This window comes from Erythrobacter colymbi, from assembly GCF_002155685.1.
Lineage (GTDB): Bacteria > Pseudomonadota > Alphaproteobacteria > Sphingomonadales > Sphingomonadaceae > Erythrobacter > Erythrobacter colymbi.
In genome coordinates this window covers 391,278-502,204 of the sequence record NZ_MUYK01000002.1, presented here as the reverse complement: position 1 = coordinate 502,204, position 110,927 = coordinate 391,278, and the positions used below count along the sequence as shown (strand labels likewise).

General features: G+C 67.0%; 109 protein-coding genes and 2 tRNA genes (2 of these 111 cut by a window edge). 50 read left to right on the top strand and 61 right to left on the bottom strand.

Annotation, left to right across the window (positions count from 1 at the left end; genetic code table 11):
* Window positions 1-1,208 carry the 3' portion of a tetratricopeptide repeat protein gene (locus BZF57_RS05745; protein WP_143738366.1) on the top strand. 280 nt of this gene lie to the left of the window's left edge, so 1,208 of the gene's 1,488 nt are visible here — the last part of the coding sequence; the start codon falls outside the window, past its left edge; its stop codon occupies window positions 1,206-1,208.
* Between the two features lie 52 nt (window positions 1,209-1,260).
* Window positions 1,261-2,241, top strand: a complete 981-nt coding sequence (locus BZF57_RS05740; RefSeq protein WP_086735571.1) for a bile acid:sodium symporter family protein — start codon at window positions 1,261-1,263, stop codon at window positions 2,239-2,241.
* On the opposite strand, the gene panB is transcribed toward BZF57_RS05740, so the two are convergent.
* Entirely contained in the window at window positions 2,238-3,110 is an 873-nt protein-coding gene (panB, locus tag BZF57_RS05735) for a 3-methyl-2-oxobutanoate hydroxymethyltransferase (protein ID WP_086735569.1), read from the bottom strand. The two genes, BZF57_RS05740 and panB, sit on opposite strands and share 4 nt — an antisense overlap.
* 138 nt (window positions 3,111-3,248) lie before the next feature.
* Between panB and BZF57_RS05730 the strand changes: the two genes are divergently transcribed.
* The 8 genes from BZF57_RS05730 (at window position 3,249) to BZF57_RS05695 (ending at window position 14,631) form a co-directional block, all read left to right on the top strand.
* Window positions 3,249-4,826 (top strand): amino acid permease, encoded by a 1,578-nt coding sequence (locus tag BZF57_RS05730; RefSeq protein WP_086735567.1) that lies wholly within the window; start codon window positions 3,249-3,251, stop codon window positions 4,824-4,826.
* A 109-nt stretch (window positions 4,827-4,935) separates the two neighbouring features.
* Window positions 4,936-5,703: a recA-like protein gene (locus BZF57_RS05725; RefSeq protein ID WP_240505862.1), complete on the top strand. Its 768-nt coding sequence runs from the start codon at window positions 4,936-4,938 to the stop codon at window positions 5,701-5,703.
* Entirely contained in the window at window positions 5,645-7,219 is a 1,575-nt protein-coding gene (locus BZF57_RS05720) for a DUF6504 family protein (protein WP_206073198.1), read from the top strand. Before BZF57_RS05725 ends, BZF57_RS05720 begins: the two co-directional genes overlap by 59 nt.
* Window positions 7,220-7,273: 54 nt before the next feature.
* Entirely contained in the window at window positions 7,274-7,606 is a 333-nt protein-coding gene (locus BZF57_RS05715) for a PilZ domain-containing protein (protein WP_086735561.1), read from the top strand.
* A gap of 85 nt (window positions 7,607-7,691) precedes the next feature.
* Window positions 7,692-8,930 carry a putative DNA modification/repair radical SAM protein gene (locus BZF57_RS05710; protein WP_086735559.1) on the top strand — a complete coding sequence of 413 codons (1,239 nt, stop codon included), beginning with the start codon at window positions 7,692-7,694 and terminating at the stop codon, window positions 8,928-8,930.
* On the top strand, window positions 8,930-10,378 hold the full coding sequence (locus BZF57_RS05705) for a UdgX family uracil-DNA binding protein (protein WP_086735557.1): 1,449 nt from the start codon (window positions 8,930-8,932) through the stop codon (window positions 10,376-10,378). The genes BZF57_RS05710 and BZF57_RS05705 overlap by 1 nt, the downstream gene beginning before the upstream one ends.
* Window positions 10,379-10,381: 3 nt before the next feature.
* Window positions 10,382-13,900, top strand: coding sequence for an error-prone DNA polymerase (locus tag BZF57_RS05700; RefSeq protein WP_086735555.1), 3,519 nt, complete (start codon window positions 10,382-10,384; stop codon window positions 13,898-13,900).
* Window positions 13,901-13,911: 11 nt separating this feature from the next.
* Window positions 13,912-14,631: an extensin-like domain-containing protein gene (locus tag BZF57_RS05695; RefSeq protein ID WP_086735553.1), complete on the top strand. Its 720-nt coding sequence runs from the start codon at window positions 13,912-13,914 to the stop codon at window positions 14,629-14,631.
* 86 nt (window positions 14,632-14,717) lie between these two features.
* Here BZF57_RS05695 and phoB read toward each other — a convergent pair whose 3' ends face one another.
* From phoB to recJ, 8 genes are all read right to left on the bottom strand, one after another.
* Window positions 14,718-15,407 carry a phosphate regulon transcriptional regulator PhoB gene (gene phoB / locus BZF57_RS05690; RefSeq protein ID WP_086735551.1) on the bottom strand — a complete coding sequence of 230 codons (690 nt, stop codon included), beginning with the start codon at window positions 15,405-15,407 and terminating at the stop codon, window positions 14,718-14,720.
* 266 nt (window positions 15,408-15,673) lie between these two features.
* Entirely contained in the window at window positions 15,674-16,342 is a 669-nt protein-coding gene (gene phoU, locus BZF57_RS05685) for a phosphate signaling complex protein PhoU (RefSeq protein ID WP_206073197.1), read from the bottom strand.
* Complete coding sequence (gene pstB, locus BZF57_RS05680; protein ID WP_143738390.1) at window positions 16,342-17,109, bottom strand: phosphate ABC transporter ATP-binding protein PstB; 768 nt, start codon at window positions 17,107-17,109, stop codon at window positions 16,342-16,344. The genes phoU and pstB overlap by 1 nt, the downstream gene beginning before the upstream one ends.
* 17 nt (window positions 17,110-17,126) lie before the next feature.
* Window positions 17,127-18,407: a phosphate ABC transporter permease PstA gene (gene pstA, locus BZF57_RS05675; protein ID WP_086735546.1), complete on the bottom strand. Its 1,281-nt coding sequence runs from the start codon at window positions 18,405-18,407 to the stop codon at window positions 17,127-17,129.
* Entirely contained in the window at window positions 18,404-19,789 is a 1,386-nt protein-coding gene (pstC, locus tag BZF57_RS05670) for a phosphate ABC transporter permease subunit PstC (RefSeq protein WP_086735544.1), read from the bottom strand. The genes pstA and pstC overlap by 4 nt, the downstream gene beginning before the upstream one ends.
* Window positions 19,790-19,926: 137 nt before the next feature.
* On the bottom strand, window positions 19,927-21,168 hold the full coding sequence (locus BZF57_RS05665) for a sensor histidine kinase (protein ID WP_086735542.1): 1,242 nt from the start codon (window positions 21,166-21,168) through the stop codon (window positions 19,927-19,929).
* 123 nt (window positions 21,169-21,291) lie between these two features.
* Window positions 21,292-21,366, bottom strand: a tRNA-Glu gene (locus BZF57_RS05660).
* 94 nt (window positions 21,367-21,460) lie between these two features.
* A complete protein-coding gene (gene recJ / locus BZF57_RS05655; protein WP_086735540.1) occupies window positions 21,461-23,272 on the bottom strand; it encodes a single-stranded-DNA-specific exonuclease RecJ in 1,812 nt (603 codons plus the stop codon).
* A gap of 84 nt (window positions 23,273-23,356) precedes the next feature.
* Between recJ and BZF57_RS05650 the strand changes: the two genes are divergently transcribed.
* The 3 genes from BZF57_RS05650 to BZF57_RS05640 all read left to right on the top strand — a co-directional run bounded on the left by BZF57_RS05650 (window position 23,357) and on the right by BZF57_RS05640 (window position 25,290).
* Complete coding sequence (locus BZF57_RS05650; protein WP_086735538.1) at window positions 23,357-23,845, top strand: flavodoxin family protein; 489 nt, start codon at window positions 23,357-23,359, stop codon at window positions 23,843-23,845.
* A 219-nt stretch (window positions 23,846-24,064) separates the two neighbouring features.
* Window positions 24,065-24,769, top strand: a complete 705-nt coding sequence (locus BZF57_RS05645; RefSeq protein ID WP_143738363.1) for a hypothetical protein — start codon at window positions 24,065-24,067, stop codon at window positions 24,767-24,769.
* A 2-nt stretch (window positions 24,770-24,771) separates the two neighbouring features.
* On the top strand, window positions 24,772-25,290 hold the full coding sequence (locus tag BZF57_RS05640; RefSeq protein WP_086735534.1) for an AHH domain-containing protein: 519 nt from the start codon (window positions 24,772-24,774) through the stop codon (window positions 25,288-25,290).
* Window positions 25,291-25,294: 4 nt separating this feature from the next.
* Here BZF57_RS05640 and BZF57_RS05635 read toward each other — a convergent pair whose 3' ends face one another.
* Together BZF57_RS05635 and BZF57_RS05630 are read right to left on the bottom strand one after the other, a co-directional pair.
* Window positions 25,295-26,299, bottom strand: a complete 1,005-nt coding sequence (locus tag BZF57_RS05635; protein WP_086735532.1) for an NAD(P)H-dependent flavin oxidoreductase — start codon at window positions 26,297-26,299, stop codon at window positions 25,295-25,297.
* 178 nt (window positions 26,300-26,477) lie between these two features.
* A complete protein-coding gene (locus BZF57_RS05630) occupies window positions 26,478-27,518 on the bottom strand; it encodes an amidohydrolase family protein (protein WP_086735530.1) in 1,041 nt (346 codons plus the stop codon).
* 207 nt (window positions 27,519-27,725) lie between these two features.
* Here BZF57_RS05630 and BZF57_RS05625 point away from each other — a divergent pair, with 207 nt between their 5' ends.
* Window positions 27,726-28,154 carry a hypothetical protein gene (locus tag BZF57_RS05625; protein ID WP_086735528.1) on the top strand — a complete coding sequence of 143 codons (429 nt, stop codon included), beginning with the start codon at window positions 27,726-27,728 and terminating at the stop codon, window positions 28,152-28,154.
* A 3-nt stretch (window positions 28,155-28,157) separates the two neighbouring features.
* On the opposite strand, the gene BZF57_RS05620 is transcribed toward BZF57_RS05625, so the two are convergent.
* The 3 genes from BZF57_RS05620 to BZF57_RS05610 form a co-directional block, all read right to left on the bottom strand.
* The gene (locus BZF57_RS05620) at window positions 28,158-28,955 is read right to left on the bottom strand and encodes a DUF2189 domain-containing protein (protein WP_240505861.1); all 798 of its coding nucleotides are present in this window, start codon (window positions 28,953-28,955) and stop codon (window positions 28,158-28,160) included.
* A gap of 71 nt (window positions 28,956-29,026) precedes the next feature.
* Entirely contained in the window at window positions 29,027-30,715 is a 1,689-nt protein-coding gene (gene leuA / locus BZF57_RS05615; RefSeq protein WP_086735526.1) for a 2-isopropylmalate synthase, read from the bottom strand.
* A gap of 190 nt (window positions 30,716-30,905) precedes the next feature.
* Window positions 30,906-32,054: an alpha-hydroxy acid oxidase gene (locus tag BZF57_RS05610; RefSeq protein ID WP_086735524.1), complete on the bottom strand. Its 1,149-nt coding sequence runs from the start codon at window positions 32,052-32,054 to the stop codon at window positions 30,906-30,908.
* Between the two features lie 143 nt (window positions 32,055-32,197).
* Here BZF57_RS05610 and BZF57_RS05605 point away from each other — a divergent pair, with 143 nt between their 5' ends.
* On the top strand, window positions 32,198-32,692 hold the full coding sequence (locus tag BZF57_RS05605; protein ID WP_086735522.1) for a YHS domain-containing (seleno)protein: 495 nt from the start codon (window positions 32,198-32,200) through the stop codon (window positions 32,690-32,692).
* Window positions 32,693-32,764: 72 nt separating this feature from the next.
* Here the strand turns inward: BZF57_RS05605 and BZF57_RS05600 are convergent, their stop codons facing one another.
* The 6 genes from BZF57_RS05600 to miaA all read right to left on the bottom strand — a co-directional run bounded on the left by BZF57_RS05600 (window position 32,765) and on the right by miaA (window position 38,636).
* A complete protein-coding gene (locus tag BZF57_RS05600) occupies window positions 32,765-33,424 on the bottom strand; it encodes a YceI family protein (RefSeq protein ID WP_086735520.1) in 660 nt (219 codons plus the stop codon).
* Window positions 33,425-33,496: 72 nt separating this feature from the next.
* Window positions 33,497-34,078: a DUF4329 domain-containing protein gene (locus BZF57_RS05595; protein WP_162290953.1), complete on the bottom strand. Its 582-nt coding sequence runs from the start codon at window positions 34,076-34,078 to the stop codon at window positions 33,497-33,499.
* Between the two features lie 35 nt (window positions 34,079-34,113).
* Entirely contained in the window at window positions 34,114-35,133 is a 1,020-nt protein-coding gene (ilvC, locus tag BZF57_RS05590) for a ketol-acid reductoisomerase (protein WP_086735516.1), read from the bottom strand.
* Window positions 35,134-35,248: 115 nt separating this feature from the next.
* Window positions 35,249-35,764 (bottom strand): acetolactate synthase small subunit, encoded by a 516-nt coding sequence (gene ilvN / locus BZF57_RS05585; RefSeq protein ID WP_086735989.1) that lies wholly within the window; start codon window positions 35,762-35,764, stop codon window positions 35,249-35,251.
* Between the two features lie 16 nt (window positions 35,765-35,780).
* Window positions 35,781-37,526 (bottom strand): biosynthetic-type acetolactate synthase large subunit, encoded by a 1,746-nt coding sequence (ilvB, locus tag BZF57_RS05580; RefSeq protein WP_086735987.1) that lies wholly within the window; start codon window positions 37,524-37,526, stop codon window positions 35,781-35,783.
* Window positions 37,527-37,679: 153 nt separating this feature from the next.
* Window positions 37,680-38,636, bottom strand: coding sequence for a tRNA (adenosine(37)-N6)-dimethylallyltransferase MiaA (miaA, locus tag BZF57_RS05575; RefSeq protein ID WP_086735514.1), 957 nt, complete (start codon window positions 38,634-38,636; stop codon window positions 37,680-37,682).
* Between miaA and serB the strand changes: the two genes are divergently transcribed.
* The gene (gene serB, locus BZF57_RS05570) at window positions 38,629-39,513 is read left to right on the top strand and encodes a phosphoserine phosphatase SerB (protein WP_086735985.1); all 885 of its coding nucleotides are present in this window, start codon (window positions 38,629-38,631) and stop codon (window positions 39,511-39,513) included. The genes miaA and serB overlap by 8 nt on opposite strands.
* A gap of 104 nt (window positions 39,514-39,617) precedes the next feature.
* On the top strand, window positions 39,618-40,472 hold the full coding sequence (locus tag BZF57_RS05565; protein WP_086735512.1) for a Coq4 family protein: 855 nt from the start codon (window positions 39,618-39,620) through the stop codon (window positions 40,470-40,472).
* A 6-nt stretch (window positions 40,473-40,478) separates the two neighbouring features.
* Here BZF57_RS05565 and BZF57_RS05560 read toward each other — a convergent pair whose 3' ends face one another.
* Window positions 40,479-41,165, bottom strand: a complete 687-nt coding sequence (locus BZF57_RS05560; protein ID WP_086735510.1) for a nitroreductase family protein — start codon at window positions 41,163-41,165, stop codon at window positions 40,479-40,481.
* A 108-nt stretch (window positions 41,166-41,273) separates the two neighbouring features.
* Here BZF57_RS05560 and BZF57_RS05555 point away from each other — a divergent pair, with 108 nt between their 5' ends.
* Complete coding sequence (locus BZF57_RS05555) at window positions 41,274-42,065, top strand: Coq4 family protein (protein WP_086735508.1); 792 nt, start codon at window positions 41,274-41,276, stop codon at window positions 42,063-42,065.
* 6 nt (window positions 42,066-42,071) lie between these two features.
* Here BZF57_RS05555 and BZF57_RS05550 read toward each other — a convergent pair whose 3' ends face one another.
* The 4 genes from BZF57_RS05550 to BZF57_RS05535 are packed head-to-tail and all read right to left on the bottom strand — an operon-like array spanning window position 42,072 to window position 45,848.
* Window positions 42,072-42,482 carry a DUF3052 family protein gene (locus BZF57_RS05550; protein WP_086735506.1) on the bottom strand — a complete coding sequence of 137 codons (411 nt, stop codon included), beginning with the start codon at window positions 42,480-42,482 and terminating at the stop codon, window positions 42,072-42,074.
* Window positions 42,482-44,719 carry a phosphoribosylformylglycinamidine synthase subunit PurL gene (purL, locus tag BZF57_RS05545; protein WP_086735504.1) on the bottom strand — a complete coding sequence of 746 codons (2,238 nt, stop codon included), beginning with the start codon at window positions 44,717-44,719 and terminating at the stop codon, window positions 42,482-42,484. The genes BZF57_RS05550 and purL overlap by 1 nt, the downstream gene beginning before the upstream one ends.
* A gap of 29 nt (window positions 44,720-44,748) precedes the next feature.
* Window positions 44,749-45,423 (bottom strand): hypothetical protein, encoded by a 675-nt coding sequence (locus BZF57_RS05540; RefSeq protein WP_086735502.1) that lies wholly within the window; start codon window positions 45,421-45,423, stop codon window positions 44,749-44,751.
* A gap of 2 nt (window positions 45,424-45,425) precedes the next feature.
* Entirely contained in the window at window positions 45,426-45,848 is a 423-nt protein-coding gene (locus tag BZF57_RS05535; RefSeq protein ID WP_169712933.1) for a DUF2177 family protein, read from the bottom strand.
* An 85-nt stretch (window positions 45,849-45,933) separates the two neighbouring features.
* Between BZF57_RS05535 and BZF57_RS05530 the strand changes: the two genes are divergently transcribed.
* From BZF57_RS05530 to BZF57_RS05455, 16 genes are all read left to right on the top strand, one after another.
* The gene (locus BZF57_RS05530) at window positions 45,934-46,206 is read left to right on the top strand and encodes an exodeoxyribonuclease VII small subunit (RefSeq protein WP_086735980.1); all 273 of its coding nucleotides are present in this window, start codon (window positions 45,934-45,936) and stop codon (window positions 46,204-46,206) included.
* A 5-nt stretch (window positions 46,207-46,211) separates the two neighbouring features.
* Window positions 46,212-47,123 carry a polyprenyl synthetase family protein gene (locus BZF57_RS05525; protein ID WP_086735500.1) on the top strand — a complete coding sequence of 304 codons (912 nt, stop codon included), beginning with the start codon at window positions 46,212-46,214 and terminating at the stop codon, window positions 47,121-47,123.
* A 29-nt stretch (window positions 47,124-47,152) separates the two neighbouring features.
* Window positions 47,153-47,665, top strand: coding sequence for a pantetheine-phosphate adenylyltransferase (gene coaD, locus BZF57_RS05520; RefSeq protein ID WP_086735497.1), 513 nt, complete (start codon window positions 47,153-47,155; stop codon window positions 47,663-47,665).
* Between the two features lie 88 nt (window positions 47,666-47,753).
* On the top strand, window positions 47,754-48,488 hold the full coding sequence (locus BZF57_RS05515; protein ID WP_086735495.1) for a peptidylprolyl isomerase: 735 nt from the start codon (window positions 47,754-47,756) through the stop codon (window positions 48,486-48,488).
* Window positions 48,489-48,530: 42 nt separating this feature from the next.
* Entirely contained in the window at window positions 48,531-49,568 is a 1,038-nt protein-coding gene (queA, locus tag BZF57_RS05510) for a tRNA preQ1(34) S-adenosylmethionine ribosyltransferase-isomerase QueA (RefSeq protein WP_086735493.1), read from the top strand.
* A 360-nt stretch (window positions 49,569-49,928) separates the two neighbouring features.
* Window positions 49,929-50,255 (top strand): hypothetical protein, encoded by a 327-nt coding sequence (locus tag BZF57_RS05505; RefSeq protein ID WP_086735490.1) that lies wholly within the window; start codon window positions 49,929-49,931, stop codon window positions 50,253-50,255.
* Between the two features lie 93 nt (window positions 50,256-50,348).
* Window positions 50,349-50,627, top strand: a complete 279-nt coding sequence (locus tag BZF57_RS05500; protein WP_206073196.1) for a hypothetical protein — start codon at window positions 50,349-50,351, stop codon at window positions 50,625-50,627.
* 57 nt (window positions 50,628-50,684) lie between these two features.
* A complete protein-coding gene (locus BZF57_RS05495) occupies window positions 50,685-51,629 on the top strand; it encodes an ABC transporter ATP-binding protein (protein WP_086735485.1) in 945 nt (314 codons plus the stop codon).
* Window positions 51,629-52,396 carry an ABC transporter permease gene (locus tag BZF57_RS05490; protein WP_206073213.1) on the top strand — a complete coding sequence of 256 codons (768 nt, stop codon included), beginning with the start codon at window positions 51,629-51,631 and terminating at the stop codon, window positions 52,394-52,396. The genes BZF57_RS05495 and BZF57_RS05490 overlap by 1 nt, the downstream gene beginning before the upstream one ends.
* A gap of 160 nt (window positions 52,397-52,556) precedes the next feature.
* The gene (locus tag BZF57_RS05485; RefSeq protein ID WP_086735479.1) at window positions 52,557-53,141 is read left to right on the top strand and encodes an outer membrane beta-barrel protein; all 585 of its coding nucleotides are present in this window, start codon (window positions 52,557-52,559) and stop codon (window positions 53,139-53,141) included.
* A 216-nt stretch (window positions 53,142-53,357) separates the two neighbouring features.
* On the top strand, window positions 53,358-53,885 hold the full coding sequence (locus tag BZF57_RS05480) for an outer membrane protein (protein WP_086735476.1): 528 nt from the start codon (window positions 53,358-53,360) through the stop codon (window positions 53,883-53,885).
* Window positions 53,886-53,995: 110 nt separating this feature from the next.
* The gene (tgt, locus tag BZF57_RS05475) at window positions 53,996-55,132 is read left to right on the top strand and encodes a tRNA guanosine(34) transglycosylase Tgt (protein ID WP_086735474.1); all 1,137 of its coding nucleotides are present in this window, start codon (window positions 53,996-53,998) and stop codon (window positions 55,130-55,132) included.
* Window positions 55,133-55,190: 58 nt separating this feature from the next.
* A complete protein-coding gene (locus tag BZF57_RS05470; RefSeq protein WP_086735472.1) occupies window positions 55,191-57,206 on the top strand; it encodes an alpha/beta hydrolase family protein in 2,016 nt (671 codons plus the stop codon).
* Between the two features lie 53 nt (window positions 57,207-57,259).
* The gene (locus BZF57_RS05465) at window positions 57,260-57,571 is read left to right on the top strand and encodes a chorismate mutase (RefSeq protein WP_086735470.1); all 312 of its coding nucleotides are present in this window, start codon (window positions 57,260-57,262) and stop codon (window positions 57,569-57,571) included.
* Window positions 57,572-57,592: 21 nt separating this feature from the next.
* Entirely contained in the window at window positions 57,593-58,699 is a 1,107-nt protein-coding gene (locus BZF57_RS05460; protein WP_086735468.1) for an AraC family transcriptional regulator, read from the top strand.
* A gap of 78 nt (window positions 58,700-58,777) precedes the next feature.
* Complete coding sequence (locus BZF57_RS05455) at window positions 58,778-60,244, top strand: S41 family peptidase (protein WP_086735466.1); 1,467 nt, start codon at window positions 58,778-58,780, stop codon at window positions 60,242-60,244.
* Window positions 60,245-60,308: 64 nt separating this feature from the next.
* Here the strand turns inward: BZF57_RS05455 and rpsD are convergent, their stop codons facing one another.
* The 7 genes from rpsD to BZF57_RS05420 form a co-directional block, all read right to left on the bottom strand.
* Entirely contained in the window at window positions 60,309-60,923 is a 615-nt protein-coding gene (gene rpsD, locus BZF57_RS05450; RefSeq protein ID WP_086735463.1) for a 30S ribosomal protein S4, read from the bottom strand.
* A 168-nt stretch (window positions 60,924-61,091) separates the two neighbouring features.
* Complete coding sequence (locus BZF57_RS05445) at window positions 61,092-61,358, bottom strand: hypothetical protein (protein ID WP_143738361.1); 267 nt, start codon at window positions 61,356-61,358, stop codon at window positions 61,092-61,094.
* A gap of 85 nt (window positions 61,359-61,443) precedes the next feature.
* Complete coding sequence (locus BZF57_RS05440; RefSeq protein WP_086735458.1) at window positions 61,444-62,190, bottom strand: RNA methyltransferase; 747 nt, start codon at window positions 62,188-62,190, stop codon at window positions 61,444-61,446.
* 7 nt (window positions 62,191-62,197) lie between these two features.
* Window positions 62,198-62,659 (bottom strand): transcriptional regulator NrdR, encoded by a 462-nt coding sequence (gene nrdR, locus BZF57_RS05435; RefSeq protein WP_086735456.1) that lies wholly within the window; start codon window positions 62,657-62,659, stop codon window positions 62,198-62,200.
* Between the two features lie 8 nt (window positions 62,660-62,667).
* Window positions 62,668-62,886 carry a hypothetical protein gene (locus BZF57_RS05430; protein WP_086735454.1) on the bottom strand — a complete coding sequence of 73 codons (219 nt, stop codon included), beginning with the start codon at window positions 62,884-62,886 and terminating at the stop codon, window positions 62,668-62,670.
* An 11-nt stretch (window positions 62,887-62,897) separates the two neighbouring features.
* Window positions 62,898-64,175, bottom strand: a complete 1,278-nt coding sequence (glyA, locus tag BZF57_RS05425; protein WP_143738388.1) for a serine hydroxymethyltransferase — start codon at window positions 64,173-64,175, stop codon at window positions 62,898-62,900.
* A 38-nt stretch (window positions 64,176-64,213) separates the two neighbouring features.
* Window positions 64,214-64,693, bottom strand: coding sequence for an RpiB/LacA/LacB family sugar-phosphate isomerase (locus tag BZF57_RS05420; RefSeq protein ID WP_086735450.1), 480 nt, complete (start codon window positions 64,691-64,693; stop codon window positions 64,214-64,216).
* Between the two features lie 309 nt (window positions 64,694-65,002).
* On the opposite strand from BZF57_RS05420, the gene BZF57_RS05415 reads away from it, so the two are divergent.
* Window positions 65,003-66,862, top strand: coding sequence for a patatin-like phospholipase family protein (locus BZF57_RS05415; RefSeq protein WP_086735448.1), 1,860 nt, complete (start codon window positions 65,003-65,005; stop codon window positions 66,860-66,862).
* 18 nt (window positions 66,863-66,880) lie between these two features.
* Here BZF57_RS05415 and rpoD read toward each other — a convergent pair whose 3' ends face one another.
* The 3 genes from rpoD to BZF57_RS05400 form a co-directional block, all read right to left on the bottom strand.
* Window positions 66,881-68,911: an RNA polymerase sigma factor RpoD gene (gene rpoD / locus BZF57_RS05410; protein ID WP_086735446.1), complete on the bottom strand. Its 2,031-nt coding sequence runs from the start codon at window positions 68,909-68,911 to the stop codon at window positions 66,881-66,883.
* An 83-nt stretch (window positions 68,912-68,994) separates the two neighbouring features.
* Complete coding sequence (gene dnaG, locus BZF57_RS05405; RefSeq protein ID WP_086735444.1) at window positions 68,995-70,866, bottom strand: DNA primase; 1,872 nt, start codon at window positions 70,864-70,866, stop codon at window positions 68,995-68,997.
* 148 nt (window positions 70,867-71,014) lie between these two features.
* The gene (locus BZF57_RS05400) at window positions 71,015-71,470 is read right to left on the bottom strand and encodes a GatB/YqeY domain-containing protein (RefSeq protein ID WP_086735442.1); all 456 of its coding nucleotides are present in this window, start codon (window positions 71,468-71,470) and stop codon (window positions 71,015-71,017) included.
* 140 nt (window positions 71,471-71,610) lie between these two features.
* Here BZF57_RS05400 and carA point away from each other — a divergent pair, with 140 nt between their 5' ends.
* From carA to BZF57_RS05375, 5 genes are all read left to right on the top strand, one after another.
* The gene (gene carA / locus BZF57_RS05395) at window positions 71,611-72,804 is read left to right on the top strand and encodes a glutamine-hydrolyzing carbamoyl-phosphate synthase small subunit (RefSeq protein WP_086735440.1); all 1,194 of its coding nucleotides are present in this window, start codon (window positions 71,611-71,613) and stop codon (window positions 72,802-72,804) included.
* Between the two features lie 8 nt (window positions 72,805-72,812).
* Window positions 72,813-73,154: a hypothetical protein gene (locus tag BZF57_RS05390; protein ID WP_143738358.1), complete on the top strand. Its 342-nt coding sequence runs from the start codon at window positions 72,813-72,815 to the stop codon at window positions 73,152-73,154.
* Window positions 73,154-76,480: a carbamoyl-phosphate synthase large subunit gene (gene carB, locus BZF57_RS05385; RefSeq protein ID WP_086735436.1), complete on the top strand. Its 3,327-nt coding sequence runs from the start codon at window positions 73,154-73,156 to the stop codon at window positions 76,478-76,480. Before BZF57_RS05390 ends, carB begins: the two co-directional genes overlap by 1 nt.
* A gap of 116 nt (window positions 76,481-76,596) precedes the next feature.
* Window positions 76,597-77,073 (top strand): transcription elongation factor GreA, encoded by a 477-nt coding sequence (gene greA, locus BZF57_RS05380; RefSeq protein WP_086735434.1) that lies wholly within the window; start codon window positions 76,597-76,599, stop codon window positions 77,071-77,073.
* A gap of 23 nt (window positions 77,074-77,096) precedes the next feature.
* Complete coding sequence (locus BZF57_RS05375; protein WP_086735432.1) at window positions 77,097-77,381, top strand: hypothetical protein; 285 nt, start codon at window positions 77,097-77,099, stop codon at window positions 77,379-77,381.
* 167 nt (window positions 77,382-77,548) lie between these two features.
* Here BZF57_RS05375 and BZF57_RS05370 read toward each other — a convergent pair whose 3' ends face one another.
* From BZF57_RS05370 to BZF57_RS05345, 6 genes are all read right to left on the bottom strand, one after another.
* Complete coding sequence (locus BZF57_RS05370; RefSeq protein WP_240505860.1) at window positions 77,549-78,031, bottom strand: GNAT family N-acetyltransferase; 483 nt, start codon at window positions 78,029-78,031, stop codon at window positions 77,549-77,551.
* Window positions 78,032-78,038: 7 nt separating this feature from the next.
* Window positions 78,039-78,269, bottom strand: a complete 231-nt coding sequence (locus BZF57_RS05365) for a DUF4170 domain-containing protein (RefSeq protein WP_086735430.1) — start codon at window positions 78,267-78,269, stop codon at window positions 78,039-78,041.
* A gap of 96 nt (window positions 78,270-78,365) precedes the next feature.
* Complete coding sequence (locus tag BZF57_RS05360; RefSeq protein WP_086735428.1) at window positions 78,366-78,944, bottom strand: hypothetical protein; 579 nt, start codon at window positions 78,942-78,944, stop codon at window positions 78,366-78,368.
* The gene (locus BZF57_RS05355) at window positions 78,941-79,321 is read right to left on the bottom strand and encodes a hypothetical protein (RefSeq protein WP_086735426.1); all 381 of its coding nucleotides are present in this window, start codon (window positions 79,319-79,321) and stop codon (window positions 78,941-78,943) included. The genes BZF57_RS05360 and BZF57_RS05355 overlap by 4 nt, the downstream gene beginning before the upstream one ends.
* On the bottom strand, window positions 79,318-79,755 hold the full coding sequence (locus BZF57_RS05350) for a phage holin family protein (RefSeq protein ID WP_086735424.1): 438 nt from the start codon (window positions 79,753-79,755) through the stop codon (window positions 79,318-79,320). The genes BZF57_RS05355 and BZF57_RS05350 overlap by 4 nt, the downstream gene beginning before the upstream one ends.
* A 26-nt stretch (window positions 79,756-79,781) precedes the next feature.
* Entirely contained in the window at window positions 79,782-80,414 is a 633-nt protein-coding gene (locus BZF57_RS05345) for a hypothetical protein (RefSeq protein ID WP_086735422.1), read from the bottom strand.
* A 189-nt stretch (window positions 80,415-80,603) separates the two neighbouring features.
* Here BZF57_RS05345 and eno point away from each other — a divergent pair, with 189 nt between their 5' ends.
* Window positions 80,604-81,890 carry a phosphopyruvate hydratase gene (eno, locus tag BZF57_RS05340; RefSeq protein ID WP_086735419.1) on the top strand — a complete coding sequence of 429 codons (1,287 nt, stop codon included), beginning with the start codon at window positions 80,604-80,606 and terminating at the stop codon, window positions 81,888-81,890.
* 3 nt (window positions 81,891-81,893) lie between these two features.
* On the opposite strand, the gene BZF57_RS05335 is transcribed toward eno, so the two are convergent.
* From BZF57_RS05335 to BZF57_RS05295, 9 genes are all read right to left on the bottom strand, one after another.
* Entirely contained in the window at window positions 81,894-82,418 is a 525-nt protein-coding gene (locus BZF57_RS05335; RefSeq protein WP_206073195.1) for a MarR family winged helix-turn-helix transcriptional regulator, read from the bottom strand.
* Window positions 82,419-82,900: 482 nt separating this feature from the next.
* Complete coding sequence (ribH, locus tag BZF57_RS05330) at window positions 82,901-83,320, bottom strand: 6,7-dimethyl-8-ribityllumazine synthase (RefSeq protein WP_086735416.1); 420 nt, start codon at window positions 83,318-83,320, stop codon at window positions 82,901-82,903.
* A 6-nt stretch (window positions 83,321-83,326) separates the two neighbouring features.
* Entirely contained in the window at window positions 83,327-84,574 is a 1,248-nt protein-coding gene (gene ribB / locus BZF57_RS05325; protein WP_086735414.1) for a 3,4-dihydroxy-2-butanone-4-phosphate synthase, read from the bottom strand.
* 116 nt (window positions 84,575-84,690) lie between these two features.
* Window positions 84,691-84,766: transfer RNA gene (locus BZF57_RS05320), tRNA-Lys, on the bottom strand.
* Between the two features lie 120 nt (window positions 84,767-84,886).
* Window positions 84,887-86,020, bottom strand: coding sequence for a rod shape-determining protein RodA (gene rodA / locus BZF57_RS05315; protein ID WP_086735412.1), 1,134 nt, complete (start codon window positions 86,018-86,020; stop codon window positions 84,887-84,889).
* Window positions 86,017-88,158, bottom strand: a complete 2,142-nt coding sequence (gene mrdA, locus BZF57_RS05310; RefSeq protein WP_086735410.1) for a penicillin-binding protein 2 — start codon at window positions 88,156-88,158, stop codon at window positions 86,017-86,019. The genes rodA and mrdA overlap by 4 nt, the downstream gene beginning before the upstream one ends.
* A complete protein-coding gene (locus tag BZF57_RS05305; RefSeq protein ID WP_086735408.1) occupies window positions 88,158-88,712 on the bottom strand; it encodes a rod shape-determining protein MreD in 555 nt (184 codons plus the stop codon). Before BZF57_RS05305 ends, mrdA begins: the two co-directional genes overlap by 1 nt.
* Entirely contained in the window at window positions 88,712-89,668 is a 957-nt protein-coding gene (mreC, locus tag BZF57_RS05300; protein WP_086735406.1) for a rod shape-determining protein MreC, read from the bottom strand. The genes BZF57_RS05305 and mreC overlap by 1 nt, the downstream gene beginning before the upstream one ends.
* A 36-nt stretch (window positions 89,669-89,704) precedes the next feature.
* Window positions 89,705-90,748 (bottom strand): rod shape-determining protein, encoded by a 1,044-nt coding sequence (locus BZF57_RS05295; protein ID WP_069310184.1) that lies wholly within the window; start codon window positions 90,746-90,748, stop codon window positions 89,705-89,707.
* A gap of 205 nt (window positions 90,749-90,953) precedes the next feature.
* Here BZF57_RS05295 and mutL point away from each other — a divergent pair, with 205 nt between their 5' ends.
* From mutL to BZF57_RS05280, 3 genes are all read left to right on the top strand, one after another.
* Complete coding sequence (mutL, locus tag BZF57_RS05290; RefSeq protein WP_086735404.1) at window positions 90,954-92,843, top strand: DNA mismatch repair endonuclease MutL; 1,890 nt, start codon at window positions 90,954-90,956, stop codon at window positions 92,841-92,843.
* Window positions 92,844-92,977: 134 nt separating this feature from the next.
* Window positions 92,978-94,042 (top strand): DUF2167 domain-containing protein, encoded by a 1,065-nt coding sequence (locus BZF57_RS05285; RefSeq protein ID WP_162290952.1) that lies wholly within the window; start codon window positions 92,978-92,980, stop codon window positions 94,040-94,042.
* A 3-nt stretch (window positions 94,043-94,045) separates the two neighbouring features.
* Window positions 94,046-94,507 (top strand): hypothetical protein, encoded by a 462-nt coding sequence (locus BZF57_RS05280; protein ID WP_086735400.1) that lies wholly within the window; start codon window positions 94,046-94,048, stop codon window positions 94,505-94,507.
* A 15-nt stretch (window positions 94,508-94,522) separates the two neighbouring features.
* On the opposite strand, the gene BZF57_RS05275 is transcribed toward BZF57_RS05280, so the two are convergent.
* The 10 genes from BZF57_RS05275 to BZF57_RS05230 form a co-directional block, all read right to left on the bottom strand.
* Entirely contained in the window at window positions 94,523-95,728 is a 1,206-nt protein-coding gene (locus BZF57_RS05275; RefSeq protein ID WP_086735398.1) for an alkaline phosphatase family protein, read from the bottom strand.
* 47 nt (window positions 95,729-95,775) lie between these two features.
* Window positions 95,776-96,876, bottom strand: a complete 1,101-nt coding sequence (ychF, locus tag BZF57_RS05270; RefSeq protein WP_086735396.1) for a redox-regulated ATPase YchF — start codon at window positions 96,874-96,876, stop codon at window positions 95,776-95,778.
* Between the two features lie 70 nt (window positions 96,877-96,946).
* Window positions 96,947-97,453 carry an AAA family ATPase gene (locus BZF57_RS05265; RefSeq protein WP_086735394.1) on the bottom strand — a complete coding sequence of 169 codons (507 nt, stop codon included), beginning with the start codon at window positions 97,451-97,453 and terminating at the stop codon, window positions 96,947-96,949.
* 9 nt (window positions 97,454-97,462) lie between these two features.
* The gene (pth, locus tag BZF57_RS05260; protein WP_086735392.1) at window positions 97,463-98,044 is read right to left on the bottom strand and encodes an aminoacyl-tRNA hydrolase; all 582 of its coding nucleotides are present in this window, start codon (window positions 98,042-98,044) and stop codon (window positions 97,463-97,465) included.
* Window positions 98,045-98,137: 93 nt separating this feature from the next.
* Complete coding sequence (locus tag BZF57_RS05255; protein WP_086735390.1) at window positions 98,138-98,740, bottom strand: 50S ribosomal protein L25/general stress protein Ctc; 603 nt, start codon at window positions 98,738-98,740, stop codon at window positions 98,138-98,140.
* A gap of 120 nt (window positions 98,741-98,860) precedes the next feature.
* Entirely contained in the window at window positions 98,861-99,817 is a 957-nt protein-coding gene (locus BZF57_RS05250) for a TraB/GumN family protein (RefSeq protein ID WP_162290951.1), read from the bottom strand.
* 8 nt (window positions 99,818-99,825) lie between these two features.
* Window positions 99,826-100,833, bottom strand: a complete 1,008-nt coding sequence (locus BZF57_RS05245) for a TraB/GumN family protein (RefSeq protein ID WP_086735386.1) — start codon at window positions 100,831-100,833, stop codon at window positions 99,826-99,828.
* 73 nt (window positions 100,834-100,906) lie between these two features.
* Window positions 100,907-101,359, bottom strand: coding sequence for a hypothetical protein (locus tag BZF57_RS05240; RefSeq protein ID WP_086735385.1), 453 nt, complete (start codon window positions 101,357-101,359; stop codon window positions 100,907-100,909).
* Entirely contained in the window at window positions 101,356-101,556 is a 201-nt protein-coding gene (locus BZF57_RS05235; RefSeq protein WP_086735383.1) for a helix-turn-helix transcriptional regulator, read from the bottom strand. Before BZF57_RS05235 ends, BZF57_RS05240 begins: the two co-directional genes overlap by 4 nt.
* Window positions 101,553-102,011 (bottom strand): hypothetical protein, encoded by a 459-nt coding sequence (locus BZF57_RS05230; protein ID WP_086735381.1) that lies wholly within the window; start codon window positions 102,009-102,011, stop codon window positions 101,553-101,555. The genes BZF57_RS05235 and BZF57_RS05230 overlap by 4 nt, the downstream gene beginning before the upstream one ends.
* A gap of 307 nt (window positions 102,012-102,318) precedes the next feature.
* On the opposite strand from BZF57_RS05230, the gene BZF57_RS05225 reads away from it, so the two are divergent.
* The 3 genes from BZF57_RS05225 (at window position 102,319) to ppdK (ending at window position 108,528) form a co-directional block, all read left to right on the top strand.
* Window positions 102,319-103,251 carry a glycine--tRNA ligase subunit alpha gene (locus tag BZF57_RS05225; RefSeq protein WP_086735379.1) on the top strand — a complete coding sequence of 311 codons (933 nt, stop codon included), beginning with the start codon at window positions 102,319-102,321 and terminating at the stop codon, window positions 103,249-103,251.
* Between the two features lie 97 nt (window positions 103,252-103,348).
* Complete coding sequence (gene glyS / locus BZF57_RS05220; protein WP_086735376.1) at window positions 103,349-105,730, top strand: glycine--tRNA ligase subunit beta; 2,382 nt, start codon at window positions 103,349-103,351, stop codon at window positions 105,728-105,730.
* A gap of 131 nt (window positions 105,731-105,861) precedes the next feature.
* A complete protein-coding gene (ppdK, locus tag BZF57_RS05215) occupies window positions 105,862-108,528 on the top strand; it encodes a pyruvate, phosphate dikinase (protein ID WP_420810167.1) in 2,667 nt (888 codons plus the stop codon).
* Here the strand turns inward: ppdK and BZF57_RS05210 are convergent.
* Window positions 108,525-109,292 carry a methyltransferase domain-containing protein gene (locus BZF57_RS05210; RefSeq protein ID WP_086735372.1) on the bottom strand — a complete coding sequence of 256 codons (768 nt, stop codon included), beginning with the start codon at window positions 109,290-109,292 and terminating at the stop codon, window positions 108,525-108,527. The genes ppdK and BZF57_RS05210 overlap by 4 nt on opposite strands.
* 55 nt (window positions 109,293-109,347) lie before the next feature.
* On the opposite strand from BZF57_RS05210, the gene BZF57_RS05205 reads away from it, so the two are divergent.
* From BZF57_RS05205 to BZF57_RS05195, 3 genes are all read left to right on the top strand, one after another.
* Window positions 109,348-110,043 carry a ComF family protein gene (locus BZF57_RS05205; RefSeq protein WP_086735370.1) on the top strand — a complete coding sequence of 232 codons (696 nt, stop codon included), beginning with the start codon at window positions 109,348-109,350 and terminating at the stop codon, window positions 110,041-110,043.
* 377 nt (window positions 110,044-110,420) lie between these two features.
* The gene (gene hisI / locus BZF57_RS05200) at window positions 110,421-110,816 is read left to right on the top strand and encodes a phosphoribosyl-AMP cyclohydrolase (RefSeq protein ID WP_086735368.1); all 396 of its coding nucleotides are present in this window, start codon (window positions 110,421-110,423) and stop codon (window positions 110,814-110,816) included.
* 32 nt (window positions 110,817-110,848) lie between these two features.
* Window positions 110,849-110,927, top strand: the start of a protein-coding gene (locus BZF57_RS05195) for a MerR family transcriptional regulator (RefSeq protein WP_086735366.1). It continues 380 nt past the right edge of the window; 79 of the gene's 459 nt are visible here — the first part of the coding sequence; it begins with the start codon at window positions 110,849-110,851; its stop codon lies beyond the right edge, outside the window.

Genomic DNA, 110,927 nt, shown 5'->3' with positions numbered 1-110,927 from the left:
CCCTCGAGGCCGCCGACCGCGCGCTCGCCTTCGGTCCCGACTATGGCCCGGCCCTGCTGCTGCGCGCGCTGATGGTGCGCGATGCTCACGGCGCGCCCGATGCACTGGTGTGGTTCGAGGCCGCGCGTGAGGCTGATCCCGACAATCCCGACATCCTTGCCGAATATGCCGCGACGCTCGGCGACAGCGGCAATGCGCGCGGCATGCTGCTGGCGGTGCGCGAATTGGCCAAAGTCGCCCCGCAGGATCCGCGCGGGCTCTATTTCCAGGCCGTTCTCGCCGCGCGCGGACAGAACTTCACGCTGGCCCGCAGTCTGCTTACCCGTAGCGGCATGTCGGGGCGAGGCGTCCCTTCGGCGCTGTTGCTCGATGCGGTCATCAGCCTGGCGGAAGGCAATGCCGACAGCGCTGCGGCCACGCTCGAGGGGCTGGCGGCGCGGCAACCCGCCAATTCACGCGTCCGCGAGTTGCTGGCCCGGGCCTTGCTCGAAGGTCGGCGCGAGGGCGAGCTGGTGAGCCGCTTCGATGCCGAGGCGAGCCTGCCCGAAGCCTCGCCCTACCTCCTGATGCTGGTCGCACGGGCGCACGAGCGGCTTGGCAACCGCGCTGCCGCCGCTCCGCTGCTGGCGCGCGCCTATGACGGCGGACAGCGCGGGCCGGTGCTGCTCGCGCTGCGCGACGGGCTGCCGCAGCCGACAGCGGGTGTGCGCCGCGCGCTTTGGGCCGACAATGCCGGCGGCGCGCGGCAACAGGCCGAAGCCCTGCGCCAGCGCTTCCCTGCCTCGGCGGATGTTGCCGCGCTCAGCGGAGACGCGCTGCTGGGCGCGGGCGATCCGCGGGTGGCGCTGACCGCCTATGCGCTCGCCTCCGAAGTGCGGCGGCCCTGGCCGATCACGCGCAAGGCCGTCTGGACCTTTGCGCATTACGGCAACGGGGCGGCTGCCGACCTGCTGCTCACGCGCCAGGTTGCGGGCGAACCCCAGACCGCGAGTGCGGCTCTGATGCTGGCGCAGCGGCAGGCGGCACGTGGCGACTGGCGCCGCGCTGCGCTGCTGGTCGATCATGCCATTGCGCTCGGCGCGGGGCATGATCCGGGCGCGCTGGGCCTGCGCCTGACCGCCGCGCGCAAGCTCGACGAGCGCGGCGATGTCGTGCGATTTGCCAGCCTGCTTGCGGAAGTCCGCCCGCGCAGCCTGACCGTACGCTAGGCGCGCGCCTCCCTCGACAAGCGGGCCGTGGCAGGGCAGGGGCTCGGGTCCGATGTCCAGACCAGCTGCCGCCCCTTCGCGTTTCCCCTTCCTCAGCGATCCGATGATCGCGGTTCTGGTGTTCTCGACGGTGCTCGCCCTCGTGCTGCCGGCCGCCGGAGAGGCGCGGGCGACGGCCACGACCGTCTCCAATGTCGGCATCTTCGTGCTGTTCCTCGTCAACGGCATGCGCATCCGCCGCTCCGAGATCGCCAAGGGCCTTGCGAATTGGCGCTATTTCGGGCCGCTGATGCTGTTTGTGTTCGGTGTGATGACGCTGATCGGCCTCGCCTTCGGCAAGCTCGCCGCGCCGTGGCTGCCGCCGCTGGTGGCGGTGGGCTTCGTCTATCTCGGGTGCCTGCCTTCGACCGTGCAGTCGGCGACCTCCTACACCAGTCTGGCGAACGGCAATGTCGCGCTGTCGGTGGTGGGCGCGGCGCTGATCAACATCGCCGGCGTCCTTATCAGCGCGCCGCTGTTTGCTGCCGTGGGCGGCGGCGCGGCGGGCGACATGGGGAGCGGGGCGATCATCCGGATCGTGCTGATCCTCGTCCTGCCTTTCGCCATCGGGCAGGCAGTGCAGGACTATTTCATCGACAAGCTTATCGCGCACAAATCAACCGCCGCATGGCTCGACCGGGCCGTGATCGGGATCGCGGTCTATGTCGCCTTCTCGGGCGCGGTCGAGCAGGGGCTGGCGACGATGTTCGCTGCTGCCGACTGGGCCGCGCTGGTGGTGCTGGTGCTGGCGATGCTCGGGCTGGCGCTCGGCACGGCCTGGGGCACGGCGGGCCTGCTCGGCATGCCGCGTCCTGACCGCATCGCCTTCCTTTTCGCAGGGTCGCAGAAGAGTGTCGCCATCGGCGCGCCCTTGGCGGCGATCCTATTTCCCCCTGCGAGCGCAGGCTTCGTGATCGCGCCGCTGCTGCTTTATCACCTCGCGCAGCTGGTGCTGGCCGCACCGCTGGCCATGAGGCTGGCGAGGGGCGGTTAGGCCTTGGGCTGATAGGTCTGGTCGGCCGTCGGGAAGCTGCGCGCGCGCACTTCCTCGGCATACTTTGCCACCGTCCGGTCGATCACCCCGGCGATATCCTCGTAGCGCTTCACGAAGCGCGGGACGCGTTCGAACATGCCGAGCATGTCCTCGGTGACGAGCACCTGCCCGTCGCACTGGGCCGATGCGCCGATGCCGATGGTGGGGCAGGAGACGGCCTTGGTGGCGGCGATGGCGATGGTTTCGACCACGCCTTCGATCACGATGGCGAAGGCACCGGCTTCATCGAGCGCCTTGGCGTCGGAGACGATCTTCTCCGCCTCGGCGTCCGAGCGTCCGCGCGCTCCATAGCCGCCGAGGACGTTCACCGCCTGCGGGGTCAGGCCGACATGGCCCATCACCGGAATGCCGCGCTGGCTGAGGAAGGCAACCGTCGGCGCCATCGCCGCGCCGCCTTCGAGCTTCACGGCAGCCGCACCCGTCTGCTTCAGGAGATAGGCCGCGCTTTCGAAGGCCTGCTCGGGCGAGGCCTCGTAGGAGCCGAAAGGCATATCGACTACCACCACCGAATGATACGACCCGCGCACCACCGCCGCGCCGTGGTTCGCCATCATCTCGAGCGTGACCGGCACGGTCGAGGGCAGGCCGTAGATCACCTGGCCGAGGGAATCGCCCACCAGCAGCAGATCGCAATGCGCATCGAGCAGCTGCGCCTGCCGCGCGGTGTAGGCGGTGAGCATCACCAGCGGCTCACCCGTCACCCCGTCGGTCTTGCGCGCCCGGATCGCGGGCACGGTCAGCCGCTTCATCGGTGCCGGGGTGGGGTTGGCGCGGCTCGTGCTCGTATCGAGCTGGAAGGTCGTGGACATGGTGCGGGGGTCTAGCGCCTGCGCGCCCTCGGGGAAAGAGCGCGCATTGGTGCTTGTGTTGCAGGCGTGTTGCGCTAGCGTTGCGGCCTGACGATCGCGCGGGGGGAAGCCCTGCGATCAGTGGGAGACCAATTCCAGATGTTTCTTGACCGGGTAAAACCGCTCGACGCGATTCTCGCGACAGCGGAAAAGAAGTCGCTGAACCGGACGCTCGGTGCGTTCCAGCTCATGCTGTTCGGCATTGGCTGCGTCATTGGCACCGGGATTTTCGTGCTCACCTCCGCAGGGGCCCAGAAAGCAGGCCCCGGCCTGATGTTGGCCTTTGCGATTGCAGGCGCAATCTGCATCGTTGCAGCCCTGTGCTACGCCGAAATCGCATCGATGATCCCGGTTTCGGGCTCGGCCTACACCTATACTTACGCGTCGATGGGCGAATTGCTCGCCTGGACGGTCGGTTGGGCGCTGGTGCTCGAATATGCCGTGGCCGCAAGCGCCGTGTGCGTCGGGTGGTCGGGCTACTTCTCCGGCACCATCCTCAAAGAGACATTCGGGGTCAATCTGCCAGTCTGGCTGTCTTCGGCACCGCTGGTGCTGGGCGGCAAGCCGGGCGGGTTCATCAACCTGCCCGCCGTGCTGATCGCCGGCCTTGTCACCTGGTTGCTGATGATCGGGACGACCGAAAGCGCCCGCGTCAACGCGGTGCTGGTGGCGATCAAGGTCACTGCGCTGACGGCGTTCATCGCGCTGACCCTGCCGAGCGACCAGTTCGATGCCGCGCGCTTCAACCCCTTCCTCCCGGCCGGGGTGTTCGGCGGCTTCGGCACCGGCGTCGGCGCGGTTGGCGCGGCGGCGACGATCTTCTTCGCTTACGTCGGTTTCGACGCGGTCTCGACGGCTGCCGAGGAAACCAAGAACCCGCAGCGCAACGTGCCGATCGGGCTGATCGGATCGCTGCTGTTCTGCACGGTGTTCTACATTCTGGTTGCTGCCGGTGCGATCGGCACGGTGGGCGGCCAGCCGATCATGGGCCCCAATGGTGTCCCCTTCCCGGCGGGCTCCGAGGAGCTGGCGCGGCAGTGCGCGCTGCCCGAGTATCGTGAGGCGCTGGTGTGCTCGAACGAGGCTCTGGCGCATGTGCTGCGGCAGATCGGTTGGTCGAGCGTGGGCAATGCTCTTGGCTATGCCGCCGGCTTCGCGCTGCCTTCCGTCATCCTGATCCTGATGTTCGGCCAGACCCGCATCTTCTTCGTGATGGCGCGCGACGGGCTGCTCCCCGAGAAGCTGTCGGCGGTGCACCCGAAGTGGAAGACGCCCTACATCATGACGGCGATCACGGGCGCAGTTGTCGCCTTTGGTGCGGCGTTCTTCCCGGTCGGACGGCTTGCCGACTGGGCCAATGCCGGCACGCTCTATGCCTTCATGATGGTCGCAATCTGCGTCATGATCCTTCGCCGCAAGGCGCCGGATGTGCAGCGCTCGTTCCGCACGCCGATGCTGTGGCTGATCGGGCCGGCGACGATCCTGGGGACGATCTTCCTGTTCTTCAACCTCGATCTGGCCTCGATCCTCGTCTTCTCGGGCTGGGCGGTCATCGGCCTGATCGTCTATTTCCTCTACAGCCGCGGCGCGAGCCATCTCGGGCGCGGGATCGTGGAAGTGACCGACGATGTCGGCGGCGAAGAGACGATGGTGCCGATCCATCCCTCGGACAGCTGACAGCTTCCTCAGGCTTGAACATCGCGAAGGGCCGCCCGACCGGGCGGCCCTTTTGCTTTGTGGGAAGGGTGATTGCCAGCTAGCCCATGTTGGAACATAATGCGAACATATGAGTCGTTCGTCCATGTTCTCCAAGCCGTCACCCGCCCGCGTCCTGTCGCGCGCTGCGCCCGAGCCGCGCTGGCGACCGGGTTTGCCCGCGCAGCCGTTCCACTCGGAAATCTTCGCTCCGGGCGGCGAGGCGAGCGGGGCGGGGCTGGCGCTCGCACTGGCGCGTGATGCCTTGCTCTCGGCAGCCGAGGAAGACGCTGACACGCGGCAGGTTCTGTGGGTGCAGGATGCCAAGGCGATCCGGCTCGGCGGGCGGCCCTGCCTTGTGGGGCTTCCCTCCGATCTGCGTCACCGCCTGATCCACGTCGCCGCCGCCACGCCCGAAGACGCGCTCTTCGCGCTGGAAGAGGGGATGAAGTGCCGCGACCTTTCCTGCGTGATCGGCGAGATTGCGGGCAACCCCAAGGCGCTGTCCTTCACCGCCTCGCGCCGCCTCAGCCTCACTGCCGAGCGTCACGGGGTCAGGCTGTGGCTGGTGCGCCTCGATGCCGAGCCTGAGCTCTCGTCGGCGCGGATGCGCTGGCAGGCGCGCGCCGCACCCTCTCCGGCCCCGCGTTGGAATGCCGCTGCCCCCGGCACCGCCACCTGGCACGCCGAACTGTTCCGTGCGCGCACTCACGCGCCGGGCGAATGGATGCTGAGCGATGACACAGGAACCCTGCGCATCCGCCGCGATCCCGATGCCGATGTCCTTGCCGCGCCGGATCATGTCCGTCTGGCTCGCGAGACTGTCGGTCGATCGCTGGCGGCTGTCGCACGCGCCTGAGGCCCGCGCCGCCGCCGACGCCGCGCCCACCGCGCTGATCCTCGAGACCGCGCACGGGCCTCGCATCACCGCCGCCAACCCTGCGGGCATCGCTGCGGGCGCGCGTGCCGGGATGCTGCTCGCCGATGCGCGCGCGCTCTGCCCCGATCTGGTGGCTGTCCCCGCGGATCCCGCAGGCGATCTCGCCGCGCTCGAGAAGCTCGCGCTGTGGGCGCAGCGCTGGGGGCCGTGGAGCGCGCTCGATCCGCCCGATGGCGTGCTGGTCGACGTCACCGGCGTCGCGCACCTGTTCGGGGGCGAGGAGGCGCTGCTCGCCGATGTCGGTCGCGCTTTCGCACAACGCGGCCTGACGGTGCGCGCCGCGCTTGCGCCCACGGCAGGCGCGGCCTGGGCGCTGGCGCATCATCACGCAGGCGCGCGCGCGATCCTTGCCCCCGGGGATGATCCGCTGCGACTGCTCGCCGACCTCCCCGTTGCCGCCCTGCGGCTCGATGACGATGTCCTGACCGTGCTGCGCCGCCTCGGGATCAAGCGCCTCGGCGAGCTGGCCGGAGTGAGCGGGGCAGGCGCCGACCCGGCGCAGGAGGCCGCCGCGCGCGATGCCCTGCGCCGCCGTTTCCGCAATCGTCACTCGCCTGCGGCCAACCCGCTGCTGCGGCTCGACCAGCTGCTCGGACGTGTGCCCGAGCCCTTGCTGCCGGTGATCGACCGGCCCGTACCGATGGTCCAGCGCCGGTTGATGGAGCCGCTGCGCCACCGCACCCCGCTCGACACGGTGGTGGCAGACCTTGCCGCCGACATGGTGCGCGCGCTGGAGGCACGGGGGGAGGGCGCGCGGCGGCTCGAACTGGCGCTGTGGCGGGTCGATGGTGAAGTCCTGCAACGCCGCATCGAGCTGGCTGCCGCCACCCGCGAGGCCGCGCACATCACCCGGCTGTTTGCCGCGCGGCTCGACGATGTCGACGCCGGGTTCGGGATCGAGATGGTGCAGATGCGCGCCAGCTGGAGCGAGCCGCTGCATCTCTCGCAGGCCGATCTCGACGCTGCGGCCGAAGACCACGGCACCGCGCTCGCCGCCTGTATCGACCGGTTGACGGTGAGGCTGGGGCCGCGCGCCGTCACCCGCCCGGTTCCCCGTGCCAGCCACATCCCCGAGCGTGCGCAGGGCTGGCAGCCGCCGCTTGCCCCCGTGCCGCCGGCGCAGAGCCAGCTTGCCTTCCACACCCGTCCCCTCAAGCTGCTCGACCGCCCCGAGCCTATCGCGGTGCTCCATGCCGCACCCGACGGCGTGCCCCAGCGCTTCCGCTGGCGCGGCACGGTGCGCGAGGTGCTGCGGGTCGAGGGGCCCGAGCGGATCGCGCCGGAATGGTGGCGTGAACGCTCCAGCACGCGCCTGCGCGACTATTACCGGATCGAGGACGAGGCCGGGCGGCGTTACTGGATATACCGGCAGGGTATCATCGGCGACGGGCGGGGCGGCGTGCCCGACTGGTTCCTCCAAGGCCTCTATGCCTGAACTCGGAGACCCCGCGCTTAACTTTCTTTTACCCGTTTATGCGATGATCCCCTCATGAACCTCGATTCCATCCCGCGCGCGTCCGATCGTCGGCCGATGCACCTTACGGTGAAGAGCCGGGTGCGTTCGCGCGTGGTGTTCGTCGATCTGCTCGACCTGTCCGAGGGTGGCTGCAAGATCCGGGCGAAGCCGGGTTTTGCCGAGGTGGGCGACCGTGTGACGATGAAGGTCAACGGCATCAACGCGCCGCTGGGTTCGATCGCCTGGGTCGAAGGGGGCGTGGCCGGTGTGGCCTTCGAAGGGGCGATGCACCCTGCCGTGATCGACTTTCTGGTCGAAGGCGGCGCGACGACGGACCAGGGCCTCCAGCTCCGCCGCATCCTCTGACCGCAGCCAGCGCTTGCAAGCTTTGCATTTGGCAGGAAGGCCGTAGGAACATATAAGGAACAAGAAAGGTGTTCCCAAGGTTCCCATGGTCCAGCAAACCCTCCGCCAGAAGCTCGAGATCCTCACCGATGCGGCAAAGTATGATGCCTCCTGCGCGTCGTCCGGCACGGCGAAGAAGAACTCGCTGGGCGGCAAGGGCGTGGGCTCGACCGAGGGGATGGGCATCTGCCACGCCTATGCGCCGGACGGGCGCTGCATCTCGCTCCTGAAGATCCTGCTGACCAACCACTGCATCTTCGATTGCCACTACTGCATCAACCGCAAGAGCTCGAACGTGGCGCGCGCGCGGTTCACCCCGCAGGAGGTGGTCGACCTGACGCTCAACTTCTACCGCCGCAACTATATCGAAGGCCTGTTCCTGTCCTCAGGGATAGTGAAGAGCGCCAACCACACGATGGAACAGCTGGTCGAGGTCGCGCGGATCCTGCGCGAGGAGCATGATTTCCGCGGCTACATCCACCTCAAGACCATTCCCGAGGCCGAGCCTGAGATCATCCACCAGGCCGGCCTCTATGCCGACCGTGTGTCGATCAATGTCGAGCTGCCCACCACCAGCGGGCTGACCCGGCTCGCGCCCGACAAGAACGCAGGCCAGATCGAGGGCGCGATGGGCCGGACCAAGGCACGGATCGTGGAGGCCAAGGACGAGCGCAAGCGCTTCCGCCACGCGCCACGCTTTGCGCCCGCAGGGCAATCGACCCAGATGATCGTCGGGGCGGACGACGCCAATGACGCGGCGATCATCGGCAAGGCGAGCCGGCTCTATGGTGATTTCGGCCTGAGGCGCGTCTATTACAGCGCCTTCTCGCCGATCCCCGATGCTTCGGCCGTGCTGCCGCTGAAACGCCCGCCGCTGCTGCGCGAGCACCGGCTCTACCAGTCCGACTGGCTGATGCGCTTCTACGGCTTCGCCCCGCAGGAAGTGGCCGATGCGGCCGAGGCGGACGGCAACCTGCCGCTCGACATCGACCCCAAGCTCGCCTGGGCCTTGAAGTTCCGCGAGAGCTTCCCGGTGGACGTCAACCGCGCGCCTAAGGAGATGCTGCTGCGGGTGCCCGGCCTCGGCACCAAGGCCGTGGCGCGCATCCTCGCCTCGCGGCGCCACCGGACACTGCGGCTCGACGATGTCGCGCGGCTGACCGTCTCGGTCGCCAAGGTGCGGCCCTTCATCTGCACCGTCGACTGGCGGCCGACGTTCCTCACCGACCGCGCCGACCTGCGCGGGCTGCTAGTGGCGAAGTCACAGCAGCTGGAGCTGTTCTGATGACCGCCATGCAGCGCGTCGGTTTCGGCAGCCACTACGCCGTCCACCTGCCTGCGCCCGACGATTTCGCCTTCTGGCGCGAGCGGGCGCGAGGGCTGGTGCAGTGCGACGTGCCGCCCGACCGGGTCTCCTGGATCGAGCCGGGCGGGACGGGCGATCTGTTCGATCCCGATGGCCCCTCCCGCGGCGAGAAGCGGCTGCCTGCGCCCCCTGCCGACCCGCGCCCCGTGCGCGCCAGCCAGCGGTTCCTGACCATCGCCCGCAGTGCCGCACTGCACACCGATCCGGCGCGCTTCGGGCTGCTCTACCGTCTGCTGTGGCGGCTCCAGAGCAACCCGCGCCTGATGGAGGACAAGGCCGATATCGAGGTCCGCCGCCTCGAGGAGCTTGCCAAATCGGTACGGCGCGATGCGCACAAGATGCACGCCTTCGTCCGCTTCCGCGAGGTCGCGGAGGAAGACGGCACCCCGCATTTCGTCGCCTGGTTCGAGCCCGATCATCACATCGTGCGCGCCGAAGCCGGCTTCTTCATGCGCCGCTTCGCCAATATGCGCTGGTCTATCCTCACCCCGCGCGGGTGCATCCACTGGGATGGTGAGACGATGCGCGAAGGCCCGCCTGCGCAGCGCTCCGACGCACCCGGAGGTGATCCGGTCGAAGACCTGTGGCGCTCCTACTATGCCTCGATCTTCAATCCCGCGCGGCTGAAGGTCGGCGCGATGCTCTCGGAAATGCCGAAGAAGTACTGGAAGAACCTGCCCGAGGCCGAGCTCATTCCGCAGCTGATCGCCGGGGCGCAGGCGCGGGAGGCGCGAATGGTGGCATCGGGCAGTCTCGACAGGGGCGAGCGGCCTTCGAGCCTCGAAGGGCTCGGGGCCGCGATCCACACCTGCCGCAACTGCCCTATCGGCCAATTGGAGAACCGCGCGGTGATGGGCGAGGGGCCGCTCGGCGCGCCGCTGATGATCGTGGGCGAGCAGCCGGGGGATCAGGAGGATCAGGCCGGGCGGCCCTTCGTCGGGCCTGCCGGGCAATTGCTCGACGACTATCTGCAAGCCGCAGGGATCGACCGCAGCACCGCCTACGTCACCAACGCGGTCAAGCACTTCAAGTTCACTTGGAAGGGCAAGCACCGCCTCCACCAGTCGCCGGGCGCGAAGGAGATCGACACCTGCCGCTGGTGGCTCGAGGCCGAGCGCGATCTTGTGAAGCCCCGCCTCGTGCTGGCGCTGGGGGCGAGTGCGGCGCGCGGGCTGCTCGGCAAGACGGTCAGCATCACCAAGGCCCGCGGCACGCCGATGCACCTCGAAGACGGGACCGAGCTGTGGGTCACCGCGCACCCCTCCTACCTGCTGCGCCTCGACGGTCCGGCGCGCGAGGAACAGGCGCGGCTGTTCGCTGGCGATCTTGCCGCGGTGAAGGCGCGGCTCGGGGAACTGGCGGGCTAGGCCATGCCCGACGCCCCGCTGACCCCCGACAAGCGCACGCTCGATATCGACCCGGCCGGGGTCACCCCGCCGCCGCGCGCGGATTTCGTGGAGCTGGGCCTCGCCAGCTGCTTCAGCTTCCTGCGCGGCGCGTCCGATGCAGTCGATCTGGTGCTTGCCGCGCACGCGCTCGGCTATGACGCGCTCGGGATCGCGGACGTCAATTCGATGGCCGGGGTGGTGCGCATCCACACCGAGGCCAAGACCTTGAAACTCCGCCCCGTGATCGGCTGCCGGATCGAGACGGTCGAGGGACTCGCCTTCCTCGCCTACCCCGAAGACCGCGCCGCCTATGGCCGCCTGTGCCGGCTCATCAGTGCAGGGCGGATGCAGACGCTCGCCGGCGAATGGCAGGACAAGGGCGTGTGCGAGATCGACCTCGCGCTGCTCGCCGCCCATGCCGAGGGCGTGCAGCTGATTCTGCTCCCGCCGGATGATCTGGAGGCGCGGCTTACCATTCAGGTGCCGAGCAACGTCATCCCCTTTCCCCGTCCCGGCCCCCGAGCCGGGACCCCGCTGCCTTCCGACGGCGGTCCGCAAGAGAGCGGGACCCCGGATCAGGTCCGGGGCGGGGGGAGCATGGAGCGCACCGCCAGCTTCACCGATCTTGTTTCCGATATCGCAGAGCAGCTCCCCACCCTCAGGCACATCGCCGCCAGCTACCTCTACCGCGGCGACGACATCGCGCGGATCGAGCGGCTCGACAGCCTCGCGCGGGCCCACGGTCTCGGCCTTCTCGCCACCAACGATGTCCACTACCACGCCCCCCATCGCCGCGCGTTGCAGGACGTGATGACCGCGATCCGCCACAAGACCACCGTCGCCAAGGCCGGCCATCTGCTCCACCCCAATGCCGAGCGGCACCTGAAGTCGCCCGAACAGATGCAGCGCCTCTTCGCCCGCTGGCCCCATGCGATTGCCGCCGCGCGCGAAGTGGCGGATCGCTGCCGCTTCAGCCTCGACGAGCTGCGCTACGAATACCCCGAGGAAATCTACCCCGATGGCCAAACCCCGCAGGCCTTTCTGGAGAGCGAGGTCTGGGCGGGGGCAGGGCGGCGCTATCCGCATGGCGTGCCCGATTCGGTGCGCCAGACGCTCGCACGCGAGCTTGCGCTGATCGCCAAGCTCGATCTCGCGCGCTACTTCCTCACCATCAAGGACATCGTCGACTTCGCGCGCAGCCAGGAGCCGCCGATCCTGTGCCAGGGGCGCGGCTCGGCGGCGAATTCGGCAGTGTGCTACGTCCTCGGCATCACCAGCGTCGATCCGGCCAAGCACCAGCTCCTGTTCGACCGCTTCATCTCGGAAGAGCGCAAGGAGCCGCCCGATATCGACGTCGATTTCGAGCACGAGCGGCGCGAGGAGGTGATCCAGTACATCTACCGCAAGTATGGCCGCCACCGCGCCGGGCTGTGCGCGACCGTGATCCACTACCGTCCGCGCATGGCGATCCGCGAGGTGGGCAAGGCGATGGGCTTGTCCGAGGATGTCACCAGCGCCCTCTCGCGCACCGTGTGGGGCGGGTGGGGGCGCGAAATCAACGAGAAGCACGCCGCCGAAACCGGCCTCGACGTGACCGATCCGCACCTCAGGCGGGTGCTCAAGCTCACCGAGCAGATGATCGGCATGCCGCGCCATCTGGGCCAGCATGTCGGCGGCTTCATCCTCACCGAGGGCGCGCTGACCGAGACCGTTCCCATCGGCAACGGCGCCATGCCCGAGCGCAGCTTCATCGAGTGGGACAAGGACGACATCGACGCCTTGGGCATCCTGAAAGTGGATGTGTTAGCGCTGGGGATGCTGACTTGCATCCGCAAATGCCTCGATCTGCTGGGGGCACGCCATGGGCGCCCCCTGACCCTCGCCACCGTCCCGCGCGAGGATCCCGAGACCTATGCGATGCTGCGCAAGGGCGATTCGCTCGGGGTGTTTCAGGTCGAAAGCCGCGCGCAGATGAACATGCTGCCGCGTCTGAGGCCGAGGGAATTCTACGATCTCGTCATCCAGGTCGCGATCGTCAGGCCCGGGCCGATCCAGGGCGACATGGTGCACCCCTACCTCAAGCGCCGCAGGGGTGCCGAACCCGTCCAGATCCCCGCGCCTTCGCCCGAACACGGGCCGCCCGACGAGCTCACCAGCATCCTCGGGCGGACGCTGGGCGTGCCGATCTTCCAGGAACAGGCCATGAAAATCGCGCTCGATGCGGCGCGGTTCAACAGCCTCGAGGCCAACCGGCTGCGCAAGGCAATGGCGACCTTCCGCAGCCGCGGGATGGTCGACGAGCTTCAGGACATGATGGTCGAACGCATGGTCGCGCGCGGATACGACCGTGACTTCGCGCAGAGATGTTTCAACCAGATCAGGGGCTTCGGCGAATACGGCTTCCCCGAAAGCCACGCGGCCAGCTTTGCGCAGCTGGTCTATGTGTCGAGCTGGCTCAAGTGCCACTACCCCGCCGCCTTCGCCGCCGCGCTGCTCAATTCGCAGCCGATGGGCTTCTACGCGCCGGCGCAGATCGTGCGGGATGCGCGCGAGCACGGGGTGGTGGTGCGGCCGGTGGATGTGAACCACTCCGGGTGGGATTGCACGCTGGAAGGCGAGGGCGAGCCCTTCGCCCTGCGCCTCGGCCTGCGGCAGATCGACGGTCTCCCTGAACACGTTGCCGCCGCGCTGGTGGCCGAGCGCGAGGAGCGCGGGCCTTTCCGCGACATCGCCGATCTGCGCGCGCGGGCGGGGCTTTCGCCGGCGCATATCGAGCGGCTCGCCAGCGCCGATGCCTTCACCTCGCTCGGCCTCACCCGCAGGCAGGCCTTGTGGGACGCCCGCAGCCTCATCCCCGCGCCCGATCTCCCGCTGTTCCGCGCCGCGGGGGTGCGCGAGGAGGGGGCGGAGCGCGCCGCGATCCGTCTGCCCGCCATGCCGCTCTCCGAGGAGGTGGTCGCAGATTACCAGACCACCCGTCTCAGCCTCAAAGCGCACCCGATGGCTTTCCTGCGCGCCGATCTCGCCGCGCGCGGTTTCGTGCGTGCCTGCGATCTCAGGACGAGGAAATTCAGGAGCATGGTGCAGGTCGCGGGCGTGGTGCTGATCCGCCAGCGGCCCGGATCGGCAAAGGGCGTGACCTTCATCACGCTCGAGGACGAGACGGGGGTCATCAACCTCGTGGTCTGGCCCGATCTCAAGGAGAAGCAGCGCAAGGTGGTGATGGGCGCGCGGCTGATGGAGGTGCGGGGGCGGGTCGAATATGACGACGAGGTGATCCACGTCATCGCCGCGCATATGACCGATGCGACGCAGCGGCTGCATGCCCTGTCCGACGATCTGCTCGACGCCCCGCTTGCCCGGGCGGACGAGGTCAACAAGCCGATGCCCGATCGCGGACCCCGCCCGCGCGACATGATCGACGAACTCGCGCCGCGACCCAATGTGACGGGGCATCCGCGCGATCACAGAATTCTGCCCAAGTCGCGGGATTTCCACTAGGATCACCGGCAATGCCCCGCGCCAGAGCCAATCCGCACACCCGTTCCGCCCTGCGCGCGATCCTCGCGCTGCTGGTGCTGGCGGCGGGGATCGGCGGGTGGCAGTGGTTGCAGGACCATCCCCAGCACAACCCCTGGGCGCCGCTCGACCTGAACGACCCTCCGGGTTGGGCGACGCGAGCCAAGTTGTTGAAACTCAAGACCGATGCGGCCGAATGTCGTGCGGTGCTGGAGCGCAGCGGGGTGGCTTTCACCGCCCTCGAACCGGCGGGGGAGGGGGCCTGTGCGCGGGCTGACCGCACGCGGCTTGGCGACTATCCGCTCGCGCCCGATACGCCGCCTGTCACCTGCCCTGTCGCCGCCGCGCTCGAGATCTGGCGGCGCGAGAGCGTCGAGCCTGCCGCCCGGCAAATCTTGGGAAGTAAAATCAAGCGAATAGAGCACCTTGGCGCCTATTCCTGCCGGCGGATGTATGGTGGGGCGGATGGCCCGTGGAGCGAACACGCCACCGCCAATGCTATCGACATCGCTGCCTTCGTGCTCGAAGACGGAAGGAAAATCAGCGTGTTACGCGACTGGAAGGGCGATGATCCCGAAGCCCACTTCCTGCGTGCGGTACGCGACGGGGCCTGCGGGAGTTTTGCGACCGTGCTGTCGCCCGATTACAACGCGGCCCACGCCGACCATTTCCACCTCGATCAGGACGACCGCTGGGCGGGCGTATGCCGCTAGGCCTCCGTCGAAATCCCGAAGTTTGCGCAATCTAGCCGATCCCGCCCCAGTAGGAAAACGCCTTCTGCGGGCGGGAACAGGGCGGCTCACACCGGTTCGAGCGCGTAGCCGGCCGAGCGGACGGTGCGGATCGGGTCGCGCGCGCTGTCGACCGTGATCGCCTTGCGCAGGCGGCGGATATGGACGTCGACGGTGCGCAGTTCGATGTCGGAGCCGGTGCCCCACACGCCGTCGAGCAGCTGACCGCGGCTGAACACGCGGCCGGGGCTTTCCATGAAGAATTTCAGGAGCCTGTACTCGGTCGGGCCGAGCTGCAGCGCCTTGCCGCGGCGCTGGACCTTGTGGGCCACGGGGTCGAGCTTGAGGTCGCCGACTTCGATCGTCTCGCCGGCGAGGGCAGGGCGGATGCGGCGCATCACGGCGGCGACGCGCGCCAGCAACTCTCTGGGAGAAAAAGGTTTTGTCAGGTAATCATCGGCCCCCGTCTCGAGCCCGCGGACGCGGTCGTCCTCGGCTTCGCGGGCGGTGAGCATGATGATCGGGACGTGCGCGGTCTCCTTGTCGCGGCGCAGGCGGCGGCAGACCTCGATCCCGCTGGTGCCTTCGATCATCCAGTCAAGGATGATGAGATCGGGCGTTTCCTCCGCCGCGAGCACCAGGGCCTCGTCCCCGTCGCCGGTGCAGCGGACGGAATATCCTTCGTTCTGAAAGCGATACTCGAGCAGTTCCGACAGAGCCGGATCATCTTCGACGAGCAGCAGTTTGGCAGCGTACATGCGCAAGGTGCCTCCTCAAGCCCGCAGGCGCGGGGTCGTGCCCGCACGCTATGTGTCACTCAGACGACAGTTTGATGAAACCTGACCGGAATTCAACAGGACGGAGACGAAGCGCGCCCTGTTCCACGTGAAACACGCCAAAAACGCCCCGTTAGACGGGGTCTGGCGGGGGTCTGGAGGGGGTCTGGCGCCGTCTGAACGGGGTCTGGAGCCCGCTGGATGCGCGCGAGAAGGGTGCTGGCACCCCCTTCTGCGCGCGGGTAGGCTCAGCGGTCGCCTTCGGGCGGGTAGACCCCGGTCGCGGCGAAGTGAACCATTTCGGCGACGTTGGTCGCATGGTCGCCGATCCGCTCGATATTGCGCGCCACGAACAGGAGTTGCGCCGCGCTCGAAATGGTCGAAGGATTCTCGACCATGTAGCTGACGAGATTGCGGAAGATCGAGTTGTAGAACCCGTCGACCTTGGCGTCTGTGGCAATCACCTCTCGCGCCAGATCGGGGTCGCGCGCGGCATAGGCGGTGAGCACGTCGTGCACCATCTCGCCCGCCAGTTCGCCCATGGTCGGCAGCAGGGTCAGCGGTTCGAACCGCGCGCGGCCTTCGATCATGCCGGTGCGCTTGGCGATGTTCTTCGAATAGTCGCCGATGCGTTCGAGTACGCCGCCGATCTTCAGCGCCGCGATCACCTCGCGCAGGTCGTCCGCCATCGGCGCGCGCAGGGCGATGATCCGCACCGCCAGCTTGTCGACCTCCATTTCGAGTGCATCCATGCGCTTGTCGCGCAGCACCACCTGTTCGGCCAGCGCCTCGTCACCGCGCACCAGCGCGTCGAGCGATTCGGCGATGGCGACCTCGGCGAGGCCGCCCATCTCCGCGATCAGCCCCCGCAGGCGGGTGATGTCTTCATCGAATGCCTTGACGGTATGTTCAGCCATCAGCCGTAGCGCCCTGTAATGTAATCCTTCGTCCGCTCCTCGATGGGATTGGTGAAGATTTCCGAGGTGGGACCATACTCGACCATCTTGCCGAGATGGAAGAAAGCGGTGCGCTGGCTGACGCGTGCGGCCTGCTGCATCGAGTGGGTGACGATCACGATCGCGTAGCGGCCGGAGAGCTCGTCGATCAGCTCCTCGATCTTGGCGGTCGCGATCGGATCGAGCGCGGAGGCCGGCTCGTCCATCAGGATGACTTCGGGATCGACCGCGATGGCCCGCGCGATGCACAGGCGCTGCTGCTGCCCGCCCGAAAGCGCGGTGCCCGAATCCTCGAGCCGGTCCTTGACCTCGTCCCACAGGCCCGCGCGGGTCAGCGAGCGTTCGACGATCACGTCGAGATCAGCCTTCTTTTCGGCAAGGCCGTGGATCTTCGGCCCGTAGGCGATGTTCTCGTAGATCGACTTGGGGAAGGGGTTGGGCTTCTGGAACACCATGCCGACGCGCGCGCGCAGCTGGACCACGTCCATGCCATTGCCGTGGATGTCCTCGCCGTCGAGCTCGATCAGCCCGGTCACCTTGGCCGCGCCGATGGTGTCGTTCATGCGGTTGAAGCACCGCAGGAAGGTCGACTTGCCGCAGCCCGACGGGCCGATGAAGGCCGTGACGTAATTGGGCGAGATGTCGATCGACACGTTATCGATCGCCTTCTTCTCGCCGTAGTAGACGCAGACGTCACGCGCGCGAATCTTCGCGTTTTCGTCGGCCATGTTGGGATGGATTACAGTCACCAGCGTTTCTCGAACTTGTTGCGAAGGTAGATGGCAAGGCCGTTCATGGCGAGCAGGAAAACCAGCAGCACGATGATGGCTGCACTGGTGCGCTCGACAAAGCCGCGGTCGATCTCGTCCGACCACAGGAAGATCTGCATCGGCAGCACCGTGGCGGGCGAGGTGAAGCTTTCGGGCGGAGTGGCGACGAAAATGCGCATCCCGATCAGGAGCAACGGGGCGGTCTCGCCCAGCGCGCGGGCCATGCCGATGATGGTGCCGGTCAGCATCCCGGGCAGGGCGAGCGGCAACACGTGGTGGAACACCACCTGCACCGGCGAGGCCCCGATGGCGAGCGCCCCGTCACGGATCGAGGGCGGCACCGCCTTGATCGCGTTGCGCCCGGAAATGACGATCACCGGCATGGTCATCAGCGCCAGCGTCATCCCGCCGATCAGCGGGGCCGAGCGCAGGTTGGGGAAGGCGGCGAGGAACAGCGACAGGCCGAGCAGGCCGAAGATGATCGAGGGCACCGCGGCAAGATTGCTGATCGAGACCTCGATGATGTCGGTCCAGCGGTTGCGCGGGGCATATTCCTCCAGATAGAGCGCCGAGAGGACGCCGATCGGGAAGGCCAGCACCAGCGTCACCAGCATGGTCAGCATCGAGCCCTTGAGCGCGCCCCAGATGCCCACGGCCTGCGGCGTGGTGGCGTCCGAGCGGGCGAGGAAGCCCCAGTCCCAGTTGCGCGACAGCTTGCCGTCGGCGGCGAGCTTCTTCGCGAGGCCCTGAAGCTCGGGCGCGCCTTCGCCCTGGAGCGCGGTGGCGATAGCCGAGCTTGCGGGCAGTTCGAAGGTCTCGCTGCGGGTGAGGAGCGTCGGATCCTCCGCCAGCGCGGCGGCGACATCGCGCCACGCGTCGGGCGCGATCTGCGCGGCCGCGTCCTTGCCGAGCTGCTCCTCGGCGAACATCGTGACGATCTTGGGCAGGCCCTGCATCTCAAGCGTCTGGCCGGCCGAGGGCGCGGTAAGCGAGGTCGCGTCACCTTCGATCCCGCTCGCGGGGAAATTGATCGTCACCGCGATCTCGGCGCGCTGGAAGCCGGCGATACCGTTCATCAGCATGTTGCCGAGCAGGAACACCAGCACCGCGACCGAGAACACCACCGCGCCAAGGCCTATGCGGCGGAAGTTGCGTTCCTGCCGGTAGCGCCTGGCGAGGCGCGCCTCGAAGGCGGGCGTGCGCGTCGGGCCCAGCGCTTCGGGCGACGGGGCCGGGGAGAGGTCGGACTGGCTCATTCGTAGGCCTCGCGGAAACGCTTGACGACGCGCAGGGCGATGAAGTTGAGCGCCAGCGTCACCATGAACAGCACGAAGCCCAGCGCATAGGCGCTCAGCGTGGCGGGGTGATCGGTGCTCTGTTCGCCGGTCAGCAGCTTGACGATCTGCACGGTGACGGTCGACATCGGTTCAAGGGGATTGGCGGTGAGGTTGGCGGCGGGCGAGGCGGCCATGACGACGATCATGGTCTCGCCGATGGCGCGGCTGACGGCGAGCATGATCCCGGCGACAATGCCCGGCAGCGCTGCGGGGAACAGCACGCGGCGGATCGTCTCGGACTTGGTGGCGCCCATCGCAAGGCTCCCGTCACGCATCGCGGCCGGGACTGCGGCCATCGAATCGTCGGCCATCGAGGAGACGAACGGGATGATCATCACCCCCATCACGATGCCGGCGGCCAGCGCGCTCTCGGTCGAGGCATTGGCGATGCCGAGTGCGACTGCGGCGTTGCGGATCATCGGCGCCAAGGTGAGGGCGGCGAAATAGCCGTAGACCACGGTGGGCACGCCCGCGAGCAGTTCGAGCAGCGGCTTGATCCAGGTGCGCACGCGCGGATCGGCATACTGGGTGAGGTAGATCGCGCTCATCAGCCCGAGCGGGATCGCGACGATCATGGCGATGATCGCGCCGATGAAGATCGTGCCCCAGAACAGCGGCACCGCGCCGTAGCGCGAGGGGTCGACCGCATCGGGCGAGCCCATCGTATCGGGCCCCCATTTGAGGCCGAACAGGAAATCGACCGGTGAGACGACGTTGAAGAAGCGGAACGTCTCGAACACGAGGCTCGCGAAGATGCCCATGGTGGTGAGGATCGCCACCAGCGAGGCGAGCAGCAGGATCGTCAGCACCGTCCGCTCGACCTTGGTGCGCGCGCCGAATTGCGGCTTCAGGCGCAGGAAGGCGAGCGCGCCGCCCGCGAGCGCGATCAGCACGGTGATGATGATGCCGATGGTGTTGTAATAGGCAAAGGCATCGCGGAACGGGGCGATCAGCGCCTCGGCCTCGTCATTGAAGACGCCCGGCGCCTGGCCGAGCGCGACCGCGCGCGCCTCGCCGAGGAAGGCGTCCCGCTCGAATCCGAACAGCGGCAGCTCCTGCGCGGCAGGCGACGCGAGCACCGATTGCAGCACCAGCTTGGGCGCGATCACGCTCCATGCGACCACGAACAGCACGACCGGCAGCACCACCCACAGCGCGACGTACCACGCGTGGTAGACCGGGCGCGAGGCGGTGCGCACGCCCGCATCGCCCGTCTGGAAACTCCACGCCTTGGCGCGGCCGGCCAGCCATCCGAGCAGGCCGAGGCCCAGAGCAATCAGGATCAGCGTGATCGGCGACATGAAGTGAGACCTGTGTTTCCTGCCGGGCTGGCACTGCGGCGCATCATGCGTGGGGCCCCCCGGATCGCAAGTGCCGCCCCTGCGGCTCTTGCCTCATGGCGGGCCCATGTTGAAGAAATAAGACACTAGTGTGACAATTAATCGCTTTCCGTTGCGAGGGCCGGGTCGCTCCCGCTGTCGGGCGGGGGCGCAGGGCTCTCCGGCCCGGGCTCGGCCAGCGGGATGCGCACCACCACGCGCGTCCCCTTGCCGAGTTCGCTGGTGATGTCGAGCCGCCCGCGGTGGCGTTCCACAATGTGCTTGACGATGGCAAGCCCCAGTCCCGTCCCGCCCGAGGCGCGGCTGCGTCCGGGATCGGTGCGGTAGAAGCGGCGGGTGAGGTGCGGGATCTGCTCGGGCGCGATGCCTTCGCCCTGGTCGGCGACCGCGATCCGCGCCAGATCGCCCTGCGCCAGATCGAGGCTCACAGCGACGGGCGTGCCATCGGCGCCGTATTTCAGCGCATTGTCGACGAGGTTGCGAACCACCTGTTCAAGCTGCTGGCGGTCGCCCGCCACCACCGGCGCCGCCGCCAGATCGAGCGCCAGCCGCTCGGCCCGGTCGGACCCCGCCGCATCGCGCGCCGCACGCTCGACCAGCGCGGCCAGATCGATCCGCTCGGTCGGCAGGTCGTGCTTTTCCGCCTCGACGCGGCTGAGGCTCATCAGATCGCCCACCAGCGCCTGCATCCGCTTGGCCTCGCGCTCGATGATCCCGAGGAACTTCTTGGCGACCGGGCTCGATACGCCGGCATCGTCCTGCAGCGTCTCGACATAGCCGAGGATCGCGGCGAGCGGGGTGCGCAGCTCGTGGCTGGCATTGGCGACGAAATCGGTATGCGCGCGGCTGATGTCGGCCTCGGCGGTCTGGTTGATGAATTCAAGCATCGCCAGCCGGTCGTCGATCATCTGGCGGTTGATCTGCCAGATGTCCCCGCGCCGCACGAGCCCGCGCACGATCGCCTCGTTCTGGCCGGTGTCGCCGAGCAGCTGCACCGCATCGGGATTGCGGAGCGCGACGCGGGTGTCCTGCCCGATCACGTGCTGCCCCAGCATCCGCCGCGCCGCCAGATTGGCGAGCGCGATGGTGTTGCGATCGGTGATGACGAGGGGAATCGAGGAATTCTCGATCAGGTCGCGGATCGAATCGAGTGTCAGCGGCTGCTTGGTCTTGGCCTTGGGCGGCTCCGGCGGGCGCCCGGCGGCGACCAGCAGCGATCCGACCCACACCGTCAGCACTGCGAGCGCGATGATGAAATCCGTGCCGAGGCCCAGAAGGGCCAGAAAGGTCACGACCGCCAGACTCACTCCGGCAATGGGAAAGTTCTGGCCGCTGCCCATGGCGCAGGCCCTTACCGCCAAGCCGCAGGCGAGGGAAGGCGCTCGGCGCGATTGTCATAATTTCGGATAAGAAAAAGGGCGGCGAGGCCGAAGCCTGCCGCCCTGTTCAACCACCTCGGAAGGTGGTGACCCCTACGGGAATCGAACCCGTGTTTCAGCCGTGAAAGGGCCGCGTCCTAACCGCTAGACGAAGGGGCCGTCGCGATTGCGAGAGCGCGCCTTTAGGGGGGTGTTTCGGGACGGTCAAGCCTCGTTTGCGCGAGGGCCCGCGAAATTTTTTCCACACCCCGCGTCAATCGGCGAAGGCAGCATCCTCAAGCTGGAGCTCGGCCGCGGGGCGGTTGCCCCAGTCGTCGATCTTGGCGCGCCCGGCGAGGTGGAAGCGGCGGCCCTGGTGGCGGTGGAGCAGGGTCTGGCCCATCTCGCTCTCGGCCGCGCGGAAGGCGATGGCCTTGAAGCTTTTGCCGTCATTGCCCGCTGCCACCAGCCGGACGTGATCCTTGCCGACGATATCCGCCTTGATGATCCGCACCGGGCCGACCGCAATGCGCGGGGCAGGCCAGCCGACGCCATAGGGGCCGGCGGCCTCGAGGGTTTCGACCAGATCGGGGGTGAGGCCTCCCGGCGCGAGGGCGAGGTCGAGCAGCATCGCCGCGCCCGCCCGCGCCCGTTCGACATCGCGCGCGAGCCGCATGTCGAGAAACTCGGCGAAATCGGCAAGGCGGGAAGGCTCGATCGTCAACCCCGCCGCCATCGCGTGTCCGCCGCCCGCGACCAGAAGCCCGGCTTCCCGCGCGGCGATGATCGCGGCGCCGAGATCGACCCCGCTGATCGAGCGGCCGGAGCCCTTGCCCTGCGCCTCGTCGAGCGCGATCACCACGGCGGGCTTCCCGGTTTTCTCCTTGATCCGCCCCGCGACGATCCCGATCACGCCCGGGTGCCAGCCGTGGCCCGAGAGCACCTGCACCGCCATGTTGTGCTGGCCCGCGAGCTGCGCCTCGGCCGCTTCCTGTACCATCGCCTCGATCGCGCGGCGCTCCTCGTTGAGCTGCGAGAGCTGCGCGGCGATTTCGCGCGCTTCCTCGGGATCAGTGGTGGTGAGCAGGCGCACTCCCAGCGTCGATTCGCCGATCCGTCCGCCGGCATTGATGCGCGGGCCTAACGCGAAGCCGAGGTCGCTGCATTGCGGCGCGCGGGTGAGGCGGCTTGCGTCCATCAGCGCGGCCATCCCGATCCGCTCGCGCCGGGCGAGCACCTTGAGGCCCTGCGCCACGAAGGCGCGGTTCAATCCGTGGAGTGCGGCGACGTCAGCCACCGTGCCGAGCGCGACCAGATCGAGCAGCCCGATCAGTTCGGGCTCACGCCGGTGCGCGCCGAACAAGCCCTTGCCGCGCAAGCTGCGCACCAGTGCGATGCCGAGCAGGAAGGCGACGCCAACGGCGGCGAGGTGGCCGTGCGCCGCGCCAAGGTCGCTCTCGTCGAGGCGGTTGGGGTTCACCAGCGCGTGCGCCTCGGGCAGTTCGGGCGCGCACTTGTGGTGATCGACCACGATCACGTCGACGCCCGCGCGCTTGGCCATCGCCAGCGCCTCGTGGGCCATTGCGCCGCAATCGACCGTGACGATCAGCTGCGATCCGCTCTCCGCCAGCCGCACCAGTGCCTCGCCCGAGGGGCCGTAACCTTCGAGCAGGCGGTCGGGGATGTAGTATTCGGCCTCGAGCCCCAGCTGGCGCAGCAGCTCGACCAGCAGCGCCGCGCTGGTCGCGCCGTCGACGTCATAGTCGCCGTAGATCGTCACCCGCTCGCCCGCCATCACCGCGTGGGCGAGGCGCTCGGCGGCGGCGTCCATGTCGCGGAAGGTCGAGGGATCGGGCAGGAAGGCGCGCAAGGTGGGCTGGGCGTGGCGGGCGAGATCATCCTCGGCCACGCCGCGGGTCAGCAGCAGCTGGTCGAGGATCGAATGGTCAAGCCCCCCGATGCCCGCGCCCGCGCTCTCGCCCAGTTCCATGTTCCCCCCGCGCCAGCGCCATGCCTTGCCGGAAAGCGACGAGGCGACACCGAGGACGGCGGCAAAGCCGGGAGGGGGCAGGGGATTGGTGGCCATGTCAGCCCCTTAGCGCAAAGCCCCCGGGGGTGACAGGTGCGCGCGGTTGACAATCGACAGGCGGGCGGGCCAGCCTCGGTCTCGATGGACGAGACCCCGCGCCTCCTGATCCTGTGGCACAGTCGCACCGGCGCGAGCGAGGCGCTGGCGCGCGCGGCGGCGCAAGGGGCGGGGGATGCTGCCTGGCTGGTCGCCGCGGGCGAAGCCGAGCCCGACATGCTGCTCGCCGCCGACGGCTTCCTGTTTATCTGCCCCGAGAACCTCGGCTCCATGAGCGGGCTGATGAAGGAGGCCTTCGACCGCGCCTATTACCCGCTGCTCGGGCGCGTCGAGGGGCGGGCCTATGCCACGATCATCGCCGCCGGATCGGACGGGGAGGGCGCCCAGCGCCAGATCGACCGGATCGTCATCGGATGGCGGCTGCGGCGCGTGGCCGATCCGGTGATCGTCAATCTCGCGGCCCAGACCCCCGAGGCGATCGCTGCGCCCAAGCGCGTGCCGGATGACGCGCTGACGCTGGCGCGCGACCTCGGTGCCGCGCTCGCGGAGGGCCTGCGGCTCGGCGTCATGTAGGGATTGCTCCATTCCGGGACGGTTGGCGGCTTTGGGGACTCGACGTCTCACGGCAAACGCGCCAAAAGTATTACGGGATTTCTGGCTTTAATCGGGCAACTTAAGAGGGGGGCCTGGACGATTTCACAGTCGCCGCGCGCCCGGGATGTCGAACTGCACCTGCTGTTTGCCAAGGGCAAACGGCCGGATCGCGATGCGATCGGCGCTTTCGCCGGGCGCTTGCCTGCGCTCAGCATCAGCCATGATCCTGCCGGCGCGGCGCGGCCCGATGTGTCGGCGGGGGACAGCGGCGACACCGGGGCTCTCGTGCGTGACGATGGCGAGTGGATCGAGCTGCTGCGCGACGGGTTGACCTTCGATCTTGCCGGCCTTGCGCCCGGAACTGCGGCGCCATTCCCCCAACCCGCGCACCGCTTCGACCTGCCTGCGCTGCCCGCTGCTGCTGATTTCGAGGCGCTGACCCTGAGCCCGGGACCGCATCTTGCCACCGGTGGCCATTCCCTGCCGATGATGCGCGGCCTGCTCGCGCTCGCTTGCGACATGGTGCGCCAGTTCGACGATCTGGCCGCGGTCGTGTGGGAGCCGGCGCAGAGCGCGATCGGGCGGCGCTTCTTCGAATCCGCGACCAGCGCGTGGCTCGATGGCGGGCCGTTCCCTGCGCTCGGCCTCACATCCTTCGCCCAGACGCCCGATGGCGCGCTCGAATCGATCGGCCTTGCCTTCTGGATCGGGCAGGAGCTCAGGATCGAACCGCCGCTCACCGCCGATCGGGTCGCTGCAACGCGGCTCGGCATCCGGCTCGTCAATCACCTCGTCATCACCGGCGCCCTCGAAGACGACGACCGCATTGTCGCGCCCGACGGCACCCGCCTTGCCTTGCGCCCCTCTCGCACCCGCGCACTTGTCAGTGTGTGGCGTGAATAGGGATGCGGCACTGGGATCACGCACATAGCCTGACAGTGATTGCCTTCCGCTCGGTCAACGCGCGGGGGCAGCACGGTTACAATCCCGGATTGCAGCGCCACCACCTGCTGCCGCGGCAATTGCTGTCGCAGCGCTGCTTCGGCCGGATGTTCGCCGAGGTCGGGCTGGTGCGGGTCGGGTTCGACGATTTCCGCCGCAATGGCCTGCTCCTTCCGGCGACCGAGAGCGCCTCGGTGCGCAGCGGCATGCCGCTCCACCGCGGGCCGCATCCGCGCTACAACGAGGTGGTCATTGCCCGCGTCGGCCGGATCGAGGAGCGCTGGGCGATGGTCCGCCAGCACGATGCGGGCGCGGCGCTGGAAGAGGCGCTGCTGCGCCTCCACGTGCTGCAGGGGGCACTGCGCCGCCAGCTGCTCGCCGAGCGCCGGCGGGTCGTGCTCAACCGCAAGGACCCGCTCGGCACCGGCTTCGACTTTGCCGAACTCGACGCGATGGCCGAGATGCTGTGGGCCGCCGAGTAGGGCCTTACTCCGCCGCCTCGGCCATCGCCGCCCACGAGGTGTAGCCCGAATTGCCCGCGAGGCGCGCCTTGGCTTCGTGATACTCGCGCTCGAAGCGGGCGACGAGGTCTTCCACGGTGCCGACCTCTTTGATCGTGCCGATGCCCTGGCCCGAGCCCCAGATGTCCTTCCACGCCTTGGCCTTGGTGTTGCCGCCGCTGCCGAAGTTCATCTTGCTCGGATCGCTTTCGGGCAGGTTGTCCGGGTCCATCCCCGCCGCCTCGATCGAGGAGCGCAGGTAGTTGCCGTGCACGCCGGTGAAGAGGTTGGTATAGACGATCCCTTCCGACGAGCCATCGACGATGCCCTGCTTGTAACCCTCGGCGGCGTTGGCTTCCTTGGTCGCGATGAAGGCGCTGCCTGCATAGGCGAAGTCGGCGCGCAAGGCCTGGGCGGCAAGGATCGTCGCCCCGTGCCCGACCGAGCCCGAAAGTGCGACGAGGCCGTCAAACCACTCGCGGATCTCCTGCATCAGCGCGAAGGGCGAGAGCGAGCCGGCGTGGCCGCCTGCACCTGCGGCGACGGGGATGAGGCCGGTCGCGCCCTTTTCGATCGCCTTGTGGGCGAAGCGGTTGTTGATGACGTCGTGCATCGTCACGCCGCCCCAGTTGCGCACGGCAGTGTAGATGTCTTCGCGCGCACCGAGCGAGGTGATGATCATCGGCACCTGCCACTTCTCGCAAGTGGCCATGTCGGCATCGACGCGGTCGTTGGTCTTGTGGACGATCTGGTTGACCGCGAAGGGCGCGGCCGGGCGATCGGGGTTCGCGCGGTTGTGCGCGGCCAGCTCCTCGGTGATCTGGTGGAGCCACTCGTCGAGCTGCGACTGCGGCCGCGCGTTCAGCGCAGGGAAGCTGCCGATGATCCCGGCCTTGCACTGCGCGATCACCAGCTCGGGGCCGGAGACGATGAACAGCGGCGATCCGATCAGCGGCAGGCGCAGACGATCGAACGGAGCGGGAAGCGGCATGGGTTTCTCCTTAAAACTCTTGTCCAAACCCGCGTCTCTAGCGCCGGTTCCGGACGTGCCAAGCGTGATTTTGCGAGTGCCGTTACGTCACTTGTACCCCGTTCGTGTCGAGCGAAGTCGAGACACAGGGCGCAAGGCCTCTCGACTACGCTCGAGGCGAACGGAAGAGGAGTGCTCTCTATCCCAGCAAGTCCTCGATCCCGTAGAACCGCGCCGCGGTGCCTGCGAACAGCGCCGCCTTCTCCCCAGCGCTCGCGCTGCGGGTGAGGCGCTTGAAGGCGTTCCAAAGCACGGCGTAGTCTGCGCCCCAGTAATCGACCGGGTAATTGCTCTCGAACATCGCGCGCTCCGCTCCGAAGGCTTCGATGCAGGTCTCGATATAGGGTCGCCACAGCGCGGCGAGATGCTCCGAGCCGTGGCCGGCGGCGGGGCCTTCCTCGGGCAAGGCACAGAAGGCCATTGCGAGGCCGCCGAGCTTGACCACCACGTTCTCGCACTTGGCGAGTTCGCGGATGTTGCGGCGCCATTCGTCGAAGCGTTCGTGCAAGGTGCCCTTGTAGCTCGCGGCACCCACGGGCGTTCCGACATGGTCGAGGCAGATCGGCTGATCGGGGAATGCGCGCGCGAGGTCGATCACGTCGGGCAGTTGCGGCTCGAGCAGCCAGGCATCGAAGGTCAGCCCGCGCTTGCCGAGCTCGGCGAAGCCCTCGCGGAATGTGGCATCGCGGTAGAGCCCTTCAGGGTGATGGAACGGCGCGCCGAGGACGGCCGCGTCCTTGTCCCAAGCGGCAGCATGGCGGATGCCCCGGAAGCGCGGGGAGGCGGCTTGGAGCGCATCGAGCACTTGGCCCGCCGCGGCGCCGCGGGTGAGGTCCGCGTGCCCCACGATCCCTGCGCAATAGCGCGCCGGGCCATAGAGCCCGCTCGCCGATTGCGCCGCAACGCCGTTGACGAACTCGACCTCGCCCACGGTCTTGAGCGCATCGCCATAGGCGCCGTTATAGAAGGCGCCGCACTCCATATAGACCGTGCCGATGATGTTGTGCCCGCTGGTCATGTGGGCGTGGAGCTGGTCGAAGGTGTAATAGGCGTTGGGGATGATCGCCGCGATGAACGGATGGTGCGGCTGCGGGAACATCGGCAGCATCGGCCGCAGATCCCACAGGTGATGATGCGGATCGATGATCGGCAGATCGGGTTCCAGAATCGCTTCGGTCATGTCTCTCTCCCTTGCGCCGCCGGGCCGTTGTTCAGCCTCGGGAAATGCGCGGCGTCGATTGTGTAGCATGACAGGGTGTAGCGGCACGGGCGATGGGCGTCATTGCCGAATTGATGGGGGGATCAGGGCATGAATGTGTGGGCGCGCACGGCTGCTGTGGCAGCGATTGCATTGGCGACAGGGGCCTGCATTACCCCTCATCGCTACATGGGTATTTCCATCCGCACCCCGGTTACGCCCGAGGAGCAAGGGCGGCTCGATGCCGCGCTCGCCTCGGGGCCTGCGGGCAGCTGTGTGTGGAAGCCCGAAGGCGGCAAGCCTGTCGATGTGCCCTGCGAAAGCCTGCCGCTGCCGCGCCTCGCGCAGCTGGCCGCAATGGACCACAAGCCCGCTCTGCTCGAACTCGGTATCCGCTTCGAGGAAGGCAGCCGGGGTGCGCCGAAGAATTGGAACAAGGCGGAATTGGCCTATCGCCTCGCGGCCTGGCAGAATTCCTACATCGCCGGCCAGCAGGTCGCGGGCGTGGGCAGTGCCTCGGGTCGCAGCTTCGATCCAATCATGGTGCCGGGAACACCGGGGCTCGAGAATGCCGAGGTGCGGCTTGCCCAGCTGCGGGCCAAAAAGAAGGCGCGGTAGCCCTCAGGCGATCGCGCGCCGGTAGAGGTGCCAGGTCGCATGGCCGAGCACGGGGAGCGCCACCGGCAGGCCGAGGAAGCCCGGCAGCATCGCCGCAAACAGCAGCGCCGCGATCAGCGTCGCCCAGCCCAGCATCACCGCGAAATTGCGCCGCACCACGGCAAGGCTGGCGATGATCGCGGTGAGGAAGTCGACCTTGCGCTCCACCAGCAGCGGCAGGCTGATCACGGTCATGGCGTAGAAGGCGAAGGCCAGCACCGCACCGACCGCGCTGCCGACCGCCAGCATCGCGAGGCCCGAGGGGGTGAGCAGCGCCGCCAGCGGGTCTCGCCCCACGCCGCTTTCGGCCATGAACACCGCGAAGATCGCGTGCGCGATGATCATCCAGAACGAGAAAGCGACGAAGACGATCACCCCCATCGACAGGATCTGGTCGTCGCCATGCCCCTTCAATGCGCCCAGCACCGCGCGCCAGGTCAGCGGCTCGCCGCCCGCCCGCCGCCGGCTCGCCTCGTAGAGCCCGACCGCGATGAAGGGCGCGACCAGCGGGAAGCCGGCGATGGCGGGGATCAGCCAGGTGGGGTTGCTCCCCGCGAGCGCCGCCCAGCCGATGCCGAGCCCCGCGAGCACATAGACACCGCCGAAGAACAGGCCGAAGCGCGGCATGGCGAGGAAATCGCGCCACCCCGCCGCGAGCGCTGCGGCAAGATCACGCCACGCCAGATCGCCCGCCACCTGCGGGCCGGATGACGGCACGGCAGGCATGCCCGGCACACCCGGGTTGGTCGGCAGGCCATTCATCGCGCAGGGTCTCCCTCTCTCCGGGAGCGAAATCTGCGCGCAATTGCGCTGCCGCGCAAGGACGCAAAACGTCAGGCGGCCGACGAAGCCACAGCCGAATTCGCGGCGCTGAGCACCGCGCGCACCGAGGCAGTGGCGATATCCTCGTCGATCCCGCAGCCCCAGATGGTCCGCCCGTCAGGCGCGCGGCATTCGAGATAGGCGGCTGCGCGTGCATCGGTGCCTGCGCCCAGCGCGTGTTCGGTGTAGTCGATCACTTCGAGCTCCACCCCGAAGGCCTCGCGCAGGGTGCCCATCACGCTCGAGATGAGGCCATTCCCGCGGCCCGAGACCGTCTGCTCCTGCCCATCGACCGCGATGGTGCCGGCAAAAATGCGCGTGCCATCCGACGCGCGGCTTTCTTCGTAGCGCACCAGCTGGAAATGCTTGGGGTGGATCTTGACGTGATAGGCCTTGCGGAAGGCGTCCCAGATGTCGCCCGCATTGAGCTCGCGGCCCAGCTCGTCGGCCATCGCCTGCACGTGCTTCGAGAAGTCGGCCTGCATCTTCTTCGGCAGCTTGAGGCCCTGGTCCTTCTCCAGCACCCAGGCGAACCCGCCCTTGCCGGACTGCGAATTGACCCGGATCACCGCCTCGTAGCTGCGCCCGAGATCGGCCGGATCGATCGGCAGATAGGGCACGCGCCAGAGCTCGTCATTCTGCGTCTCGCGGGCTTCGAAACCCTTCTTGATTGCGTCCTGATGACTGCCGCTGAACGCCGTGTAGACCAGCTCTCCGCCATAGGGGTGGCGCTGGTGGACGGGCAGGTCGTTGCAATAGGTGACGGTCTCGATCACGCGGTCGATGTCGGAGAAATCGAGCTCGGGATCGACGCCTTGCGTGTAGAGATTGAGCGCCATCGTCACGAGGCAGCAATTGCCGGTGCGCTCGCCATTGCCGAACAGGCATCCCTCGACCCGGTCCGCGCCCGCCATGAGGCCCAGTTCCGCCGCCGCGACGCCGGTGCCGCGGTCGTTGTGGGTGTGGAGGCTCAGGACTGCGGCCTCACGGTTCGGCAGGTGGCGTCCGAAATACTCGATCTGGTCGGCGTAGATATTGGGCGTCGCCGCTTCGACCGTGGCGGGCAGGTTGAGGATGATGGGGTGTTCGGGGGTGGGCTGGAGCACCTCCATCACCGCTGCGCACACCTCGATCGAGAAATCGAGTTCGGCGGTGGAGAAGGTTTCGGGGCTGTACTGGAAGTGCCAGTCGGTGCCGGGATACTTGGCCGCCTCGTCGCGCATCACTTTCGCGCCCGCGACGGCGATGGCCTTCACCTCGTCCTTGCTCATGCGGAACACGATGTCGCGCCACGCGGGGCTGACCGCGTTGTAGAGGTGGACGATCGCCGCCCGCGCACCTTCGAGGCTCGCGAAGGAGGTGCGGATCAGGTCCTCGCGGCTTTGCGTGAGAACCTGGACGATCACGTCCTCGGGGATCGCATCGGACTTCACCAACCCCGAGATGAAATCGAACTCAGTCGCGCCGGCGCTCGGGAAGCCGATCTCGATTTCCTTGAGGCCTACCTCAACCAGTAGGTCGAAGAAGCGGCGCTTCTTCACGGCGTCCATCGGGTCGATGATCGACTGGTTGCCATCGCGCAGATCGGTCGAAAGCCAGCGCGGAGCTTTCTCGATCAGCTTCGAGGGCCACTGGCGGTCGGGGAGATTGATCTGGCCGAAAGGGCGGTACTTGGCGGCAGGATGCTTGAGCATGGGCATGGGAAAAGGCTCGTCGCGAGAAGGTCGGGGAAGCTGCGGCAGGTTACCCTTGGGAGCGGTGCCGCGCTGTTCCTGACGCGCGGCTTCCTACGCCCAAGGGCGCATAAGTCGAAGCAGCAGCGAAAGTCCGTGTCGCGTCATGGCCAGCCTCATTGCCGATTATTGCGCGGGGCGCAAGCCGGGAATGGCGCTATCGCTGGCGCAGGCGATCGGAGGTGAGCTGGTCGATGGCAGTTACCCCCATCAGCCGCATCCCGCGCTCGATCTCGTCCTTGAGGATGCCGAGCGCGCGTTCGACTCCGGGCTGCCCCGCCGCGGCGAGCGCATAGAGGTAGAGCCGCCCGCCCGAAGCCGCGCTCGCCCCGCTGCACAGGGCCTTGAGAACATGGGTGCCGCGCCTGACGCCCCCGTCGCAGATGATCTCGATCTTGCCGCCAACCGCATCGACGATCTCGGGCAACTGGTCGAAGGGCGCGCGTGAGCCGTCGAGCTGCCGTCCGCCGTGGTTCGAGATCATGATCGCATCCGCGCCGATCTCCACCGCGCGGCGTGCATCGCCCGCGCTCATCACGCCCTTCAATACGAAGGTGCCGCCCCAGTCTTGCCGGATCCGCGCGGCAGTGTCCCAGTCCATCGCGGTGTCGAGCATGGTGTTGAAATATTCGGCGATGCTGACCGCCTTGCCGGTGCCCTCGCTCACATGGGTGTCGAGGTTGGGAAGGCGGAATTTCTCGCGCAGGACGTAGTCGAGCGTCCACTTCGGGCGGGTGGCATAGCTCCACACGCTCGCCGGAGTGAAGCGGGGCGGGGTGGTGAAGCCGCTCCGCAGGCACCGCTCGCGCTTGCCCGAAACGATGGTGTCGACCGTCAGCGCCAGCGCATCGAACTTTGCGGCCTGGCAGCGCTGGATCATGCTCGCATTCAGGCCCTTGTCCTTGTGGACGTAGAGCTGGAATAGCTTGGGCCCGCCGGTGAGCGCGGCGATCTCCTCGATGGAGCGGGTCGCAAGGCTCGAGATGCCGAACCACAGGCCGAACTTCTCGGCCGCCTTCGCCACGGCGGTTTCGCCCTGCCAGTGGAAGGCGCGCTGCACCGCGGTGGGCGAGAGCATCAGGGGGAGCGCCGATTTGCGCCCGAGGATGGTGCAGGAGGTGTCGATCTCGGCCACGCCTGCAAGCACATCGGGCACCAGATCGACGCTGGCGAAGGCGGCGGTGTTCCTCGCCTTGGTCAGCTCGTCATCCGCGGCCCCGTCGATGTAGTCGAACACGGGGAAAGGCAACCGCGCCTTCGCGAGGGTGCGGAAATCGTCGATATTGTGGCAATCGGACAGGCGCATCGTGGCGGTGTTCTTGAAACAGCCCTTCGCCCAAGTCGAACAATTTGTGCGCCCCTGTCACCTTTCGCAGCATGCATGCGAAACCATCGCCAGACGGATGATCGCCGGTCGCCCCGACCGGCTCCCCCACCGAGGATAGACCGATGCGCCCGAACCGATTGCTGCTCGCCCTTGCGGCGCTTGCCACGCCGCTTGCCCTGACCGCGCCCGCCTTGGCCGAGGGCGGGATCTATGTCGGCACCGAAGGCGCGAAGGTCGCCGTCGGTGGCTACGACACGGTCAGCTACTTCCGTGGCCAAGGCGTGCCGGTGAAGGGCAGCGCGTCCTTCAAGCTGACATGGAAGGGTGCCGAATGGCGCTTCGCCACCGCCGAGAATGCGGCGGCGTTCAAGGCCAATCCCTCCGCATTCGCGCCGCAATATGGCGGCCACTGTGCCTGGGCGATCGCGCAGGGCTATCTCGCGCCGGGCGATCCGACCGCTTACGACGTGGTCAACGGCAAGCTGTACCTGAACTACGATCAGGGCATCCGCACCAAATGGCGCAAGAACATCGCCGGTTTCATCGCCAAAGGCACGACCAACTGGGCGAATATCCCTGCGGGCAAGACCTACACCGGATCGTTCTTCGGGCTGTGACCGCCCGGTAGAGCGGTTGGCTGGCAGGCCCTTGCCCCCCTTTGCGGCCTGCCAGCCAGCTTTTTGCCCGAGTTACTGCTTCTCGAAGGCCGCGCTGATGGTCAGCGTCACGTCCTTGCCGACAAAGGGCGCGGCGTAGTTGATGCCCCATTGGGTGCGGTCGATGGTGGTGCGCGCGTGGAAGCCGGCGGTTTCCTTCTTGTTGAAGGGGTTTGCGCCCGCGCCGACGAATTCGGCCTTGAGCGTCACCGGCGCACTCTTTCCGTTCATGGTGAGCGTGCCCGCGATGTCGGCGGTGGTCTCGCCGGTCTTGGTCACGCTGGTCGAGGTGAAGGTCGCCATGCCCGGGGTCGGCCCGAAGAAGTCGGGCGCGCCGCCATCCTTGCCTGCGCGCAGCAGGTGATCCTTGAGGCCCGCGCTCGCCACGCTGACATCGGCGATGGGCACGGCCACCTCGACCTTGGTCGCGGCGATATTGGCGGGATCGAGCGTCATGGTGCCCTTGATGTTGCCGAACACGCCGAAATAGTCGTTGAAGCCGAAGTGGCTGACTTCCCAGCCCACCAGCGTGTGGTTGGCATCGAGCGCGTAGGTGCCGGCGGCGACCCGCGCGGGGTCCTTGACGCCCGGCACCTGCGGCGCGCCCTGGGCGAAAAGAGCAGGGGCGGTGGTGAGTCCGGCGGTGCCGAGGGCAAGCGCGGCGGCTGCGGCGGCGAGGGTGGTGCGTTTCATCGGGAAGGTCTCCTTGGGTTCGAGGGGTTCAATCCACAGGGGCGGTGGCGGTTCCGGTGCGCGGCCGCGGCATCAGCACTCCGGGACGGGGCGACTATCGCGCGCGGCGAGTTCGGGACGGGTGTAGCTTGCGGCAACGGCGTCGCCGGGGCAGGGGCGGTAGGCCGGATCGCGCCCGAGGCATCCCTCGCCGCAGACCTGCACCGCGCGCGCCTGCTGCCAGTCGACCCGCCACAGCCGCCCGCCCGGGGTGGCGACATAGCCGTCCATCTGGCTTTCGATATCGCCGTCGAGGTCGATCAGCGAGGGCACCTCGCTGTCATAATCGGCATCGAAGGCGCCATGCGTGTGCATGCTGGCGAGCGGAGCCATGCCCGGCTCGTCGAAATACTGGAGGTCGCAGGTCGCCTCGTTCCCCGCGCGCACTTCCGAGGACTGGAGCTGGCCCTCGCTGTCCTCGAAGATGATCGCGCAGAGCTCAACCTTCTCGGCAAAGGAGCGCGCCTGCATCGCCGCCAGCTGCTTGCGGGCGAAGGCCTGCACCTCGCTCTGCGACACGGTGACGACGAAGTCTTCGGGGTTCTTGCGGGTGGCAGCCGAATGCACGACGATCGCCACCCACAGGATGGCGATCGCCGCGTAAACCAGTTTCATTTTCGGGCCTTCGAACATCCGGCCCGGGTGTGGCGTCAGTTCTTCGCCTTGTCGACCAGCTTGTTGGCCGCGATCCACGGCATCATGGCGCGCAGCTTTTCGCCGGTCTGCTCGATCGGGTGGGCGGCGGCCTGCTTGCGCGCGGCCTTGAGCTCGGGCTGGCCGGCGCGGTTGTCGAGCACGAAGTTCTTCACGAAACGGCCCGACTGGATGTCGGCGAGCACGCGCTTCATTTCGGCCTTGGTTTCGGGCGTGATGATCCGCGGACCGGTGGTGATGTCGCCATATTCGGCGGTGTTCGAGATCGAATAGCGCATGTTGGCGATGCCGCCTTCATAGAGCAGGTCGACGATCAGCTTGGTTTCGTGGAGGCACTCGAAATAGGCCATTTCGGGGGCGTAACCGGCTTCGACCAGCGTCTCGAAGCCCGCCTGGATCAGATGAGTGATCCCGCCGCACAGCACGGCCTGCTCGCCGAACAGGTCGGTCTCACATTCCTCGCGGAAGTTGGTCTCGATGATCCCCGAACGCCCACCGCCGACGGCCGAGGCATAGGCGAGGGCAACGTCATGCGCCGCGCCGCTGGCGTCCTGATGCACGGCGATGAGGCACGGCACGCCGCCGCCCTTCACATATTCGCTGCGCACGGTGTGGCCCGGGCCCTTGGGGGCGATCATGATGACGTCGATATCGGCGGGCGCCTCGATCAGGCCGAAGTGGATGTTGAGCCCGTGCGCGAAGGCGAGGGCGGAGCCGGGCTTCATGTGGCCCTTGAGGTCGTTCTCCCAGATCGCGGCCTGATGCTCGTCGGGCGCGAGGATCATGATGATGTCGGCCCACTGCGCGGCCGCGGTGTTGGAGAGCACCTTGAAGCCCGCGCCTTCCGCCTTCTTGGCGGTGGCCGAACCTTCGCGCAGCGCGATGGCGACTTCGGCGACGCCGCTGTCGCGCAGGTTCTGTGCGTGGGCATGGCCCTGCGAGCCATAGCCGACGATGGCGACCTTCTTGGGCTTGATCAGATCGAGATCGGCGTCGGCGTCGTAGTAAACCTTCATTGTATTCCCTTTTCCTGCATCTTTTCCGTTATCCCCGCGCAGGCGGGAATCCAGCTCCCTTAGGACACAAGCTGGATCCCCGCCTTCGCGGGAATGACGAGGTGAATGAAATGTGTCAGGCCCCCTGCGCCCCGCGCATCATGCCCACGATCCCGGTGCGGCCGACCTCGACCAGCCCCAGCTCACGCATCAGGGCGATGAAGCTGTCGACCTTGTCGGGCGGGCCGGTGATTTCGAAGATGAAGCTCTCGGTGGTGGTATCGACCGGCCGCGCGCGGAAAATGTCGGCGAGGCGCAGCGCCTCGACCCGCTTTTCGCCCACGCCCGCGACCTTGATGAGGGCGAGCTCGCGCTCCACGTGCGGCCCAGCGGTGGTGAGGTCGGTGACCTTGTGCACCGGCACCAGCCGCTCGAGCTGCGCCTCGATCTGGTCGATCACGGACGGCGGCCCGTTGGTGACGATGGTGATGCGGCTCACCGCATGGTCCTCGGTGATGTCGGCCACGGTGAGGCTGTCGATATTGTAGCCGCGCGCCGTAAAGAGCCCGGTGATCTTGGCGAGGATCCCGGGTTCGTTATCGACGGTGACGGCGAGCACGTGGCGCTCGGAGGCGGCTTCGGCGATTTTCATGGGCATCGGAGCATCCTTAGACCAGCGCTTTGGCTTCGTCGTCCATCGTGCCGTCGACCTTGTCGCCGTAGAGCAGCATGTCGGTGTGGGCGGCACCCGAGGGGATCATCGGCAGGCAGTTGGCATCCTGCGCGACGAGGCAGTCGACGATCACCGGGCCGGGATGGTCCAGCATGCGCATGATGCCATCGTCCAGCTCGCGCTCCTCGGTAATGCGGATGCCTTTCCAGCCATAGGCTTCGGCCAGCTTCACGAAATCGGGGAGGCTGTCGGAGTAGCTGTTCGAATAGCGGCTTTCATAGGTCAGTTCCTGCCACTGGCGGACCATGCCCATGTATTCGTTGTTCAAGATGAAGATCTTGACCGGCAGGCGATACTGGCTCGCCGTGCCAAGCTCCTGAATGTTCATCTGGATGCTCGCTTCGCCCGCGATGTCGATCACCAGCGCATCGGGGTGGCCCAGCTGCGCGCCGATCGCGGCGGGCAGGCCATAACCCATCGTGCCGAGGCCCCCGCTGGTGAGCCACTTGTTCGGGTCCTCGAAGCCGAAATACTGCGCCGCCCACATCTGGTGCTGGCCGACTTCGGTGGTGATGATCGGCTTGCGCTGGTGGGTCAGGGCATGGAGCCGCTCGACCGCCTTTTGCGGCATGATCATGCCGGGGTTTTTGGTAGAGCGTTCGGGATAGGCGAGGCATTCGCGCGCGCGCCAGCCGGCGATCCTCGCCTTCCATTCGCCGAGGTTCTTCGCCTGACGGCTGCCCCATGCCTCGATCATCTGCCCCAGCACCGTCCCGCAATCGCCGAGAATGCCGAGATCGACCGGCACGGTCTTGTTGATCGAGGAGCGGTCGATGTCGATGTGGATCTTCTTCGAATCCGGCGAGAAGGCGTCGAGCCTGCCCGTCACGCGGTCATCGAAGCGCGCGCCGATGCAGACCATCACGTCGCACTTGTTCATGGCCATGTTGGCTTCGTAGGTGCCGTGCATCCCCAGCATCCCGAGCCAGTCTGGATGCGTGCTGGGGAAGGCGCCGAGGCCCATCAGCGTCGAGGTAACGGGCGCGCCGGTGATGTCCTGAAGCCGGCGCAGCAGCGCGCTTGCCTCGGGCCCGGAATTGATCACGCCGCCGCCGGTGTAGAAAATCGGGCGCTCGGCCTGCGCGATCATCTCGACAGCTTCGATGATGTGCTCGGCCGGGGCGACGGTCTGCGGGGCGTAGCGGTGCGCGCCCGCGCGGACGAGTGCGCGGCGCTCCGAGGGGACGGCGATCTGGACGTTCTTGGGAATGTCGATCACGACCGGACCAGGGCGGCCGGTGGTGGCGATCAGGAAGGCCTCCTTGATCGTCGCGGCGAGATCGGCGGGGTCCTTCACCAGATAGTTGTGCTTGGTGCAGTGGCGCGTGATGCCGATGGTGTCGGCTTCCTGGAAGGCGTCGGTGCCGATCAGCGCGGTCGGCACTTGGCCGGTGATGACCACCATCGGGATCGAATCCATCCACGCGTCCGCAATGCCGGTGATCGCGTTGGTCGCGCCCGGGCCGGAGGTGACGAGCACCACGCCCGGCTTGCCGGTGGCGCGGGCATAGCCTTCGGCCGCGTGGGCAGCGCCCGCTTCGTGGCGGACGAGGATGTGGCGGATGCGCTCGTCGCCGAACAGCTCGTCATAGATCGGCAGAACCGCGCCGCCGGGATAGCCGAAAACGAACTCCACGCCCTGCTCGATCAGGCCCTCGACAAGGATCGCCGCGCCGCTCATCGCGGTGGGATTGTCCGATGCGGGGCTGGTCGGGGCAGTCACGGGGCGCTCCATTCTGGCGAGGCTTCAATAAGAAAACCGGCCCGACGCAGGGGGGTGCGCATCGGGCCGAGTGACACCGCCGCTAAAGGTCATAATCTGATAAGTCAAGCGCTATTTGCGCAATAATGATGCGAAACAGGCATCCAAGTCGATATTTTCGGATTCCCAATTCGGGTGGATCCGCGGCCATTCCGGCGGGGGCTGGCGCCGGAACCAGGTGAACTGGCGCTTGGCGTAGTTGCGGGTCGCCTGACTGCCCGAGGCGACCACCGCATCGGCCTCGATCTCGCCCGCAAGCCATGCCGCGATCTCGGGAACGCCGATGGCGCGCATGACGGGGAGGTCGGGATCGAGCTGGCGCGCGAGCAGCGCTTCGACCTCGGCGATCGCGCCCTGATCGAGCATCGCCTCGAAGCGCGCGTCGCAGCGGTCATAGACCCACTGGCGCTCGGGCTCGACGATCAGCGGATGGAGCGTCACCTCCTCCGCGATGCCGCCCGCCTTGGCGCGCTGCCAGTCTCCCAGCGTCACGCCGGTCGATCGCTTGACCTCGAGCGCACGGGCGATGCGCTGGCGGTCGCCGGGGGCGAGATCGGCCGCACGTTCGGGATCCTCGATCTGGAGCAGCTTCCACGCCGCATCCTCGTCCAGCGCGCGCATGGCGGCGCGCACGGCGGGGTCGATTTCGGGGATGGGGGCAATGCCTTCGAGCAGCACCTTGATGTAGAGCCCCGTGCCCCCGACGAGGATCGGCACCGCGCCCGCCTCGTGGCAATTGGCAATTTCGGTCTTGGCGCGCATTGCCCAGGCGGCGGCCGAACAGGCCTCGGCACCGTCCCACGCGCCAAACAGCCGGTGCTCGATCCCCTCCATTTCCTCCTCGCTCGGGCGGGCGGAGAGGATCTGCAGGTCGGCATAGACCTGCGCGCTGTCGGCGTTGATGATCACCGCGCGGCGGCCATCCGCGATGAGACGATGGGCGAGGGCGACGGCAATCGCGCTCTTGCCGCTGGCGGTCGGCCCTGCAATGAGCGCGAGCGGATTTTCAGGAGTGGTCGGAATGCTCATTGCGCGGCTGATAGCAGAGACGAGTGAATGTGAAACGCGTCTCGATGCGCTTGTCGCAGCGATTGGCGATGCGGGCGCGCAGGTGACAGCCGCCGCCATGCCCGAGGGCGACGAGGGTGTGCTCGAACTCCATCTCGACGGCGGCAAGGAAGTGGACGTGCTCGCCGCGATCGACAGCGCCTTCGCGGTGCCCGCCATGCTGGTCGCGCGCGGGACCATCGAGGTGCCGCGCCTGTTCGTCTCCGACATGGATTCGACCATGATCGGGCAGGAGTGCATCGACGAGCTGGCCGATTACGCCGGGATCAAGGCGCAGATCGCCGAGATTACCGAACGCGCGATGCAGGGCGAGCTCGATTTCGAGGCGGCCCTGCGCGAGCGCGTGGCGCTGCTGGCGGGGCTGGACGAGGGTGCGATTGCGCAATGCCTCGCCGAGCGGATCACCGCGACGCCGGGGGCGAGGACGCTGGTCGCCACGCTCGCGGCGCTCGACACGCGGACGGTGCTGGTGACGGGCGGGTTCCACCATTTCGCCGATCCGGTGGCCGAGATGCTCGGCTTCCACCGCGTCGTCGGCAACCGCCTCGCGGTTGAGGATGGCAAGCTCACCGGTGGGCTGGTCGGCCCGATCACCGACAGCGCAGTCAAGGCAGCGGTGCTGCGCGAGGAACTGGTGGCTCTGGGCGAGGGCGCGCACAGCCTCGCCACAGGAGACGGGGCGAACGACATTCCGATGATCGAGGCGGCGACCTACGGCTTTGCCTATAGAGCCAAGCCCAAGGCCCGCGCGGCTGCCAATGGCCGGGTGGATTCGGACGATCTCACCGCCGTGCTCACGCTTCTGGGTGTGCCGCGCGAGGACTGGCACGAAGGTTGATCGTGCGGGGAAAACGGTTCGTCGAAAAAAGGGTTTCAATTGGCGAACCGAATCGGCTATTAACATTCATGTAAGCAAGCCGCGCTAGACGCTGCTGCAGAAGGATGGCTCCCATGACCGGCAAGACCCGCACCGATTACATGCAGATGTTCGCCGCCGACGGCACCGTGCTGCTTCACCCCGAGCGGCCGGAAGCGAAGTATCGTCCGATGCGCGCGGTGCGCAACTTCCAGAAGCTGATGAAGGACAAGGAAGACACCGCGGCGGTGTTCAAGATCTTCGAATCGCTGCCGTCCAAGGACTTCATGCCGCGCATCGCCGAGCTGGCGCTGTCGGAGCGGGGCGAAGAGCTGCGCCGGACCGAGGCGTGGCTGCCCGACATCCTCGACGATCACGCCGCGCTGCGCCGCACGCCCAAGGGCAGCCTTGCCCACGCCTATTGCGACTTCATGGAGGCCGAAGGTCTCTCGGCCGCGGGCCTCGTGGCCGAAAGCGACCGCGCCGGCCGTCCGCGCTATCCCGACCTCGTCGAGTGGTACATCAACCGCTCGCGCGACACGCATGACCTGTTCCACATCCTCACCGGCTATGGCCGCGATGCGCTCGGCGAGGCGAGCGTGCTGCTGTTCACCCACGGCCAGCAGCCGAGCCAGGGGCACCTGCTGATCGGCTATGCCGGGGCGGCGAACATCAAGAAGATGGCCAAGGGCACCAGAGCGCCGGTGTTTGGCGCCGTGCGCGAGGCGCATCGTACCGGCAAGGGCGCGCCGCAGCTGATCGCCCAGCCGATCCGCGAACTGCTCGCCCGCCCGCTCGCCGAAGTGCGCGCCGAGATGCGCATTCCCGAGCCGGTCATGTACCGCGAATGCCACCGCATCTGGCGCGAGGAGGGGATCAACCCCCACAACCTGCTCGCCAGCCGCGAGACCCTCGAACAGCCCGAACTGCTGGCGGCGTAAACGCCGTCAGAGCCAGCTGGCGATCTGCGTCAGCGGCTTCTTGCGCAGGGCATAGGCCGGAACCGTCGCGTCGGGGGCAGGGCGTCCGGCGACGATGATCATCACCGGCTTTTCCCACTCCGGCCGCCCGCAGACCTTGCGCAGGAACCCCATCGGCGATGGCGTGTGGGTGAGCGTCGCCACGCCAGCCTCGTGCAGGGTCGCCAGCAACAACCCGCAGGCGATGCCGACGCTTTCATTGACGTAGTAGTTCTGGGTTTGCCCGTCCTCTTCGATCCCGCCCTTGCGTTGGGCGAAGACGACGATCAGCCACGGTGCGGTCTCGAGGAACGGCTTGTCCGCATCCGTACCCAGCGGCCCGAGCGCCGCGAGCCATTCTGCGCCCGCCTTGGGATCATCGCTATCGACACCGTAGAAGCGGCGTTCCTCGGCCTCGGCGGCTTCGCGGATCGCGCGCTTTATGGCGGGGGAGGAGACGACCGCGAAGTGCCAGGGCTGATGGTTCGCGCCAGAAGGCGCGCTGCCTGCGGCATCAATCGCCGCTTCGATCACCGCACGTGGAACCGGGGCGTCCGAGAACCAGCGGCAGGTGCGCCGTTCGCGCAGCCGGGCGGCGAGCGCCCGCGCGTGCGCGATGGCGGCCTCGTCAGGCAGCGGATCGAGGTGATAGGGCAGGGTGTCATGTTCGTTCATCGGCAGCGGTGAACCCTCGGTCGAGCAGGGAATGGACTTTTAACTGACACTCATGTTAGTAGCGTGTCGCAAGCCCAATTCGCGAATCGCGCCAAGGACGTTACACAGATGGCCCTCACCGATCTTCCGCTGGTTGCCCCGGACCGCAAGACCTCGGGCTTTCGTCCTCTCAAGGTGCTCCACCACTTCGGCAAGCTGGTCGAGGACAAGGAGGACACCGAGCAGGTGTTCCACATCATCGAGGCGACCAAGGGCAAGCGCAGCCACCGGCAGGCGCACGCCTTCATCGCCTCGCCCGAAGGCCAGCGCTTCATGCGCGAGGGCGTCGACATCCCCGCGATGCTCGACGATCACGCCCGCTGGGCCGATTGCGGGCCGGAAACGGTGGCGGCGCATTACATCGCCTTCATGAAGCGCGAGGGGCTCTCGGCGGCGGGCCTCGTCGCGGAAAGCCACAAGTGGGCGCCGCCCGAAAGCCTGCCGCAGGATCAGACCCAGTGGTACTTCGACCGTCTTCGCGACACGCATGACCTGTTCCATGTGCTGACCGGCTACGGCCGCGACGCGCTGGGCGAGGCGAGCCTGCTCGGCTTCAGCTACGAGCAGAACCGCAACACCGGCATCCTGTTCATCGCCTATGCCGGCGCGCGCCAGATCCGGAAAGTGAGCGGGACGAAAGCGCCGCTGTTCGCCGCGATCAAGGAAGGCCGCCGCCTTGGCCGCGCTGCCGCCAAGATCGCCCATCAGGATATCGCGGCGCTGATGCGCGAGGATATCGCCTCGGCCCGCGCGCGGCTGAACATCGGCAAGCCCGAAATATATCGCCAGTGCCTCGCGATCCTCGAGAGCGAGGGCAATGCCCGCGAGGATCTGACTTTGGGCGGCGCGCAGGCCGCCTGAGGCCGCTCAGCGAAGTTCCTTGCGGATCACCAGCTTGAGGCCCGACCAGGTCTCGTCGATCGCGCAGACCTTGGTATCGACCAGCCCCATCGGCAGGCAGATGTCGCGGATTACATCCTCGGTGATGTCGGTCGGCACTTTCGAGGCCTTCTTGGGCCAGCTCACCCAGATCTGGCCGTCGGGGGCGATCTGGTGGCGCAGGGCGGCGAGGTGCGCTTCCAGCGCGGCCTTGTCCGTCACGAACACATGCGCCGCGTCGATCCCCTGCGCGGGGTCGGCGACGAAGGTGAGTTCGAGCGCATACTCGTCGATCTCGTCGATCACGTGCTCGGGAATGGCGTCGAACCACACCCGCATTCCGTCGCGCAGGCTGAGCTTCTTCGCCAGCGGCGTGCCGGAATAGCCCGAGGAGGCCATCAGCCCTCCATCCACTCCTGGAAGAAGCGCTGGTTGGCCGCGCGCAGGTCGGCAAGCGGAACGCCGAGGACCGAGTCCCCGCCCACGGTGCCGATCCGCTGGAAGCCGATCTGCGCGGTCTCGTCGTTGCGGGTGCCCTTGGACAGCGCCTCGTTCAAGGCCGCAACGTCGGGGACGGTGACAAGATAGCGGCCCTGATCCTCGCCGAACCACCACTGGGCGGGGGTATAGGCGGGGTTGCCTGCCTCGGTCTCGGCACCGATCCCGCCCGCCAGCGCCATCTCGGCGAGAGCAACCGCCAGGCCGCCATCGCTGAGGTCGTGGACCGCATTGACGAGGCCGTCGGCGATCAGCTCGTGGATGATCTCGCCCGCATTGCGCTCGACCGTGAGGTCGGTCGGCGGGGTGCGGCCTGCCTCCACGCCCTTGACCACGCGCAGCCACAGCGACTGGCCGAGGTGCGAGCGGGTCGGATCGGGCTTGGCCCAGAACTCGGGGCCGACCAGGTAGATCGCGTCCCCTTCGTTCTTGAAGTGCATGGTCATCATCTTCGACAGATCGTCGATGATGCCGACGCCGCCGATGGCCGGGGTCGGGAGGATCGCGCTGCCGCCGCCTGTCGCCTTGCTCTCGTTGTAGAGGCTGACGTTGCCGCTCACGATCGGGAAGTCGAGCGCGCGGCAGGCATCGCCCATGCCGTCAAGCGCGTGGACGATCTGCGCCATGATCTCGGGCCGCTGGGGGTTGGCAAAGTTAAGGCAATTGGTCACGGCGAGGGGCCGCGCGCCCACGGCGCACAGGTTGCGATAGGCCTCGGCAATCGCCTGCTTGCCGCCTTCATAGGGGTCGGCGAAGACATAGCGCGGGGTGCAGTCCGTGGTGATGGCGAGCGCCTTGCCGGTGCCATGCACGCGCACCACGCCGGCATCACCGCCGGTCTGGAGCGTGTCGGCGCCGACCTGCGAATCATACTGTTCGGCAATCCAGCGGCGCGAGGCGAGATCGGGCGAACCCATCAGGGTGAGGAGATCGGCCGCGACATCGGCGGTCTCCGGCACTTCGCCCAGCGGCGTCACGCCCGCCCAGACCTTGTATTCCTCCTTGGAGAGGTAGGGCCGGTCATAGAGCGGCGCTTCGTCCGCCAGCGGGGCTAGCGGGATGTCGCACACCACTTCACCGTTGAATTCGAGCACCATATGGCCGGTGTCGGTGACTTCGCCGATCACCGCGAAGTCGAGCTCCCACTTGCGGAAGATCGCTTCGGCCATGGCTTCCTTGCCGGGCTGGAGGACCATGAGCATCCGCTCCTGACTTTCGCTCAGCATCATCTCGTAGGGCGTCATGCCGGTTTCGCGGCAGGGGACCTTGTTCATGTCGAGCCGGATGCCCGCGCCGCCCTTGGAGGCCATTTCGACGCTGGACGAAGTCAGCCCCGCCGCACCCATGTCCTGGATCGCGACGATCGCGTCGGTCGCCATCAGTTCGAGGCAGGCCTCGATCAGCAGCTTTTCGGTGAAGGGGTCGCCGACCTGCACCGTCGGGCGCTTGGCCTCGGCATCCTCGCCGAAGTCCGCGCTCGCCATGGTCGCGCCGTGGATCCCGTCACGCCCGGTTTTGGAGCCGACATAGACGATCGGGTTCCCGATGCCGGTGGCAGCGGAGTAGAAGATCTTGTCCGTGTCGGCCACGCCCACCGTCATCGCGTTGACGAGGATGTTGCCATCGTAAGCGGGGTGGAAGTTGGTCTCGCCCGCGACGGTCGGCACGCCGACGCAGTTGCCGTAGCCACCAATGCCCGCGACCACGCCCTGCACGAGGTGCTTCATCTTGGGGTGCTCGGGCCGCCCGAAGCGCAGCGCGTTGGCATTGGCGATGGGGCGCGCACCCATCGTGAACACGTCGCGCAGGATGCCGCCCACGCCCGTCGCCGCGCCCTGATAGGGCTCGATGTAGGAGGGGTGGTTGTGGCTCTCCATCTTGAAGATCGCCGCCTGCCCGTCACCGATGTCGATCACGCCCGCGTTCTCGCCCGGGCCGCAGATCACCCACGGCGCCTCGGTCGGCAGCTTCTTGAGGTGCAGGCGCGAGGATTTGTACGAGCAATGCTCAGACCACATCACCGAGAAGATGCCGAGTTCCACAAGGTTCGGCTCGCGGCCCAGCGCGTGGAGGACGCGCTCGTATTCCTCGGGGGAAAGGCCGTGCTGTTCGACGATTTCGGGGGTGATGGCGGTCATGAGAGGGACTCCTTGGGCCGCCCCCTAGATCACATGCCCCGCGAGGCCAAGCCGCCGCGTTTCCTGAACCAGCGATTCTCCCCGACCCATGCCGCCAGAACGGTCAGCACGGCAAAGGCGAACAGCGCCTGCAGGTAGAGGAAGGGCCCGGCGCTTTCCGGATGCGGCGCGAACCAGTTGGCGAGCTGGAACAGCAGCATGACTCCTGCGAGCACCAGCGGCGGCCCCGCAGGACCGCGCGTGCGGCGCAGGTAGAAGGCGAAAGCCCCGAAGGTCAGCGCCAGCTCCAGCGGGATCGCGACCCACGGCATGTTCCACAGGCCGAGCCCGAGCTTGGGCGGCGTACCGTCCAGCGTGAGGTCGGGCACGTGGACGATGAGGTCGCACAGCCAGTGCGACAGCACGACGGCGCTCGCCAGCAGGCCAATCCGCCAGCTGCGCTGCCAGATCGCCACGATCCCGAAGAACGCCGCCGCCCAGATCGCCGTGCCGGCGAGCGAATGGGTGTAGGGCATGTCGTAGAGGTCGAAAGGCACCATCACGCTCGCCGCCGGATCGACCCGCATATGCTCGAGGCCCACCAGCGCGAAGCTGAAGAACCCCCAGTCGACCAGCTGCCCGGCCACGAACATCGTCGCCAATCGCGGCCGCTCGGGGCTGACCGCGGCAGCGATGAAGGCCGGAGCGAAGTGGCCGATAAACATGCTCAGCCGGCAACCGGCGCGGCGGGCACGAAGCGCAGCACCGCCCAGGTTGCGATCGAGGCGGCCGCCCCGGTGACGAAGGCGCCCCACAGGATGTCGAGCACGCTGATGTGCGTCGCCCACACCTTCATCACGGCCTGCGAAGTTAGGTCGAAGGTTGCATAGCACAGCGCGCCCAGCAGGATGCCGTTGAGCATCGCCGCCTGCACGCCGCCGCCCGTCAGGCCCGGCTTGATCGCAAACCAGGTGATCCCGGCGATGTAGATAAGATAGAAGGCGACCGCCGCACCGGCGTTGAATTTTTCGGCCATGATCTCGCCGATCACGGGCTTGTAGAGGTTGCCCGCTGCCCAGCGCAGCCACACCACGTCGAAGGCCAGAAACGATACGGCCGCGACGCCATAGGCGATGATCCACTTGAGCATGTGCACGAATATCCTGTGTTGGTTTGAACCCGCCCGTTGTCGCCAGCCTTGACCGCACCGCTGCGCGCCGTCAATGCTCCGCGCCATGGACGAGGGCACTTCAACACCGGCCGCGGGCGGTCAGGACATCGCGGGTCTCAGCTTCGAACAGGCACTGGCCGCGCTCGAGCAGATCGTGCAGCAGCTGGAGCGCGGCGACGTGCCGCTCGACCAGTCGATCAGCCTCTACGAACGCGGGGAGGCGCTGCGTGCGGCGTGCCAGCAGCGGCTCGATGCGGCGCAGGCGCGGATCGAGCGGATCGTGACCGCCGCCGATGGCCGGGCGACCGGCACCCGTCCCTTCGATGCGGAAGGGTGAGCGCGATGCTGGCTGAAACGCAGGGCAATGTGCTGGCCGACGCGATCAAGCGCACCCAGGCCGAAATCGACTCGCTGTTCGACGCGCTGCTGCCGGTGCCGGACGACACCAGCGCGCGTCTGGTCGAAGCAATGCGCTATGCTGCGATCGGCGGGGGCAAGCGCGTGCGCCCGCTGCTGGTGTGCAGCACCGCGGCGTTGTTCGGCGTCTCGCGCGATGCGGCCCTGCGTGCGGGCGCGGCGATCGAGGCGATCCACGTCTATTCGCTGATCCACGATGATCTGCCCTGCATGGACAATGACGACTTGCGGCACGGCAAGCCGACGCTGCACAAGGCCTATGACGAGGCGACCGCGGTGCTCGCGGGCGATGCGCTCCACGCGCTCGCCTTCGAGATCCTCGCTGACGACGCCACCTCCGAAGACCCCTTCACCCGCTCCGAGCTGATCCTCACCCTCGGGCAGGCCTCCGGCATGAGCGGGATGGCGGGCGGCCAGATGATGGACATGGTCGCCGACGAAGAGGGCGTGGTCTACGATCTGCCCGCGATCACCCGCCTGCAACAGCTCAAGACCGGCGCATTGCTCGCCGCTGCGGTCGAAATGGGCGCGATCCTCGGCAAGGTTGCGCCGCAGGGCAGGGCGCACCTTCGTGCCTATGCCCGCGACATCGGCCTAGCCTTCCAGATCGCCGACGACCTGCTTGATGTCGAAGGCGACATCGCCAAGGCCGGCAAGGCGCTGCGCAAGGATAACGAACAGGGCAAGCAGACCTTCGTCACCCTCATGGGGGTCGACAAGGCCCGCGAACAGGCGCGCGCACTGGTCGACCAGGCGGTGCTGCGGCTTGCGTCCTACGGCAGCGAGGCCGACGTGCTGCGCGCGCTCGCCCGCTACATCGTCGAGCGCGACCACTAAGAGCCGCGCCGCAGGAGAGGATACCCGCCATGAGCCGCCGCATCGGAATCTATCCCGGGACCTTCGATCCCATCACGCTGGGCCATGCCGACATCATCCGGCGCGGTTCCAAGCTGGTCGATCACCTGATCATCGGCGTGACCACCAATCCTTCGAAGAACCCCATGTTCTCGACCGACGAGCGCTTCCGCATGGTCGAGCGCGAGGTCGCCAACATGGGCCTCACCAATGTCGAGGTGGTGGGCTTCAACGCGCTGCTGGTGAAGTTCGCGCAGAAGCAGGGCGCGAGCGTCATCATCCGCGGGCTGCGCGCCGTCGCCGACTTCGAGTACGAATACCAGATGGCCGGCATGAACCAGCAGCTCGACGACAATATCGAGACCGTGTTCCTGATGGCCGACGTCTCACTCCAGCCGATCGCCTCCAAGCTGGTCAAGGAAATCGCGGTCTATGGCGGCGACATTGCCCGCTTCGTCAGCGCGCCGGTGTGCGAGGAAGTCATCGCCCGGGTGCGCGAGCAGGGCCTCAAGGGCGACTATTGACCGGCCCGCCGTCCCCATCGGCGTTACCTTCATTCATTGCAGTGTCAGGCCGGCGGGGCTACACGCCCGCACAAATCCGGATGGAACCATGATCACAGCCAAGTTTGCCACCGCCTTCGCCGCGCTCGCCCTGCTGGCCGCGCCGCACGCCGCCTTCGCCCAGAAGCGCAAGGACGACACCCCGCCCGTGGCCTTCGGCGAGAATGCCGAAAAGCCCGATGCGGACGAGGCGCCCAAGGCGGCGCGGATCTATTCGCCGATCAACTACGACACGGCGGTCGATCCGGAGAACATCTGGGTGCTCGACCTGTCGAACGGCCAGCGCGTCAAGATCCGCCTGATGGCCGACTGGGCGCCTGCCCATGTCGCGCGGATCAAGGAGCTGACCCGCGCGGGCTTCTATGACGGGGTGGTTTTCCACCGCGTGATCGACGGCTTCATGGCGCAGGGCGGCGATCCCACCGGCACCGGGCAGGGCGGCAGCGAGCTTCCCGACCTCAAGGCCGAATTCAACCCGATGCCCCACGTGCGCGGCACGCTGTCGATGGCGCGCGCCTCCGAGGATGACAGCGCGAACAGCCAGTTCTTCATCGTCTTCTATCCGCGTTTCAGCCTCGACAAGAAGTACACCAACTTCGGCCGCGTGATCGAGAACATGGAAGCGGTCGACGCGATCCAGCGGGGCGAGCCGCCGCAGAACCCGACCTTCATCGTCCAGGCCTCGATCGCCGCCGACAACAAGGCGCCCCCGCCGCCGCCGGCTCCTGCTGCCGATGCGCCGGTGACCGCCGATATGCTGAGCGCGCCGCTGCCCGGCAAGTAAGCCACTTTCACGGCGCGCTTTCCTCGGCTAGGGGCGCGCGCCATGAAGGTAGACCTGTTCGATTTCGAGCTTCCGCAAGAGCGCATCGCGCTACGTCCGGTGCGTCCGCGCGATGCGGCGCGGATGCTGGTCGTGCGCGGGGCCGATGCGCCGTTCGAAGACCGCGGTGTGCGGGATCTGCCAAGCCTCCTCAATCCCGGCGACGTGCTCGTCTTCAACGACACCCGTGTGATCCCCGCCCAGCTCGAAGGCCGCCGTGCCGATGGCGAGGCGAAGATCGGTGCGACTCTGCACAAGCGGATCGACCTCAGGCGCTGGCAGGCGTTCCTCAAGAACGCCAAGCGGGTGAAGATCGGCGATCAGCTGGTCTTCGGTGGCGGCGTCACGGCGATTGCCGAGGAGCGCTTCGACGATGGCTCGCTGACGCTGTTCTTCGAGGGCGAGGAGCCGGTCGAAGTGCTGCTCGACCGTGCGGGCACCATGCCGCTGCCACCCTACATCGCCAGCAAGCGCGGGGTCGATGCCCAGGATCTCGAAGACTACCAGACCATGTTCGCGCGCGAGGAAGGCGCCGTCGCCGCGCCGACGGCCTCGCTGCACTTCACGCAGCGCCTTGTCGACGCGATCGACGCGGCCGGGATCGGCCGGGCTATGCTGACGCTCCATGTGGGGGCGGGCACCTTCCTTCCCGTGAAGGCCGACGACACCGACGACCACCAGATGCACGCCGAGTTCGGGCGTATCAGCCAGGAGACCGCCGACCAGCTCAACGCCGCCCGCGCCTCCGGCGGCCGCATCATTGCGGTCGGCACCACCTCGCTGCGCCTGCTCGAGAGTGCGGTGGACGAGGACGGGGTGATCCAGCCCTTCGCCGGGGATACCGCGATCTTCATCACGCCGGGCTACAGGCTCAAGGCTGTGGACGGGTTGATGACCAACTTCCACCTGCCCAAATCGACGCTGATGATGCTGGTCAGCGCGCTGATGGGTCGCGAGCGGATGATGGCAGCCTATGCCCACGCCATCGCCAGCGAGTACCGCTTCTACTCCTACGGGGATTCCTCGCTGCTGCTGCCCTGACCGGGTCCCTGTCGGCGCGCTTAGCAGCCGTCACCGCCGCACAATTCTTCCCGCGTTAGTAACAGCTTGTGCGACTTCGCACCGGCCGCGAGGGGCTGTTTCCCCGTAGGGGACAGCCGTGACTTGCGAGTGATTGCCCGCGAGTTACCTTACAGTTAAGCATCTGTATTTACTCAATACATCGCGTTGACTCCCTGAACGAGTCTCCATATGTTTGAGTCGCTTTGAATAAATATGTGATTTCAAAGCGATTCGCGGTCGTCTCGGATATATAAAAAACAATAGCTGCTCTGCATTTCATTCGGAAATGCGGCGCGAATATTTGCGCATCTACGATGCGTATAAATTGGGAGTGACGAAATGAACCAGGTTGGAAAGTTTTCACTCAAGAACAACGGCGGCTTCGTCGTGAAATTGCAGTTCGTGTACGTCGACAGCAGCGGCGAAAAGCACCATGTCGACGGCACCGACAGCTTCCCGCTCGGCCAGAGCAAGACCGCCGATCCCGGCGATTACGGCGTGCCCGACGGCTCGCCCGTCGCGCTCTACGCCTTCGTCGTGTGGGGCAAGGACAACACCGCGACCCAGTTCTTCACCTATTCGAAGGGCAACGGGACGACCGCCAACTATACCATCAGCGGCACGACGCTCGACAACAGCCTCGGCTTTGAAGGTCTCTCCAACTGACCCTCTGACCGCAAACGCGAAAGCAAGACGAGAAAACGGAGAAGTATCATGCAAAGCATCGGCAATTTTTCGCTCTTCAACCAGGGCGGTTTCGTGACTAAGCTGCAGTTCGTCTACTGGGACGCGCAGGGCAACAAGATCCACAAGGACGGCACCGGCGGTATCCCGCTCGGCCAGAAGAAGACCGCCAGCCCGGGCGACTTCGGCGTGCCCGACGGGGCGACGGTGGCGCTCTATGCCTTCGTGGTGTGGGGCAGCGACAACGAGGCGAACCAGATGTTCACCTACGATGCCTCCAGCAGCGTGACGGCGAACTACACCATCAGCGGCACCACGCTGAACAACTCGCTGGTGCTGACCTCGGTCGGCTGACGCTGATTTTGCCCGACTGCGGGTGACACTTCGCTCATGCTTCCCTAATTGGGTGGCATGAGCGAAACCATCCTCTCCATCCGCGGCCTCACCAAGACCTACCGCGGCGGTACCCGCGCGCTCGATTCGGTCGATCTCGATATCCGGAAGGGCGAGATTTTCGCACTGCTGGGGCCCAATGGCGCGGGCAAAACCACGCTGATCGGTGCGGTTTGCGGGCTGGTGCGGCCCACGGGCGGCACGATCACGGCCTTCGGGCAGGACCTTGCGAAGGACTGGCGCCGCGCGCGTGCGCGGATCGGCCTCGTTCCGCAGGAACTCGCCACGGATATGTTCGAGACCGTGTGGCGCGCGGTGGCCTATTCGCAGGGGCTGTTCGGCAAGCCGTCCGACCCCGCGCGGCTTGAGGAAATCCTGAAGAGCCTCTCGCTGTGGGACAAGAAGGACGCGCAGATCCGCGCGCTTTCGGGCGGGATGAAGCGCCGCGTGCTGATCGCCAAGGCGCTGGCGCACGAGCCCGAGCTGCTGTTCCTCGACGAGCCCACCGCCGGCGTCGATGTCGAACTGCGCAAGGACATGTGGGAACAGATCGGTGCGCTGAAGCAGCGCGGGGTCACCATCATCCTCACCACCCACTACATTGAGGAAGCCGAGGAAATGGCCGACCGCGTCGGGATCATCCAGCGCGGGCGCATCCGCATGGTCGACGAGAAGCGCGCCATGATGGAGCGTCTCGGCACCACCGAGGCGGTGATCGATCTCGCCGCCCCGCTCGATGCCATCCCCGAGGCGCTGGCGGGCTTCGCGCTCGAGCTGTCCGGGGGCGGCACGCGGCTCACCTATCGCGGCGGCAACGGGCAGGGGAAGGGCCGCGCGCAGGTCGCCGAACTCACCCAGGTGCTCACCCGCGCGGGGATCGGCTTCACCAGTCTCGACATCCATGACAGCTCGCTCGAGGACATTTTCGTCGGCCTGCTCGGCAAGCACGAGGAGGCCGCGTGATGCATTTCAACCTGCGCAGCGCCTATGCGATCTACCGCCGCGAGATGGCGCGTGCCTTCCGCACCGCCTTCCAGTCGATCCTCTCGCCGGTGCTGACGACCTCGCTCTATTTCGTGGTGTTCGGCAGCGTCATCGGCGCGCGGATGGAGCCGGTGGGCGGGGTGCCCTATGGCGCCTTCATCATCCCCGGCCTGCTGATGTTGACCCTGCTGGGCGAGACCACCAGCAACGCGAGCTTCGGCATCTACATGCCGCGCTTCACCGGGACGATCTACGAACTGCTCTCCGCCCCTGTGGGCGTCGCCGAGACGCTCACCGGCTTCGTCGGTGCGGCGGCGACCAAGGGGCTTATTCTGGCCGCGATCATCCTCGGCACGGCGACCTTCTTCGTCGATTACCAGATCGCCCACCCGCTGCTCGCCGCGCTCTACATCATGCTGGTCGCATCGAGCTTCGCGCTGTTCGGGTTCATCCTTGGCATCTGGGCGGATTCGTTCGAGAAGCTCGGCATCATCCCGATGCTGATCCTGACCCCGCTGACCTTCCTCGGCGGCACCTTCTACTCGATCCGCGACCTGCCCGCGCCGTGGGACGCGGTGGCTCTCGCCAACCCGATTGCCTTTCTGGTGAGCGGGCTGCGCTATTCCTTCTATGGTGTCTCGGACGTGCCGATTGCCGTGTCGCTGGGCCTGACGCTCGGCTTCCTGACGGTCTGCGTCATCATCATTTCGGTGATTTTCCGGACGGGATGGCGGCTCAGAGAGTAATCCATGTTAGTCGATGATTTCACTGGTCTGACATGAAGCACTACCAGTCCGACATTAAGCGTCTCACCTGATTTCGTTCATTTCGCAGACAATGGCTGCTTCCTAGCCCCCGTCCGACGTCGCACCTCCCGCGGCGGATCGAAAAGGACGGAAAGACACCATGAAGAAGCTCGTCTTCATCTCGCTCGTCGCAGCCGGCGCCATCGCGCTTCCGGCGGCGGCACAGGCCCAGAGCACTGACAGCAACAAGCCGGAAGTCACCATCGGCGCGCAGGTCGGCCGCCACAACCTCGGCATCGACCTCGGCGATCTCGATGCCGACAACGGCGAATTCGACGATCTGAACATCAAGGACACCGGCACGATCTACGGCGGGTTCGCCGCGGTCGACTTCCCGCTCGGCGAAAACCTGTTTGCCGGTGTCGAGGGTAACGCCAGCCTCGGCGATGGTCCGATCGAAGCGGAATATGGCGTCTCCGGCCGTCTCGGCTTCCGCACCGAAGGCGGCGCCAAGATCTACGCCCGCGGCGGTTACCAGTGGGTCGATCTCGATATCGAGAACCTGACCGGTGTAAGCGAGGACTTCCTCGATGACAACGGCATCAGCACCCCGGACGTGGGCGGCGACTACCTCGTCGGCGTCGGCGTCGAAGTGCCGGTGAGCAAGGTGGTGCTGCGCGCCAATGTCGACACCATCGCTTTCGACACCCTGCGCGGGACCGTCGGCGTCGGGATCAAGTTCTGACGCACGGAAATGCACCGGAGGGCTGGCTCGCCAGCTCTCCGGATACCCTGCGCCGGTCGATCCGCAGCGGCCTTTGGTCGGCCCGGCTCAGCCGTTGAACGAGCCTGAACGGCAGCCTTTCAAGCGGTTCATCCTGATGAAAGTGATAGGAACATAGGTGAGTTTCCCTAGGGCGCACGACCCCCCGTGCACCGTAAAACAAGGGAAAACAGAACCATGAAGACCCTCACTCTCGCCACGTTCGCCGCTCTCGGCGCGATCGCGCTCCCCGCCGCTGCGCAGGCCCAGACCAGCGAAGACCCCAAGGTCGAGACCTATGTCGGCGTCACCGCCGGTATCCACGATCTCGGCGTCGGCCTGCCGGATGACGACGGCGGCATCTACGGCGTGGTCGCCGGCGTCGACGTGCCGGTCGGCAAGACCTTCTTCGTAGGCGCTGAAGGCAACTACAACATCGGCGACGGCGCGATCGACAGCGAATACGGCATCGCAGCCCGCGCGGGCGTGCGCGTTGGTGACAACGCCAAGGTCTATGTCCGCGGCGGTTATCAGGAGGTCGATTTCGACCTCGGCAACTTCGTCACCCCGGCGGTCGTCGGTCTCGATGACACCGATGGCGACTACCTCGTCGGCGCCGGCGTCGAGTTCGGCCTCGGCGACAGCCCGATCGCCTTCCGCGCCGGGATCGACACCATCGCGTTCGATTCGACCCGCGCGACCGTGGGCGTGCTCTACAAGTTCTAAGCTTACCGCTTAGTCTGACTTGCGAAGGGGCAGGGGATACGAGGCACGTTTCCCTGCCCCTTTTGCTTGCGCGTGACACTTTCGTGCAGGGGCGCTAGGGGCGGCGCGCTATGACGGCCCCGCGCTTCCAGTTCACTCTCCACGCGATAAGCGGCAAGGCGCGCACCGGCGTCATCGCGATGCAGCGCGGCGAAATCCGCACGCCCGCCTTCATGCCGGTCGGCACCGCCGCCACGGTCAAGGCGATGAAGCCCGAGGCCGTGCGCCAGACGGGCGCCGACATCATCCTCGGCAACACCTACCACCTGATGCTTCGCCCGGGTGCCGAGCGCGTCGCGCGGCTTGGCGGCCTGCACAAGTTCATGAACTGGCAGCGCCCGATCCTTACAGACAGCGGCGGCTATCAGGTGATGAGCCTCTCCGAACTGCGCAAGCTGACCGAACAGGGCGTCGAATTCCGCAGCCACCTCGATGGCAGCAAGCACATGCTCACGCCCGAGCGCAGCATGGAGATCCAGCGCCTGCTCGGCAGCGACATCGTCATGGCCTTCGACGAATGCCCGCGCGCCGATCGCCCGCGTGACGAAATCGCCGCGTCGATGGAGCTTTCGATGCGCTGGGCGAGGCGCAGCCGCGAAGGCTTCGATGGGGGCGAGGAACACGCCGAGCGCTCCGCTCTGTTCGGCATCCAGCAGGGCGCACTCCACGAAGACCTGCGCCGGATCAGCGCTGACAAGCTCACCGACATCGGTTTCGATGGCTACGCCGTCGGCGGCCTTGCCGTGGGCGAGGGGCAGGAGGCGATGTTCGGCGTGCTCGACTACGCCCCCGACATGCTCCCCGCAGACCGCCCGCGCTACCTGATGGGTGTGGGTAAGCCCGATGACCTCGTCGGCGCGGTCGAGCGCGGGATCGACATGTTCGATTGCGTGCTGCCGACCCGCTCGGGCCGCAACGGGCAGGCGTTTACGTGGAACGGCCCGCTCAACCTCAGGAACGCCCGCTTCGCCGAGGACACCGGCCCGCTGGATGACCGCTGCCACTGCCCGGTCTGCACCACCTACAGCCGCGCCTATATCCACCACCTCGTCAAATCGGGCGAAATGCTCGGCGCGATGCTGGTGACCGAACACAACCTCAGCTTCTACCAGGCGCTGATGCAGGGGATGCGCGAGGCCATCGCTGCCGACCAATTCGCCAGCTTCGCCAGTAACTTCCGCCGGGATTATCTGCATCAGAGGGCTTGAATGCCCCTTCGCTCCCGTTAGTCTCGGCTGTTAGCGCAGACCAGCTTTGGGAGCTTCCATGACCGTTACCGCCACCTCGCCCGCGCGCCTGCGCACCCTGCTGCTTGCGGGCAGCCTGCTGGCCCTTGCGAGCGGCGCGGCAGCGCAGGAGGTGACCGACCAGGATGCGATCCGCTTCGGTGCGCGGGCCGACGTGCTCGACATCAGCCTCTCGCCCTCGGGAGACAAGATCGCCTTCGTCTCGGCCGGGCCGGGGCACACCGAAGTCGTCAAGGTGATCGATTTCACCAAGGACGCGGCGGTCAAGCCGGTGCTGACCAATGGCGAGAAGGTGGTCGATATCGACTGGTGCCAATGGGCGAGTGATACCCGCCTCGTGTGCCAGCTTTCGGGCATGGGCGGGGCGCAGAACGGGCTTCTGATCCCCTTCGACCGGCTGATCGCGCTCGATGCCGATGGCGGCAACATCAAGATGATCAGCCAGAACGATTCGCCCCGCGCGCTGGGCTTCAACCAGTTCGGCGGCGATGTGCTCGCGCTCGATGTGGCGGGCGAGGAGGGCATGATCCTCATGACCCGCAATTTCGTCCCCGAAACCACCACCGGCTCGCGCCTTGGCAACGAGAAGACCGGCCTTGGCGCGGAGCTGGTCGACACCGCCAATGGCCGCCGCCGGATGCGCGAACAGCCTGACGAGGGCACCCGCCGCTATGTCGCCGACGAGCAGGGCCGGGTGCGGATCAGGATGATCCCGCAGACGGACTCCGCCGGGCAGATGACCGGCACTTTCCTCTATTACTACCGCAAGCCCGACAGTAGTTCGTGGAGCCCGCTGGGGCCGCTCACCATCGATGGGCAGACCGTCGATTCGATCATCCCGCTCGGCGTCGACAGCGCGCGCAATGTCGCGATCGGCTTCGTCTCCAAGGGCGGCTACGACGCGATCGCCGAGGTCGCGCTCGACGGGACGGGCGCGGGGCGGATGCTGATGGCGCGCGGCGACGTCGACGTCGATTCGCTGATCCGCATCGGCCGCAAGAACCGTGTGGTGGGCGGCAGCTATGCGACCGAGAAGCGCCAGATTGCCTATTTCGACCCCGCGCTGGCCAAGCTCGCCGCCGATCTCGGCAAGGCGCTCCCCGACAAGCCGCTGGTGAACATCGCCGGGGCCAGTGCGGACGAGCAGAAGCTGCTGCTGATCGCGTCGAGCGACACCCAGCCCGGAATGGTCTACCTGTTCGACCGCAAGGCCCGCGCGCTCGAGCCGTTGCTGCCGCTGCGCCCGCAGCTCGAAGGCGTAGCGATGGGCCAGATGAAGCCCGTCACCTACCCGGCGCGCGACGGGACGCAGATTCCCGCCTATCTCACCCTGCCGCCGGGTTCGGACGGCAAGGGCCTGCCTGCCATCGTCCTCCCCCACGGCGGCCCGGCCGCGCGCGACGAGTGGGGCTTCGACTGGCTGGTGCAGTACTTCACCGCCAAGGGCTATGCCGTGCTCCAGCCCAATTACCGCGGCTCGGCCGGCTATGGCGATGCCTGGTACGGCAAGAACGGGTTCAAGGCGTGGGATGTGGCGATCGGCGACGTCAACGATGCGGGCCGCTGGCTGGTGAGCGAGGGCATCGCCCGGCCCGAGAAGCTCGCCATCGCGGGCTGGTCCTACGGGGGCTATGCCGCGCTGCAATCGCAGGTGCTCGACCCCGCGCTGTTCAAGGCGGTGGTGGCGATCGCGCCGGTTACCGATCTCGGCTTTCTTGGCGATGATGCGCGCGGCTACACCAATGCCCGCCTGGTCCGCCAGCAGGTTGGCGAGGGGCCGCATATTGCCGCAGGCAGCCCGCGCCGTCACGCCGACCGCTTCATGGCACCCGTCGCGCTGTTCCATGGCACGCGCGATCTCAATGTCGACGTGCGCCACTCGCAGGCGATGGCAAAGGCGCTGAAAGACGCGGGCAAGAGCGTGACCTACAGCGAATATCCCGAATACCAGCACAGCCTCGATGACAGCGCGGTGCGCAGCCGGATGCTGGCGGAGATCGGCACCTTCCTCTCCGCCACGCTGGGCGACAAATAGGGCAGGGCCGAAGCCCCTCGACAAGCGGGGCTTCGACCGCCTAGGGCGCTGGCATGACCGACAGTCCTTTGAACCCCGAAGCCTGCACGACCATGCCCGAGGTGCGCGCCGGGGTCGATGCGCTCGACCGCGAGATCGTGGCGCTGCTCGCCAAGCGGTTCGGCTACATGCGCGCCGCCGCCCGGATCAAGCCCTCGCGCGATGCGGTGCGCGACGAGGCGCGCAAGGCGAGCGTGATCGCCGCCGCCGTCGCCGAGGCCGAGGCCCAAGGCATCCCTGGCGATGTCGTTGGCGACATCTGGGAGCGGCTCGTCGAAGGCTCGATCGCCTATGAATTCGGCGAGTGGGACAAGATCAGGGCGTGATCCGGCACGGGGCGCGCTTGCATGAGTGAGCTCGCCTTCGGTTGGCGCACCGCGCTGCTGCTGGTGGCTTTCCTCCAGCTGCTCGCCATCGCCGCCGCGCTGACCCGCCCGCTCGAGAACCGCGCCTCCAACCGCACGCTCGCTGCGCTGCTGGTGGTGCTGGCGGGGATCATCACCCCGTGGATGATCGGTTTTGCGGGCTTCTACGACCAGTGGCAGTGGCTGAGCTTCGTGCCGGTCGCGATCACGCTGGCGGTGGCACCGCTGTTCTGGCTCTATGTCCATGCGCTGCTCAAGGGCCGCTGGCCGGAGCGGGGTGCGTGGCACCTCGCGCCTGCCATCGCGCAATTCGTCTATCTCGCGACCTGCTTCGTACTGTTGCCGCTGCAGGTGAAGGATGCGTGGCTCGGCCTTCAGGCACCCGCCTACAACGCACTCACCGGCCTCGGCGTGATGATCGGGCTCGCCGCCTATGGCCGCGCGAGCCTTGCGCTCATCACCCGCTACCGCGCCGACCTGTCGCAGCAGGTCGCCGACGAGCACCGCTATGCGCTGGGCTGGCTTGGGCAGGCGCTGGCGGCGCTGTTTATCCTGCTCGGAGTCTGGACGCTGTTCAGCGTCTGGGACCTGATCGCCCCGCTCGGCTATCGCGGGTTCATGGGGCTCTATGTCGCGATTGCCGCCATCGCGCTGTTCCTCGGGGTGCAGGGCCTGCGCCATGCCGACCGCCGCTTCCCCATGCCTGCGCTCCCGCCGCCCGATGCCGCGCCTGAGCGGGACTGGGCGATGCTGGGGCAGGAATGGGCCGCGACCACCCGCGCCCAGCGCTGGCACGCCGATCCTGATCTGAGCCTCGCGCTCCTCGCCCGCAGGCTCGGCACCAACACCGGCTACCTCTCGCGCGCGCTCAACGAGGGGCTGGGGGTCAACTTCTCGACCTTCGTCAACCGCCTGCGCTGCGAGGATGTTGCCGGGGCGCTGGCAGAAGGGCGGGGGGACGACCTGCTCGACCTCGCGCTCGAGGCCGGGTTCAGCTCCAAGGCGAGCTTCAACCGCGCCTTCCGCGCCGAATATGGCTGCACCCCGTCCGAATACCGCGCGCGGGGTGACGTCTCAAAACCCGAATAATCACGGGTTTCCGTGCTTTTGCAGCGCAAGGCGCGGACAGGCGCGGCATCCGGGGCTCCTCACGGAAAGGAGACGATCATGCTGGACAGACGGGGCTTCATCGGCGGGGCGGGGCGCATGGCCGCGGGCGGAGCGGCGCTGGCGATGCTGCCGGAGATGCTGGCGGCGCAGCAAGCCGGCGCGCTCGACGACATGACGATCCTGCGCGGCGCGCTCGGCCTGCACCCCGGGCTCTACCGCTACAACACTCCGCGCGAGATCGAGGGCGGGCTGATGTGCCTCGAGACCGCGCTCGCCCGCTCCGAAACCCGCGCCGAGCGGTTCGTGGCGATCCAGCGCTTCCTCTCGATGGTCCGCTGCGGGCACACCCAGTGCAACTTCTACAACCAGTCCGACGCCGTGGTCGCCGAGCTGTTCGACCGGCCGACACGCGTGCCCTTCGCCTTCGCGTGGCTGGGCGATGCGATGGTGGTGACCGAGGATCTGAGCGGCACCGGCAAGCTGGCGCCGGGCACGCGGATCGTGACGCTGAACGGTTTGACCGTCTCCGACATCCTCTACCGCTTGCTCCCCCTGACCCGCGCCGACGGGCACAACGACACCAAGCGCCGCATCCAGCTCGAGATGCGCAATACGGACACCTACGACTATTTCGACATCTATCAGGGCCTGCTGATGCCGCCCGAGGGCGGGTTGACGCGTCTCACCGCACAGCGCCCCGATGGCAGCGAGTTCGCCGCGGAATTCCCCGCGCTGGGCCTTGCCGCGCGGCAGGCGACGATCAAGGTGCCCGAGGACAACGGCACCGCCACCCCTCTATGGACGTGGGAGATGCGCGGCGATGTCGCCGTGGTCACCATGCCGACCTGGGTGATGTACAACACCAAGTGGGACTGGAAGGGCTGGCTCGACGAGCGGCTCGCGAGCCTGTCGGGCGCGCGCGGCCTCGTCATGGACCTGCGCGATAACGAGGGCGGAAACGAGTGCGGCAACGCGATCCTCTCGCGCTTGACCGACAAGGACATCCAGTTCCCCGGATACCGCCAGCTGGTGCGTTACCGCGAGACTCCGGCAGCGCTCGATCCCTATCTCGACACCTGGGACAGGAGCTTCCGCAAGATGGGCGTCGAAGCGAGCGACGTCGGCGGCGGGTTCTACCAGCTGCCGGGCCAGAGCGAGGAGACCGACTTCATCCCGGCCAAGGCCCCGCGCCTCACCGTGCCGGTGGCGGCGCTGATTTCGCCCGTGTGCAGCTCGGCGACCTTCTCCTTCGCGCGGCGGGCGAAGGAATCGGGGCTGGTCCGGCTATTCGGCGAAACCTCGGGCGGCAACCTCAGGGGGATCAACGGCGGGGCCTATTTCTTCGTGCGGCTGCCGCAATCGGGAATCGAGTTCGATGTGCCGCTGATCGGCTACTACCCGGCCTCGCCGCAGCCCGATGCCGGGGTCGATCCCGACGTCTTCGTCCCGCGCTCGCGTGCCGGCCTCGCCGCAGGACGGGATTCGTGCATGGACACGGCGATCGACTGGTTGCGGCGCGGGTGACCCAACGGAAAAGGGCGGCCCCGCAAGGCCGCCCTTTCCGTATCTCTTGCGATGCCCCGAGGGATCAGCGCGAGTAGAACTCGACCACCAGGTTCGGTTCCATCGTCACCGGATAGGGCACTTCGTCGAGCTTCGGCACGCGGGTGAAGGTCACCTTGTCGTTGCCGTCGGGCTGGACGTAGTCGGGGATGTCACGCTCGGCGAGGCTCTGGGCTTCGATCACCAGCGCCATTTCCTTGGCCTTGCTGCCGAGGCTGACGACGTCGCCCACGTTCACGCGGCGCGAGGCGATGTTGCACTTCTGGCCGTTCACGTAGATGTGGCCGTGGCTGACGATCTGGCGCGCGGCGAAGATGGTCGGAGCGAACTTGGCGCGGTAGACGACCATGTCCAGACGCTGCTCGAGCAGGCCGATCAGGTTCTGGCTGGTGTCGCCCTTCATGCGCGAGGCTTCGAGGTAGTTGCGCTTGAACTGCTTTTCGGTGACGTCGCCGTAGTAGCCCTTGAGCTTCTGCTTGGCGCGCAGCTGCAGGCCGTAGTCGCTCATCTTGCCCTTGCGGCGCTGGCCGTGCTGGCCGGGGCCGTAGGAACGCTTGTTCACCGGGGAATTCGGACGGCCCCAGATGTTTTCGCCCATGCGGCGGTCAAGCTTGTGCTTGGCGCTCTTGCGCTTCGACATAGTCGTATCCTTCAATGTGCTGGCCCGCCACTGCGGCAGGCTTCAACCCGGCATCGCTCCATCACGCCATAAAGCGTGACGCGGCGCCTGCTTCACCGGGGTGCAGGGCCCATTTGCGAAGGCGCGCGCATAGCAGGAACGACGCCTGCGTCAAGCGCCGTGCGCCGGTCAGCGCGGGTTATTGATCTCGCGCCATTCCTCGACCGTACGGCAGACCTTGGTCTTGCGGCGGCTCGACATGTCGAGCTTCACATAGCGGCAGACGCGTTCGTCCTTGGCTTCGGTCTCGCCCTCGGGCTGGGTTTCCTGGGTCTGCGCTTCCTCGCGCTGCGGCGGGGTCTGGGCAGGCTGGGCTTGCGTGTTGGCGGCGGCGGCGAGAGGGGCAAGAAGGGCAGCGCCGGCCAGCGCCAACGGGAGGGATCGCAGGGAAATCATAAACAAACTCGCGGGGTTGGGGGGAGGGGTGCGCTGATCCTAGAGCGGAGGGCAGGCCTGTCCATCCCCCAATCGACGAACGACGTCAGCGCTCGCGTTCACGCTCGAGGCTGCTGAGGATCCCGCGCAAGGTGCGCACTTCGAGGTGGTTCCAGCCCGGCTTGGTGAGGAGACCGCGCAGCGTACGCTTCGTCGCTTCGGCGCGGCTTTCGGGGAAGAAGTAGCCGCGCGGTTCGAGCAGCTTCTCGAAATGGGCGATCATCCCGTCGAGCTCTTCCTGCGGGGCGGGGGGCAGGGTGTCCTCGAGCGTCGGCTGCACCAGCGTATCGCCCGCATCGGCCATCTCGCGCCCGATCCGTGACCATTCATAGGCGACGAGGATCACCGCCTGCGCGAGGTTGAGCGAGCCGAATTCGGGGTTGATCGGGATCGTCAGAATATTGCGGGCGAGCGCCACGTCCTCGGTCTCGAGCCCCGAGCGTTCGGGGCCGAAGATCACCGCGTGGCGGCCGGGCAGGGTGTGGACCTGCCGTCCGGCCTCGTCCGCGCCGATCACCGGCTTGGTGACGCCGCGCTTCCTCACCGTGGTCGCGTGGACATGGGCGCAATCGGCCACTGCCTCGGCGGTGGTGGCGTAGACCTTGGCCTGCTCCAGCACGATGTCCGCCCCCGCCGCCGCCGGGCCCGCCGACGGGTTGGGCCAGCCATCGCGGGGGCTGACGAGCCGCAGCTCGGTCAGCCCGAAATTGAGCATCGCGCGCGCGGCCTTGCCGATATTCTCGCCCAGCTGCGGGCGCACGAGCACGATCACCGGCTTGTTGAGGTCGGCCATATTCCGTTTAATCTTTCGCGGCTTGCTGGACGGTGCTGGCAAACTCTTCGAAGTCGCGGGCCTCGGAGAAATCGCGGTAGACGCTGGCGAAGCGGATATAGGCGACCGAATCGATCTGCCGCAGCCCTTCCATCACCAGCTCGCCGATATGCGAGGAGGGCACCTCGGCCTCGCCCGAGGTCTCGACCTGGCGCTGGATACCGCTGATCAGCTGGTCGAGCCGCTCCTGATCGATCGACCGCTTGCGGCAGGCGAGCGCGACCGATTGTTCGAGCTTCGAGCGTTCGAACGGTTCGCGCTTGTCGCCCGACTTCACCACCACGACTTCGCGCAGCTGCACGCGCTCGAAGGTGGTGAAGCGCGCCCCGCAAGACGAGCACTGCCGACGGCGCCGGATCGAGGCGTTATCCTCGGTCGGGCGGCTGTCCTTTACCTGGGTATCGTCATGGGCGCAGAAGGGGCAACGCATTCAGAGGCTTACTTCTTGATCCTCTGGTAGAGCGCGAAGCCGGCTCCGGCGATCAGCCCGACGGGGATCGAGAGCACGGGGAGCAGGAAACCCGCCGCCGCACCAATGGCAGCGCCCGTCAACACCGGCGCGGTCGAAGGGTGGTTGAGGCCTTCCTTGGCCATGCCGACCACTTCGGTCTTCACGTCCTCGACCCAATCGGGGCTCTGGCGGGGTTCCTGATCCATGATACGGCTCCTTACATGCCGGGATAGACGGGGAAGGCAGCGCATAGCGCGCTGACCCGCGCGCGCACGCTTTCTTCCACCTGCGCATCGCCCTCGGGGCCGTTCTTCGCAAGCCCGTCAACCACTTCGGCGATGAGCTTGCCGACGGTGCGGAACTCCTCCGGGCCGAAGCCGCGGGTGGTGCCGGCGGGCGTGCCGAGGCGGATGCCGCTGGTCACGAAGGGCGAGCGGGTATCGTAGGGGATGCCGTTCTTGTTGCAGGTGAGGAAGGCGCGGTCGAGGCCCTTCTCGGCGTCCTTGCCGGTCACATCCTTGGCGGTGAGGTCGACCAGCATCGAGTGGTTGTCGGTGCCGCCGCTGACGATGCGCAGGCCGTTCTCCTCGAGGCTCGCGGCAAGCGCCCGGGCGTTTGCGACGATGCGGTGGGCATAGTCGCGGAAGGACGGGTCGAGCGCCTCGCGGAAGGCCACCGCCTTGGCCGCGACGATGTGCATCAGCGGCCCGCCCTGCAGGCCGGGGAACACCGCCATGTTGAGCGGCTTGGTGTATTTCTCGTCATTCCACAGGATGATGCCCGAGCGGGGGCCGCGCAGGCTCTTGTGGGTGGTCGAGGTGACGATGTCGCAATGCGGGAAGGGCGAGGGATGCGCGCCGCCCGCGACCAGCCCTGAGATGTGGCTCATGTCGCACAGCAGGATCGCGCCCACTTCATCCGCGATAGCGCGGAAGGCGGGGAAGTCCCAGGTGCGCGAATAGGCGGTGCCGCCGCAGATGATCAGCTTGGGCTTGTGCTCGCGCGCCTTGGCGGCGACCTCGTCCATGTCGATGGTCTCGGTCTCGCGGCTCACGCCGTAGGAGACGACATTGAACCACTTGCCGCTCATGTTGACGGGCGAGCCGTGGGTGAGATGCCCGCCCGAGTTCAGGTCGAGGCCCATGAAGGTGTCGCCCGGATTGAGCATCGCGAGGAACACCGCCTGGTTCATCTGCGAGCCCGAGTTGGGCTGGACGTTGGCGAAGTTGCAGCCGAACAGTTCCTTGGCGCGTTCGATCGCGAGGGTCTCGACCACGTCGGCATAGTCGCAGCCGCCGTAGTAGCGCTTGCCCGGATAGCCCTCGGCATACTTGTTGGTGAACACCGAGCCTGCCGCTTCGAGCACCGCGCGGCTCGCGATGTTCTCCGACGCGATCAGTTCGATCTTGTCGCGCTGGCGGGCGAGTTCCTTGCCGATGGCCGCCGCGATCTCGGGATCGGCGTGGGCGAGGTCATTGTGCCAGAAGCCGTCCATCGGATTGGTCCGGGCGGCGAAATCGATGGGGGCGGTGCTCATTGGTGGGTCTCGATATGATCGGGCTGGAACGGGGGCTTGCCGAGCTTGCCGACGCGGCGCTGGTGGCGACCGGCCGGATCGCCGGCATCGGCGAATTCGGTGTCGAGGAAGGTGGCGATGCAGGACTTGGCCATCTCGATACCTACGAGCCGCGCGCCCATTGCGATGCAATTGGCATCATTATGTTCGCGGGCAAGCGCGGCCGAGAGCGGCTCGCTGACAAGGGCGCAGCGCACCTGCGGGTGGCGGTTGACGCTGATCGAGATGCCGATCCCGCTGCCGCACAGCGCGACGCCGAATTCGACCGTCCCTTCGGCGATGATCTCGGCCAGGCGGTAGCCGTAATCGGGATAATCGACGCTCTGCCCCGGCTCGGGCCCGAGGTCGGCGACCTCGTGACCTTCCTCGACCAGCCATTCGGCCAGCTCGGCTTTGAGTTCCACGGCGGCGTGATCGGAGGCGATGGCGATGCGCATGGGCGCCCTATAGGCGCTGGGGCAGAGATTCTCCACCCCCGGCGCGCGCCTTTTCGACCGGCGGCTTAACCTGCGCGGGAGGGTGCGTGACAGAGGGGCCGCGGATATCGGCGCAGGGATCATCGCCGACATTGACGCACGCTTCCTGCGCGGCAAGGGCCACGCCAGACCGCACGCGTGACAGCAAAGGTGGTTGAGCGGGTTAGCTCCTGCAAACTTACCGAAGTTCAGGGATATACTGCATTCGCCCAAGTTGACGCCTGCCATGCCGCCATGTGATCATCGCGGGGCAATCATGGGGGTGGGGCAATGGCAGACAATCCGATTTCACTGTGCCTGTCAGGCGGTGGTTTGCGTGCAACACTGTTCCACCTCGGCGTGGTGCGCGCGCTGCGCGAGCACAAGATGGGCGATGCGCGGCTGATCGACCGGATCGGCGAGGTGTATGCTGTGTCCGGCGGGAGCATCCTTGCTGCGCACATGCTGCTCAAATGGGACCTCTACACCGGTGACGACGATGCCTTTGCCGAGGCGCAGCGCGAGATCTACGCGCTCGCCCAGCGCAATATCCGCGACCGGGTGCTACGCCGCGCGGTGCTGTCGGCCATTCCCATCCGCCTGCGCAATCTCGTCTCGGGCAGCCCTCTATGCGGCCGCACGCACTGGCTGATGGGTGAATATGATCACCTGCTGAAGAAGGCCCGGATCGACGAGGCGGTCGAGGCGCATGGGCCCAAGCCGCGTTTCCACTTCCTGTCGACCAACTTCCGCACCGGCGAGCTGTGCTCCTTCTCGGGCAATTCCTTCGAGGTGGAAGGGCACGATGGCGGGCTTTCGGCCACCTCCTGCGGCCACCTGACCCTCAGCCGTGCGGTTGCCGCCTCGAGTGCTTTCCCGCCGATGTTCCCGCCGATGCTGCTCGACGACAAGCTGCTCGCCCGGCCGCGCGACAATGCCTTTCTCCTGCCGCTCCAGCTGTCGGACGGCGGCGTTTACGACAACCTCGGGATCGAGAAGTTCTGGCGCAATCTCGACCGTGATCCGGGCCTCGCGGGCACGCTGATCGTGAGCAACGCAGGCAGCCCCTTCCGTGCCGAGGCGAGCCGGACCTTCAGCGGCATCTTCTCGCGCAATATCCGGGCGAGCGACATCCTGATGCGGCGGATCGGCAAGGATTCCGAAGCCGAAATCGCCGCGAGCGAGCGGGTGGACGATGTCGTCGTGAGCCTCACGGACGCGGTGCCCGGCGGACCGCTCGATCCGGCCGTGCAGCAGACCCTGCGACTGGTGCGCACCGATCTCGACCGCTTCCGGCCCGAGCTTGCTGACCTGCTGGTCGAACAGGGTGCAGCGGCGGCGACGCAGCGTTTCGCCAAGCGCGGTTGGGAGCAATCGGGACCGCCGCCCAGCTGGCCCGGTGATGCTGCCGCCCGCCAGCGGCAGAAGGACATAGCCTCGCGCGCCGAAGCCCGGTCTTTCGTCAGCCTGCCATTCGACTGGCGCGACTGGAAACCGCTTCTGGCGCTCTGGGTGATTGCCGGGGTCATGGCCTGGACGGCGTTGAGCCTCGGCCAGGCCTATTTTGCCGCGAAGGCTGCCCGGAATGCCGCGCAGCAGGAGACCATCGCGCTTCTCGGGCAGCAATCGGACAAGCTGGCTGCTGTCACCGATGCGCTGCGCAACGGCCGGATCGAGCAGGCCCGCGAAATTCTCGCCATCGCGATCAGCGAGACCCAGAAGGAACAGGAAACCAAGGAGCAGGAGGTCAAGGACCAGGCCATCGCCGATGCCTCGCTGCTTCCGCTCCCGGCGGCCGAGGCGCCCCCGCTGGCGGCTCCGGCACCGCCGCCGCCGGTCAAGACGCAGGCGCCTGCCGTCCCGTCACCATTGCGGGTCTATATCCAGTTTGCCGGCCGGCTGACACGCGAGCAGATCGAAGGGTTGAACCGCAGCCTCAAGGCCAATGGCTGGAACACGCAAGGCGACAGCGGCGAACGGATCGCCAGCGCTTACGGCTTCAACGAGGTGCGCTACGGCGGCAACAACGCCGCCGCAGCCGCGCAGCTGGCGGCCGCGATCAACGCATCCAAGCTCACGTCCCGCAAGCTGAGGACCGTTCGGGTGCAGATCGTGGGCGACCGCAATCTCGAGGTGTGGATCTCGAAATAGGCCGCCCCGCCGGGCGGCTTACTGATCGAGGAACGAGCGCATCTTGCGGCTGCGGCTCGGGTGCTTGAGCTTGCGCAGCGCCTTGGCTTCGATCTGGCGGATACGCTCGCGCGTCACCGAGAACTGCTGGCCGACTTCCTCCAGCGTGTGATCGGTGTTCATCCCGATGCCGAAGCGCATGCGCAGCACGCGCTCTTCACGCGGGGTGAGCGAGGCGAGCACGCGGGTGACGGTTTCCTTGAGGTTCGCCTGGATCGCGGCATCCACGGGGATGATCGCGTTCTTGTCCTCGATGAAATCGCCGAGGTGCGAATCTTCCTCGTCCCCGATCGGGGTTTCGAGCGAGATCGGCTCTTTGGCGATCTTCATCACCTTGCGCACCTTCTCGAGCGGCATCGAAAGGCGTGCGGCCATTTCCTCCGGGGTCGGCTCGCGGCCTTCCTCGTGGAGGAACTGGCGGCTCGTGCGCACCAGCTTGTTGATCGTCTCGATCATGTGGACCGGGATGCGGATGGTGCGCGCCTGGTCGGCGATCGAGCGGGTGATCGCCTGCCGGATCCACCAGGTGGCGTAGGTCGAGAACTTGTAGCCGCGGCGGTATTCGAACTTGTCGACCGCCTTCATCAACCCGATGTTGCCTTCCTGAATGAGATCAAGGAATTGCAGGCCCCTGTTGGTGTACTTCTTGGCGATGGAAATCACCAGGCGCAGGTTCGCCTCGACCATTTCCTTCTTGGCGATACGCGCCTCGCGCTCGCCCTTCTGGACCATGTTGACGATGCGGCGGAACTCGGTGAGGCTCATGCCGGTTTGCGCGGCGATGTCGGCGATTTCCGAGCGGATGCGCTCGACCGCGTCTTCCTCGCGCTCGGCGAAGGCGGCCCACTTCTTGTCCTTCTTGGCGCGTTCCTTGATCCACGCGTCGTCCATCTCGTTGCCGACATAGGCGGCAAGGAAATCGGCGCGCTTGACCTTGTGACGCTCGGCAAGGCGCAGCATCTGCCCGCCCAGCGTGGTCAGGCGGCGGTTGAAGGCATAGAGGTTGTCGACCAGGAATTCGATCTTGGTCGCGTGGAACTGCACGCTCTCGACCTCGGCGGTGAGATCTTCGCGCAGCTGTTCGTACTTGGCTTCCTTGGCCGCCGGGAAGGCATTGCCCGCCGCGAGCGTATCGACGCGCTCGGCCTGGAGCTTCTCGAAGGCGTTGAACAGCGTGGTGATGCGCGCGAAACGCTCGAGCGCCTCGGGCTTCAGCGCGGCTTCCATTTGCGCCAAGGAGAGGGTGTTGTCCTCCTCCTCTTCCTCTTCGCGCTTCTGGCGGGGCTCGCCGTCCTCGTCCTCGTCGGCATCCGCCTCGGGCTCGTCCTCGACCTCGTCGTCCTCGCGGATGGTCGGGCCGGCGGTGGCTTCGGAGATTTCGTCGTCGTCGTCATCCTCGGCGCCGTCAGCCATCTTCTCGGCCGGGGGCTCCTTGGAGAGCATCGCGTCGAGATCGAGGATTTCGCGCAGCTGCATGTCGCCGTTGTTGAGCGCTTCGGACCACTGGATGATCGCGTGGAAGGTGATCGGGCTTTCGCACAGCCCCATGATCATCATGTCGCGGCCGGCCTCGATGCGCTTGGCGATGGCGATTTCGCCCTCGCGGCTGAGGAGTTCCACCGCGCCCATCTCGCGCAGATACATGCGCACCGGATCATCGGTGCGCTCGCCGGTGGCGAGCTTCTTGTTGGCCGCGCGGGCGTCCTTGGGAGCCTTGCGGTCGCCATCGTCGTCATCATCGTCATCATCGGCGACGATGTCTTCGGCCTCGCCGTCCTCGCGGTCCTCGGCTTCGGCCTCGGCATCCTCGTCGCTCTCGACGATCTGCACACCCATTTCGGAGAGCGCGGTCTGGATGTCCTCGATCTGGTCAGGGCTCATCTCGCCCGAGGGCAGCGCCTCGTTGAGCTCGTCATAGGTGACGTAGCCGCGCTTCTTCGCCTTGCTGATCAGCTTCTTGATCGAAGCCTCGTTGAGATCGATCAGCGGGGCATCTTCTTTTTCGGCCATAAAAGCGTTTCAATCCGTCGTCAGGGGCCACCCGCCGCTTGCGCACTGCCTGCGGGCTGCCCGTTAATCCCATATCCGCCCCGTCAGGCGGTATCATCCGCGCCGCCTGCGGCTGCCTTGCGGCGACCGAAGGCCTTCAATCTTTCTTCGACTGCCATGAGCTGTGCACGCAAACGCGTCTGCTCGGCAAACGATCCTTCCGGATCGCTGTCGAAACGCGCGATCGTGGCCGCAAGCGCAGCCTCAAGCGCCGGCCTTTCGACCAGCAACGACACAGCTTCAGCCAGTTCCTCGCTCGCAGCGTCGGGATCGGTGCCTTCATCAAGAAAGGCGTAGCGGATATCTGCCGACGGGGCGGGTTGGCCTTGCGTAGGCGTGCATATGGCGGTTGGGGCGCGCGAATCAAGCGTTTCCGCAAGTTCGAGGAGCGATTCGATGTCGGGCGCGGCGGCAGGGGCGAGCCGGGCGAGGGTGGTAAGCGCCTCGGTATGGCGCGCGATCGCCTGCGGATGGCGCGCAAACCCGGCGAGCACGGCCTGCAACAGATCGCGCCGCTGCCCGCCTGCCATGATCGCCGCGAGCCGCGCGCGGGCCTCGTCCGACAGGCCGGGGGGAGGCAGGTTCGCGCCCCTCCACGGCCCGCGCTGGCCTGCCTGCGGGCGCGCCTGAGGAGCGGGACGCTGAGGCCGGGGCGGATAGGCGAAGGCCGAGAAACGGTCGCCGAGCTCGCGGCGGTAGAGGCTCTTGATCTCGGGATCGGCGATGGTCTCGACATGGGCCATCAGCCGCGCCTTCAGCCCCGCCTTGGCCTCGGGGGTGGCGAGGGGCTGGGCATCGCGCTCGAACTCCCACAGCGTGTCGATCAGCGATGCAGGCTCGGCGAGCAGGCGCTCCATCGCGGCCTTGCCCTGTTGCTTGATCAGATCGTCCGGATCGAGCCCCGCCGGCAGCCGCACGATCCCGAGCGAGCGCATCGGCGCGAGCATCGGCAGCGCCCGCGCAATCGCCCGCATCGCCGCGCGCTGGCCTGCCGCATCGCCATCAAAGCACAGCACAGGCACCTCGACCATGCGCCACAGCATTTCGAGCTGCATCTCGGTGAGCGCGGTGCCGAGCGGCGCGACCGCATCGGCGATCCCCGCGTTCGCCAGCGCGATCACGTCCATATAGCCCTCGACCACCACCACGCGCCCGCTCTGGCGTGCGGCGGGCGCGGCGCGGTGGAGGTTGTAGAGCGTGCGGCCCTTGTCGAAGAGATCGGTATCGGGGGAGTTCAGATACTTCGCGACACCATCGCGCTTGTCGAGGATGCGTCCGCCGAAAGCGATCACCCGCCCGCGCGCGTCCTGGATCGGGAGCATCACGCGGCCCCGGAAGCGGTCGTAACGCTCGCCCTGCTCGTTGGCCGCGCGCATACCGGCGCCTTCGAGCATGTCCTCGCCGAACTGCTGGAGCGCCTTGGGGAGGGCCTGCCGGTCATCGGGAGCCCAGCCGAAGCCGAATTCGCGCATGGTGGCTGCCGAGAAGCCGCGCCGCCCAAGATATTCGCGCGCAGCGCCTCCCGAAGGCCCGCCGAGCGCTTCGACAAAGAAGCGCTGCGCCGCCTCGGTCACATCGATCAGGCTCGCGCGCTGTTCGGCCTTGCGCGCCATGACCGGATCGGGGGCAGGGACCTCCATCCCGGCCATGCCCGCCAGCTCCTTGATGGCGTCCATGAATTGCAGGCCTTGGCTGTCCACCATCCACGAAATCGCATCGCCATGCGCGCCGCAGCCGAAGCAGTGGTAGAACTGCTTCTGGTCGTTGACGTAGAAGCTCGGCGTCTTCTCGTCATGGAACGGGCAGCACCCCTTCCACTCGCGCCCCGCCCGGGTGAGCTTGACCGACCGCTGGACAAGCGAGGACAGCGTGATCCGCGCACGCAGCTCGTCCTTCCATTGCGGGGTGATGGCCATGGGTGGTTATTGGGCCGCAACTTGGCTGCGTTCAAGCGGGCCTGCACAAATACCCGCGTCGCCCCGTGCTTGACACGGGGCTGGGCTTCTTTTCTCCGGCCTTGACGACGAATAGCCAAGCCCCGTGTCAAGCACGGGGCGACGTGAATTACGAAAGCGCCGCCTTCACCAGCGTGCTCGCCAGCTTGCCGTCGAGCACCGCGCCGTGGCGAGCACGCAGCTCGCCCATCACCGCGCCCATGTCCTTCATCGAAGACGCGCCGGTCTCGGCCTTGATCGCCTCGATCGCGGCCTTCGTGGCGGCCTCGTCCATCATCTGGGGGAGGAATTCCTCGATCACGGCGAGCTCCGCGCGCTCGACCGCGGCGAGTTCCACGCGCCCGCCGGCATCGTACATCTCGATCGATTCGCGGCGCTGCTTGGCCATCTTCTGGAGCACGCTCGTCACCAGCACGTCATCGTCGGTCACCGGCTGCGCGGCGGTGCGCTCCTCGATGTCGCGGTCCTTGATCTTGGCGCTGATCTGGCGGAGCGCGGCGGTGCGGTCCTTCTCGCCGGCTTTCATCGCGGCGATGGTGGCGGCCTTGATATCGTCTCGGATCATCGGTCTTTCCTGTGGAATGGCTCTGTTGGGCGCGCCCGTAACGCAAATTCAGCGCCAAGCCTAGGTTGACGCGGGGGGGCGAGGGGCCTAGCGGGCAAAACTTAGCACCATCGCCGGAAACCCAGTCAACGGAGCGCCCTATGGCCGACCCCGCATCCACTCGCGCGCAACCTTCAGGGGCGACGGGAGTCCTCGTTCTGGCCGATGGCACCGTGCTGTGGGGCCGCGGCTTCGGGGCGACCGGATCGGCGGTGGGCGAGGTGTGCTTCAACACCGCCATGACCGGCTATCAGGAGGTGATGACCGATCCCTCCTACGCCGCGCAGATCGTCACCTTCACCTTCCCGCACATCGGCAATGTCGGTGCGAATGGCGAGGATGTCGAGAGCAAGGTCGCCGGTCCGTTTGGGGGCGCGGTCGGCTGCGTGGTGCGCGAGGACGTGACCGAGCCGAGCAACTTCCGCTCGATCGAGCGCTTTGCCGACTGGATGGTGCGGAACGGCAAGATCGGCCTGTCGGGGATCGACACCCGCGCATTGACCCGCCGCATCCGCCAGACCGGCGCGCCCAATGCGGTGATCGCCCATGCGCCCGACGGCAAGTTCGAAATCCCCGCGCTCGTCAAGCGCGCGCAGGAGTGGGCGGGGCTCGAAGGCATGGACCTCGCCATCCGCGTCACCCGCGAGGGCGGCGAGCAGTGGGCGGGCGGATCGTGGACGCTGGGCAAGGGCTATGGCCGCGCGGCTTTCGACGCCAAGCCCCACGTGGTCGCGATCGATTACGGCGCGAAGGACAATATCTTCCGCAATCTCGTGAAAGCCGGGGCGCGGGTGACGGTGGTGCCCGCCAAGACGAGCTTCGACGAGGTGATGGCCCTGAAGCCCGACGGCGTTTTCCTCTCCAACGGCCCGGGCGATCCGGCGGCGACCGGCGAATATGCCGTGCCGGTGATCAAGGCGCTGCTCGATGCGGATGTGCCGCTGTTCGGCATCTGCCTCGGCCACCAGATGCTCGCGCTCGCCGCGGGGGCGAAGACGATCAAGATGCACCAGGGCCACCGCGGCGCGAACCACCCCGTCCAGCGCGTCGGGGAAGGGTGGGGCGAGACCACCGGCCTCGTCGAGATCACCTCGATGAACCACGGCTTCGCGGTGGACGCGGCGACCCTGCCGGAGCATGTCGAGCAGACCCACGTCTCGCTGTTCGACGGGACGAATTGCGGGATCGCGATCAAGGGCAAGAAGGCCTTCGCGGTGCAGTATCACCCTGAGGCAAGCCCGGGGCCGCAGGACAGCTTCTACCTGTTCGAGAAGTTTGTGGGGGGGCTGGGGTGAGGCCCGCCTTGATCGCCTTCGCAGCAGGCTCGGTGGTAACATCGGCGGCTTGGCTTATCGGCCAGTCCATTGGCTCAACAAAGCCCCTGTCGCCGGTTCTGGAAGTAGAGAGTAGGGCGCAGACCTTAGAAGATGTCGTGAAAAAGACGGACGATGAAACCGCCGTCCGGACGTCGAGCTCTGCTTTGGTTCGCAAGTGCGGTGCCAGCGAGTTCACCGCTGAAATTGGGCACACCGGTCCGCGCTCACGTGTCAACATCGCCCCCGGAAACGAGACGGTCATCGACTGCATTCTGACGAACGCGCAGAAAGAAGGTTTCCCCTTGTTTATCAGCTTCAAGGCTCACTAATGCCCAAAAGAACCGACATCTCCTCGATCCTCGTCATTGGCGCCGGCCCGATCATCATCGGCCAGGCGTGCGAGTTCGACTATTCCGGCACGCAGGCGATCAAGGCGTTGAAGGAGGAGGGCTACCGCGTCATCCTCGTCAACTCGAACCCCGCGACGATCATGACCGATCCGGAGTTTGCCGACGCGACCTATATCGAGCCGATCACGCCCGAGATCGTCGCCAAGATCATCGCCAGGGAGCGGCCCGATGCGCTGCTGCCGACGATGGGCGGGCAGACCGCATTGAACTGCGCGCTCAAGCTCGACGAGATGGGCGTGCTGGCCGAATACGGTGTCGAGATGATCGGGGCCAAGGCCGACGCCATCGACAAGGCCGAGAACCGCCAGCGCTTCCGCGAGGCGATGGACGCGATTGGCCTCGAGAGCGCCCGCAGCGGCGTCGCCACCACGCTCGAACAGGCGCGCGCGGTGCTCGAGCGCACCGGGCTGCCCGCGATCATCCGCCCCTCCTTCACCCTCGGCGGCACCGGGGGCGGGATTGCCTATAACAAGGCCGAATTCGACCAGATCGTGAAGGAAGGCCTCGACGCCTCGCCCACCACCGAAGTCCTGATCGAGGAATCGCTCCTCGGGTGGAAGGAGTTCGAGATGGAGGTGGTCCGCGACCGCAAGGATAACGCGATCATCATCTGCTCGATCGAGAACGTCGATCCGATGGGGGTGCACACCGGGGACTCGATCACCGTCGCCCCGGCGCTGACGCTGACCGACAAGGAATACCAGATCATGCGCTCGGCGAGCATCGCCGTGCTGCGGGAAATCGGCGTCGAAACAGGCGGCTCCAACGTCCAGTTCGCGGTCAACCCCAAGGACGGGCGCCTGATCGTGATCGAGATGAACCCGCGCGTCAGCCGCTCCTCGGCGCTGGCGTCCAAGGCGACCGGCTTCCCCATCGCCCGCGTCGCGGCCAAGCTGGCGGTGGGCTACACCCTCGACGAGCTCACCAACGAGATCACCGGCGCGACCCCGGCGAGCTTCGAGCCGACCATCGACTACGTTGTCACCAAGATCCCGCGCTTCGCCTTCGAGAAGTTCAAGGGCGCCGCCACCGACCTCTCGACCGCGATGAAGAGCGTCGGCGAGGTCATGGCGATCGGGCGCAATTTCCAGGAATCGATGCAGAAGGCCCTGCGCGGTCTGGAAACGGGCCTCGACGGGTTCAACCGCGTGCTCGAGCTTGAGGGCCAGCCGCGCGATGTCATCACCGCCGCGCTCTCGCGCCGCACGCCGGACCGGCTGCTCAAGGTCGGCCAGGCCTTCCGCGAGGGGCTGAGCGTGGAGGAAATCGCCGCGGTCACCTTCTACGATCCGTGGTTCCTGCGTCAGATCGAGGCGATCATCCTCGCCGAGCGCGAGGTGCAGAAGGACGGCCTCCCGATCGATGCGGCGGGCCTCAGGCGCCTCAAGGCGATGGGCTTCTCCGACAAGCGCCTCGCCACGCTGGCGGTGCGTTCGGTGGGTGTCGCGGGCGGCCTCGCCGAGACGCAGGCCAAGCGCTCCGGCCTCCTTCACGATGCGCTCGTCGCGATGGCGGGGGCGACCAGCGCCGACGAAGTGCGCCAACTGCGCCACAAGCTCGGCGTGCTCCCCGTGTTCAAGCGCATCGACAGCTGCGCCGCCGAATTCGATGCGATCACGCCCTACATGTATTCGACCTACGAGGCTCCGACCTTCGGCGCGCCCGAGTGCGAGGCTGCCCCGTCGGACCGCAAGAAGATCGTCATCCTCGGCGGCGGGCCGAACCGCATCGGGCAGGGGATCGAGTTCGACTATTGCTGCGTCCACGCCTGCTTCGCTCTGGCCGAGCAGGGCTTCGAGACGATCATGGTCAACTGCAACCCCGAGACCGTCTCGACCGATTACGACACCTCGGACCGCCTCTATTTCGAGCCGCTGACCGATGAGGACGTGCTGGAAATCCTGCGGGTCGAACAGTCGAAGGGCGAATTGCTCGGTGTGATCGTCCAGTTCGGCGGGCAGACGCCATTGAAGCTCGCGCAGGCGCTGGAGGATGCGGGGATCCCGATCCTCGGCACCTCGCCCGATGCGATCGACTTGGCCGAAGACCGCGAGCGGTTCGCCAAGCTCGTCAGCAAGCTCAAGCTGAAGCAGCCCGAAAACGGCATCGCCCGCAGCCGCGACGAGGCTGCCGCTGTCGCCGCGCGCATCGGCTATCCGGTACTGCTGCGCCCGTCCTACGTGCTCGGCGGGCGGGCGATGGAGATCGTCGACAGCGAGGCCCAGCTCGACAGCTACATCGCCACGGCGGTCAACGTCAGCGGCGACAGCCCGGTGCTGATCGACCAGTATCTGCGCGACGCGATCGAATGCGATGTCGATGCCCTGTGCGATGGCACCGAGGTGCGGATCGCGGGCGTGATGCGGCATATCGAGGAAGCCGGCGTCCACTCGGGCGACAGCGCCTGCACCCTGCCGCCCTACAGCCTGCCCGCCGACATCATCGCCGAGATGGAGCGTCAGGCCGAGGCGCTGGCCTTTGCGCTGGGCGTCAAGGGCCTGATGAACATCCAGTTCGCGGTGAAGGACGGCGTCGTTTACCTCATCGAGGTCAACCCGCGCGCCAGCCGCACCGTGCCCTTCGTCGCCAAGGCGATCGGGCAGCCCGTGGCCAAGATCGCCGCGCGCGTCATGGCGGGCGAGCCGCTCGCGAACTTCGAGCCGTTCAAGCGCGACCTCCCCTACATGGCGGTCAAGGAAGCGGTCTTCCCCTTCGCGCGCTTCCCGGGCGCCGATCCGGTGCTGAGCCCCGAGATGAAGTCGACCGGCGAGGTGATGGGGATCGACGCGACTTTCGAGGCCGCCTTCCTCAAGTCGCAGCTTGGTGCCGGAATGGTGCCGCCGCAATCGGGCACGGTCTTCGTCAGCGTCAAGAACACCGACAAGGCGGCGATCGTGCCTGCGGTGAAGCGCCTGATCGATCACGGCTTCCGCATCATCGCCACCGGGGGCACGCAGTCCTACCTTGCCGAACAGGGCCTTGCGGTCGAGCGGGTGAACAAGGTCGCCGAGGGCCAGCCGCATATCGTCGACAAGATCATCGACGGCGATATCGCGCTGATCTTCAACACCACCGAAGGCTGGCAGTCGCTGTCGGACAGCAAATCGATCCGTCAGGCCGCGCTCGCGGGCAAGGTGCCCTATTACACCACGGCGGCCGCATCGGTGGCGGCGGCGATGGCGATTTCGGCGATCCGGCCCGATCAGCTTGAAGTCCGCAGCTTGCAGGACTATTATGGCAGCTGACTGACACTTCCCCCGAAATCGAGAGTGCTTGACGTCGTGCTGACTGGACGGCGGTAAAGACTTTCTTTCGCATTTCGGGTCAGGTGCTTCGGCTAACCGATAGAAAGACAAGAAAGATGGCGACGATGGAAAAGGTCCCGATGCTGGCCGAGGGTTACGAGCGGCTGACCGCCGACCTCAAGGTGCTGCGCGAGGAACGTCCGAAAATCGTCGAGGCGATCGAGGAAGCGCGCGCCCACGGCGACCTTTCGGAAAACGCCGAATATCACGCCGCCAAGGAACGTCAGGGCCAGGTCGAGGCGCAGATCGCCGAGATCGAGGACAAGGTCAGCCGCGCGCAGATCATCGATCCGACCACGCTGTCGGGTGACAAGATCATCTTCGGCGCGACCGTGACCCTGCTCGACGAGAACGACAAGCCGGTACGCTACCAGATCTGCGGCCAGACCGAGGCCGATGCCAATCGCGGCCGGATCAGCTATTCCTCGCCGCTGGCGCGGGCGCTGATCGGCAAGCAGGTGGGCGACGAGATCGAGGTGACGGTGCCGGCGGGCGAGAAGTTCTACCTCGTCGACAAGATCGAGTTCATCTGACGCGAGGATAGGGGGGGCGCGACATGGCGGTGGTTCCGGTAAGGCCGATTGCCGAGCGCAAGGTGGCCGAGCATTTCCTCGAGGCCGGCGCGGTCAGCATGGCCGACGCGATCCCCTATGCCCCCGCCCGTCCGAGTCGCCAGCGCGCCTTCGAGCGGCTGAAGGGTCTCGACGTGCTCAAGACCGACGGCAAGGGCAAGTGGTGGATCGACGAAGCGCAGTGGCGCGGCCGCCGCTCGGGCCGCCGGACGCGGGTGGCGCTGGCGCTGGTGGCGATTGCCGCTGCTGCTGCGGCGGCGCTGCGGTAAGCGGGCTTTTCCGGCGCCGCGCGGTGCGACGTCTCGCTGCACCTTCGCGGGGTGCCAGCGCGGCCTAGCCGGGCACCAGACCCCTGCTAGACCCCTCTAGACCCCTGCCAGACCCCCTTCAGACCCCCGGTTTTGCGCGGTTTCACGTGAAACATCGCGCCCGTCGGTCAGGTGAGGTGCTTTTCCATGGCGTAATTGTGGATCGCGATTTCGCTGTCCCCGGAAGGGATGGTGAAATCGCGCCGCTGCAGCACGGCATAGCCCGCGCGGGCAAACACCGGCCGCGCCAGCTCGCTCGCCTCGGTGAACAGGCGGGTGACGCCCGCTTCCCGCGCCGCCGCCTCGGCCGCCTCCAGCAGGGCAAAGCCAAGGCCCCTGCCGGTGTGGGCGGGGTGGCAATAAAGCATGTCGAGATGCCCGTCCGTATCGAGCACGGTGTAGGCAAGGGCCTCGCCGGCATCGTCCACCGCGACGAGGATGGTGCTGCCCCGCGCGACCCACTCCAACACCCGCTCCGGCGAAAAGCGAGCGGACCACGCCGCGACCTGTTCGGGCGAATAGGCGCGCAAGGCCGTCTCGCGGATCGCCGCAAGTGTCAGCGCGGCAATCGCGGCCGCATCGCTGTCACGGTAGGGGCGGATCACCGCCACGGAGGAATTAATCCTCGGGAGTCAGCAACTTGTGGATGTGGACGACGACATACTTCATCTCCGCATCATCCACGGTGCGCTGGGCCTGCGCGCGCCACGCATCGACCGCCGCGTCGTAGGAACTGAACACGCCGACGACGTGAATGCTCTCGGGATCCTGGAACTCGATACCGCGCGGATCCTTCACGCGGCCCCCCATCACGAGGTGGAGGCGCTGGGTGGGAGTGGTTTCTGCCATTGTCGTAAACCCTTGGGGAGGAAGGATGCGCGCCCCTCTAGCGCCTGACGCGCCAAGGGCAAGCCTTCCTCCGCCAAAGCGGCGTCTGTGTAGGGATCAGCCCTGCGTCCGGCGGCGCAGATCGCGCACCACGCCAACAGCGGCCTCCTGCGCCTTGCGCGCAAGCTGGCGGGTGCTGTCGGCGGCGGAACCCGCCGCGTCCGAGGCATCGGCGGAGAGCTTCTTCGCCTTGGCACCAGCCGCCTGCGACAGGTCCCCTGCGCGCTCCTTGCCCTCTTCGGCCGCGTCGAGCAGGTCGTCGATGATGGTCATGGCATAGGCCACCGCCGCCTCGCCGATCATCGTGCCGAGCCGCGATCCGCCGCGCGAGGTGAGGCTCTTCACCCCCGAGGAAGCGCTTGAAGCGGCTCCGGAAATCGCGTCGCTCGCGCCGTGCAGAGCCTTGCTCGCGACGCGGCGGCCGGGGCGGGTGAGCAGGCCGAGGACAAGCCCGAAGGCGACCGCGCCGCCGATCACGGTCAGCGGATTGGCGCGGGTGTAATCGACCGCGGCATTGGCGGCATCGCGGGCCTGATCGGCCAGATTGCGCTCGGCATTGCGGCGCTCGGCCGCTTCGATCCGGGCGCGCAGCGCGTCGCGCTTGTCGGGAGTGGGCAGGGGGGTGGGTTCGGTCATTCAGGGTCTCCCTCAGGCGCCGCATCGGGGGTGGCGGTGCCTGCTGCTACGTCTTCGTCATCATAGGAGCTTTCCTCGACAAGCTCCTCGATCCATTCGAGAATCGGTCCGCGCGCGAACCACAGGATGATCGCGCCGATAATCGCCGCGAGGATGCCCTTGTTGTCGCCCGCCTGTGCGCGCGCCTCGGTCCAGACATCGCGCGCGCCGGCCTTGACCCGCTCCGAGATGGTCGCCGAAACGCCCGAGGAGACGCGGCTTGCGATCCCCTGTTCGGAGAGGCTGGCGCGCAGCTGCTCGATATCCTCGGTCAGCACCGCGCGGGCGGCATCGCGCAGGGCGCGGTCCTCGACGAAGCGGTCGGGCAGGCGGGTCATGGCGCCTCTCCGGAGCCGAACATCGCGCCCAGCAGCTTGCCGTCGGCCATCGCCGCCCGCACCAGCAGGGCGACGCCGAGCAGCATCACGCCGACGACGATCGCGATTGCGCCCCAGATCGTCACCAGCGGCGCGAGCGCGATCACCGCACCCACCGCCAGCGCGATCAGCGCGATGTGGAGCAGCACCAGCGCCAGCACCAGCATGACCAGCGCGCGCGCACCGTGCTTGCCGGCAAGGCTCGCCCGGGTCTTCTGGAAGGCGACCTCGGCCTCGGCATAGGTGCGCGCATCCTCGACCAGCGCCGTGACTTCGTCGCGCAGGGCGGAGAAGCCGGTACTGCCCTCGGGCGCGTCCACCGGCTCCGGCGTCAGCGCGGTGTCGGCGGGGTCGCTGTCGGGCACCCGTGCGAGGCCGGGGTCGGTATCATGCATGGGCTACGCCTTTCGGGCGGGCAGGATCAGCCGCGCTTCCCGCCGAACAGGCGTGCAAGGAAGAAGCCGAACACCGCGGCAACGCCCACAGCCACGCCCGGGCTTTTGCGGACCATCGCGCGCGCATCCTCGCCCAGTTCCTCGACGCTCTTGGCTTCGAGCTTGGCCGAGGTTTCCTGCAGGCTGCGGGCGGCCTTTCTGGCATAGTCGCCATATTGCTCGCCCAGCTTCTCGTCGATCTGTGCGGCGCTGTCGCCCACCACCTTGCCGAGCGAGGCGATCGCGTCGGTGGTGACCTTCTTGCCTTCCACCGCCAGCTCGCCGGCCTTGCCGCGCGCCTGATCGGCATAGGTCTTGGCCTCGGCTACGAGATCGGTGCCCCTGCCCTTGGCCTGGCCACCGACGGAGGTAAGCCGGTTCTCGGCCTCGGCCCGCAGCGCAGCGGCGCCGGCCTTGGCTTCCTCGAGCGCGGCGTTGAAGCGGCTCTTGGCCTCGACGACCTGCGAGGATGCGGGCGCCGCGTCAGGAGCCTTGGCGACTGCGCCGCTCTTGCGCGGGGCGGCCTTGGCCGGGCCGTCAGCCTTGGCGGTGGCACCCTTGGCCGACTTGGCCGGGGTCTTCTTGACCGGGGTCTTTTCGGGTCGCGTGCTGTCTGCCATCGAAGTGCTCCTTTTCGTTTTTGGGCGATCCGCCGCGCCTGCCGCATCCGCTTGCACGCGGCTATCCCTGCGAATAGGGACGGTGCGCGCGGCGCGAGGCGGAATCGTCAAGCCAGAATCATGTCGTCGCCAATATCATAGGGCCCAAGTGTCTTAACACCCTAAACCACATTACAGCCGGAGCCAAACATGACCGCGATCATCGACATCCACGGCCGCGAAATCCTCGACAGCCGCGGCAACCCGACCGTCGAGGTCGACGTGCTGCTTGACGACGGCAGCTTCGGTCGGGCTGCGGTGCCCTCGGGTGCGTCGACCGGTGCCCACGAAGCGGTGGAACTGCGCGATGGCGATGCTGGCCGCTATCTCGGCAAGGGCGTCCTCAAGGCGGTCGAGGCGGTCAACACCGAAATCCGCGATCTGCTGATCGACAACTTCGACGCCGAAGACCAGCGCGACATCGACTTCGCGCTGATCGCGCTGGACGACACGCCGAACAAGGCGCGCCTGGGCGCCAACGCGATCCTCGGCACCAGCCTCGCGGTCGCCAAGGCGGCGGCGAATGCGCGAGGCCTGCCGCTCTATTCCTACCTCGGCGGGGTTTCGGCGCACATGCTGCCGGTGCCGATGATGAACATCATCAACGGCGGCGAGCATGCCGACAACCCGATCGACATTCAGGAATTCATGATCATGCCCGTCGGCGCCGACAGCATCGCCGAGGCTGTGCGCTGGGGCGCGGAGGTGTTCCATACCCTGAAGAAGGGTCTCCACCAGAAGGGCCTCGCCACCAGCGTGGGCGACGAGGGTGGCTTTGCGCCCGATCTCGCCAGCACCCGCGCGGCGCTCGATTTCATCATGGAGAGCATCGCCAAGGCCGGTTTCATTCCGGGCGAGGACATCGTGCTCGCGCTCGACTGTGCCGCGACCGAGTTCTTCAAGGGCGGCAAATACGAGATTTCGGGTGAGGGCCTGAGCCTCAATCCGCACGAAATGGCTGATTATCTGGGCAAGCTCTGCGCCGATTACCCGATCCGTTCGATCGAGGACGGGATGAGCGAGGACGATTTCGAGGGCTGGGCGGCGCTGACCGGCCTGCTGGGCGACAAGGTGCAGCTGGTGGGCGACGACCTGTTCGTCACCAACCCCGCGCGCCTCAGCGATGGGATCGGGCGCGGCCTTGCCAACTCTCTGCTGGTCAAGGTCAACCAGATCGGCACGCTGACCGAAACCCTCGCCGCGGTCGATATGGCGCACCGCGCGCGTTACACCTGCGTGATGAGCCACCGTTCGGGCGAGACCGAGGACGCGACCATCGCCGACCTCGCGGTTGCCACCAACTGCGGCCAGATCAAGACCGGCTCGCTCGCCCGTTCCGATCGGCTTGCCAAGTACAACCAGCTGATCCGCATCGAGGAAGAGCTGGGCGACAGCGCCGCATTTGCGGGCCGCGCCTGCTTCGGCGCGCGCGCCTGATCGCTAGACGCCGGGTTCGGCGGCCTCGAAGAAGCGATCCATCGCCGCTTGCCCTGAAGGCGTCAGCCTGACGAGCACGCGGCGATGGTCCTCGGCGTCCGCCTCACGCACCACGAGGCCTTCGTCGGCCAGCACGCCGAGCCAGCGCAGGCCGGTGGTCGGCGGCGCGGCCGAGCCGATGCAGGCGCTCGAGACCGAGACCTGCTTGCCTTCCGCCTGGGCGATGTAGAGATCCAGCAGAATGTCCCATGCGGGCTCCCCGAACAGGTCGGGATTGCCGAAGATCGCAGCGCGCTTGCGCCTGAGGGCATAGGCCTTGCGGGCAAGCGCGAGATAGCCGCGCGCGGGCCGGAGCGGGCGGGGCGGAGATGCGGGTTCGGCGCTTTCGCTGGAAATTGCTTCGCCGTTGGCAGCGGCATCGCGCAGCCGGGCCGCAATCGCCATCAGCTCGTCCGCCAGAGGGTGGAACAGCGACGCTGCATCGGGGGCGCTTTCACCCCCAGCGTGATGGCTGGCCTTTCCCTTCATGTTGCCCATCGCATTGCCCCGCGGATAGATCCGGCCTCGCATCGGGCCGGGTGTGCTCCACGCCTTGCTGATAGGCCCCGTGCAGCGGTCTGGCTTTACGGGCGAATACGAGGGTCGCTATTTTGTCAGGGGAAATGCTAAGCAAACAGCGAGGCTTAGCGCTGCGCGAGGTCGAGCCGGAACTGCTGGATCGCGGCGTCCAGATGGGCGGCGGCGATGTGCGCGCCGCGCCGGTCAAGCGCGGCGAGCTGTTGTTCGAGCACAGCGAGAATGTTCTGCGCGTCCGTATCGCACGGCGTCGCGGCTGAGGCGTTTTCCAGGGTAAGATCCCAATAAGTCCCGAAGAGGTCTGCTAGCCCGCTCTTGCGGCAGGTGACAGCAGAAGCTGCTCGGATATCGCGTTAATGCCTTATGGAAATCTACACAGGGAAATTACGTAGAGAAGGGGGTGCACCAAAGCGGGACGCCCCCGCTGCCAATCGTCAACCGAAGCGGCTCTGAAGCGCCAGCAGGGCGAGGGCCGCCTTGGCCGCCTCGCCGCCCTTGTCCTTCTGCGCGGGGTCGGCGCGGACCAGCGCCTGGGCCTCGTTCTCGACCGTGAGGATGCCGTTGCCGATGGCGATACCGTCCATCGTCAGCGCCATGATCGCGCGCGCGCTTTCGCCGGCGACGATCTCGAAGTGATAGGTCTCGCCGCGGATCACCACGCCGATGGCGACGAAGGCATCGTAGCGGTCGGCCTCGGCCGCGAGCGCGATGGCGCCGGGAATTTCGAGCGCGCCGGGCACAGTCAGCACCTCGACCTTGTGCCCTTCGGCTTCCAGCGCAGCGCGGGCGCCGGCGATGAGCATGTCATTGAGGTGCGAATAGAAGCGCGCTTCGACGATAAGGATGTCGGCCATGGGGGATTACTCCGGAATGGGGTGGAAGTCGGTGATGGTGAGGCCGTAGCCTTCGAGCGCGACGAGGTCGGGGCGGCTGTTCGACAGCAGCACCATGTCCTTTACGCCAAGGTCGGCGAGGATCTGCGAGCCGATGCCGATATTGCGCTGCTCCTCGCCCGGCTGCCATTCGCCGGTGCCGACGCGGCCGGTGAGGATCACGATCACGCCCGAGCCGTGGTCGCCCACCGCCTGCATCGCGCGCTGGAGCGTGCGCTTGCGCGCGCCGGGCTGGCCCAGCACGTCGTCGAACACCGAGATCGGATGCACGCGGGCGAGGGTGGGCTCGCCGGGGATGACGTGGCCCTTCTGGAGCACATAGGCCTCGCTGCCCGCCACGCGGTCGCGATAGGTGATCATCCGCCACTGGCCGCCGTAGTCCGAGGTGAAGGCGCGCTCGCCCAGACGCTCGACCAGATGGTCGTTGCGCATCCGGTAGGCGATCAGGTCGCGGATCGTGCCGATCTTGAGGTCGTGCTTGCGCGCGAAGGTGATCAGGTCGTCGAGCCGGGCCATGGTCCCGTCCTCGTTCATGATCTCGCAGATCACGCCCGAGGGGTTGAGGCCCGCGAGGCGCGAGATATCGACCGCCGCCTCGGTGTGCCCGGCGCGCACCAGCGTGCCGCCATCGCGCGCCATCAGCGGGAAGACATGGCCCGGGGTCACAAGATCGTCCGCGCCCTTGGCCGCATCGATCGCGACCGAGATGGTGCGCGCGCGGTCTGCCGCCGAGATACCGGTGGTGACGCCTTCCTTCGCCTCGATCGAGATGGTGAAGGCAGTCTGCATCGATTCCTTGTTGTTGCGGCTCATCGGCTGAAGCCCGAGGTGCTCGACGCGGTCCTTGGTCAGCGCGAGGCAGATCAGACCACGCCCATGCATGGCCATGAAGTTGATCGCCTGCGGGGTCGCCATTTGCGCGGGGATGATGAGATCGCCCTCGTTCTCGCGGTCCTCGTCGTCGACGAGGATGTACATCCGTCCATTGCGCGCCTCGTCGATAATCTCCTCGATCGTGGCGAGCACCGGACGGTCGGCGTTCGCATCAAGGAAGGCTTCGAGCTTGGCGAGGGTTTCGGCGGTGGGGTTCCAGCTGTCCTCGCCGCAGTCGCGCAGGGTGTTGGCGTGGAGGCCAGCGGCGCGGGCGAGGCCAGCGCGGGTCATGGTGCCAGATGTGACGAGATCGCGAACGCGTGTGATGGTCGATGTGCTCATGTGCGCCATCTATCACATCGAGATGTGAAAGCAACCTCGCGCTTTTGGCAAACAGCCAGCGCGCGCAAAGCCACGGCCGCAGCTGCTTGCCGTTACGAACCAGCGATGGGGAGGGATGGTGGACGCACTAGGGCTCGAACCTAGGACCCGCTGATTAAGAGTCAGCTGCTCTACCAACTGAGCTATGCGTCCATTCCGATCAGGTCGGAAACGCTTGTCCGGCGGGCCGAAGCCGCATCCCGATTCGCGTGAGGCGCTGCATTTAGCGCGCCCCGATCTTATGGCAAGGGCCTTTTTCGCGTTTGCGAGATATCACAGGGAAAGCCCGCGCCGCGGGGCCTCGCGGTTCCAGCGGTTGACCATCATCAGCAGGCCGATGCAGATCATGTTGGTCATCATCGACGAGCCCCCGTGGCTCATCCACGGCAGGGGAATGCCCTTGGCCGGTGCCATGCCCATGACCATCAGCAAATTGATCGCGATGTAGAAGAAGATCGTCGCCGTCGCCCCGGCGGCGAGCAAGGCGCAGAAGCGGTCCCGGCTCTCGCTCGCGACCTTCCAGCCCCACTTGAGGATGAGCGCATACATGGCAAGCACGAACAGCCCGCCCATCAGGCCCCATTCCTCGGCCATGGTGGCGAAGACGAAGTCGGTGTGGGGTTCGGGCAGGTAATTGAGGTGGCTCTGGGTGCCGTTGTTGAAGCCCTTGCCGAAGATCCCGCCCGATCCGATCGCGATCTTGGACTGGGCGATGTGGTAACCCGCGCCCAGCGGATCGCTTTCGGGATCAAGGAAGGTCGTCACCCGCGCGCGCTGGTAATCGTGGAGCGCGAAGAAGTAGATGAAGGGGATCGCCGCGACGCCGAGCCCTCCGGCGGTCAGGAACCACCATAGGGGAAGGCCGGCGAGGAACATCACGACCACTCCGCCGAAGGCAATCGCGATCGAGGTGCCGAGATCGGGCTGGAGCAGCACGAGGCCGATCGGCAGCACGATCAGCATGCCCGAGGGCAGCACCGACCGCCACGACCCGATCATGCCCGAGGGCAGCGTCTCGTAGAAGCGCGCCATCGCCAGCACCACCGCAGGTTTCATCAGCTCGGAAGGCTGGATGCGGATCGGTCCGAATTCGAGCCAGCGCTGGCTCCCGCCGCCGACCTGCCCGACGACTTCCACCGCCAGCAACAGCAGCAGCACCGCCGTGTAGGCGGGATAGGTGAGCAGGCGCACCGCGTCACGCGGGAGCGAGGCGATGACCGCGGTCATTATCGCGAAGACACCGAAGCGGATGAAGTGCGACAGCGCGAACGGCTGCCACGCGCCGCCGCCTGCGGAATAGAGCACCAGCCCGCCGAAGCAGGTCAGCAGCACCAGCGGGATCAGCATCTCCCAGGGCTGGCGGGCAATCGGCTCGGGCACGATCCCGCGCGCGGCAAGCGTGTTCATTGCGGGTTCTCCACGGCAGGCGCGGACGGCGCGGGCGAGGGCGGTGCCGTCGGAGCCGTGGCTGGTGCAGCAGGCGCACCCGGCGGGGTGCCCGAGGGGTTCGCCTCGGGACGCGGCGCAATCACCTCGCCGGCGATGGCATCGGACTGGGTGGCGGCACGGCGGGCCTCGGCCTCGACGCGGTCGAAGATCTCCTCGTCGCGCCGCGGCGGTCGGCTGACCGTCGCCCCGCGCTCGGCCGCATAGGCGGCATAGCGCCGTTCGAGCCGCTGCTGCGCGGTGCCGCCCCATCCGGCCTCGAGCGCGGCGAGCGCCTCAAGCCCCTTGGCCGGATCGAACAGGAAGGTCATCACGTCACGCGCGATCGGATAGGCCGCGCCGGAACCGCCGCCATGCTCGATCACCACCGCGCCCGCATAGCGCGGGTTGTCATAGGGGGCGAAGAAGATGAAGAGGCCGTGGTCGCGATACTTCCACGGGCCGGACTTGCCGTTCGAGATCGAAAGCGAGACGACTTGCGCAGTCCCGGTCTTGCCCGCGATCAGCACATCGGGGATCGGCAGGCGCGCGCGGCCTGCGGTGCCCGGGCCGTTGACCACATCGCTCATCGCCTTGCGCACATATTGCACCTGCTCGAGCGGGAAATCGATCTCGTCGAAGCCCTTGGGCTGGGTGTCGAGCGTCAGGCGCGGCATCACGTGCTTGCCCATGGCGAGGCGCGAGGCCATCACGGCGAGCTGGATCGGATTGGCGAGCATGTAGCCCTGGCCGATGGTGGCGTTGACCGTGTCGAAGGTCTGCCACTCGCGGCCCCACTTCTTCATCTTCCAGGCCGGATCGGGCACGGTGCCGAAGAACTGGCTGACCACGGGCAGGGGGAATTCCTGCCCCATCCCGCAGCGCCGCGCCATATCGGCGATCGGCTGCATCCCGATGCGCTGGGCCATGGCGTAGAAATAGACGTCGCAGCTCTGGTAGATGGCCTTGGCCATGTTGGTCGCGCCGTGGCCGCGGCGGTTCCAGCAGCCGAACACGCGGTTGCCGACCCTGAGGCCGCCGCCGCAATTGACCGTCTCGTCAGGGTCGATCCCAGCCTGCATCAGCGCCATCGAGACCATCGGCTTGACGGTGGAGCCGGGCGGATAGAGTCCCTTCAGCACCTTGTTGCGCAGCGGCACGCGTTCATCGTCGCGCAGCATCGCATATTCGACCCCGCCGATCCCGTCCGAGAAGGAATTGGGATCGAAGCTCGGCATCGAGGCCATGCAGAGCAGGTCGCCCGTGCGGCAGTCCATCACCACCACCGAGCCGCTTTCGAGGCCGATGCGGCGCGCGGCATAGTCCTGCAACGGCCCGTCGATGGTCAGCTTGACCGGCTGCCCCTGCACATCCTCGCGCGTTTCCAGATCGCGCACGATGCGCCCGCCCGCAGTCACCTCCACGCGCCGCGCGCCGGGGATGCCGCGCAGCTCTTTCTCGAACTGCTTTTCGAGCCCGTCCTTGCCGATCTTGTAGCCCGGCGTGATGAGGAGCGGGTTGGGGTCCTTCTCGTATTCCTCGGACGAGGCCGGGCCGACATAGCCGATCAGGTGGCCGACGCTGGAGGCGGTCGGATAGAAGCGCGAGAAGCCGCGCTGGGGCACGACACCGGGCAGATCGGGCAGGCGCACGCTCAGGGCCGCGAACTGCTCATAGCGCAGCCCGCTCGCGACTTCGACGGGCTGGAACCCGCGCGCGGTGCTGACCTTGTCCTTGATGTCGGCGATCCGCGCAGGCTCGAGGCTGAGCAGCTCGCCGAGCTTGTCGATCGTCGCCTCGGCATTGACGAGCCGCTCGGGGATCAGGTCGACGCGGAAATCGGCGCGGTTTGAGGCCAGCGGCGCACCGTTACGATCGAGAATCCAGCCCCGGCGCGGCGGGATCAGGGTGAGGTTCACCCGATTGCTCTCGGATTCGAGCCGATACTTCTCGTTCTCGGCGACCGAAAGATAGCCCAGACGCAGCGCCAGCAGCACGCCGATCCCGCCCTGCACCGCGCCGATCACGACCGAGCGCCGGTCGAAGGTGCTGCGCAGGATCGAGGCGCTGATCATCTTCGCGGGCTTTTGCGGGCCGTTCTGGAGAAAGGGGATCTTCATCAGTCGAGCTTCCGCGAACGGGACAGGCGGAAACGGTCCAGCCCGGCCACCATGCGCGCGAAGATGGGATAGAGCAGCACGGCGAGCAAGGCCTGCGGGGCGGCAACGCCCAGCATTTCAGGTGTCACGCTCGCGCCCGACACGAGCAGGGACGCCAGCCAGTAGATCACGGCGATGACGCTGGCGGTGAACCAGTCCTGCCAGAAACCGCGCCAGGGGAAGCGGGTCTCGATCACCTCGATCGCGATCATCGCGAGCGACCAAAGCAGGATCGCGCTGCCGAAAGGCTGGCCGCTGACGAGATCGTCGAAAGCGCCGAGCGGCGCGCCGGCCCACAGCGGCAGCAGGCCCGGGCGCACCATGCGCCAGGCGAGCAGCAGCAGGAAACCGAAGGAGGGCAGCATCGGCATAGTGTCGGCGATCAGCAGCACCGGTAGCACCGAGCCCAGCATGATCGATACGTAAGGCACGCTCACCGCGCGCCAGGGCGAGGCGGCGCGATTGATGCGCCGCCCGTAGATGTCCGAGCGGGCGCGGGGATCGAGCCGCTCCATCACTCCTCCGCGGTGGAGGTGGTCGCCGCAGCGGAAGCAGCAGCGGCAGAAGGCTTGGCGGCGGGGGAGGGGGCTGCCGCTGGCGTATCGGGCGCTTCAAGCTCGGTTACGGCTTCGGCTTCGTGCACCGGCATGACCGAGACATAGTTGGTCGCTGCAGGCTCCGCCACGAGCCGTCCGATCCCGCCATCGGGGGTGATCTTGGCGATAACCGCCACGGCCACGCCGGGGCGGTAGTAACCGCCCGCGCCGCTCGTCACCATCATGTCGCCGACCTTGAGCGGGTTGACCCCGAGATTGACGAGGCGGATGCGCAGCAGCCCGTCACCGCGGCCTTCGGCAAAGGCGATGACATTGTCCTTGGCGCGGCGCACCGGCAGCACGCTCTCGCTGTCGGTCAGCAGCAGCACGCGGGCCGAGTTGCGTCCGGTCTCGAGCACCCGGCCGATCACGCCGCGCTCGGAGAGCACCGGCATCCCGGGCTGCACGCCGCTGGTCGAGCCCGCGCCGATATAGGCAAGGCGCCGCCCGCTGGTGGCGGTCGAGCCGACGAGCCGTGCCACCGCGAGCGGTTTGCTCTCGCCATCGCGCAGGCCAAGCAGGCCCTTGAGGCGCGCGTTCTCGGCCTTGACGGCTTCTGCCTCGGCCAGACGGATGCGGGCAATCTCCATCTCGCGCCGCAGTTCGGCGTTCTGGGTACCGGCGCGGAAGTAGCCCGCGATGGCCGCGAAGATGCCCTGCTTCTGCTCGCGCACGATCGCGCTGCCTGTGCCGACCGGAGCCACCACGTCGCTCGCCGCACCGCGCACGGGTGCAAAGGCCGCCGGGTGCCACTGCGACAGCAGCAGCAGGGCGAGGCCCACCACAGCTCCCGCACCGGCCAGCAGGTAGCCGGTGAAACGCGAATATTGCGCTTTCTTCGAGAAGCCCGTGCGGCGCGAAGAGGGGGGCGCCATGGCTCTACAGTCCCTTCTGGATCACATCGGCGCGGATCACGCGGTCATCAGCACGCCGCGATAGACCGGGTCTTCCATCGCCCGGCCGGTGCCGATGGCGACGCAGGTCAGCGGGTCTTCGGCGACCGAGACGGGCAGGCCCGTTTCCTCGCGCAGGTGCTCGTCCAGACGGCGGATCAGCGCGCCGCCGCCGGTGAGCACGATGCCCTGGTCGACGATGTCGGCGGCGAGTTCGGGCGCGGTGTTTTCCAGCGCGATGCGCACGCCTTCGACGATCGCGCCGATGGGTTCGCTGAGCGCTTCGGCGACATGGGCCTGGTTGATGGTGATTTCCTTGGGCACACCATTGACGAGGTCGCGGCCCTTGAGGGTGATGGTCTCGCCCACGCCGTCTTCCGGGATCATGGCGATGCCATAATCCTTCTTGATGCGCTCGGCCGTCGCATCACCGATCAGCAGGTTGTGGTGGCGGCGGACGTAACTGACGATGGCTTCGTCCATCTTGTCACCCCCGGTGCGGACCGAGGTGGTGTAGGCAAGGCCACGCAGGGAGAGAACGGCAACTTCGGTGGTCCCGCCGCCGATATCGACCACCATCGAGCCGACCGGCTCGGTCACGGGCATATCGGCACCGATCGCGGCGGCCATCGGCTCGAGGATCAGGTGGACGTCCGAAGCGCCCGCGTTCGAGGCCGCGTCGCGGATCGCACGGCGCTCGACCGAGGTCGAGCCCGAGGGGACGCAGATCACGATCTCGGGATAGCGGAACATCGACTTCTTGCCGTGCACCTTCTGGATGAAGTGCTTGATCATCTGCTCGGCCACTTCGATGTCGGCGATCACGCCGTCACGCAGCGGGCGGATCGCCTCGATGCTGTCCGGGGTCTTGCCCATCATCATCTTCGCATCATCGCCTACCGCCTTGACGCGGCGGATGCCGTTGATCGTCTCGATCGCCACCACGGAAGGCTCGTTGAGGACGATGCCCTGATCCTGGACGTAGACGAGCGTGTTGGCGGTGCCGAGGTCGATCGCCATGTTCTGCGAGCCGAACTTGAAGAGATTGGACAGGAAGCTCATTGGTGATGGTGTTCCGGTTATGCTGGTCGGGTTCGCAGGCCGCTGTCGGGGGGTCGGCTGCGAGGGATTTCTACCCGGTTATGACATGACAGCGCGCGCCTAGCGAATCCGCGCGCAAAAGGCCAAAATATTTGTCCACTGCGGCGCGGATTTTGCGGCGACTGCTCTCGAAAATCTGTCCGCTGGCCGCTACCCTTGGGCGACAATGCCCGAAATCCGCCGCCTGCCCTCCGATCTGGTCAACCGCATTGCTGCCGGCGAGGTTGTCGAGCGACCGGCTGCGGCGCTGAAAGAGCTCGTCGAAAACGCGATCGATGCGGGCGCGCGCCGAGTCGGGGTGGTGCTGGCCGACGGAGGCTTGCAGCGGATCGAGGTGGTCGATGACGGCTGCGGCATGGGCCCCGAGGCGATGGCGCTCGCGCTGGAGCGCCATGCGACCTCCAAGCTCCCCGATTCGCTGATCGGTCCGGATGGCGCGATCGAGCTGGTGACCACGCTGGGCTTTCGCGGCGAGGCGCTGCCGAGCATCGCCAGCGTCGCACGGCTCACCATCGAAAGCCGCGAGACGGGCGCTGCCGATGGCTGGCGGCGCGTAGTCGATCATGGCGCGGTGCTGGCGGACGAGCCCGCCGCCCTGCCTCCCGGAACACGGGTCAGGGTCGAGGAGCTGTTCGCCAAAGTGCCCGCGCGGCGCAAGTTCCTGCGCTCGGCCCGCAGCGAATATGCCGCCTGTCTCGACGTGGTCCGCCGTCTCGCAATGGCGCGGCCCGACATCGCCTTCACGCTGGAAACGCTGGGCGAGGGCACCAAGCGCACGGTGCTGTCGCTTCAAGCGGGCGAAGAGCTGGCGACCCGTGTCGCCCGGATCATCGCGCATGAATTGAAGGACAACTCGGTCCCCATCGATCTGGTGCGCGAGACGCCTTACGGCCTGATGCGCCTCACCGGCGTCGCGGGCCTGCCGACCTGGAACCGCGGGGTGGCCGATCACCAGTATCTCTTCGTCAACGGCCGCCCGGTGAAGGACCGGCTGCTGGTGGGCGCGGTGCGCGGGGCCTATGCCGACATGCTTGCGCGCGATCGCCATGCGGTGCTGGCGCTGTTCCTCGACCTGCCACCGCAGGATGTCGACGTGAACGTCCACCCGGCCAAGACGGAAGTGCGCTTCCGCGACAGCGCAGGGGTGCGCGGCTTCATCGTCTCGGGACTGCGGCAGGCGCTGGCAACGGGGGATCGCCGCTCAGCGCAGGGGCCGGACCGCGCAGCGATGGCGCGGTGGGTGAGCGAGCCGGTTATGGAGCAGGCTGACCTGCTCCCCTCCCGCCTGCGGGAGGGGTCGGGGGTGGGAATGCCCCACGCACCGCTCTGGCCGCAACAGGCCCACCCCAAACCCTCCCCTCAAGGGGACGGGCTTCTGCTGCGTGAGGCGGCCACCGCTTTCGCCATGCCCCAGGGCCGGGCCGAGGAAGCCGCGCCCGTTCCGGCGGAGGCGCAATCCTACCCTCTCGGCATCGCGCGCGGGCAGGTCGCCAATACCTATATCGTCGCCGAGGCGGCCGATGGCCTCGTACTGGTCGACCAACACGCCGCGCATGAGCGTCTCGTGCTCGAACGCCTGCGCGCCGCGGGAGCCGACGCAGGCGTGCGTCGCTCTCAGGCGCTGCTGGTGCCCGACGTGGTCGAGATGGACGAGGTCGATTGCGACCGTCTGGAGGACGCCGCCGAGGGCCTCGCGCGCTATGGCCTTGCGATCGAGCGCTTCGGGCCTTCCGCCATGCTCGTCCGCGCGCTCCCCGCCGCGCTCCCCAAGGCCGACAGCGCCGCGCTGCTGCGCGATCTTGCGGATGACATCGCCAAGCATGGCAAGCAGGAGGACTCCGGCGCGCTGCTGCTGGCGGAACGGCTCGAACTGGTGCTCGCGACGATGGCCTGCCACGGATCGGTCCGCGCCGGGCGCACCTTGAGTGTGGCCGAGATGAACGCGCTGCTGCGCGAGATGGAGGCAACCCCGCGCTCGGGCCAGTGCAACCACGGCCGGCCGACATGGGTGAAGCTCAGCATGGAAGACGTCGAGAAGCTGTTCGGGCGGCACTGACCGCCGCTGCCCGGCCGCGCGCTGCAACTTGTCGGGAAAATCAGCGCACTATCCGGCCCGCCGCTGCCGCTTTTCGCTTGGCAGCCCGCCGCGCATCGTTAAGCTGCCGATCTGTCTGGTACAGGGGGGCATCCATGCGTCTGATTGCAGCTTTGCTTGCGGCGATTGCCGTGTTTTTCGCCATTCCGGTGGGTGCGCAAGCCCCCGGCGAAGCGGAGCTGCCCCCCGAACTCGTCAAGCTGCTCGATGGCCTGAAACCGGTAAGCGGCAAGGTCGCGATCCCCGAGGCACGGGCGACGCTCGATCTGGGCGAGGATTACATCTTCTACAACCCGCAGGATGCACGCACGATCCTCGTCGATCTGTGGGGCAATCCACCCGAAAATGCCAATGGCGTGCTCGGCATGGTGATGCCCAAGGGCAGCACGCCGATCTCCGACAGCTGGGGCGCGGTCGTGACCTTCGAGGACACCGGCTACATCTCTGACGAGGACGCGGCGACCACGGATTACGACGCTCTGCTCGCCGAAATGCAGGAGGGCACGCGGAATGCCAACACCGAGCGCACCGAGGCGGGCTATCCCGCCATCGAGCTCGTGGGCTGGGCCGAGCGTCCGCAATATGACGCCGCCAACCACTCGGTGGTCTGGGCGCAGAACCTGCGCTTTTCCGACGTGCCGACCAACACGCTCAATTACGATGTCCGCACGCTTGGCCGCTATGGCGTGCTGAGTCTCAATCTGGTCTCGACCATGGAGAAGCTCCCCGAGATCCGTGTCGCGGCCAAGGCCTTCGCCGCCAAGGCCACCTTCGACCAGGGCGCGCGCTACACCGATTTCGATCCCGCCACCGATGCGACCGCCGATTACGGCATCGCCGGGCTGATCGCGGCGGGTGCGGGTGTGGCCGCGGCCAAGAAGCTCGGCCTGTTCGGCACGATCGGGGTGTTCCTCGTCAAGTTCCTCAAGCCGATCCTGATCGGCCTCGCGCTGTTCGGTGCTGGGATCTGGCAGGCCTTCAAGAGCCGCCTCGGCTTCGGCAAGAAGGAGGAAGAGGTTTACGAGGACTACGCCGAGGCCGAAGCCGAAGCGGAGCAGTCGCCGGTCGACGCCGCTGCGGGCATTGTCGAGCCCGATGCTGTGGCCGAACCGGCTCCGGGCGAGGCCGAGGTCGGGGCCGAGCACAAGGATGCCGGCTAGGGCATGCGCAGGTTCAGTCCCTCGCTCGCTCTCGCGCTCCTGACCGGACTGGCACTTGCCTCATCCGCAAATTCGGCGGGGACAGGCGACGAGCCCATTTTCTGCGGAGGCGAGACCACCCGTGCCGAGGCACAGGCCTACTTCGTACGTCTGGACAAGGCGCTGGCGGCCGATGCCTCCAAGAGCCGGTTCAATGCCTTCGTGGCACCGATATTCGGCGTCACCGATGCGAGAGGGCGTCACCTCTACTTCCGCCGTGCCGACTTCAATTCGGTCACGCCCGGCCGGATCAGGATCGAGGAGTGGCGCCAGATCAGCGCGCGGGGGCTCAAGGCACTCAGGAATGCCGGATGGCGCGGCTGCATGATGAGCCACGGCAAGGTGTGGTTCGAAACCAGCGAGACCAACGGGCTCGAACTCAAGGGTTTCAACCGGACCCTCGCCTGGGATCCTTCGGAGCTCTGACGGCTACCGCTGCGATCAACGCCTCAGCGCCGCCTTCACGTCCGCCAGCTTCCCGTCCGCATCCGCATCCTCCGGCAGGCCGAGCGCGGCGCGCAGCAGGGCGGCGACCGCGACATTGTCGAAGGTCGACAGCTTCGCGCCCTTGGCGAAGGCCGGGCCGTTGGCGATGAACACGGCGAGCATGTCCGGATCGGCATTGTCGAACCCGTGCGCGCCGCCCTTGACCGGATAGGCGGGCGGACCGGCGAGGATCGTCCAGCCATTCTCGGCGATGCAGATGATCGCCGCGACGCGCGGATTGCTGCCGTAGTGCAGGCGTCCGGGCAGGTCTTCCTTGCGGGTGCAGGTCATGTGCTCGTGCGGCACCAGCAGCGCGTCATAGACCCGGCTGTCGGTCCCGGCGACCGGCTCGATCGCGGCATAGGGCCCGGTCTCGACCGCGATGTAGCTCGCGCGGTCGATGATGTCGTCGAGCTGGATCACGCGGGCCTCGTCGGTCGCGCGCATACCGTGGTCGGCGACGATCACGAGGTTGAGCGGGACGCCGAGCTTCGCCGCGCCATCGACCAGCTCGCCGATCCGCGTGTCGACTTCGGCCAGCGCGGCGTTCACCTCCGCGCTGTCGGGGCCGAAGCGGTGGCCGATGGTGTCGACCGTGTCGAAATAGATCGTGGCGAAGGCCGGGCGGATGGTGGCCGGACGGCGCAGCCAGTCGAGCAGGGTGTTCACGCGCTGCACATTGGTGATGTTCTGGTCGTAGCGCATCCAGTCGGCCGGACGCTGGCCATCGAAGGGCACTTCGCTGCCCGGCCAGAACATCGTCGCGGTGCGCAGCCCTGCGCGCTCGGCGGCGATCCACACGGGCTCGGCCTCGCTCCACCAGAAGGGATCGAGCGCCTGCTGGCTGTTGCCGAGGCTGAACATCACGCCCGGGCGGCGCGGATCAATCATCGAATTGCCGACGATCCCGTTGCGGTCTGGCCGCTTGCCGGTGACGAGCGCGAAGTGGTTGGGGAAGGTCTTGGTGGGAAAGCTCGGCCGCATCGCCGCATTCGCTCCGCTCTTCGCCAGCGCGGCAAGGCGGGGGGTAATGCCGCGTTCCAGATAGTCGGCGCGGAAGCCGTCGATCCCGACCAGAACGGTGACGGGGCGGACAGGCTCCTTCGCGGCGAGCGCGGCAGGCGCGAGGATAAGGGCGGCGAGCAGCAGGATCAGGCGCATGGGCGAAGCCTTAGGGGCGTTGCGGGACAGGTTCGTGGCAGCGAGCCTCAGACGTTGAACTTGAAGAGCAGCACGTCGCCGTCCTGCACCACATATTCCTTGCCTTCCTGCCGCAGCTTGCCCGCTTCCTTCGCGCCCGCCTCGCCGCCGAGGGCGATGTAGTCCTCGTAGGCGATGGTCTCGGCGCGGATGAAGCCGCGTTCGAAGTCCGAGTGGATCTCGCCCGCAGCCTGCGGCGCCTTGGCACCAGCAGGGAAGGTCCAGGCGCGCGCTTCCTTGGGGCCGGCGGTGAAAAAGGTCTTGAGGCCGAGAAGCTTGTATCCCGCACGGATCACCCGGGCGAGGCCGCTTTCGGTGAGGCCGAGGGCTTCGAGGAACTCGCCTCGGTCTTCCTCGGGCATGGCAACCAGTTCGGCCTCGATCGCGGCGGAGACGACCACGGCCTCGGCACCTTCGGCGGCGGCCTTGGCGAAGACCTTTTCGGACAGGGCATTGCCGGTCGCGGCGTCTTCCTCGGCGACGTTGCAGACGTAGAGCACCGGCTTGGCGGTGAGCAGCTGGGCCTGCTTGAACAGGCGTGCTTCCTCGTCGTCATTGGGAACTGTCAGGCGCGCGGGCTTGCCTTCGCGCAGCAGTTCCAGCGCCTGCCCGAGCACGCTCGCCATCGCCTTGGCTTCCTTGTCGCCGCCCGTCGCGCGCTTGGCGGCGGCGGGGACGCGCTTTTCGAGGCTTTCGAGGTCCGAAAGCATCAGCTCGGTCTCGACCACCTCGGCGTCCGCGATGGGATCGACCTTGTTGGCGACGTGCTGGATGTCGTCATCCTCGAAGCAGCGCAGCACGTGGACGATCGCGTCCACCTCGCGGATGTTGCCGAGGAACTGGTTGCCGAGGCCTTCGCCCTTGCTCGCGCCCTTCACGAGGCCGGCGATGTCGACGAAGCCGAGCTGCGTCTCGATGATCTTCGCACTCTTGGCGATCGCAGCGATCTTCTGGAGGCGCTCGTCAGGCACCGCGACCTGCCCGACATTGGGCTCGATCGTGCAGAAGGGATAGTTCGCCGCCTGCGCCGCTTGCGTCTCGGTCAGAGCATTGAACAGAGTGGACTTGCCAACATTCGGCAGGCCGACGATCCCGCAACGGAAACCCATGATGATTGTGCCTTGGCTATCAGGAAAGCGCCGCCCTTAGCGGGGAGGGGGGCGCATGGCTAGAGGCGGATCAGGCAAGCCCCTGCGCTGCGCGCCACGCGGCCAGCGCTTGCGGGCTCTGCAACCGGACGAGCGTGCCGGTGTAGCCTTTCAGCTTGGCCTCGGTGCGCGGGCGGGGGCCGGTGTTCCAGTTCATCACATACCAGAAGAAGGCCGCATCGAAGCGCTCGGGGCAGCCCTCGGGCATGTCCGGGCGGGCGCGCCCGCGATGACTCCAGACCCGCCGCGCCAGTCGCCACAGGCACAGGCGGATCGGGAAATCGAGATAGATCACCGTATCCGCCCGCGCGAGCCGGGGAGCGAGGAGGCTGCCGTAATGGCCCTCGATCAGCCATGTATCCGCCGCCACGACCTCGGCGAGACGCGCGTCGAGCTCGGCCTTTTCCGTCTCGATCCAGCCTGCCTGCCAGCCCAGCTGGTCCATGTGGACAAGCGGCAGGCCGAGGCGCGGGGCGAGTTCGCGGGCCAGCGTACTCTTGCCCGATCCGCAGGGGCCGATGACGAGGACGCGGCGCATGGCTGCGCCTCAGCCCTGCATCCTGAGCGCGACGTCGTTCATGAAGCGCACGTCGTCGCCCTTCGCCAGCCAGTCCGCCTCCGCGCCAAGCGCGCCGAGCATGGTGGCAAGCTCGTCTTCCTCGGCCTTGGCGAAGTTGCCGAGCACGTGGCCGGTCACGCGGTCCTTGTGCCCGGGGTGGCCGATGCCGAGCCGGATTCGGCGATAATCGGGCGCGCCGAGGCTGGCGCAGTGCTGGTCGATCGAGCGCAGGCCGTTGTGCCCGGCGTGCCCGCCGCCCTGCTTCACCTTGACCTTGAAGGGAGCAAGGTCGAGCTCGTCGTGGAACACGGTCAGCGCCTCGCAGCCGAGCTTGTAGAAGCGCAGCGCCTCGCCCACCGCGCGGCCGCTCTCGTTCATGAAGGTCGCGGGTTTGAGCAGCAGCACCTTGGCGCTGCCGATCCGCCCTTCCTGCGCCCATCCGCTGAACTTCTTCTGCACCGGGCCGAAGCCGTGCATATCGGCGATCACATCCACGGCCATGAAGCCGACATTGTGCCGGTGGAGCGCATAGCGCGGTCCGGGATTTCCGAGGCCGACCCAGATTTGCATGACGTGTTCCCTACTGCTCCCTCGCAAAAAACGAAACGCCGGACTTCCCGCGAAGGAAGCCCGGCGTCTGTAAAGCCATTGATGGCGGCGCGCTTACTCGGAAGCGGCTTCGCCTTCGCTGCTCTTGAGGCCCGACGGGGCGATCACGGTGGCGATGGTGAAATCGCGATCGGTGATCACGCTGGTCACGCCCTTGGGCAGGGTCACGCTGCTGATGTGGATCGAGTCGCCGATCTCGCGGCCGGTGACATCGATCTGGATTTCTTCAGGGATGTCGGCGTTGGGGCACAGCAGGTCGAGCTCGTGACGGACGATGTTGAGCACGCCGCCCTTCTTGAGGCCCGGCGAGGCATCTTCGTTGACGAACACCACCGGCACCGAGACTTCGACCTTGCTGTCGCCGGTCAGGCGCAGGAAGTCGACGTGGGTCGGACGGTCGGTCACCGGGTGGAAGGCGACATCCTTCGGGAGCGTGCGGACGGTCTTGCCACCGATCTCGATGTTGACGATCGAGTTCATGAAGTGGCCGGTCATCAGCTGACGCACCAGTTCCTTCTGCTCGACGTGGATCAGGGTGGGTTCTTCCTTGCCGCCATAGATGACAGCAGGGGTCCGACCATCGCGGCGAAGTGCTCGGGAGGCTCCCTTGCCAGCCCGTTCGCGCGCTTCGGCCGGCAGGGTAAGAGTCTCGCTCATACGGATGCCTTTCGAATGCGTGTTTGAAGAGTAGTCACACGGCGCAAACCGCCTCCAGGGATGACCGGAAAGCGCCGAAGGGCGGCCCCTTAGAGAGAGAATGCCCGAAAGGCAACCTGTTTAGGGTGCAGGCGTGGCAGGAGCCGCCTCGGGCGGGGAGAGGCGGCGGATGCGGTAGCCCTGTGCCTCGAGCAGCGCGGCCAGCCCCTCGGGGCCGACCAGATGCGCGGTGCCGACCGCGACCAGCGGGCGCGGGGACTGTTTCAGCATGGGCACCAGCATCGCGGCCCAGCGCCGGTTGCGCGCGGCGAGCAGCGCCTCGTGCAGCGCCGGATCGGCGAGGATTCCCTCGCGGGTCGAGGCTGCGATCGTCGCTGCATCGCCCGCCATCCACGCGCGCTGGAGCCGCGCCGGATCGCGCCGCGCGGTCTCGCTGTCGTGCACTACGGCGGCAAGCATCGCGCGTTGCTGCGCTTCGGGGAGGGTGTCGAAGATGCCGAGCTGCGCGGCGGCGCCTTCGAACTCGCGGACCGGGCGCCCCTTGAAATCCGCGATCAGCGCGCGGTCGACACCATTCGCCGGATCGCCGGTGGCATCGATACGGGCGAGCGCCAATGCGGCAGCCCAGGTCTCGGTGGTGGCGAAGCTGTCTTGCGAATAGCCGCCGCGGGCGAGCAGGCCGGAGAGTTGCCCTGTGAGCTCCGGTGGCACGCGCGCCGTGATCGGGGGCAGGGCAGGGCTGGTGGACAAGGCGGCATAGGTCTGGCCGAGCGCCGCATCGTCACCAAGCGCAGCGATCTCCACCACGAGAAAATCGGCCGCATCGATGCTGCGGCCGACTTCCGGTGTGCGCCACTTCGCGCCGGAGGGGAGGGCATGGATGGTTCCGAACATCCAGCCCTCCACCGTCCCGTCGGCCGAGGCGATCTCGTAGAGCAGCGGCGAGGCCGGGGGCAGGTCCGCCGACGTCTCGCCCGGCGCATCGCTGCACGCAGCGAGCAGGGCGAGCAGCAGCGGGGCGATGACCCTTGCGGCACTTCGCACCGCGCCCGCCGCTGTCGTTCCTCGGGCCGCCACGGGTCGCATCACTTGACCCGCGTGACCTTGATGCCCTTCTTCTTGAGGTAATCCTGCACGCTGCGGTCACCGGCGAGGTGGCCCGCACCGACCGCGATGAACACCGTGCCCGGCTCCTTCATGCGGGTCTTGATCCAGTCCGCCCAGTTGGCGTTGCGGTTGTAGAGCAGCGCCTCGGCGACCTTGGGGTCGTCCATGCCCTCGTTCATGATCGCGGCGAGGTTGTCGGCATCGCCCTTGCTCCATGCGGCGACCATCCGGTCGAGCGTGGGCTTGGTCTCGTCCATCATGTTGGCCGCATCGAGCATGAAGCTGACCTGTGCGTCCTGCGGCATCCCGTCGAAGATGCCGAGCTGGAATTCGGCGGTTTCGAGCGCGTCCTTCGACTTCTCGCCCGCCTTGCCGAGCAGCACCTTCTCGACGCCGCTGTTGGGGTCATAGCCCTCGATTGTGAGCGGCAGCAGTGACAGGGCGAGGCCGACCATCCACGGCTTCTTGGTGTCGAACTGCGCGGCGAGGGCGTCGCCGGGACTCGGGACCAGCCCCTTGGCCTTGGCGTCCTCGTACTGCGCCCGCGCTTCGGCGGGCGCCTGGGCGAGCTGTGCAGTTTCGATCTTGCTGCCGAGTTTGTTCAGCGCGGCGGTGTAGTCCGCCTTCTGGCTCTCGCTCAGCAGCGAGCGCACCGTGGTGCCCTCGGGCAGCGTGCCTCTGGTCTCGGCGAGCTTGGCGAGCGCGGCCTCGCTTTCGGGATCCATCGGGATCTCGGTGACGACGGTCTGCGCGCTGTCGAAGGCCTTGGCGAGGGTCGGGTCATACCACTCGATGCCCTGCGGAAGCACGTGGATCGTGCCGAACAGGTAGATCGTGGTGTCCTTGTCGGCGACCTTCCACAGCGCCGGGCCCTTGCTTTCGGCGGCGGGCGCGGCGTGGGCGGCGTGGTTGTCGGCCAGCAGCGGGCTCGACACCAGCAGCGCGCAGGGGATGGCAGTGAGGGCAATCAGGGAACGAAACTTCATGGGAGGTTCCTTTCGGGGGTTGATCAGGTGTGGTTGGAGTGAGGGGATTGGACAAGGGGCGAGACGGCGGCGGTCACAGCCGCCAGCGGGCGTAGAGGAAGGAGGCGATCATCGAGACATAGGCGATGGCGAAGATCCCGAAGGCGTGGGGCGGGGGCACGAAGCCGCCCGCATGGAGCACCGCCCACACCGGGAAGCCCGCCAGCACCGACACGCAGCCGCCGGTAAAGGCGATGTAGTTCTGCTCGCGCTTGTAATCGTCGATCATGCGGAAGCCAGAGAGCGGCAGCACCACGAAGGCACCCAGCAGCATCACCGCCAGCGCGATCGCCAGCATCGGCGGCAGCTTGAGGTCTTCCCAGTTGCCGCCGAACAGGCTGCCGTCGCCCTGGTCGAAGAAGCCCGTTGCGCCTCCGATCACGCCGCCGATCACCGCGGCAAGGCCGATATAAAGCGCCTGCCGGATGTTGCGCTGCCGGGTGCGGGCCTCGCCCGGGCCGAGCGGTTCCTTGGTGTTCCAGATCATGCGGATTCTCCGTCGTCGAAGATGTCCTCGATCCGCATGTCGAACAGCCGTGCGATGCGGAAGGCGAGGGGGAGGGAGGGGTCGTGCTTGCCGGTCTCGATGGCGTTGACCGCCTGGCGCGAGACATCGAGCCGCCCGGCGAGTTCGGCCTGGCTCCAGTCGCGCTCGGCGCGCAGGACCTTGAGGCGGTTCTTCATGTCTCTTCGTCCGAACCGACACGGTCGCGCAGCCATTGGTAGCCGTAACCGGCATGGTAAACGATCGTGAGTATGATCCCGACGAGGTGGCCGTCGAAAAAGAGCGCCATGCCACCGACCGATGCGGCTTCGCTGCTGCCCGACAGATCGTGTCCCGAAGGTGTCGCGACATCGAACAGGTAAAGAGTAAACCCCGCGAACATGTACAGGCTCAAGGCAAATACGACCCAGCGATGTCCGTTCGCACACAGACTGCGGAAGTAGTCGTCTGCGCGCCCCGTGAGGGTAGATGCGAGCAACCCGCCGACAGCACCTCCAAAGATGAGGCCGTATGGGCCACGAACACCGAAGAGGTAGAGCGGCAGCAGGGCTACCGAGCAGGCTGCGCCGAACCATACGTACTTGTAGGCGTAGCTACGCTGGCTCTCGCTGGACGTGTAGGGGCGATAGGGCACGGCTCAGAACCCCGCCGCGACCGCAAGCCGGGCGACGAGCGCGCCAAAGCCAAACCCGCTTGTCAGCAGCATCGCAAAGACGACCCACTGCTTCATGCAGACGTCTTTGGTGAGGAATTCCATGGTGTGTCTCCATCAGGTTTCCCTGACACCGTGTCAGGTATGCCTGACCATATGTCGTGATTCGCTGACTATGTCAAGCACACCTGACTTTGTGTCGCATCACCCTGACCTCGCCCCCGCGCTCCCCCGCGGTGCTGCGCTGCATCATTGACGCTTGCGGGGCGTTCGGCCATGGCGAGCCGCCATGAGCGTAGCACCCCTCTTCACGCCCCCTCCGCGCGACCCTGCGCGATCGTTTCAGGACATGATCCTGACGCTCCACGACTTCTGGAGCCACGAGGCGGGCTGCGTCATTCTCCAGCCCTATGACATGCGCATGGGCGCGGGCACGTTCCATACCGCAACCACCCTGCGCGCGCTCGGGCCCGAGCCGTGGAACGCGGCTTTCGTGCAGCCCTGCCGCCGCCCGACCGACGGGCGCTATGGCGAGAACCCCAACCGGCTACAGCACTACTACCAGTATCAGGTGATCCTGAAGCCAAGCCCGTCCGACATTCAGGAGCTCTACCTCAAGAGCCTCGCCGCAATCGGCATCGACCCGCTGGCGCACGATATCCGCTTTGTCGAGGACGACTGGGAATCGCCGACGCTTGGCGCATGGGGCCTCGGGTGGGAGGTGTGGTGCGACGGGATGGAAGTCACCCAGTTCACCTATTTCCAGCAGATGGGCGGCTTCGACTGCAAGCCGGTCGCGGGCGAGCTGACCTACGGGCTCGAACGCCTCGCGATGTATATCCAGGGCGTCGACAACGTCTATGATCTGGCGTTCAATTCGCAGGGCGTCAGCTATGGCGAGGTGTTCCTTGAGAACGAGCGCCAGATGTCCAAGTGGAACTTCGAGGTCGCCAACACCGACGCGCTGTTCGACCTCTTCGCCAAGGCCGAGGCCGAGTGCCGCAATGCGCTGTCGGCCGGCGTCCCCATCGCCGCCTACGAACAGGCGGTCGAGGCGAGCCATGTGTTCAACCTGCTGCAAGCGCGCGGCGTTATCAGCGTGCAGGAACGCGCCAGCTACATGGGCCGCGTCCGCGACCTCGCGCGTTCGTCGTGCGAGGCCTATGCCGAGAAGATGACGCCCGAATGGCAGGCCAAATATCCCGGGTGGAGTCTCGTCTGATGGCCCTGACCCATAACCCGTTCGTGTCGAGCGAAGTCGAGACACCTTCCCGCGCCAGCCTCTCGACTTCGCTCGAGGCGAACGGAGGGAGGGTATAATGGCCGACTTCCTGCTCGAACTGCGCTGCGAGGAAATCCCTGCCCGGATGCAGGCTGGCGCGCGCGCCGAACTCGAAAAGCTGTTCCGCCGCGAGCTGGAGGCGGCGGGCGTTGCCGTCGGCACGCTCAGCGTGTGGTCGACCCCGCGCCGCCTCGCGCTGATCGCCCGCGGCTTGCCGCTCGCGACCGAGGCCGTGAGCGAGGAAGCCAAGGGCCCGCCCGAAGGCGCGCCCGACGCGGCCATCGACGGCTTCTGCAAGAAGGCGGGCGTGACGCGCGACCAGTTGGAACTGCGCGACGTGAAGGGTCGCATGACCTATTTCGCGGTCGTCAACATCCCCGGCCGCCCGATGGCCGAGGTGCTGGCAGCCGCAATCCCCGCGATCATCCGCGACTTCAGCTGGCCCAAATCGATGCGCTGGGGTGCGGCCTCGATCACCACCGACAGCTTGCGCTGGGTGCGCCCGCTTTCGGGCATCGTCGCGCTGCTCGATGGCGCGGTCGTCGAATGCGAGGTCGGCGGGATCGCTGCGGGCCGCACAACCTTCGGCCACCGTTTCCACGCCTCCGGCCCCGTCACCATCGACAGCGCGGACGACTACATCGCCAAGCTCCGCGAGGCCTTCGTGATCGTCAATCACGAGGAGCGGCAGGACATCATCCGCGAGGGCGCAGCCGCAGCTGCCGCCGCCGAGGGGCTGACCCTGATCGCCGACGAGGGCCTCGTGATCGAGAACGCGGGCCTCACCGAATGGCCCGTGCCCTTGCTCGGCCGCTTCGACGAGGCCTATCTCGACGTTCCGCCCGAGGTGATCCAGCTGACCGCGCGGGTGAACCAGAAGTATTTCGTGTGCGAAGGGGAGGGCGGCAAGCTCGCCAACGCCTTCGTCTGCACCGCCAATATCGAGCCCAACGATCCCGCCGTGGTGGTCGACGGCAACCGTAAGGTTCTGGCGGCACGCCTTTCCGACGCGCGCTTCTTCTGGGAGCAGGACCAGAAAACCCCGCTCGCAGTTCATGCTGAAAAGCTTTCGCGCATCACCTTCCACGAGAAGCTCGGTACCGTCGCTGCGCGCTGTGATCGGGTCGGTAGGCTTCTCGGGCAAATGCTGGCGCCCTCATTCGAAGCGCTTGAGAACTTCGTAGAACCTTCGGTTGGCTTGGCTCATTTAGCGAAGGCAGATTTGGTTACCGAGATGGTCGGTGAATTCCCTGAACTTCAGGGGACTATGGGTGCCTACTATATTGCGCAAGAAGGTGCGCCTGTATCGATCGTCGAAGCCATCTCAGGTCAATATTCGCCACGAGGGCAATCGGACGGAGTGCCCGTCGGCGAAACAGCATATCTCTTGGCTCTTGCTGACAAGATCGAGATGTTAACCTCGTTCTTTGCAATCGACGAACGTCCAACCGGTTCAAAGGATCCTTTTGCACTCAGAAGAGCCTCGCTGGGCATTATCCGTATTGTGGTCGAGAGGAAACTTCGAACCAATATCCATCGTTGGATTTATCTAAGCCTCAACAATCTCGTTATGCAGGCGATGGATAATATTATTGGGTATTACGAGCACGATCTGCAAGGCGTTCACGATGCTTCATCTGAACTTACCTTTGACACAGATGCCATGCGGATTAATTACAAAGGTCTTGTTCTAGAGGTTCCGCCGTCTCTCAAGCCTTCTCTTCTTATCGCCAGCAACTTCGAAGATGTAGACCGTCAAGGGCGTCTGACCGAAGAGATTTTTGAGTTCTTGATCGACCGCCTCAAGGTCCAGCAACGTGAGGCCGGCGTCCCCCACGACCTGATCGACGCGGTCTTCGCGCTCGGGGGGGAGGACGATCTCGTCCGCTTGCTCGCCCGCGTCCATGCGCTGCAAGCCTTCGTCACCACCGAGGACGGCACCAACCTTCTCGCGGGCTACAAGCGCGCGGCGAACATCCTCAAGAAGGAAGGCTTCACCGGCGCCGCCGCGCAGCCCGATCCGCAGGTGCTCGCCAGCCTCAAGGCCGACAATGAAGGCATTCCCGATACCGGCGAGGAAGACCCCCTCGCGCTGGTCGACGATCCCGATGTGGGCGACATCCTCGCCGCCGAGGCGCGCGGCAATGCGGCGCTTTCCTACACGCCCGAAGAGGCGGAAAAGGCGTTGATCGACGCGCTCGATGCCGCCGCTCCGCGCGCTGCCGCTGCGGTGGAGGGCGAGCGGTTCGCCGATGCCATGGCTGCGCTCGCCACCTTGCGCGCACCCATCGACCGGTTCTTTGAAGAGGTGACTGTCAACGACCCGCAGGCGGACAAGCGCGCCGCGCGACTTGCCCTGCTGGCGCGGTTCCGCGATGCGGTCCACCGCGTTGCGGACTTCAGCCGGATTGAGGGATGATGTCCCGCTCCGCCCCCCGTGTTCTGTCCGCTGTAAAAAGGCGCGATATTGCAAGGGGCTACATGGTATTTTGAAGCGGACACGGTGTCCGCTTTGTCCGCTTAACGCCTGACTCGGGAAGAGCCATGACAATGAAGACGGTCTATGTATTCGGGGGTGCTGCCGACCATTCCGATCCGCGCCAGAAGGACAAGACCGTCGCCGGGGGCAAGGGCGCGAACCTTGCCGAAATGGCCTCGATCGGCCTGCCGGTGCCGCCGGGCTTCACGATCACGACCGAGGAATGCGTCGCCTATCTGCGTGACGGGGCAGGCTTTTCGGACGGACTGAAGGCCGCGGTGGCCGAAGCGCTCGCCCATGTCGAGGCTTCGGTGGGCAAGCGCTTCGGCGATGCGGGCGATCCGCTGCTGGTCTCGGTCCGCTCGGGCGCGCGGGTGTCGATGCCGGGGATGATGGACACGGTGCTCAACCTCGGGCTCAACGATGCGACCGTCGAGGGGCTGGCGGCCTCGAGCGGTGACGCGCGCTTTGCCTGGGACAGCTACCGCCGCTTCATCCAGATGTATTCGGACGTGGTGCTCGGGATCGATCACGGGCTGTTCGAGGAGGCGCTGGAGATCGCCAAGGAAGACAAGGGCTTCTACAACGATACCGAGATGGCGGTTGAAGACTGGCAGGCGCTGGTCGGGGAATACAAGGGCATCGTCGAGCAGGAGCTTGGCCGCCCGTTCCCGCAGGATGTGACCGAGCAGCTGTGGGGCGCGATCCGCGCGGTGTTCGACAGCTGGGATAGCGATCGCGCCAAGGTCTACCGGCGTCTGAACGAGATCCCGGGCGACTGGGGCACCGCGGTCAACGTGCAGGCGATGGTGTTCGGCAACATGGGCGAGACGAGCGCCACCGGCGTCGCCTTCACCCGCGATCCGGCGACCGGCAACCGCGCCTATTACGGCGAGTACCTGATCAACGCCCAAGGCGAGGACGTGGTCGCGGGCATCCGCACGCCGCAATACCTCACCAAGGCGGCGCGGGAGGCAGCGGGGGCCAAGCCGCTCTCGATGGAAGAGGCGCTGCCGGAGGCCTATGCCGAGCTCGCCCGCGTGTTCGACCTGCTCGAGCTGCACTACAAGGACATGCAGGACATCGAGTTCACCGTCGAGCGCGGCAAGCTGTGGATGCTCCAGACCCGCTCGGGCAAGCGCACCGCCAAGGCCGCGCTCAAGATGGCGGTCGACATGGTCGGCGAGGGCCTGATCGACGAGCGCGAGGCGGTGCGGCGGGTCGATCCGATGGCGCTCGACCAGCTGCTCCACCCGACGCTCGATCCCAAGGCCGAGCGCAATGTGCTGACGACGGGGCTGCCTGCCTCGCCAGGCGCGGCCGCGGGCAAGATCGTGCTCGATGCCGACACCGCCGAGCAATGGGCGGGCCGCGGCGAGAAGGTGATCCTGGTGCGGGTTGAGACCTCGCCGGAGGACATCCACGGGATGCACGCGGCGCAGGGCATCCTCACCGCGCGCGGCGGGATGACGAGCCACGCGGCGGTGGTGGCGCGCGGGATGGGGCGGCCTTGCGTCTCGGGCGCCGGGGCGGTCTCGATCGACCGCGCGAGCCGGACGCTGCGGATCGGCTCCACCGAGCTGAAGGAAGGCGATGCCATCACCCTCGACGGGGCGACGGGGCAGGTGATGCTCGGGATCGTGCCGACGGTCGAGCCGGAGCTGGCGGGTGACTTCGGGACGCTGATGGTGTGGGCCGACAAGCTGCGGCGCATGAAGGTGCGCACCAATGCCGAAACGCCCGGCGACTGCCGCATGGCGCGCCAGTTCGGGGCGGAAGGCATCGGGCTGTGCCGCACGGAGCACATGTTCTTCGAAGCCTCGCGCATCTCGCTGGTTCGCCAGATGATCCTCGCCGAGGACGAGGCGGGCCGCCGCCGGGCGCTTGAGGGGCTGCTTCCCGAGCAGCGGGCGGACTTCACCGCGATCTTCGAGGTGATGGCGGGGCTCCCCTGCACGATCCGCCTGCTCGATCCGCCACTCCACGAGTTCCTGCCGCACGCGGACGAGGAGTTCGCCGAGCTGGCGGATGCAACCGGGCTCGGGGTCGATCACCTCAAGCGCCGCGCGGGCGAGCTGCACGAATTCAACCCGATGCTCGGCCACCGCGGCTGCCGCCTCGGCATCACCTTCCCCGAGATCTACGCGATGCAGGCGCGAGCGATCTTCGAGGCGGTGTGCGCGGTCAAGCTGTCCTCGGGCGAGGCGCCGCTGCCCGAGATCATGATCCCGCTGGTGGCGACGAAGCGCGAATTGGCGATCCTCAAGGCGCTGGTCGACAAGGAGGCCGAGGCTGTCTTCGCCGAAACCGGCACGCGGGTCGAGTACCTCGTGGGCACAATGATCGAGCTGCCGCGCGCCGCGCTGATGGCGGGCGAGATCGCGGAAGAGGGCGCGTTCTTCAGCTTCGGCACCAATGACCTGACGCAGACCACGCTGGGCGTCAGCCGTGACGATGCGGCGCGGTTCCTCAGCGTCTATGTCGACAAGGGCATCTTCCCGCGCGATCCCTTCGTCAGCCTCGATATCGAGGGCGTCGGCCAGCTGGTCGAACTGGCGGCAGAGCGCGGGCGGGCGACGCGGCCCGACATCAAGCTCGGCATCTGCGGCGAGCATGGCGGGGACCCGGCAAGCATCGCCTTCTGCGAGAGCGTGGGCCTCGATTACGTCAGCGCCTCGCCCTACCGCGTGCCGATTGCGCGGTTGGCAGCGGCGCAGGCAGCGCTGAAGAAGGCCTAGATTCCGGCGAGGGATCGCCGCCCGGTGAGGGTGACGATGTCGAAGGTCTCGGTCACCCTGCCGTCGGCATCGGCCTGCGCGGCGAAGGCGGCGCGGGCGCGGGCGAGGGCGGTTTTCCCGAGGGCCGCGGCGGGCTTGGCGAGGGCATTGCCGAGGCCCTGATCGCGCAGATCGCCGACGAGCCGCTCGAGCGAGGCATAGCGCACCCGCAGCGTGTGGGTGTCGACCACCGGGTCCTTCCACCCGGCGCGCTGGAGCAGGGCAGGCGCGGCGCGGGCGTCGACGAGCGGGTGAATGCGGCCCGCCGGACGATCCGGTTCGGCCGCGAGCATGGCGGCGCGCAGGGCGGGGAGGCTCTGCCCGCCGACGAAACTCGCGATCACCAGCCCGCCGGGGGCGAGGGCGTTGCGCAAGTGGATCAGCGCGCCCGGCAGATCGTTGATTGCATCGAGCTGTCCGATGACGCCGATGAAGTCGAAGGACCCGCCATGCAGAGGTTCGGCCGGATTGACGAAGGGGGCCAGTTCGAGCGCGCTTCCGCCACCGGTCAGGAACGTTGCCAGCGCATCGGGGCAGTCGCCGATCACCAGCGCATGGGCTGGGGTGTGGCGGACGAAGCCGAGCCGCTCGATCATGTCCTCGGCCATCTCGTCGAGGAGAAAACGCGCCGGATCGCGGCTTGACTGCTGACGCTGTGCCGAACGCCGCGCGCGGGCCACGCGGCGGGTCTCGGAGAAGATGGTGGGGACGCTGGAGCCGCTCATGACCGCCGCCCTGCCGCGCTTGCCACCGGAGCGCAAGCCGTGCGACACTCGCGCTATGGCAGTGGTCGCTCAGCTTGCCCGACAATTCGCGCCCGTGGTGGACCTGCTCTATCCGCCGCGCTGCCCGTCGTGCGGGGCGGCGATCGCGAGCCAGGCGGGCTTGTGCAGCGACTGCTGGAGCACGCTCGAGGTTCCCGAGACAAGCGAGTCGCAGGGTCATGCCGTGCCAGTCTATGCGGCGAGCTACTACAACGAGACATCGCGCAAGCTGGTGCTGGCCTACAAGCACGGCGGCCGTATCGCCTTGTCGCGGCTGCTGGCGCGTCTGATGGCAGCCCGCCTTCCCGATCCGCCCACGGGGCGCCCGCCGCCCGTTCTGGTGCCGGTCCCGCTCCACCGCTGGCGGTTGTGGAATCGTGGTTTCAACCAGGCTGCACTGCTCGCGCAGGAGCTCGCCCGATTCGGCAAAGGTGAGGCTTTGGTCGGCGCGCTGGTCCGGCATCGGCGCACGCCCAATCTCGGCGGGCTGGGGAGAGACGCGCGCGAGAGGGTTCTGCGCGGGGCAATCCGGCTCGATCCCGCTTGCGCCGCGCGGCTTGCGGGGCGTGACGTGGTGCTGGTGGATGACGTGCTCACCAGTGGAGCGACGAGCCGCGCGTGCATCAGTGCGATCCTCGCCGCCTCGCCGGCATCTATCGCCGTCGCCTGCTTCGCGCGGGTGGAGGAGGATCACAAACTTGCGCCCGAATAATGCGGGACGGGGACCGGAAAACATAACGCCCGAGGTCTTTCGACCCCGGGCGCCACGTGACGAAACGGTGCGGATCCGCTCTTCCGAGCCAAGGCAGCGACCCCCTAACTTCGCTGCCGGGATCCAGTCCCTATCGTTCAACCGGTCGCGCTGGCACCCCGCTGCCAGTCTGCGGTCCGATCACCCCCTGAACCTGACACCGGGCGGTGTCATTGTTCGGTTGAGAACCCCTTGCGAGAGCTCCGAGCGCGTTCTTCCACTGTGTGACAGGATGAGGAAGACGAAACCGCGGTGCGCGCGATTTTTTGTCACCTGCTGTTGTGTGCTTGCAACAATCCTTGCATGAGCGCGCGCATCACTTGTCTGGAGTTGCCCGCGTGACCGATCCCGTTCTCACCTCCGAAGAGCGCGAAGAGGGCACTGTCTTCGCGCCGAAATTCGATGCGGCGGGGCTGCTCACCGCGGTCGTCGTCGATCATGTGTCGGGCGCGGTGCTGGTCGTCGCGCACATGAATGCCGACGCACTCGATGCGACGCTTGCGACTGGGAAAGTCCACTTCTGGTCGCGTTCGCGCGGAGCCCTATGGATGAAGGGCGAGACTTCGGGCCACGTCCTGAAGGTCGAGAACATTGCGGTCGATTGCGATCAGGACGCGCTGCTGGTCCGAGCCACGCCGGCCGGTCCCACATGCCACACGGGAGCGGCGAGCTGCTTCTACCGGCAGATCGACATGCGCGATGGCTTGCCTGTGCTGGAGCGTATCGCAACTTGACGCTCACGTAAACGTAAGGTAGATGGGCGGGCATGGCTACTGCACCTGCTCACACCGCCGCCGATCCTGCCAGCGAGGCCCGTCGCAACGGCGCGCATCTCGATCGGCCCG

Bases quoted from the DNA above. Each gene is read 5' to 3' on its own strand.
- BZF57_RS05740 (WP_086735571.1), top strand. From the start codon at position 1,261: ATGTCCAGACCAGCTGCCGCCCCTTCGCGTTTCCCCTTCCTCAGCGAT.
- panB (WP_086735569.1), bottom strand. From the start codon at position 3,110: ATGTCCACGACCTTCCAGCTCGATACGAGCACGAGCCGCGCCAACCCC.
- BZF57_RS05730 (WP_086735567.1), top strand. From the start codon at position 3,249: ATGTTTCTTGACCGGGTAAAACCGCTCGACGCGATTCTCGCGACAGCG.
- BZF57_RS05725 (WP_240505862.1), top strand. From the start codon at position 4,936: ATGAGTCGTTCGTCCATGTTCTCCAAGCCGTCACCCGCCCGCGTCCTG.
- BZF57_RS05720 (WP_206073198.1), top strand. From the start codon at position 5,645: ATGTCCGTCTGGCTCGCGAGACTGTCGGTCGATCGCTGGCGGCTGTCG.
- BZF57_RS05715 (WP_086735561.1), top strand. From the start codon at position 7,274: ATGAACCTCGATTCCATCCCGCGCGCGTCCGATCGTCGGCCGATGCAC.
- BZF57_RS05710 (WP_086735559.1), top strand. From the start codon at position 7,692: ATGGTCCAGCAAACCCTCCGCCAGAAGCTCGAGATCCTCACCGATGCG.
- BZF57_RS05705 (WP_086735557.1), top strand. From the start codon at position 8,930: ATGACCGCCATGCAGCGCGTCGGTTTCGGCAGCCACTACGCCGTCCAC.
- BZF57_RS05700 (WP_086735555.1), top strand. From the start codon at position 10,382: ATGCCCGACGCCCCGCTGACCCCCGACAAGCGCACGCTCGATATCGAC.
- BZF57_RS05695 (WP_086735553.1), top strand. From the start codon at position 13,912: ATGCCCCGCGCCAGAGCCAATCCGCACACCCGTTCCGCCCTGCGCGCG.
- phoB (WP_086735551.1), bottom strand. From the start codon at position 15,407: ATGTACGCTGCCAAACTGCTGCTCGTCGAAGATGATCCGGCTCTGTCG.
- phoU (WP_206073197.1), bottom strand. From the start codon at position 16,342: ATGGCTGAACATACCGTCAAGGCATTCGATGAAGACATCACCCGCCTG.
- pstB (WP_143738390.1), bottom strand. From the start codon at position 17,109: ATGGCCGACGAAAACGCGAAGATTCGCGCGCGTGACGTCTGCGTCTAC.
- pstA (WP_086735546.1), bottom strand. From the start codon at position 18,407: ATGAGCCAGTCCGACCTCTCCCCGGCCCCGTCGCCCGAAGCGCTGGGC.
- pstC (WP_086735544.1), bottom strand. From the start codon at position 19,789: ATGTCGCCGATCACGCTGATCCTGATTGCTCTGGGCCTCGGCCTGCTC.
- BZF57_RS05665 (WP_086735542.1), bottom strand. From the start codon at position 21,168: ATGGGCAGCGGCCAGAACTTTCCCATTGCCGGAGTGAGTCTGGCGGTC.
- recJ (WP_086735540.1), bottom strand. From the start codon at position 23,272: ATGGCCACCAATCCCCTGCCCCCTCCCGGCTTTGCCGCCGTCCTCGGT.
- BZF57_RS05650 (WP_086735538.1), top strand. From the start codon at position 23,357: ATGGACGAGACCCCGCGCCTCCTGATCCTGTGGCACAGTCGCACCGGC.
- BZF57_RS05640 (WP_086735534.1), top strand. From the start codon at position 24,772: ATGCGGCACTGGGATCACGCACATAGCCTGACAGTGATTGCCTTCCGC.
- BZF57_RS05635 (WP_086735532.1), bottom strand. From the start codon at position 26,299: ATGCCGCTTCCCGCTCCGTTCGATCGTCTGCGCCTGCCGCTGATCGGA.
- BZF57_RS05630 (WP_086735530.1), bottom strand. From the start codon at position 27,518: ATGACCGAAGCGATTCTGGAACCCGATCTGCCGATCATCGATCCGCAT.
- BZF57_RS05625 (WP_086735528.1), top strand. From the start codon at position 27,726: ATGGGTATTTCCATCCGCACCCCGGTTACGCCCGAGGAGCAAGGGCGG.
- BZF57_RS05620 (WP_240505861.1), bottom strand. From the start codon at position 28,955: ATGAATGGCCTGCCGACCAACCCGGGTGTGCCGGGCATGCCTGCCGTG.
- leuA (WP_086735526.1), bottom strand. From the start codon at position 30,715: ATGCCCATGCTCAAGCATCCTGCCGCCAAGTACCGCCCTTTCGGCCAG.
- BZF57_RS05610 (WP_086735524.1), bottom strand. From the start codon at position 32,054: ATGCGCCTGTCCGATTGCCACAATATCGACGATTTCCGCACCCTCGCG.
- BZF57_RS05605 (WP_086735522.1), top strand. From the start codon at position 32,198: ATGCGCCCGAACCGATTGCTGCTCGCCCTTGCGGCGCTTGCCACGCCG.
- BZF57_RS05600 (WP_086735520.1), bottom strand. From the start codon at position 33,424: ATGAAACGCACCACCCTCGCCGCCGCAGCCGCCGCGCTTGCCCTCGGC.
- BZF57_RS05595 (WP_162290953.1), bottom strand. From the start codon at position 34,078: ATGAAACTGGTTTACGCGGCGATCGCCATCCTGTGGGTGGCGATCGTC.
- ilvC (WP_086735516.1), bottom strand. From the start codon at position 35,133: ATGAAGGTTTACTACGACGCCGACGCCGATCTCGATCTGATCAAGCCC.
- ilvN (WP_086735989.1), bottom strand. From the start codon at position 35,764: ATGAAAATCGCCGAAGCCGCCTCCGAGCGCCACGTGCTCGCCGTCACC.
- ilvB (WP_086735987.1), bottom strand. From the start codon at position 37,526: ATGAGCGGCGCGGCGATCCTTGTCGAGGGCCTGATCGAGCAGGGCGTG.
- serB (WP_086735985.1), top strand. From the start codon at position 38,629: ATGCTCATTGCGCGGCTGATAGCAGAGACGAGTGAATGTGAAACGCGT.
- miaA (WP_086735514.1), bottom strand. From the start codon at position 38,636: ATGAGCATTCCGACCACTCCTGAAAATCCGCTCGCGCTCATTGCAGGG.
- BZF57_RS05565 (WP_086735512.1), top strand. From the start codon at position 39,618: ATGGCTCCCATGACCGGCAAGACCCGCACCGATTACATGCAGATGTTC.
- BZF57_RS05560 (WP_086735510.1), bottom strand. From the start codon at position 41,165: ATGAACGAACATGACACCCTGCCCTATCACCTCGATCCGCTGCCTGAC.
- BZF57_RS05555 (WP_086735508.1), top strand. From the start codon at position 41,274: ATGGCCCTCACCGATCTTCCGCTGGTTGCCCCGGACCGCAAGACCTCG.
- BZF57_RS05550 (WP_086735506.1), bottom strand. From the start codon at position 42,482: ATGGCCTCCTCGGGCTATTCCGGCACGCCGCTGGCGAAGAAGCTCAGC.
- purL (WP_086735504.1), bottom strand. From the start codon at position 44,719: ATGACCGCCATCACCCCCGAAATCGTCGAACAGCACGGCCTTTCCCCC.
- BZF57_RS05540 (WP_086735502.1), bottom strand. From the start codon at position 45,423: ATGTTTATCGGCCACTTCGCTCCGGCCTTCATCGCTGCCGCGGTCAGC.
- BZF57_RS05535 (WP_169712933.1), bottom strand. From the start codon at position 45,848: ATGCTCAAGTGGATCATCGCCTATGGCGTCGCGGCCGTATCGTTTCTG.
- BZF57_RS05530 (WP_086735980.1), top strand. From the start codon at position 45,934: ATGGACGAGGGCACTTCAACACCGGCCGCGGGCGGTCAGGACATCGCG.
- BZF57_RS05525 (WP_086735500.1), top strand. From the start codon at position 46,212: ATGCTGGCTGAAACGCAGGGCAATGTGCTGGCCGACGCGATCAAGCGC.
- coaD (WP_086735497.1), top strand. From the start codon at position 47,153: ATGAGCCGCCGCATCGGAATCTATCCCGGGACCTTCGATCCCATCACG.
- BZF57_RS05515 (WP_086735495.1), top strand. From the start codon at position 47,754: ATGATCACAGCCAAGTTTGCCACCGCCTTCGCCGCGCTCGCCCTGCTG.
- queA (WP_086735493.1), top strand. From the start codon at position 48,531: ATGAAGGTAGACCTGTTCGATTTCGAGCTTCCGCAAGAGCGCATCGCG.
- BZF57_RS05505 (WP_086735490.1), top strand. From the start codon at position 49,929: ATGAACCAGGTTGGAAAGTTTTCACTCAAGAACAACGGCGGCTTCGTC.
- BZF57_RS05495 (WP_086735485.1), top strand. From the start codon at position 50,685: ATGAGCGAAACCATCCTCTCCATCCGCGGCCTCACCAAGACCTACCGC.
- BZF57_RS05490 (WP_206073213.1), top strand. From the start codon at position 51,629: ATGCATTTCAACCTGCGCAGCGCCTATGCGATCTACCGCCGCGAGATG.
- BZF57_RS05485 (WP_086735479.1), top strand. From the start codon at position 52,557: ATGAAGAAGCTCGTCTTCATCTCGCTCGTCGCAGCCGGCGCCATCGCG.
- BZF57_RS05480 (WP_086735476.1), top strand. From the start codon at position 53,358: ATGAAGACCCTCACTCTCGCCACGTTCGCCGCTCTCGGCGCGATCGCG.
- tgt (WP_086735474.1), top strand. From the start codon at position 53,996: ATGACGGCCCCGCGCTTCCAGTTCACTCTCCACGCGATAAGCGGCAAG.
- BZF57_RS05470 (WP_086735472.1), top strand. From the start codon at position 55,191: ATGACCGTTACCGCCACCTCGCCCGCGCGCCTGCGCACCCTGCTGCTT.
- BZF57_RS05465 (WP_086735470.1), top strand. From the start codon at position 57,260: ATGACCGACAGTCCTTTGAACCCCGAAGCCTGCACGACCATGCCCGAG.
- BZF57_RS05460 (WP_086735468.1), top strand. From the start codon at position 57,593: ATGAGTGAGCTCGCCTTCGGTTGGCGCACCGCGCTGCTGCTGGTGGCT.
- BZF57_RS05455 (WP_086735466.1), top strand. From the start codon at position 58,778: ATGCTGGACAGACGGGGCTTCATCGGCGGGGCGGGGCGCATGGCCGCG.
- rpsD (WP_086735463.1), bottom strand. From the start codon at position 60,923: ATGTCGAAGCGCAAGAGCGCCAAGCACAAGCTTGACCGCCGCATGGGC.
- BZF57_RS05445 (WP_143738361.1), bottom strand. From the start codon at position 61,358: ATGATTTCCCTGCGATCCCTCCCGTTGGCGCTGGCCGGCGCTGCCCTT.
- BZF57_RS05440 (WP_086735458.1), bottom strand. From the start codon at position 62,190: ATGGCCGACCTCAACAAGCCGGTGATCGTGCTCGTGCGCCCGCAGCTG.
- nrdR (WP_086735456.1), bottom strand. From the start codon at position 62,659: ATGCGTTGCCCCTTCTGCGCCCATGACGATACCCAGGTAAAGGACAGC.
- BZF57_RS05430 (WP_086735454.1), bottom strand. From the start codon at position 62,886: ATGGATCAGGAACCCCGCCAGAGCCCCGATTGGGTCGAGGACGTGAAG.
- glyA (WP_143738388.1), bottom strand. From the start codon at position 64,175: ATGGACGGCTTCTGGCACAATGACCTCGCCCACGCCGATCCCGAGATC.
- BZF57_RS05420 (WP_086735450.1), bottom strand. From the start codon at position 64,693: ATGCGCATCGCCATCGCCTCCGATCACGCCGCCGTGGAACTCAAAGCC.
- BZF57_RS05415 (WP_086735448.1), top strand. From the start codon at position 65,003: ATGGCAGACAATCCGATTTCACTGTGCCTGTCAGGCGGTGGTTTGCGT.
- rpoD (WP_086735446.1), bottom strand. From the start codon at position 68,911: ATGGCCGAAAAAGAAGATGCCCCGCTGATCGATCTCAACGAGGCTTCG.
- dnaG (WP_086735444.1), bottom strand. From the start codon at position 70,866: ATGGCCATCACCCCGCAATGGAAGGACGAGCTGCGTGCGCGGATCACG.
- BZF57_RS05400 (WP_086735442.1), bottom strand. From the start codon at position 71,470: ATGATCCGAGACGATATCAAGGCCGCCACCATCGCCGCGATGAAAGCC.
- carA (WP_086735440.1), top strand. From the start codon at position 71,611: ATGGCCGACCCCGCATCCACTCGCGCGCAACCTTCAGGGGCGACGGGA.
- carB (WP_086735436.1), top strand. From the start codon at position 73,154: ATGCCCAAAAGAACCGACATCTCCTCGATCCTCGTCATTGGCGCCGGC.
- greA (WP_086735434.1), top strand. From the start codon at position 76,597: ATGGCGACGATGGAAAAGGTCCCGATGCTGGCCGAGGGTTACGAGCGG.
- BZF57_RS05375 (WP_086735432.1), top strand. From the start codon at position 77,097: ATGGCGGTGGTTCCGGTAAGGCCGATTGCCGAGCGCAAGGTGGCCGAG.
- BZF57_RS05365 (WP_086735430.1), bottom strand. From the start codon at position 78,269: ATGGCAGAAACCACTCCCACCCAGCGCCTCCACCTCGTGATGGGGGGC.
- BZF57_RS05360 (WP_086735428.1), bottom strand. From the start codon at position 78,944: ATGACCGAACCCACCCCCCTGCCCACTCCCGACAAGCGCGACGCGCTG.
- BZF57_RS05355 (WP_086735426.1), bottom strand. From the start codon at position 79,321: ATGACCCGCCTGCCCGACCGCTTCGTCGAGGACCGCGCCCTGCGCGAT.
- BZF57_RS05350 (WP_086735424.1), bottom strand. From the start codon at position 79,755: ATGCATGATACCGACCCCGGCCTCGCACGGGTGCCCGACAGCGACCCC.
- BZF57_RS05345 (WP_086735422.1), bottom strand. From the start codon at position 80,414: ATGGCAGACAGCACGCGACCCGAAAAGACCCCGGTCAAGAAGACCCCG.
- eno (WP_086735419.1), top strand. From the start codon at position 80,604: ATGACCGCGATCATCGACATCCACGGCCGCGAAATCCTCGACAGCCGC.
- BZF57_RS05335 (WP_206073195.1), bottom strand. From the start codon at position 82,418: ATGAAGGGAAAGGCCAGCCATCACGCTGGGGGTGAAAGCGCCCCCGAT.
- ribH (WP_086735416.1), bottom strand. From the start codon at position 83,320: ATGGCCGACATCCTTATCGTCGAAGCGCGCTTCTATTCGCACCTCAAT.
- ribB (WP_086735414.1), bottom strand. From the start codon at position 84,574: ATGAGCACATCGACCATCACACGCGTTCGCGATCTCGTCACATCTGGC.
- rodA (WP_086735412.1), bottom strand. From the start codon at position 86,020: ATGAACACGCTTGCCGCGCGCGGGATCGTGCCCGAGCCGATTGCCCGC.
- mrdA (WP_086735410.1), bottom strand. From the start codon at position 88,158: ATGAAGATCCCCTTTCTCCAGAACGGCCCGCAAAAGCCCGCGAAGATG.
- BZF57_RS05305 (WP_086735408.1), bottom strand. From the start codon at position 88,712: ATGGAGCGGCTCGATCCCCGCGCCCGCTCGGACATCTACGGGCGGCGC.
- mreC (WP_086735406.1), bottom strand. From the start codon at position 89,668: ATGGCGCCCCCCTCTTCGCGCCGCACGGGCTTCTCGAAGAAAGCGCAA.
- BZF57_RS05295 (WP_069310184.1), bottom strand. From the start codon at position 90,748: ATGAGCTTCCTGTCCAATCTCTTCAAGTTCGGCTCGCAGAACATGGCG.
- mutL (WP_086735404.1), top strand. From the start codon at position 90,954: ATGCCCGAAATCCGCCGCCTGCCCTCCGATCTGGTCAACCGCATTGCT.
- BZF57_RS05285 (WP_162290952.1), top strand. From the start codon at position 92,978: ATGCGTCTGATTGCAGCTTTGCTTGCGGCGATTGCCGTGTTTTTCGCC.
- BZF57_RS05280 (WP_086735400.1), top strand. From the start codon at position 94,046: ATGCGCAGGTTCAGTCCCTCGCTCGCTCTCGCGCTCCTGACCGGACTG.
- BZF57_RS05275 (WP_086735398.1), bottom strand. From the start codon at position 95,728: ATGCGCCTGATCCTGCTGCTCGCCGCCCTTATCCTCGCGCCTGCCGCG.
- ychF (WP_086735396.1), bottom strand. From the start codon at position 96,876: ATGGGTTTCCGTTGCGGGATCGTCGGCCTGCCGAATGTTGGCAAGTCC.
- BZF57_RS05265 (WP_086735394.1), bottom strand. From the start codon at position 97,453: ATGCGCCGCGTCCTCGTCATCGGCCCCTGCGGATCGGGCAAGAGTACG.
- pth (WP_086735392.1), bottom strand. From the start codon at position 98,044: ATGCAAATCTGGGTCGGCCTCGGAAATCCCGGACCGCGCTATGCGCTC.
- BZF57_RS05255 (WP_086735390.1), bottom strand. From the start codon at position 98,740: ATGAGCGAGACTCTTACCCTGCCGGCCGAAGCGCGCGAACGGGCTGGC.
- BZF57_RS05245 (WP_086735386.1), bottom strand. From the start codon at position 100,833: ATGAAGTTTCGTTCCCTGATTGCCCTCACTGCCATCCCCTGCGCGCTG.
- BZF57_RS05240 (WP_086735385.1), bottom strand. From the start codon at position 101,359: ATGATCTGGAACACCAAGGAACCGCTCGGCCCGGGCGAGGCCCGCACC.
- BZF57_RS05235 (WP_086735383.1), bottom strand. From the start codon at position 101,556: ATGAAGAACCGCCTCAAGGTCCTGCGCGCCGAGCGCGACTGGAGCCAG.
- BZF57_RS05225 (WP_086735379.1), top strand. From the start codon at position 102,319: ATGAGCGTAGCACCCCTCTTCACGCCCCCTCCGCGCGACCCTGCGCGA.
- glyS (WP_086735376.1), top strand. From the start codon at position 103,349: ATGGCCGACTTCCTGCTCGAACTGCGCTGCGAGGAAATCCCTGCCCGG.
- ppdK (WP_420810167.1), top strand. From the start codon at position 105,862: ATGAAGACGGTCTATGTATTCGGGGGTGCTGCCGACCATTCCGATCCG.
- BZF57_RS05210 (WP_086735372.1), bottom strand. From the start codon at position 109,292: ATGAGCGGCTCCAGCGTCCCCACCATCTTCTCCGAGACCCGCCGCGTG.
- BZF57_RS05205 (WP_086735370.1), top strand. From the start codon at position 109,348: ATGGCAGTGGTCGCTCAGCTTGCCCGACAATTCGCGCCCGTGGTGGAC.